Origin of the sequence: Gimesia maris, assembly GCF_008298035.1 — a bacterium.
In the GTDB taxonomy this organism is placed as follows: domain Bacteria; phylum Planctomycetota; class Planctomycetia; order Planctomycetales; family Planctomycetaceae; genus Gimesia; species Gimesia maris.
Genome location: NZ_CP042910.1, coordinates 807,401 through 922,743, shown reverse-complemented (window position 1 = coordinate 922,743; position 115,343 = coordinate 807,401). Strand labels below are relative to the sequence as shown.

Below are 115,343 nucleotides of genomic sequence, written 5' to 3'. Positions count from 1 at the left end.
GATGAGCTGCAGCAGCTCAGTCGTCGCCTGTCAGAACTGCCGACCGATCTGCCAGTGATTGTGGGCGGCGACTTCAACGTCAATCCCCGCGATCCCATTTTCCGGGAACTGCCGGCAAATCTACGCGATGCCTTTACCAGCGCAGGTGTCGGCTGGGGAAATACCATCACCAACGAAGCCCCGTTCCTGCGAATTGACCAGGTATGGTGTGATACTCGCTTCCAGCCGCTGCGGGTTATCGCAGAACTGAGTGAAGATACAGACCACCGGTCGGTGATAGCGGACCTGCTGCTGGAGCCGGGTAAGGAATGAATCGTCGATCAATAGATTGATTCTCAATTCGAACAGACTTTTGCATACAAGAAAGAACAGGGGCTCATAAGGATTTCTGATTGTTTTATTTCATATTCATTTTCCGGTGACGACGGGGGGATGATCTTTGATATACAGCTTTGCATCGAAGCCCCAGCCCTCTTTTTTCCAATACCCTTTTTCAGGATCTTCAAGAATCGGGTAGTCGGCTACGAACTGCTGTTTTGCGGCACGACAACGGGGACAATACTTGACCAGCGCGACACCATTGCCTGTCTCATCACCCTGATCATCAAACGCATAGGGAAACAACTCACGCCGGACTTCCGTGTAGTTGAAGAAATAACTGACACGATTGAAGTCCGTCCCGTTGAAATCCTCGACGGAGTTAATGTCTTCCTTGAGTTGTTCATTGTGGATGTGGCAGCGATCCTGGTCCACTCGTAAGTCTGCGATGTCATGCAGTTCCAGGGGCGTTGTACAGCCGCTGCAGAGGATCAGCAGCATTAAGATCCATCTCATCATGCGATTCCTGTCAAGTTAAATTGATAAGGTCATCCCCGGCGTTCCCCAATCCAATGAGGGGTCGCAGCCACCACCATCCAGGCGAGCAGATCTTAAACCATAAAAGAAAAGACGGATAGACTTGAATCTGGAGTCAGCGATTTAGCGTCTCCAGGTAACACAGGCCCAGACTACCCCTCTCAGCTCGACGCGGCTACTGCTGATTGACCGATTTCGATTGATCATTTCCTCGAGTCTGTACAGGTATCTGCGGAGGTTGCGACTGACACTGATCATCGACTCGTGCTGGCGGATTTGATTCTGAAAACAATGCCTCATCAGTCTTCGAAATGACGCTGATCCCTGGCACCTCGTTGCATCAACGCTCATTGATACATGCCGTTATAATTCACTCAGAATTCCCACCCTGCGAAACTTTGCTTCCGAACCATATCGGGCCTGCTGAAATGGTGTGCTGATTTTTCAGGCAAAGAATGCGTGCAATCTTGGCATGCCAGAACTAAAGCAGGCAGCCCGGGTTCGGGTCGTAAGAGATCTTGTGAATTTGCAGCCCTTTAGTCCCTGATCGGAGGGAGTTTATAAATGAAGTTTACGTTCACTCAAATGCCGATGATGCAGGGGATTAGAATGTCAGACTGTCACAGTGGTACCAGGACCTGGTATCCGAGGCTGAGCGAAGGCTCTGGAAATCGCGATTCTGCCCGAAGTTTGGCACATATTCTGCTTTGTAATAGTTACTACATCTTAACTACTTCTTGATTTCACAAAGTTCTGAGTAATTTGGCGTAAGACCACGGCACATTAGTCCATTGGCACAAACCAGATTTTCATGTCGATTGCGAAACAATCAGAAGAATTTAACCTCTTAAGAAATGTAATTGTCCTGGTTTCAAAGCCAGTTATCTGATGGATCTCACGAGTTTCCAACAGTTTTGTCAGTAGTTTTAATCGCCCAATGAAAAGGTCAAAACAGTGAACACCGAAATTCAATCTTCGAATGGTAAAACCACCTACACCGGCAGCAGCAATGGAGTCAAAACGACCCTGGGTTCCGCCCGCTCTGCAGCCGTCGCTGCAGTGACTGGTTACCAGCCCAATCATCCTCCGATGAACTTCCAGCAGACACCGACCGGTCAGCTGTTTAACGCAAATGTCTTTTCTACAGCGACCATGAAAAAGCGTCTGCCCAAGCAGGTTTACAAACAGTTGATCAGCACCATCGAAGGGGGACATAAACTCGATTGCTCCACTGCAGACGTTGTGGCTTCCGCCATTAAAGACTGGGCGATTGAAAAAGGGGCCACTCACTACGCTCACGTTTTCTATCCCCTGACCGGTTCGACTGCGGAAAAGCACGACAGTTTCCTGTCTCCAGACGGTGACGGCAGTGCGATCGCCGAATTCAGTGGCTCACAGCTGATCCAGGGTGAACCCGATGGTTCCAGCTTCCCGACCGGTGGTATCCGCGCTACATTCGAAGCCCGCGGTTACACTATCTGGGACGTCACCAGCCCGGCTTACATTCTGGAAAATTCCAACGGTACGACACTCTGCATTCCGACCGCGTTCGTTTCCTGGACCGGCGAAGCACTCGACAAGAAAACCCCCGTCCTGCGTTCCATGCAGGCGTTGAACATTCAGGCACAGCGGATTCTGAAACTGTTTGGTCATGATGATGGCAAACTGGTTTCTTCCACCGCCGGTCCCGAACAGGAATATTTCCTGATCGACCGTAACTTCTACTACGCCCGTCCCGACCTGTTAAACTCCGGTCGTACTTTATTCGGTGCCAAACCGCCTAAAGGTCAGGAATTTGACGATCACTACTTTGGTGCCATCCCCGACCGCGTTCTGGCCTTCATGTTTGAAGCCGAACGCGAACTGTTTAAACTGGGTATTCCTATCAAAACCCGTCACAACGAAGTGGCTCCCGGGCAGTTTGAAATCGCACCTTTGTTTGAATCTGCCAACATCGCAACCGACCATCAGCAATTGCTGATGACCACGCTGCGTCGGACTGCTGAAAAGCATGGCATGGTTTGCCTGACTCACGAAAAACCGTTTGCGGGCGTCAATGGTTCTGGTAAGCACGTCAACTGGTCCATGGGCAGTGCCTCACAGGGCAACCTGCTGGATCCCGGCGATACTCCTCACGAAAATGCACAGTTCCTGCTGTTCTGTGGTGCCGTCATTCGTGCCGTCCATAAATTCCAGGGACTGCTGCGAGCCGTTGTCGCATCTGCCAGCAACGATCATCGCCTGGGTGCCAACGAAGCACCTCCCGCGATTATCTCGATCTTCCTGGGCGATCAGTTGACCGACGTCTTCGAGCAGATCAAAGCCGGCGGAGCCAATTCATCGATTCCTAAAGGGACTCTGACCGTGGGAGCCGACGTGCTGCCACCACTGCCCAAAGATGCCGGCGACCGTAACCGAACCAGTCCGTTTGCCTTCACCGGTAACCGGTTTGAATTCCGTGCTGTCGGTTCAAATCAGTCCATCGCAGGTCCCCTGGTCGCGATGAACACCATCGTGGCTGACTCACTGGAGTACTGTGCAACCAAACTGGAAGAAGCCACCGGCGGCGACCCCAGCAAGCTGCACGGCGAACTGCAGAAACTGTTGACGGAAATCATGAACGAGCATGGTTCGATCATCTTTAACGGCGACGGATACAGCGACGAATGGCATGAAGAAGCTGCTAAACGCGGCCTGTTGAACCTCAAGACCACCGTCGATGCTCTGCCTGTTCTGGAAACACAGGAAGTCAAAGACCTGTTTACCAAATACGAAGTCCTTTCCGAACGCGAGCTGGCCAGCCGCCTGGAAATCTACCTCGAACAGTACATCATGTCGATCAAAGTGGAACTCAACCTGACGGTCAAAATCGCGAAGACCATGATCTTCCCGGCTGCGATCCGTTACCAGGGCGAACTGGTTTCCAACTGTGCCAGCCTGAAAATGCTGGATTACGATTTCGACACGAACACGCTGGACAAGGTGACTGAACTGGTCAAGTCGCTGCAGGATGGCATCTCCGAACTGGAAGCGGCTGCTGCCGGAAGCGAGTCGGAAGACATGCTGTCTGAAGCCACCCACTGCTGCCACACGATTCTGCCTTTGATGAACAAGGTGCGTGCGACAGCCGATGAACTGGAAGGGATTGTGGCTGACGATCTGTGGCCACTGCCGACTTACCAGGAAATGCTGTTCATTAAATAACAGTATTCGTTAACAATCGAGTCTTCGGAACCGGAGCCGACCAGCGTCCTGCTGAGTCGGCTCTGTTCCTGTTGTCTTCTGAAAAAGTGTGACTTGAGCGCAACTATCGAGAACATCAGTCATGTCAGATTCTGAATCATTATTCTCTGGAGATACGATTCAGCGAAGTCAGCCGGGGCATTCCCGACCGTTCCGAAAAATCATGACCGGGATTGCATTGTTCTTTACGATCTGTCTGGTTGCCGTCATCGGCTATGTCTCCGCCGGCTGGAAGCTGGAAGATTCGATCTACATGGTCATCATCACCATCTTCGGCGTCGGATATGGCGAAGTGCAGCCCATCGAATCGTCGGGGCTGCGGGCCTTGACGATCATGGTGATCATCGCCGGTTATGGCGCGGTGATCTATACCATCGGCGGGTTCATGCAGATGGTCATTGACGGCGAACTCAACCGTGCCCTGGGAGCGAGAAGAATGACAAAAGAAATAGAACGTCTGAATGGTCACACAATCATCTGTGGTGTCGGCCGCATGGGTTCGATCCTGGCGAAAAGTCTGTACGCCGCCAAAAAACCGTTCGTGGTTGTGGACTGTGACGAACGTCGCCTGAAGGCCGCTGAAGATCAGGGCTACTGGGTGATTAACGGCGATGCATCGGAGGAATACATCCTCGAACAGGCGGGCATCCGCCGGGCCTCCGTGCTGGCAACCGTCCTGTCAGCCGACGCGACGAATGTGTTCGTCACGATTACCGCGCGGGAAATGAACCCGGACGTGATGATCATCGCACGCGGCGAAAATCCCAAGACCGAAAAGAAGCTGCTGGGCTGCGGTGCGAACCGTGTGGTGCTGCCCACCGCGATCGGCGCGAGCAAAGTCGCGCAATTGATTATGCGACCGACGATGGAAAACATGCTGGAACAGCTTACCAGCGAAGGCGCGATTACTGACGAGTTGGGTCACTTCGGTCTGCAATTTGAAGAACTGCAGGTGACCGCGGGTTCGACGTTCGTAAACAAGACACTGGATAAGATCGAGGTTCGCAGCGATCGTGGTTTCCTGGTCGTCGCCATCCGCCGCGCCGATGGTGAAGTCGAACAGAATCTGGCTTCTGACACACTCCTGCTGGAAGGAGACGCCGTCATCGTACTGGTCCACAGCAATGATATTCCGCATCTGTCTGAAAAATTCGCCGCCAAGGGAATCAAGATTACCTATCGGGGTGTGACGGCGGAACTGTGAGAATGAATCAGTCAAGTGGCGCTAATCCCAGAGCATTCCGTGCTGCCAGGGTAATCTGGAACTCATCGTCTTCCGCCAGCAATTGATTGAGTCCTTCCAGGGTGACACCTGCTTTAAATACAGGTACCAGTTTGTCTGCGATAAATCGTCTGAGTTGGTCAAGTCGCTTCGTATCGTCACAGGGATAGTCGTCGAGATTCAACAGGTCGGCGATGCGAGGCGGACCTGCTTCCGGGCGAGGCGTTCCCTCAGGCCAGAGAGAACTGGCGCGTGCAGTAATATGACACTGATGCGCGCGGGGGAAATCGTTGTGTTCTATCTGCTGCAGCCAGAAGCCAAGATTAAGAAAATAAGTCCCGCCATATTGTGACTTCTGCAGGTTTAACACCGCTATGACCTGCGCACCGGACAGATACCAGTTCGAACCCTTGCGTTGAAATCCACGCGGCTTCAGTTCCGCATGCATCGCATTTTTCAGGTGCTGTGTTGTGATCATATCATTTCAGCTTGATCAACCATGGGCGACTGCCCGGTTTTCAGGCAGTTCTTCTGCAGTCTCTTTGCCTTCCAATACATCCAGTCGCGCGCGAAGCTCGTCGTTTTCTTTCTGCAGTTGAGCGAAGAACCAGCTCACCTGCCAGACAATCATCGGTAAGAATGCATAGATAAATGGCATACCAGAATCATTTGCTCTGCTCTCAAAGTAACCAGTGAATAATAGAAAGAAAGCAAAAAAGGTCGGTGTCCACGGATTTAATTTTAGCATGATTACACTTGAACCTTGTTAAAAGTAGATCGCGACAATTTCAGGGAATTTCACCGTAAGAAGCAAAATATTTTTCTAAAAGTCGCGTCACAGGAATGATGTTTTGAACTTTTTTCAGCTCAGGTCGTTCAACCTGCACTTCCTGCCAGCGTTTCCGGACATCATCAGAGCCGAAATTCAGGATCACCTCCACCAGAGAGGAGCAGCGTGCCAGGGGGCGTAAATCAAGTTGCTCAGCGTTTACATAGTCTATGTCGAGTACCTCCAGTCGAGACAGTTTCGTCAGCGACTCCAGTCCCTTCCCGGTAATCAATTCCGTATGGCCTGGATTTCCCAACACCAGCAACCGCAGTTGCTGGAGTGGCTCCAGTCGAATCAAGCCGGCATTCGTAATTTCGGTAGAGTACAAAACCAACTCTCTTAAATTTTTCACCTTGACCAGGGCATCCAGACCTTTATCGGTAATGTTGGAGTTTTTCAGGGAGAGTGCTTCCAACTGCGGCAGATCGGGCATGGTCTGTAGAACGGCATCGTTGACTGATGGAGTCGAGAGATTCAAGACGGCAAGACCAGGCAACTGGTCCAGCTGTTTTAATGTGGCATTGCCTGCGGGACTGCCGGAAAATCCGAACTCCCGTAATTCCGGTGCCTCTGCAAAACTGTTTAAGCCGCTCCCTGTCATCTGGTCACTGTGGAGTACCAGGCGAGTAAGCTGTTTTAATCCAGACAGATGCTTCAGGCCGGCATCGGAAAACGTCCCCACCACAATCAGATGCTTGAGATTTTTCAGCTTCCCCAGGGGCTTGAGACATTCGTCCGTGATCGGTCCCCACAGTTCCAGCGCACGGAGTTCTGTGCAGTCGCCAATCAGTTCGCAACCACGCACGTTGATCTCGCGACTGTGCAGTACCAGACGGCGCAGGGCGGGAAAAGAGGAGAGCACCTGCAGACCCTGATCGGAAACAGGACTTTGCTTCATACAATTATTGAGGATTTTAAGATCTTTCAGTTGCGGCAAGCCCTGCAATCCCATCAGATGCTCATCAGTCACATATTGACACGAGACGTTAAACGCTTCCAGCCCGGAGATCTGACCAATCTGTTTCCAGCCAGCCGGGCTGAATGAATTCCCGTCAAACATATCAAATGCGCGCAGCCCTTCGACCCGGGTCAGCATGGGCAATTCGTCTTCGCTACAGTAGTCGAAGTAATTGGAAAAATAATAGCCTCCCCCTGCTTCAGGCTTATTGCGATTGAGGCCTCCTTTTCTGAGCAGGTAATCGAGTTCCGTCTCTTCCGGTTTTTTGCCTTCGTCCAGCGGAATCGACGAAAACTCGCCCTTTCCTTCCGTCGAAAGTGAAGCGGTCTGGGGCGGAATCGGAGGCTCACCGCAGCCAGTCAGACAGAAGAAACTGCTGAGCAGGAATAAAGTCGAAGATGTGACTTTGTACGAAAGTTTCATACAGACTATCATAGACTCTGACATTTCTCATCGAAAGTACTTTTCAGCCGCAGCAGGATTATTTTCAGGAGTCTCTCATGCAGAACTGCTTAGCCGTCTATACCGTCAAACGGGCCATCACCGGAGGTAAGCTGGCTGAGATCGCTCAATCGGTCGGCATTGATTTACGTTTTATGGCGCTGGGCGGACAGATCGCCAGCAATACCGAAGCGATCCGGGGGAAAGCATTGCCCGATGTGAATGGGGGCGCCCTGCTGATTGTCGGCGGCTTCGAAGAAGATCAGGAAAATCTGATTGATTTCGACACGCGTCTCAGCCAGGGAGACCAGCCGGCGCTGGCCCGCAAACTCAATGGCGGCCTGCTCCCCTGGTGTGAACTCTACAGCAACAAATTTAACTATGAGAAAGCATGCCTGCAGGATCAAACAGCGCAAGCGAAGCTGGATGCCTCGGTCACCAAAAAACAATTGACCGTGCTGAAGGCGGCGAAAATACGCTATCTGATCTACAACCAGAGTCAAACAACGAAAGGCAACCAGTTGATGAAAACACTGACTCCCGCGCTGGCGGAAGCCGTCGACGGCATTGTGGCCGATTATCAGCGGTGACCTGCTTTCCCCTGCAGGGCTGTTCGCTCTGCATTTATTTCTGAGTGAGACGTCGATCTGCATAAATGGTCATGCAGCCACAGCACCAGTTATCTTCAATTTGACACTGCGGTATGAATTGATGCAGTTCCTCAGCCGGCTCCCTGTCAATTTTGCTGCCATAAAAACTGAGCTTCTTCAGTTGAGACAGATGGCGTAACTGCAGCAGTCCCGCATTCGTAATCGGAGCATTATTCAGCCCCAGTCTTTCGAGAGTTCGACATTGACCGAGGTAACCCAGTCCCTCATCGGTCACAGGAAAACCATTCAGGTCCAGCCCCTTGAGACGGGGTAAGTTCTGGAGCTGTTTCAGGCTGGTCATCGAAAACGGCGGGGGTTCCTTTTGTGGCGGCCAACCCCAGTTAAACGAAATTTCTTCGAGAGACTTCACCTGCCCCAGCGTCGCCCAGAGATCGTCCGAAACGAGCGCAATCTGCACTGTGAGATCCTTCAGGCGACTCATCTCTTTCAGGTACGCCAGATCGGTCGGTTGAAACTGACTGGTATCTACGTTGAGATTCAGTTTCTGGACCTGAGTGCAGTGGCTGATTGCTTCCAGTATCGGTACATTCACTAAGCCTATTCCCAACTCTTTCAGAGCAGGAATCTTTGCCAAGGCAAGTAGTCCCGATCGGTCGAGCGGATCTCCTTCAGTGCTATTCCCGAGACTGATCGAAAGCGTCTCCAGTTCAGGCAGCGCCTGAAGTTGTATCAGTTGCGAGGTATCGCTGGTTCCCCGGGTGAGAACGATATTCAATTTTTTTATCTGTCTGATATGAGTGAGGTAACTCAGTTGATCATCTTTGATCGACCTGTCCTGTTCAAAGGGGAGCGACTTCAATGATTTCATCTGCGCGATTAAGGGAAGATTCTCATCCTTAATCAGCATACCCTCCAACTCTTCCAGGGGCATTTTTTCTAAAGGGACAATCGTGTTTTCATTCAGCCACATGCCTTTAGAATATTTGACTGCCAGATGCTTCAGTTCCGGTAACTGGCTCAAGGCAGTCAGAACATCTGGAGTTAACGAGGTCTGTCTCAGCTTCAGTGTCCGCAGGCTGGTCAGTTGTGCCAGTGACTTTCCGCTGGCGTCTGTGAATCTGCGACAGCCGCTCAGATCGAGATGCTCTAATTGTTTGAGCGACTCCAGATGACGCATCCCCGCATCGGTCAGCTGGTAATTCACACTCAGGTCGAGATAACGCAGTTTTTTCAATTGCCCCACGTAACGCAGGCCGTCATCGGTGAAGTGGTTCCCTTTGATGGTATGCACGCCGCGCAGGGTCAGCGTCTGCACTTCGGGCAGTTCTTTCAGTACGGTCAGATCGTCATCGGCCAGGGGGAGACGTTTCAGAAAGAGCCAGTAAACCTGCCCGTGCTGGTTGCGTTTCCAGCGGGCTCCCAGCTGTTTCAGTCTCTGCAGCGTTGCCTGAGCAGTCGGCTCTGGAGGCGGAGCCTGCTGCTGCACCACGGATCGCTCGGCTTCGGGCGTATCGTGCCACACATAGGCAACGCCAGCGACTGTGATACTGAGGACCAGCAGAACGAAAATCTTTCGGGATGGTTTACGCATCATTCTGATATTATAAGCGATTTACCAGAGCAGAAGACAGCCTGCTTATCAGAATTTCCACCAGGCCAGTCGCTTGCATAAAGCCGATTCATTCTCCAGACTGAAACTGGTACAGACAACTCATGTAAAAAGGGATTTCAGATGGATCATTTCACACCATTCCTCTCGGCGATGCTCAACGTTTTTGAGTCTCACAAGCAGATGACAGAACGGGCGATTGCACAGGTTTCGGACGAAGGGTTGCGCACGGCTTTGCACGAGCATACGAATTCCATCGCGGTGATCATGAAGCATGTTGCCGGAAACCTGATTTCGCGGTGGACTGATTTTCTGACAACGGACGGCGAAAAACGGGACCGGAACCGGGATGACGAATTTGTCGATACGTTCGCCACACGCGAAGAACTGCTGGCCTACTGGGAACGGGGCTGGACGATACTGTTCGATTCCCTGAAAGGGCTGACCCCCGAGGATCTGGAAAAAACCATTTATATCCGCGGCGATGCTCACACCGTCCCGCTGGCAATTCAACGATCGCTGGGACACACCTGTTATCACGTAGGTCAGATCGTCCAGGTCGCCCGCATACAGGCCGGCGATGAATGGACCACGCTGACAATCCCCCGCGGTCAGTCGGAGCAGTTTAATAAGGAGCGCTGGGGAGAAGGAACGCCTGGGAAATAAATTGAACTGCCATGCCACCCAGATTTTAAGATAGTAACGAATCGGGAAGAAAAAAGTGGGTGGACCCGAATGCAATTCGGGTCGAGCGCAGCGAGCAGGAAGTCGCAGGTCCCATGTCCAAAGCGTAATCCGGTTTCCTATGCTAAACCGATAACAGCTTGAGGCCCAACTCAGCACCAGTTCTCGTTCACACCGCAACCTCCTGTTGTCTCTGACAACCGCGAATTGCATTCGCGGCCACCCGCTGTCAATAAATGTCCGCCAACCTGCTTCCGTTTACTTTACAGGGGCGTTGGTACCCTGCTCGATTTCCAGCAGGCGTTTTTTGCGCCATAAGCCACCGCCGTAACCGGTGAGGGTGCCGTCCGCTCCGATGACGCGGTGACAGGGAATCAGAATCGCGATGCGGTTATCGCCGTTGGCGCGGGCGACGGCGCGGACTGCGGTCGGTTGTCCGATGATCTCGGCCTGTTCGGAATAGGAACGGGTCTGACCGCAGGCGATGGTTTGCAACGCCGCCCAGACTTTCTGCTGGAACTCGGTACCCGGCGTGATGAGTGGTAAATCGAACGTGGTTCGTTTCCCGGCAAAGTAAGACTCCAGTTGTCCTTCCAGCAAGGGAAAGAAACGACTGTCACCGGGCAGCGCTTTGGCATTCAGATGTTTCTGCAGGCGATTGATCTGTGTCTCCAGCATGCGGCGGTCCGTGAATTCCAGCAGACAGATCCCCTGCTTCGTTGCGCCTGCCAGCATCGGTCCCAGCGGCGTTAAGATGCGGTTGACGACGATCACCTGCTGTCCGTTACTTTTTGCCGGCGCGGTCCCCATCGTTTTTTTGAAGCCTTCTCCGAACCCGCTGAGCGATTCATACCCGCTCTGGAAAGCGGCATCAGTGACGGACGATTTGTGTTGAATCTGACTGAAGGCCTGGTTGATCCGCCGCATCCGCAGGTAGGCGCTGAAGCTCATGCCATGCAGTTTCTGAAACCAGCGACGCACACGCACCGGGTCGAGACCTCGCTCTCGCAGATCTTCGGCCTGCAGTCGAATGGTGGCGTCCTGCTCGACTTCTTCAATCAGCGGCTGCAGCCAGTCGGGTGTCGATCCCAAAGCGACCAGCGGACGACAGACCTTGCATTCCCGGTAACCGTTGGCGAGGGCCGTTTTCGCATCGGGAAAGTACTCGACATTCTCAGGCTTCGGTTTCCGGGCCGAGCAGGAGGGGCGACAGAAAATCCCCGTTGTACGGATCGCCGCGACAAACACGCCTTCAAAGCTGCTGTCCCGCGCGACCAGCGCGGCGTACATCGTCTCCCGGTCCGGCAGCGACTGTGTGTTGTGATCCGTTGTTTCTGTCTGTTTCATTTATGAAATCCCCTCTGAATGCCTGAGTCTGTTTTAACATCGTATCCGTTTCCGAAACAGCGACAACCGGGAACGGAACAGAGAACTGGGATTGTGGTAACGCGGCGTTGAAACAAAAATCCAAAGCGTGTCGAGACTGTTTTCGTTCCCGATGGCGGAAGAAATTCTATTATCCGCTGAAAGAAATCAGACATCTCTATCCCCATTCTGATCTTACTGTATCTGAAGCGTTGCCGATAATTTTCCTGACGATTCCTCACTGGGCTCCTTCAATTCTGTGTATATTATTAAATTGTCAGTCATTTTTTTTGCTTGAAAGATTACTAACCGTTTGTATTGTTATTAACATACATGGCTGTTGAAGCGACCCGTTCCCAAACAGCGTTTGTGCGATTTATTGCTGAAGAGTTGATTTACTAAGTCTTTTGTGTGGTTAGATTTCCTGCAGTTTTTCTGAACGGAGTTGTCGGGTTTATGTCGAATTCCATTTCGCCGCTCACTGCCAGTCCCAGAAAGGTGTATTCCTCTCTGTTGGATCAGGAACGTTTACGGATTTTCAATTATATCCGGACGCTCGTACCACATTATTCTGATGCGGAAGATGTCTATCAGCACGTCTGCCTGACGCTCTGGAAAAAATTTGATGAGTTTGATCAGGAACGGGATTTCTTTTCCTGGGCCTGTGGAATTACGTTTTATACCGTCTGTAATCACCGCAGAAGCATGCGAAAAGATCGGCATTATTTCAGCCAGGAGCTTATTGATACAATGGCTCAACAACGGGAGCACGATTTAAGCAAATACAACACGCGAATTGAGTATCTGCGTGATTGCATGAAATGTCTGAACCCGACAGATCAGCAGTTGTTGCAGAAAACGATTCTGGAAAAACAGTCGATCAAAGAGTTCGCGAAGACGGCTGATCGTGCACTGCAGACGTTGTACAACCGCCTGGCGATTCTGAGGCGTGAACTGGCGGAATGCATATTGAGTAAACTTCAGAGTGAGTAACAGGTCTCATGTCTATCCAGGATCTCTCCCCCGAATTCGAACAGTTACTGAACCAGTTGTTAAACAACCGGGACGGTGAATTTACGGATAGCGAATTCGAAACATTCCACGACTATCTTGCCACCAATCCCGAGGCAATGCAGCATTACTTTGAGTATCTCGACATTGATTCGGGAATTCAGCCGGATATGCTCGAACGTTTAAAGGAGCTGGAAGCCAGGAGCCTTGAAGAACCAGAACCGGTGCCCCCACTCACCCCGGCTCCGCTCATCACATATGATACCCCCCCGGCCAGACAAACTGCGTTCATTCAGTATGCTCTGGTCGCTGCTGCATCCATGTTAATCTTATTGATGGCAGAATGGATGTCCACAGGCGATTTCCTCTGGGAACGGGCACCGAATGCGATCACAGACACAATTCGCGCCGAGCTGCCTTACGTCGCAACACTCACCCGTGCTACTGATTGTGTCTGGGGAGGAAATTCCCGTCCCGAATTTTCTGGACAGCGACTGCTGACGGAAGACCTGGTTCTGAAACAGGGAGTTGCCGAGTTTCGTTTCGATTCCGGTACCCGTCTGGTGATCGAAGGTCCTACCAAAATTAAACTGGTGACAGGCTGTTGTGCCCACCTGGATTATGGCTCCATGGTTCTGCACGGCTATGAAGCCTCGCCCGAATTCACTTTGATCACTCCCCTGCTCACCCTGCATGATATCGGCACTGAATACGGTGCCCGCGTTGAGAAAGATGGCGAAGTGGACCTGCATGTGTTCGAAGGTACGGTCCGGGTCGACGCGAATCATAAGAACGAACAGTTCGCGGAATCGATTATCATCCAGGAAGGCCAGGCCCGGCGGCTGAAAGACAACAAGAGCGACGAGATTGAGTTACAGCCGGAACGATTTAAAAGAGAGGTTCCCGGCGATTCCAAAACGCCGCTCGCTCTTCAACAGGAGTTACGGGTCTACGACAGTTTTTATCCTGCAGCCCTCAAAGATCCGGAAACGGCTTCGGAATGGCAGAATGCGGGCACTGGCTGGAAAAGTCCCTGGACAAAAGCCAAGAACAGCAGCGAACCCGCTGCGGGTGAGAGTCACCCCGGCAAGTCGCTGTCTCGAACTCAACTGGCAGAAAGCCAGCTGGGGTTAATTGAACTCCGCGATGGAAGTATGGCCTGGCGCGCGTTAGAAAAACCGATCCGCATGGATACGAACGCCATTTATTACCTCAGTTTTTATCTGCAGAAAAACAACAGTGGCCCGAATATAAAGGATGAACAGTTCGGAAATCTGTCGCTGCAGACCTCAAAGGTTTTAGCGCATTCCCGCCAAATCCTGTTTGGCATGAGCTCGGAAGGTTATGCGACATTGCAGGCCGACATGCAGATTGTGGAACAGGCACCGCCGCTGCAAACGGGAAAACCGTATTTCATCGTGGCCAAAATCGTTGCCAGCAAGAATGCTCCCGACCAGGTTTTCATGCGGGTCCTTTCCGAAACCGAAACGATACCGAAGCGGGAACCGCCGGTCTGGACCTGCGTCTCCACCCCTTTTCACGACTCAAATACCTGGGACCTGGTACGCCTGCACGTCGGAACAAAAGGCAACTACCTGTTTGACGAATTACGTATCGGCTCCTCCTGGGCTTCTGTCGTCGATTCGAATCCCCCCCGCCTCGAACGGTAATCATAGTCGGACTAAGGGTTTCACTATCTGCTCTCTCGTGGGAAAAACGGACCTTCACTAAGACTTCAGAGGCTCCTGATCATCGGAACCTGTGATATTCTCCTCAGGCCTCTTTTTTCTGCGCGTCTCCTCAATCGTCAATGGCTGGCCTGGTTCTCATGCTCATTTTTCGATTGCGAAGGGTCAGTTTAACCCACGTGGTGCGTCAGTTCTGTTCCCCGTTTGCCTGCGAAATATTCTGCGATATTGGCGAAGGTGGTTTCGGCGATGTTATCCAGTGCCTCGCGGGTCAGGAATGCCTGATGCGATGTGATCACCACGTTGTTGAATGTCATCAGCCGCGCCAGCACGTCATCGTCGAGCACCTGGTTCGAAATATCGTGGAAAAAGATACCCGCTTCTTCTTCATAGACATCCAGCCCGGCATAACCGATCTGCCCCGACTTCAAGCCTTCGATCAGAGAGACCGTCTCCACCAGGCCTCCCCGCGACGTATTGATGAGCATCACGCCCCGCTTCATCCGGGCGATGGTCTGGGAATTGATAAGATGATGCGTCTCCTCGAACAGCGGCAGATGCAATGTGACAATATCCGACTGCGCAAACAATGCGTCCAGACCGACATACTCTGTCTGTGGCAGAGAGGCGACTTCGGGATTTTCCTGCACGTCATATGCCAGCACCCGACAGCCGAACCCGTTCAGGATCTGCACAACGCACTGCCCGATTTTACCCGTGCCAATGACGCCCACGGTTTTTCCATACATATCGAAACCGGTCAGCCCGTCTAACACAAAAGCCCCGGCCCGGTTCCGCAGGTAAGCCTGGTGCAAATGTCGGTTGAGCATCAGCATCAACGCGACTGTATGTTCGGCGACCGCATGCGGCGAATAAGCGGGAACCCGCACGACACTGATGCCATACTTCTGACAGGCCTCCAGGTCGACATGATTAAAGCCGGCACAACGCAGCGCAATCAGTTCCACCCCCAGCTCCGCCAGACGCGCGATGACTCGCTCATGCGCTTCATCATTCACGAAGATACAAACCACCTTGCAGCCGGCAGCCGCCGAAACCGTCTGCTCATTGAGCGGCGATTCGATGGCGATCAGCTGGAAACTGTCGTCGTTTGTCGCGGAGAACGATTGGAGGTCGTACTGCTTCGCATCAAAAAACGCAATCTGCCGACGGCCTTCCGCATCGTGTCCTTCCCGCGGCTGAGTCGCGTTCAACTCCGCCAGCATCCGCTCGTACCGGGCCGCGTTCAGGCCGGTCTGGCCCTGCAACTGCGCGATGAAAGCCTGAAGGCGTTCCCCGTCGTTCATGTCTGCCACTGCTGACTCTCACTCTCTTGTTGAAACCGATTCGATATAACGTACCTGGCAAGCCTGCCCCCGATTATAAAGGGACGAACACTGTCTGAATACAGTAAGCCAGCGGGAGAACAATGCAGACGGCAATTGACGCGCGATAAATCATGACTGCCAGGTTCTCTGATCGAAAACTCGGTTCGCTTTACGGTTCCTGGAACCTTTTTCAGAGCGACAACTCCTGAAACCCGTCCAGCGGCACTTCCGCGCCCACGCCGAACGGGGCAGCGTTGACAGAGGTCAGATCCAGTTCACCGTTCGTGATGTTGACGCGGGCAAAGCCGTTGTCCAGCGGCGTATAGAGGTCGCTGTGCTGCTGCAGCATGATCTCGCTGATTTGCCTGGGGAACGGGGTCAGTCCGCGAAAGTAGTGGTGGCCGTTGCGTTCGACCGACGTATTGCCCAAAGCCGCCTGCGCCGCGAGGTCCTGCAGCAATGCGACCGGGCCGATATTCACCAGGTCTTCGCCGCTCATCTGGTAGCGGTTCGTATTTTCACTCGCGTTGCGATGATTAATCAGGCAGCGATGGGCGGTCGTCTTCATGATGCCTTTGCAGTTCTTGTGACTCGTGCCCGCGTAACCCAGTTGCAGCGCCTGTTCCAGCGCGCTGAGCTCGGCGTCCGATTCGTCAATGATCACCGGCGGCCCATTTTCCCAGTCGGCAATATTCGCGACTGCAGGATCCAAAGCCACACTGCGATGCAATGGCTGCTCGATGAAAATCAGACGTTCAAAGAAAGCAGAGAGAGCCACATCAGCCTGGATGCCGTCCCAGAGTTCGACGAACCGCGGGAACTCGCGATACTGTTCATTGCCATCCAGGGTGAACGCGAAGTTCTTGCCGCAATGTTCGGTGATGACCTGCGCGACAGAACGCAGTCGCTCCAGGTCTCGTTCGACATCTCCTTGCGCTTTGAGCTTGAAGTGCCTGAGTTTGTAGGCACGAATACAGTCTTCCAGCGTCTGTGGCAGGCCGTCGTCGATACGGGTTTCGGACGTGAGGTCGGCAGCCGTCAGCGGATCAGACAATCCGACCGTGTGCCGGGCGATGATTTTGGGCAGCGGCTGTGCAGGCAGAAACTCATCTGGCGTGCGGCCTGCCAACTCGGGATGAATCGCGGCCAGATCCAGGCCGACACGGTTTTCCCGCAGCAGCGTGGCCAGGTTACAGTGCTCGGCCCTGGCGAGCGCGTCGAGCATGGTGCGTTCAACCATACTGACGCCGAACTGCGCCAGCAGCGACGGAAAGCCCTGCTCCCTCGCCCACATCACCTCTGACTGGTAAACCTGCCGCCAGAAGTCAAACGCGGGCGCCGCTGTCGCCTGTCGCGCGAACCCGACGGCCTGCCGGATGACCTGCAGCATTTCGTCGATTTCCTGGTCGGCCTGTTTCTCGGGTGACTTATCGAACCAGCGGGGCAGCAGTCCCTCGGCGGCGATGCCGGTGACGACCTGCCCGTCGATTTCATAACGGCACTTAAGGAAGACATGCGGGGCCGCCGTCATCACCGCAATGCCAAACCGAAAAGGCATCCGGGTCTGGGTGTCCGTGCGGTGCAGTGTGGCGTCGAGGAGTTTGAGTTCGGAAAGCATGGGCGCGTTTTCGTTAGTGGTTGTGAGTTTGTTGCTGCATTATGATTGATTTGCCCGGAAATGCAAAAGCGGGAGGCAGTGGACCAGATTCAGCGTGTTGAACACTCATCTTGAATATTCCTGGATTTATCTGGCAAACACTTCGACAAAAACGGGCTCTTTATGGAATATTAATATAGCAGCCAGTTCAACCCACTTTCTCATTTTAGAGATGATTCAAGCGCAAATGATGGTTTCAGAAGAGTTTGTATTAAATCTCATCGACTGCCAGGCAAAGCTTTACAGTTATGTTCTGTCTTTAACCGGCAACAAAAACGATGCACACGATATTCTGCAGGAAACCAATAAAAGCGTTCTGGAGAAAGCTGCCGACTTCACCCCGGGCACCTCTTTTTCGGCCTGGGCTTCGAAAATTGCCTACTATAAAGTGCTCTCCTACCACCGGGACGCACAGCGGGATACGTTACTGTTTAACGCGGAGCTCCTCAAGGAAATCTCTGAGAAATCGATCTCAAAAAACCAGCAGTATGACAGGCGGCTGGGCTCTCTGTTTCACTGCCTGGAACAATTGCCTGACGATCACCAGCGGTTGCTGAAGCAACGTTATCAGGAAGAAAAAACGCTGGAAGAAATCGCCGGCATCTGGGGACGAACCTACAACGGTATCACCTCTTTACTATATCGGCTGAGACTGGCATTGATAGACTGCGTTGACAAGTCGCTCCAGTTGGAGGACGGCGTATGAACAATTCACAGCCGGACAATTCGCCCCTGGAGATCGATGCGTTGGGAAAAATGATATCACTGCATCTGGACAGTAACATTTCAGAAGAACAGTTCAGTCAATTACAACATACGCTGGAGATCGACGAGTCGGCCCGGGATTTTTACGTCGATTTTATCGCAATCCATTCACAACTGGAACAGATTCACAAAGCGGGATTCTCGAACAGAGAAAGTCTGAATGCCCTCATCCAGGAGCCCAAAGCCCCTTCGAAAATGCCTTACTTCATGCTGATGGGTCTGCCTGCTGCCTTGATCGTGGTGATCTGTGTCTGGATTACCAGCCAGTTGCCCGATCCGCCTGTCGAAAAACCCGTTGCGGTTCAGGTGATCGTACCGGAAATCGTCGATTATCATGTGACAGTCGCCGACACTCATGAAGTGAGGTTTTTCAATCAGGATCCGTTGAGTATCGGCGATCACCTGGAAGGCGACAAAATCTACAAACTGGACGGCGGTCAGCTGGAACTGCTTTTCATCACCGGAGTAAAAACAACGATTACCGCGCCTGCCACGTTTGCGATCACGGGGGAAAATGAAATCAATGTCTCCGCCGGCATCCTGATGGCGAAAGTGACCACTCCCAAAGGAAAAGGCTTTACTGTCAGAACACCGGGCGGACCGGTGCGCGATATCGGAACGCTGTTTGGTGTCGAGATCGACAACGCGGGCACGTCGGGCGTGCAGGTCTTCAAAGGTGAAGTCGAACTCGCTGATTCCCGGGGAAAGACCGTAAACCTCATTGAAGGAAACACAATGCGACGTGCAGCAGGTAAGGACCAGTGGCTGCCTGAAGCGCGCCTTTCCCGGAAGTTCTATTCAGTGATTCAGCGAAACAAACAGGCTCTGACGCCGAATATCGTACTCCTGCCCGAGCAGGTTCAAAACATTTTTGGCGCCGATGAACACGTGGGGAAATCCTACCTGCTGTATTCTCCCACATCGTTGTTCGATCGCATCCAGGATGCGAATTTCTTATCGGCCCGGGCGGAAATCTCGCCACATTATGCGGTTGTGTATTTCAATGAAACCACAGCCGAGTGGGAGCTACCGAGTAACGAAAGCCTGATCCCGTTTACCCCTGCCGCGACTGATTTAGTACTGGCTTTGATTGAATCCTCTGGCCCCCCCAAGGGGCCGAAGAAAAGAGAGATCACCTATTTTTCCGGCACACAGGACCACATTCACGGTATCGCTTCCGGATATCAGTCAGGTGATCTGCAGCTCATCCCGGACCGGTTCCGCGGCGAAGTGAATCTGGGGGAATACATGCTCGACGGAACTTATTTTATTCGAAACTCAGAGTAGTGTCTGATCAGATCTGGTATGGCGCGTTGGCTGAAATGGTTCGCACTCCCGTTGGTGTGCTCGCCTGACTTTGATGACCTGCCATTACAGAATTGAGAGACCAGAAGTTTTTATTTGCTATTTATCACCGCATTCAAGATAACCATGTTTCATTCGTTTTATAGAAAGAGGAGTTGATTATGTGCTCTCAACAACAGAATCAAAGAAGAAAGGGTTTCACGCTGATCGAGCTGCTGGTGGTGATCGCCATCATCGCCATTCTGATTGCCCTGTTACTTCCAGCCGTGCAGCAGGCGCGGGAAGCGGCGCGACGCAGCACCTGCAAAAACAATCTGAAACAGATTGGCCTGGCGATGCACAACTATCACTCTTCCCACAGCCTGTTTCCACCAGGAGCGATTGCACCGGGAGCAAGCTGCGATGCCGTAACCGGGCCTGCACCAGGCAGAATTCTGAATCATACGGCTTACCAGATGCTGTTGCCTTACCTCGAACAGACCGCCTTATACAACAGTTACAATTTCAGTCTACCGAGTGGAAAATCAAATTATGCGGGCTCGGGTTGTACGGGTACGACTCCTACCACCGATCAGCTCTCGGTAGTCACTTCTCCCGTGTCGGTTTTCCTTTGCCCGTCTGATCCCGGACCGACTAAAGGATCGGAAGACTATGCCTTTTCACAGGGGAATGGTGCCCAGCGAACCAGCTATGGACTGGTGACAGACCGCTACGACGGGAACTGGACGACGACCTGGGCAAATACCTCTGACCCCAAGAAAGGGATGTGGGGGCCCAACGGTTCGCCCCGGATTCGGGATTTAACCGATGGCACGACCAACGTTCTCTGCATGGCGGAAACACCATTGCGCAAGAAAGGACAGGAAGACTGGAACGGTCCTTACTGGAACGCTTACACCTACGTGTACTGGATTAATATTCCCGGTCGCGGCATCAATCGAATCTACACCGATCCGTCTTTTCCCGGAGTGAACCGAAACGGAGCGGGAAGTGAGCATGAAGGGGGCGCGCATGTCTTACTGGCAGACGGGTCTGTCCGCTTCATTAGTGAAAATGTCGATCAGTTCTCCGTATTGAACGCCTTAACATCGATCGGCGGTGGCGAAATTATTGGAGAATTCTGATTCTGCTGCCTTTTCAATACCAGCAACCCGGGTGCCTCATATTGAGCCCCGGCGTTGTGGGGTTCGTGACAGTTATGCACGAACGATCAACAAATCAGTATCATTTTTTATTATCTCTCAAGAGGTGCGCTATGCTCTTGCTTCATTCACCACACACGCTGAAATGGGTCAGCCTGTGCGGTCTGTTTCTGTGCGGTCTGTTTCTGGCAGGATGTTCTTATCAGCCAGACGACATGCCGAAAATTGCACCGGTATCCGGTGTCGTAACCCTGGATGGTCAACCTTTGCCCGAAGCGGAAATTCTGTTCCAGCCTTCATCGGGTCGGGCTTCCACGGGCATGACTGATGAAAACGGCGAATACACTCTGTTGTTCAACAGAAATACCTACGGCGCCAAAGTCGACGATCATGATGTGAGTATCATTACTTACAAACAATTCGATCAATCACTCAGCAAACTGACAGCCAAGGTCACTGAAGGGGATAACGTCATCAATCTGGAATTGAAATCAAAACCGAAAACCAAAACCAGATAGCATGCCTCTGCCCTGTTCTCTAAATCAGCGTCTCGCAATCAGAAAGAAAATCATGTTCCGTTCCACTTATGATGTACGCTCCTGTCTTGTTCTCTTCGCGTTAATCACATTATTCGCAGTGCCGTCCCAAGGTGAGGATCAAAAGACAGAACCGACCAATGCCAGCGAAGCAGCTGCCAAAAAAGCAAAACAGGCAGCCGACCTGAATCAGAAGTTCGCCGCCTGGAAAGCCACACTCTCTCCCGAACAGCAGGCATGGGAAACGATACTCGAGGAAAATCTGGGCGGGTTTTATCTCCCCCATTATCAGCGCGCCAAGCTGCAGGGGACAACAACCGCCTGGGATTATGTTGCCGACGATCCGCAGTTGCCGCGCGTTATTCTGATCGGCGATTCGGTTTCCCGCGGCTATACCGTGGCGACGCGAAACGCTTTGGCAGGCAAAGCAAACGTGCATCGCGCCCCTGCCAATTGCGGACCAACGGCGACCGCGTTAAAGCAACTCGACGTCTGGCTGGGTAACGGGGACTGGGATGTTATTCATTTCAATTTCGGAATCCACGACCGCCGCACGCCTCCCGCCGATTATGAAGCACGCTTGGAGACCATTGTGGAACGACTGCAGAAAACGGGAGCTACACTCATCTGGGCCAGCACCACACCGGTTCCCTCCGACTGGAAAGAAGGTCCGTCCATTAAAACCGCCATCGAAGAACGGAACGTCATTGCAGCGCGGGTGATGAAAAAGCACGGCATCGAAATCGATGATCTGTTTACCTTCATCACACCTCAACTCGCAGAAACACAAAACCCCAAAGACGTGCACTTCAACGAACAAGGCTATACACAACTGGGAACACAAGTGGCGAAAAGCATTTCAGAAGCCCTGAAAAAACACGATTCGAAATAGACAACGTCCGGCACAACAGGCACTAAAACGGGGGCAGGATTTGAACAGAAATCCCTGCCCCTTTTTCAGTCTGTAAGCAGTTCCCCTGCCCCTCTCCGAACCAGCCGCCTGCATTGTGTAGAACGGAAACCGCCTGTGAAGCGAGTTCCGGATTGACTTCTCTTTACGGCGCGTATATCTCTATGGTTATCACGATTCGCATCCCGCGAGTCAGGCCAATGAGAATCGCCATGCCGCTGCTGCTGCGAATCACTGTCTGCTACCTGGGTCTGGTCGATGGAACGGTACTGGCTGCGCCTCTGCCCACTGACTGAGAAAGGTCTCACTTCCTCGTAAGGCGGGAGAAAACGTTCCTGAGAAGCTTCATTTCCGATAGATCAAATTCTCATCCCTGTGGGTTTTGTGCTTGTGACTCGGGATTTAGAGGGTAACATTAATTAACAATTGATCGCTCAGGTGGAAACCTCATTGTGTCGAGGGTTAAGAATGATGCGCTCACTCTTCTTAGCTGTGCTCTTACTGTCTTCCCCGATCTCGGCCTTTGGTCAGGCAAAAATGCCCCGGGTCCAGATTGTCTTCTTAACCCCGGCAGACGTCGATGCGCCGACCGGTGTCTCCCGGCGACTCACTCAAGTGGCTGACTACACGGAAACGATGCTGGTGAAGTGGATGAAAGCGTGGGACTATCCGCCCGCGCGTGAGCAGATCTTCCAGCGAAACGCCGATGGCAGCGTGCAGGTTCTATTCGTCAAATCGCCGGAGACGCTGGCGAGCGGAAAATTTCCGTTGAAGGACGGGAACCTGTCGCGAAAGGGGAAGCTGCTGGCAATGGAGAAATTCAAGCTTCCCAAAACATTAGACGTCTGGTGGGTCTGGGTGTACGTGGGCGATCCGCCGTTGAAGTACAGCAGCTACCTGGGTTCGGGAAACGCGGCAGCGGGCGGGTTGTCGCAGGTCAACTATACGAATCTGCCGGGAGAGATTTCTGTGGAGGACAAGCTGGCGAGTCCTCTGCTGAAAGACCTGACCTTGAAAGGCACCATCCACGAATTCGGGCATGCACTCGGGCTGCCGCACAATGGGCCGCTTATCAAAGAGGATCTCGGGATGCCTTTGATGGGCGCGACCATCGCCAACTATCGCAGAGTGATGAAAAACAGGGAAGAACGGGGTTATGTCACGGCAGCCTCAGCGGCGATCCTGTGGAAGCATCCGTTATTCACGGGGACCGCAGCGCGTCGCTATCAGATTCCCCAGATCGAATGGCACGACCTCGCCGTGAAGAACGATCGCCAGCAGCGGGTGGCACATCTGACCGGACGGATTTCATCGAACGTCCCGGCTCACAGCATTATCGTTTACGACACGGCTCCTGACGTACGAACCCAGTATTTCCAAAAGCCCTACGTGGCCCGCGTGGAAAAAGACGGCACGTTCGACATCACGATCAGCGAACCGGTGAACGTCCAGGCAAAGGGCGTGTTGAAAGTTGTCGCCTGTTGTGAAAACGGCACAATGACCGGCGACGGAAAAAAACGCGGATTCGGCAGCGCGCATGAGATCAAATAACAGACATCACGCACGGGGTATCAGTTGACCAAGTGAGATCCGGCGACGGGCTCTCGAAGAGTTAAGCGACGGAACAACTCCAACAGTGAATGGACTGCTTCCCTTTAGTCCGCGGCGGAAACTTTCAACGGGGGTCGGTAGATTCGGAAGGCTTTGATCGGCAGTTTGCCTGAAGTCTGTGGCGTGAGTGTCAGGCTGTGGTCGCCGTTTTTGAAGCCCTGGGCGAGGACCGTGGGATATTCTTTGGCAGAATCCGTGACCGCCGGGGATTCCCAGACATCGACAAACAGCGGTTTGGTTTCCCAGGTGACTTGATAATCTTTGGGTAAGCTCTGTTTGCGATAACGCAGCGACCAGTTCACCATCCACATCCGGGGTTCGATCACCACGCGACCGGAGTGGGAAACGAAACGCTGTTTGTGATCGCCGGTGCCGTCGGGTCCTGTTTTGGAGCCGCTGACCTCGTACCGCAGCACATCCTTTTCCAGATCACATTCGAGGATGCGGGCGGTCCAGGTTTCCACCTGCAGCGGGGCACGATGATCGATGCGATTGAAGGCCGGGCGCCCCGCGACGGGCGTGGGGCTGGGGCGACTGTGATAGTAGAGCTCCGGGAATTGCGAGGGGGATTTCCCGTCCAGGAGCACGTCGGCTTTGGCTGCGTCACCAGGACCCGCGATCACGTCGATGCGATTGCCTTGAAAGTTCAGCGTCAGGGAGCCATCGTCCTTCTTCTGGACACGCGCATCATTTATGGGAACATCGGTAACGAGGTGTTTCCATTTGTCATCGGGAAAACCGGGATCATATCGCAGGTGCGGTTTGACCAGTTCGGCGATGAGGAAGTTTCCTAATGCATTCGGGTGCACCGTGTCGCGGAGGGTGTCTTTCACCACCAGGTTATTTTCTTTCAGATAGCGTTGCATGCCGGTGCGGACGTCGGCCACTTCGCAATCGAGTTCCCGGCCCAGGCGAAAGTAGAGATCGGAAATCGCCTGATCCTGCGCGTCTTTGGCCAGCACGTCCGGATGCTGCGGGTCGCCGTCGGGCGGGACTGTCTTCGGCCAGCGCAGGTTGCTGGTCCAGAGTAAGACCTCGGCGGTCGTGCGTTCGCGGATGCGGCGGATGATTTTTTCCTGGTGGCCGCTTTCCACGCCACTCCAGACGTGAAAGATCACCAGATCCGGGTAGAAGGGATAGAGATCAAATTCGGCGGTGTTGATCAGGACCGGTCCGCCATAACCGCCGATGGCACGATTTTCGATTTCGAGGTCGGCATGCGGAAAGCGTTGACGCAGGTCATCCGCCACAACGTTCCACCACGGATTGCGGGTGACGGATTGGCCGTAGAACAGGATGCGGACCCGATTGCGTTTTTCCGGCGTGCTGGTGGCCAGCAGCGTCATCGTCCGCTGAATGTTCGCACCGAAGGTGGCCGGATCGCCGGCGGGTTTCACCGGAGCGAACTTTGCGGTTTGCTGTGCCAAGAGGTCAGGACTGCAGGCGACCAGAGCCAGAGACAGGATCAACGTGGACCGTAACAGCTGCATCATAGGGTTCCTCAAGGCGCGTCGATTAACAGGGTCAGACAGAGACGCACGGAGCAACGCGTTGTCACGTGGTTTCTGACTGGGGGAATTACTTTGGCTGTGGTTCTATGAGAATCGAAATTGGTGTGGGGGGCAACTGTGGGGAGGGGATTTGGGTGGAGAATTTAAATCAGGACAACTGCGCCTTCAAGAGGGGTGTTCGAATCGGGCTCTCGCTGTGGGAGATGAATGAGGTCTTAATTAAAGATGAGATAAATCACAAAAAACAGGTTTTAGAGAATCACCAACAATCAAGCTATTTGGTTGGGATTTTCTATTTCTTCATCTGTCAATATTCGGGTTCTCTTCGCGAGCTTTTGAAGTTTTTTATTTGGGATCGCAATACATCCTTCACCGGAGATACTACAATGCCCGGGGTCAGTAGAAGTCGGATCATAAAAGATTTCAAAGCCTGTTTCTCTTACATCCTTAGCAAGAAACATGCAAACCATCCACCCATTTTTGTCTTTACCAGATTCCTGAAGCTGGTCCAACAATTGTTTTGGTGTAGTATGACTCAGAAGGGAACAGGAAAGATAATCTTCGTCTCGCGCTGTTGCCATTGCAATTGAGGTTGCCCTCAGCCCTCCACCTTTTCGATCAGCACATGTGGCTAAAAATGATTGAGTGGGTGGTACTCTTCTCAATATAATTTGTTCGTCGTCAATTGAGTCCACAAATTATTGAAGCCCTTCCTGTGCCTTTTATTATTTTGTAAGAATAAGCCTGATATCCATTGGATTAACAGTTTCGCCCTCACATTCTTTTTCGGGAGAACATTCATCGGTATATGAATAGCGAATGCCAACTGCAGGATCAATTTCTATCTCAAGTTCACGAGTGAAGTCGTGCCATTCCCAAGTCAAAACCACATTCCCCGTTGGTGAAGCACCAATCCGAGGACAATTCACTCCAGACATCTTAGAAAGCTCGAATATAATATCACGAGAAAGTTGTATTGATTTAACACTCACAGGTTTAGCACCATAACTATTCCAGCTTGGTTCCAATTCCTGGAGTTTATAAATATTTTTTTCGCACTCACGAAACCATTCTGAATTTTTCTGCCACCATTCAGTAAGTCCTTCCCCTGTATCCATGGCGATCGATTCCACGAGGTTGGATTTTGAAAAAGCGGAAATATCATCTGCTACACATGTTGGACTCATGGTTCACTCCGTTTCCAACGTTCTTTCTGAACGTGTTCACTCGTAAGGCTCGCAAAACCTTTCACCACCCAAAGGTGTGCAAGGTCCATCGATTCCTTAAGTTCGTCCGTTTGATTGATATTCACTCTTGCTGTAATTTTTAAAAGAATAAAATCTTGACCATCACTATCTACGGCAAACCCCGCCTCAACAAATAATCGACCTTGCATATTACCAATTACAAATACTCGATTGAATGAAGCATTCTCGGGGGGTTGACGAAGCCATCCATCTGAAGTTTTCCACTCTAATCCAGTGAAGACTGTTCCAAAAAAATCACTTAGATTCTCACCCTCTTTAGTATAAAGTCGGTTAATATAAGTAACTTCACAGAGATTTGGTTTTATCTCTCCCAAATCATTCTTTACTGCCCAGTCAGAAAAGGATTTAAATTCCTCTAAACATACGGGAAGATATGTTTCATATCGAGGATACTCCTCAAGGTCCTTTCGACACCAATTAAATACATACCTGTCTGGTTGTAATTGCAGCATCTTACTTCCATTGTCAGGCTCTTTATACCATACCCTTTCAGGTCCCCCCTCATTCGATCTAAACCGGATCCCTTGCATTTGAGGGATTCTGGGGAAATATTCTTTTACTGGAGCTAGCCTCGACTTATCAACGACAATTGGAAATCTATCTTTGACGGTTTCATAGAACATGCCAAAGTGCGTCGTCTTGAAATTTGATAATTCATCAAATTGAATTGAAAGAGCAGTCTCTATAACAGGTGGATTGTCAAAAGATGGGCAATTTTCGTTACTCATACTAAGAGTTTTTCTTCCATATAAGGCCGTATTTGAGCTTAGACATCTACAAGCCTTTATCGTATTAATCCCTTACTATCACAAAATATGTCACCACAACTGAGTAAAGTGATCATTATTTGTAATAGTAACCCTACCGTTCATGAATATTCCACTAATTAGATAGTTCTCTTGTGTATTTTATACCCATCGACATAAATGGGTCAATGCATATCAGACTCACAACATCAACACAAGTCTATAACAGCATAACATTTACATACTTTAGCAGCGATACTTTTACAATCGGAACTTAATATATTCTCTTGATCTCATGGTTCACAATATTACTATATATCCTCCCACCTTGACAAATTCATTCGGGAGAAATGTATTCCTTTCCCGGGTCAGTAGATTATTTCTCACTGCCAGCTAAGCCATTAGGTGCCCTCCGCCTCGGGTGGGGACGGTTTGTTGAGGGGGTTGGTTACTCTGTTAGCCCGCCGCTCAACGCTTAGATCCCCGTTCGAGCAACAAACCCTGGTAGCCGGCGGGGATCAGGAGTTGGTTGTTTCAGAAGCGGCAGGCGCCGGGGCGGCCTGTTAGATCATATTCGCGGAGGGGCCTGGGGTGCTGGATGTCGGTGATGTCGAAGAGTTCCACACGTTGATCGGGGCGGCGGGAGAGAGCCAGTTGTTTGCCATTGGTGCTGGGGCGGCCGTGGAGGTAGTGGCCGGGGATCGCGATGGCGGGGAGCTGGCTGACTTCGCGCTGGTCGCCGGGGTCCAGCAGTTGCAGCTTGCCGTGTTTGACGAGCAGCAGTTGGTCGCCCAGCGCACAGGCGCCGTCGGAAAAACTGTAGCGCCGCTCGTCGGGGGTGTTGCCCTGGTAAACGGGTTTCTCGCCGGTGACGTCGTACCAGGCCGGTCCGCTGCGGTGCCAGTAGGCGACCAGGTAACGGCTCCCCAGCAGTTCGGGGACCAGCTGATCGCCGTAGAACAGGCCGACCTGGGAGTCGTGCAGGACCACTTTCGGATGGGCGGGATCCTGCAGGTCGGCGATCTGGACCGCGGCGCTGCCCCAGTGGTACAAGGCGAACCGTCCGGGGGCGGGACAGGCGACCTGTTTCACATTGCGGTTCTTCAACTTGAGGCGACCGATTTCGGTCAGCTTCAAATCGGGGCCGATGTCGTAGATGGCGAGCCCGGCGTCGTTCTCGGCGGCGTAGAGTCGCGAACCGGAGACGGCCAGGTGCATGACTTCGCCTTTGCCCGGGGTCACGCTGACCGGCTCCAGGGTTTTGCCGAGCTGCACCGCATGAATTCCGGCACTGCCGCAGGCGGCCCAGGCGATGTCGCCCACGACGGTGGCAGAGCGGACCTGACCGCCGGGCTGGTAGGTGAGGAAACGGGGATCGCCAGTTTTGCCTTGAGCGGCTGTTAATTCAGGTGCCTTGTCCTGTTCGGGGACGACCGGAGTGGCGAGGCCGGGCGCGGGGACGACGTAGAGTCCGGTGAAGATGCCGGCGGCGTAGATCACTCCCTTGCCGAGGGCGATGCCGCCGACGGGATCGGGGGTGTGGTCACTCTTGGACCTGGGTGGGAGGATGGAGTGGGCGACGATCCGTGGCTGCTTGATGTCGTGAATGTTGACGACGAAGAGCCCGTTCCAGGTGTCGGCGACGACACAGTGATCGCCGGCGACGCGGGCAGTCCACATGTCGTTCGTGATGTGATAGGAGGCCGGGAACTTGACGCGGGAGACGAAGGTCGGCTTTTCAGGATCGGCGACATTGAAGATTTCGAGTCCGTGCCCTTTGCCGTCATCGCGGCTCCCCCGCGAATGGTGTCCGGTGGCGGCGAAGCAATAGTTGCCGCGGAGGCAGCCGCCGTCACCAAAACCGTCGAGGGGAGCTTCGCCAATGATGGCGGGCTGGCGCGGATTGCGGACGTCGGCGATGACGAGTTTCCGGGGCGCCCAGTCGCCGATATAGAGCAGGCCGTCGCGGGCCCAGCAGGACTGGGCTTCCCCCGTTTTCAGCATGCTGACATGTTGTGGAGCGCGGGGGTCGGAGACGTCGATGATCTCGACGCCGTACTGCCGCGTGGCGACGAAGGCCAAGGAGCCGGAGACACTGATGCCGGTGGCCATCTCGACAGTGTCGTAGTGGCTCAGCAGTTGTGGTTGGTTCGCATCAGAAATATCGACGAGCCAGAGTCCATCCTGGCGGGCGGTGAGATAGGTGATGTTGTCTTTGATAAAGAGCTGGCGGGTGTTGCCCAGGCCGGAGAGTTCACCGAGCGGGGTCGGTTTTTCGGGCCGGGTGATGTCGAGCACGTGGAACTTGCCGCGCCCGGTGGCATAGAGGCGGTTGCCAGCCACGGCGACAGCCTGGCAGGCATCGACGCCGTCGAACCGATGGGGAGTCAATGCGGAGCCGTAGGTGTCTGATGAGGGTGCGGCAGGGAGAGAATTTGCAGCGGTGATGACCAGGAGGCAGATGAGGAGTGCGAATTTCAGGAGGGATGTTTGCATGGTGAGCGTGCTTTGCAGGTTGAATTTCAATGTGACAGTTTGCTGGAATCAACTTTCGATTATGTGGGGACGGGGGTGTGATGTCAATTTGTCTGGGGTGTGGTGGTAGCTGAGCACTGTCGGGCAAGCCGACAGATGGCACCCGGAACTTTGTGTGGATGTGGGGATTTTTGAGGGAATGTTCGGAGGATTGCTCTGTCAGTTTCCTGTTCGCTGCGCTCACCCCGAATTACATTCGGGGCCACCCATTTTGTGGTGGGTGTTTTACTGGCGGCTTGCGCCATACCGCTCATGGATTGGTGGACTGATCACTGGCTGCTGTTATCAAGTTCAGCGAGCACTTCGCCTGTCTCTGCTACGACAAATCTGGTGACGCCGGCTTCGTTCTCAATGGTGATCTTTTCTGCCCCATCCAGTTCGAAGAGTCGGTCTACCAGCTGCATTATTTGTTCTGTTACCTGCGCGGGTGGTTTGGGGGTGTCTGATTCCAGATTCTGCAGGCGTATGACATAGATCGAAATTAATTCGCTGGCGGGTGCGCTCCCCATCGATTCCACTTCAGTGGGGCAGGCGTGTTCTACGACGGTTTTCATCCAATAGATGTCATGGCCATAGGAGTAGCTCTCCTCGGTGAGGGGTTTCTTATTGACGATCTCCCTGATTTTCATACAGGTTTCGCTGGCATCCTTGGCCGAGGCCACTTCCCTCATTCCTGGATACGTGCTGCTGCACAAATCGAAGTGTAAATAGAGAATGTTCAAATACTCGCGTTCCGTCAACGTCCGGTGTTGCTCCTGTTTCGCGATGATCTGCTCACATTCCGCCTTCAACTCTTTGGGCCAGAGACGAATCATCTGTTTCACACTAAACATGGAACGGGAACCGATAAACGGAGAGCTTCTCAGATAACGGGGCATGAGCTCTCCCCTGACATCGTCCCATTCCAGTGTTTTTAATTCTTCCACATACGCACGGTACATTTCCGGCGAATGTTTGTGCTCGTCGCTCAGAAACAGAATGGACCGAATGAGATACGTTCCCTGAGACTCGAACGGGCTCCGCAATACGTAACCAGTGACAAAGTAGGTCAGATACGTGGAAGAAGCAGCCGTGTAGATGAGCAGGACGAACAGCAAAAAAGTAATCACACCTTGATGCTTAAGCAGCTTCCAGGGAAAACGCTGAAACAGTTTCATTGCAGACATCCGCAAAAGTTCAATGTTCGTGGGCCATCTTTCGATCCTGTACCATTGTAACCGACGCCCGAGGAACAAACAGCATTGATTTCGTAGAGGGGTTGTGTAGAGGTTGGTTAGCTGGTTCAAAAGAATGCTGGTGCCATCCATCAGGAAGCTTGCAGGGGAAGTCTGGTTCAGCAGGGAACGCGGGAGCTGCGACCTCCTGCTCGCGATGCTCGCCACGAATTGCATTCGGGGTTACCCGTTGAATAAATCACTTTACAGATCAGGATGATTCAAAGCATCGTCAAAAATCACTTCTAACTTCAGACCATCCCTGAACCGAATATCAAAGATGCTGATTACCTGAGTAAAAGAGCAAAATACACATTAGGATTTTGCTTTTTTCTCCAGCAACAAACCCTGATACCCGGCGGGGATCAGGAGTTGGTTGTGCCAGAAGCGGCAGGCGCCGGGGTGGCCGATGAGATCGTATTCGAGGATGGGTTGCGGGCAAATAAAGGTGTCCGGAACCACATCGGAGCTGTCTCCATCATTAATGGACCTGTCACCTTTTAAATCTTTGTGTAGTGGGGATCTTGATTGAGGTCTCGTCCCTTCATTCGATTAGATTCCTGATTTCTTCAGGCAAATAAGCGCCATGAGGAATACCTGATGGGTTTCTCTCTTTCAACACAATGTAGCCATCACATAACTGAGCTGCTGAGAGTAAGACTGCAAAAAAGTCAACCAGGCCTGGATCATATCTGATGCCCTTTATACCGACATCATAGCTGAATCCCACCGATCTCCATTGCTCTGCAAGCGTTTTCCGTAAGTCAGGAGCAAGATTCATCGCATAATCTGCAAGCCACTCTTCCTCGTTGGTATAAGTTGCAACATTAGAATACGTCCCAAGGAAGAGAGTATATTGTTTGTCTGTTTCGAGACGATAATGACCTTCAGAACCAATGGATTCTTCTGCGGTAACTTCTCTTTCAATCCCACGATCTAACTCCCAAAAACTCGGCATTTTGGCAGCGGTGGGAGGAAATAACTGTGGTCTCAGCTCTCTCAGGTTATCCCTGAGTTCATTCCACGTGAAGCGTTTTTTCTTTCTGGGAATGATTTCGAATTCAATCGTCATTTCATATTCCGAATATTAATACAACGCATCAGGTGCGTGGGTTATTGAATCAGCTGGAGAATAAAATAATTGCTTTGATTCCAGATCATTTTTCCGATTAAAGCTATTCCCCCTGCAGTCGCTTTTGTTCTAAAACGAACTAATATTCATTTTTTTGCTTCAAAGCATTTTTAATAAATGGCTGTTTTTTTTCTGGCGGCTTAGCTTGCATTGTCTTGAAATGTATCATCCCAAGCCGAGGTCTTGCACAAATCGGGCCGTGGGAACAACCTCGTCATCATCGACGCCGAGTTGATCGACAATAATTTCTTTGATGATTGAAAACACGCTGTCATAATCTGTTTTTGCAGGTGGATTCGTTGCGACAGTCACTCCCACGATCCGTTTTGCGATGTCACCAAACGTCGTATATCCGTCTGGCGTCCGGGTGCGCATCTTGATCGTGAGCCAATTGAGAATTATGCCCAATGCGATGGTTGTTAACCAGATCAACGTCAGTGTTTCAATGTGCCACGGAAAGACTGCCATCAATGCAATGGGGAAACTCAGCACGACCACTACTAAAGTTTTGCGCAGCCAGGCAGGTCGCCTCAGTTCACGCGGATGTGATTTCAGTAACTCGGGCAGTTGCTGCCAAAGACGTTTTCGATCAGATTCCTCCAGCACTGTTTCGACATGGTCTCGTGGGCGCAATCTCAGGTCAGGATCATTTCGGATATCACGCACGAGACATCGCAGTGAGAGAAAACTGGTCAACGAAGGGCAGTAGACTGTATCAGCGGCGTGAATGCGACCGAGGCAGAATCCCACCAGATCGTCCACAGTGCGTATTTCTGAAGAAACATCGTCCGGTATCGTAATACCGAATTTGTCTTCAATTGCCATTACGAGTTGGACGCCATCAAGACCCATGATTTAAGCTCATCACATCAGGGATCACCGAGTACGGATGGTCAAGCTTCCATTCAGAGATAAAAGGAGCCAACCCCCGATTCAGATCTTCAGTTATGTTTCCCCCCTGGTATTTCATCACCTTACCAGCTTTCATCGCAGAGTGGTAGAGGTAACTTCCTGCTCGCTTTGCTCGGCCCGGATTACATCCGGGGTTGCCCGTTCATCGGTACGTGATTTTCATCTGCGGGGTATGGGAGCCGATCTTTATAATTCGTGGTGAAATACGCAGGGAGGCTTTGATCGCGGCAGCTAAGACCTCCTGCTCGCTACACTCGGCCCGAATTGCATTCGGGCTTACCCATTTCTTTCTTGTGACTTTTTTGAATGAGGATTGAGGTAGAGTGATGGACTGTTTTGCTCATTTATTTTCTGATGAGTCTTGTACGAGAACTGGTTTCGGGATCAGTCTGGTTTCATTGTTCGAAAAGATATTTTCTACAGAGGCGCGGAGGTGTCAAGGGGGGCTGAATAGAATCGGGTGGCGATACAGGTTGACAGGGGTCCGATGGGGTGCGACACCGGGGCGGTTTTGTGGTGAAACGGCGGCGAAGTGCGGCGACCCGCAGGCATACATGCGGAACAAGTGCTGATGTGAGAACTGATTATCTGGAAAAAAGGGGCGTAAATGCGGTGCACACAACGAACAAGTGTCGCGTGTTTCAGTGCTCTGTAAACTGGGCACGCGCGCGACACAGGACAACGTTTATCGCTGTTGGCGCGGCGGGGTCAAGTTCAATCTGTTCCAGATCGTTGATTCTACTGCCTGGATTCACAGGGGGGTGGTATGAGCAGTGGCACACGGGGTGCTGAGAGAGTGGGAAGTGATGGGGTCATTCGAAAGATTTCACTGTCAGTTTCCTGCTCGCGTCAGGGTGGCACTGTTGGCTCGTTATTTAGACCGGACACATGATACACAACCGTTCGGACACATAGGTAACACTTTCCATTGTTGTTTACAAGAAGTTGATTACGCTCTGAGAGCGGAGCGAACAGAGCGTAATCAACTTCTGCGACTCTTTCTGCGGGGACGGTGTTTTCTCAATTCGGGGTTACCCGGTTGTTGTTAATGGGAAATTAAAAACGTGAGATTAAGAATAGATTGGGGACTAACCGGGGCTAATTATGGCTTGCGTCGGGGAGTTGAGAATTTGATTCAATGCGCAGGAAAACAGGGAGAACGAAAGGCGCTCTCCCTGTTTCTTCAGATCGATCTAACCGAAGCTCTGAATTCAGTCTCCGAATGCGCCGTCGAAGGCGATGTCGGAGGGGGCGAAGTCGACGTTCTTGGTGAACTGGCAGGCTTCGCGGGCACCCTGGTCGCGGTTCATGCCCATGTCTTCCCATTCGATGGAAAGGGGGCCGCCGTAACCGATGTCGTTCAGGGCGCGGATGATTTCTTCGAACCGGACACCACCCCGGCCGACGCTGCGGAAGTCCCAGCCACGACGTTGATCGCCGAAGGGCAAATGGCTGGTGAGAATTCCGGTGCGACCGTTGAGGGTGACGGAGGCATCTTTCATGTGAGCGTGATAAATACGATCGGGGAAGTAGCGAATGAACTCGACGGGATCGACGCCCTGCCAGATGAGGTGGCTGGGGTCAAAGTTGAAGCCGAACTCTTCGCGATTGTCGAGGGCCTTGAGCGACGCTTCCGCGGAGTAGATATCGAAGGCGATTTCAGTGGGATGGACTTCGAGCGCGAACTTGATGCCACATTCCTGGAAGACGTCGAGAATCGGATTCCAGCGGTCGGCAAGCAGCTGGTAACCGGCGTCATACATTTCCCGTGGTGTGGGGGGGAAGTCGTAGAGCAGATGCCAGATGCTGGAACCGGTGAAGCCGTTGACCACACTGACGCCGAGCTTCTGTGCGGCGCGGGCGGTGTTCTTCATTTCTTCGATGGCCCGTTCGTTGACGCCGGCGGGATCGCCGTCACCCCAGACGTATTCGGGGAGGATGGCTTTGTGACGTTCGTCGATGTTATCGAGAACGGCCTGGCCGACGAGGTGGTTGGAAATGGAGAAGAGCTGCAGGTCGTATTTTTCGAGGAGTTCCCGTTTGCGGTTGCAGTAGGTGTCGTCGGACAGTGCTTTGTCGACTTCGAAATGGTCTCCCCAGCAGGCAAGTTCCAGGCCGTCATAGCCGAAATCCTGTGCTTTTTTGCACATCTCTTCCAGGGGGAGGTCGGCCCATTGTCCGGTGAATAATGTTACAGGGCGTGCCATAAGAAGATCCTTTCAAATTGTCACATCTGGGAATGAAGAAATCGTCTCTAACACTAGACCAGCGGGCTCAGAATGTCAAACGAACGTGCACTTGTCGGCAGGAGCCTGCAAAAAAAGGGGATGGCAGACTCCTATCAGGTAAGGAAATTGAGTATTATCAGTGCCACAGCCATTCGAAATAACACAATCTTGCTTAAAAATTAACCCGTTTGCGGGCCGAGCGTTGTCTCAACAGGAAAGTCGATCATGTCAGAAAACAGTTCCCCGCTGGTGGGGGTCATCATGGGCAGTCAATCGGACTGGGATACGATGAAAGAAGCGTCGACGATCCTGAAGGAGTTCGGGGTCGAGCATGAGTGCCGGGTGGTCTCGGCGCATCGGACACCGGACTGGATGAACGAATACGCAAAGGATGCCGAACAACGGGGTCTGGAAGTAATTATCGCGGGCGCGGGGGGCGCGGCGCATCTGCCGGGCATGGTGGCTGCCCAGACGGTACTGCCGGTATTGGGTGTTCCTGTGAAGAGCCGGGCGCTGCAGGGGCTGGATTCGCTGCTGTCGATCGTACAGATGCCGGGCGGCGTGCCTGTGGGTACGCTGGCAATTGGGGAATCGGGAGCGAAAAACGCGGCGCTATTGGCGATTCGGATCCTGGGGAATTCCCGTCCTGAGCTGCGAACGAAGATGCACGAATTCTGCAAGAAGCAAACTGACACCGTACTGGATAATTCGGAATTATGAGTGAGTTGATCGCCCCTGGCTCGACGCTGGGTATGCTGGGCAGTGGCCAGTTGGGACGCATGTTTGCCATCGAAGCCCGACGACTGGGCTACCACGTGCATGTCTTCTCTCCCGAAAGCCAGACGCCGACCGGACAGGTGGCGGACCTGGAAATTGTGGGCGAGTATGATGATCTTGACGCGGTCGCGAATTTCGCGAAAAAGGTGGATGTGATTTCGTTCGAATTCGAGAACGTGCTGTCCGTGACAACCGACGCCGCCTCGCAATTCGCACCGGTTCGACCGGGAGCCAACGTGCTGCACGTTGCGCAGAACCGGATTCGTGAGAAATCGGAACTGCGGGACGCGGGAATTCCGGTGACTCCGTTCGCGGTGGTCAGATCGGTGGAGGAGCTGAAAACGGCATTATCGGAACTGGGATATCCGGCGGTGTTAAAGTCGGCAACTTCGGGTTATGACGGCAAGGGGCAGGTCAAAATTGATTCGCCCGAAGAAGCGGAAGCGGCCTGGAAGGAAGTCGGAGCGGACGAAACCGTACTGGAAGCGTTTATCGATTATATCTGTGAACTGTCGGTCGTGGGTGTGCGGGGGCTGGATGGGGAGTTCGCGTATTACGGGCCGATGAAGAACGACCATGCGAATCATATTCTGGATATCTCGGTCTTTCCCTCAGGGATGGGTGACGAAGTGAACCGAAAGGCTGTCGAAGTGACGCGAGCGGTCTTTGAGCATCTGGATGTGGTCGGCGTATTGTGTGTTGAATTCTTTTTGACGGGCGATCAGCGACTGATGATTAACGAAATCGCACCGCGGCCTCACAATTCGGGACACCTGACCATCGACGGGCATGTAACGTGTCAGTTCGAACAACAGGTGCGGGCGATCTGCGGGCTGCCTCTGGGTTCAACGAAATCTCTGGGTCCAACCGCGATGGCGAATCTGCTGGGGGATCATTGGGAACCGGGTCCGCCTGACTGGACGGCGCTGCAGCAGTTTCCTGACGTGAAAGTGCACCTGTATGGTAAACTGGAGTCGCGAATTGGTCGCAAGATGGGGCATTTGACGGCACTGGCGGAGACTTCGGAAGCAGCAGTCCAACGGGTCAAAGACGCACGGGCCGCGATTTTTCACGGCTGAGTTCTCAGCATTATTTGCCGCGGACATTGCCCCAGAGTTCGATATGCATCCGCCGGGTAACCTGACAGCCGAGCTGCGCGGCGATTTCTTCGATCCAGGGCATACGTTCGGCCAGCATCTCTGCCGTGATGCCTTGCGGCATGAGATAGACGTTCGCGCGATCGATTTCTGGATAACGGATCAGGTAGTCTTCGATTTCGGCGATGTCTTCGCGACGGTCGACGACGAACTTGATCTGGTAAGGATGTCGTTTAATCAGCTCATGGATGACCGTCGGCTGATCGCGGCGGGCATCGTGACGGTGCGCCCACTCGGGATTGTCGACCGGTATAGAGTTCGAAAGTTTGGGGCTGATAGACATCAGGTCGGCATGCACGTCGCTGAGAATCGTGCCTGCGGTCTCGATGGTGATGATCTTGCCGTCGGCGTGCAGACGCTGGGTAAGGGATTCGATCTCGTGACTGAGCATCGGTTCGCCGCCGGTAACGACAACGTGTTCACAGTCGTATTGAGCGATGTGTTCCAGGATCTGATCGACGGACATTTTCTCACCTTCGGGATTCCAGGAGGTGTAAGGGGTATCGCAGAACCAGCAGCGCAGATTGCAGCCACTGGTGCGAATGAAGATCGAGGGGACCCCGATCCATTTGCCTTCGCCCTGGGGTGAGTGAAATATTTCCGAGATCAACACGCGAGTCACATCCTCAAACAAAGGGAACCGTCAATGAGTCTATCTTAATAGAAAGCGCGGGTTCTTGCATTGAAATGCACGGTGAAAGCGTGGTAACTTTAGCGAAAAATCAACTGAACACAGATTTCGATTGCTTTCTCCAGTAGAACAGGACACTCCCATGCGCCACGATTCCCGCCAGCCCGAACAACTGCGTCCCATCAAAGTCGAACGCGGATACACCAAAGCAACGCCGGGAAGCATCCTGATTTCTGCAGGTGACACGGTCGTGCTTTGTACGGCGAGTCTGGATAACAGCGTGCCCCCCTGGAAGAAGAACGACGAAAACCCGAGCGGCTGGGTGACTGCGGAATACAACATGCTGCCCGGCAGTACGTCGCCTCGCAAACAGCGTCGGGCCGACGGCCGCTCGAGCGAGATTCAGCGACTGATTGGTCGCAGCTTACGGGCGGTGATTGATTTCGGTGCACTCGGACCACGTACGATTACCGTGGACTGCGATGTGCTGCAGGCCGACGGGGGAACCCGGACGCTGAGTATCACGGGCGGCTTCCTGGCACTATTGGATACCGTGCTGGCGATTCCCGAAACCTGCGAACTGGCTCCCGGGGAAGTCTTTGATCCGAAACGGATTTTTTCTGACAGCGTCGCCGCAGTGAGCGTAGGCGTGGTGAATGGCGAACCGGTACTCGATCTGGATTATGTCGAAGACAGTACCGCCGGCGTAGACATGAACGTAGTGATGACCGGGGGCGGCGACTTCATCGAAGTCCAGGGAACTGCGGAAGGTCAGACCTTCAACCGGGGCATGCTGGACGCACAACTGGAACTGGCGACTGCAGGAATCCAGCAGCTGTCGGAGATTCAACGCGGGTGCTTCGGAGCCGACTGGCCTTTGTGATTTTTTGCTACTATGAAAAGTACGAAACTACGCGAACAGAGATTGAGATTTCCCGTTTGAACCTGATTTTGTTAGCCGGTGTCATTCCATCCTGTCGGTCTCGATGCGAGAGCTCCAAAACTCATAGACCCTCATTTAGTGGAGTCTTTTGCTGGTTTTAAACTAGAACGTCTGAAATCTCTGGGAGAACATAATGCGTGCTTATGTGCAACAGGGACAAAAAGGGGATCCGAATTATCTGAACCTTGAACAGATTGCGTATACCTTCTGGGAGCGGGGTTATGAGGTGATGCGGTTTGATGCGCCGACATTGTTTGACGGAGCATTGGACAGGGGGCTGCTGTCATTTCCCGATGAAACTATCGTAGCGGGTGGCGTAGGAACAGTGCGCTCAGCGATCAAGCGGGCTCAGCGTCCGTTACCTGACCTGCAGGATCTGCCTGAGTGTCTGAAAAAGTGGATTGGCCGCGATTTCTGGATTTCTACGTTGGAACAGGTACGACAGCCATTTGAGAATGAAGAGGAGACGCGCGCCGTTCACGTCAAGCCCTTACACGAACACAAAAAGTTTAAAGGGACAGTCTTTCACAAATTCAGCGACCTGATCCCCTCTGCTGTCGTTGCTGGCGAGACTGAAGTTCTGGTGCAGGAAGTCGTTGAATTCGTCTCTGAATGGCGTGCGTATATATTTCGCGGTCGCATCAAATTTGTTGCGAATTATCGGGGGGATCCGCTGGTATTCCCAGATCCGTCTCGCATGCAGGCGGCATTGGACGCATTCGAAAATCGACCTGTGGGTTGTAGCATGGATTGGGGAATCACTTCGACCGGCGACACGCTACTGGTCGAAGTGAACGATGGTTATGCGCTGGGTAATTATGGTCTTGACGGCTATGTTTACACAGCGATAATCGAAGCCCGTTGGCGAGAAATCATGGGATTGGAAGATAACGGAATCGGAATTAACCTTTAATCTGGAATCGTCTACTTGTCAGCTGATGGTTCTGGCTTTTCTCTGTTCAATTACTTCTTCGCGGCAACGAGGAAGAGTAATTGCAGGAGTAAGACGAAACCGGCAGTAACGAGAAAAGAGACGCCTACATACTGGAACAGATCCATAAATCGAGCTTGTGTATAGCACAGATCGAGGACCACCACCAGCGACCAGAAACAGATCAGAACGATGTGCGGCACCAATCGGTTATTGTGCCTCAGAGCCATCAAGAACATTAGCAGAAATGAGAATAATGTCAGAAGCGTGGTTGGCATGATGCGGCCCATTCCCCAATCATGCATACCAAAGGCCATGAAACAGTAAATTGCACTGAATGCGAGAAAGAAGCAAAGTCCCCGCCATACTTCACGGGCATTCCAAGGGAACAGGCTTTGATTCGCAGCGGGTTTCATCGATCAGATCTTTCTGCGAAAAGTATGAACCGGGTAACTCATTCCGTTTCCTCATAAGTGCCGGCGACTTCTCTGCCCCAGATGGGGAACGTGGTGTGATAACCGGGGCACCAGAAGAAGTATTGTCGGATGGGGCCTCCCCACAAGCCGGATACTCCTGAGTCAATTTCCAGACTGACAATAAACGGTAAGGGAGCGTTGGGATAAGCAATCAAATCCCAGACACTGTTGGGATCATCGGGACGGTGGTCGGTATAAATGGGAGTTCGAGCCGGAATGCCGGCCCGGCTGAGCTTCACATAAGACTGCTGCACTTCAACAGTGCCATAGACTGCGGTCATGATCCAGAAGAATGCCAGAATGGAAAGTGTCGCGATCAGTGAGATTCGCTGTCTGAGCCAGTTTCCCATACTGCTCCCCCTGTGAATTCAGTGTTTACCGACTACTTACAATATGAAAGATCGTTCGATTCTCATCCGAATTTGACCACTGTGGATTCCGTGCCTATGATTCCCGCGTGCTCCCTGATTATACCAGCTACCCCATGGAATTCGCGTGTTTTCTGAATCGACATTCGAATTCCACTGGAATTTCTCACGCGTTTAACAAGTAACAGGAGACTTGATATGGATTTACAACTGATGGGAAAAACAGCGGTGGTGACGGGCTCGACTTCGGGCATCGGTCAGGCGATTGCCCAGACGCTGGTGAATGAAGGAGCGACGGTCGTCGTCAACGGTCGCGACGCCGATCGGACGAAAGAGGCGGCGAATGCGATTCAGGGACCAGGGAAAGCGGTTCCCGTACACGGCGATGTGGGTTCTGCAGCAGGAGTGGCGGAATTTCTGGAGCGACTTAAAGACGTGGGTGATGTGGATATTCTCGTGAATAATGCGGGGATCTTTCAGCCGACGCCCTTCTTCGAAATTCCCGATGCAGAGTGGTCGCGTTTTTTCGAAATCAATGTAATGAGTGGCATCCGCCTGAGCCGTGCGCTGGCACCGGGGATGCAAGAGCGTGGCTGGGGACGGATCATTTTCATCAGCAGTGAGTCAGGGATCAGCATCCCCGATGAAATGGTGCACTACGGAATGACAAAAACCGCGCAACTGTCTGTGATGCGGGGACTGGCGAAGACACTGCGAGGGACCGGCGTGAATGTCAACGCGGTACTCCCGGGGCCGACGTGGACGGAGGGAGTTGCCGAATTCGTGGCACAGCTCGCGGAAGATGAAGGGATGTCAGCAGAAGAGATGCGGAAGCAGTTCATTCGCCGCTTCCGTCCTGATTCCCTGATCGAGCGGTTTATTGAACCGACTGAGATCGCTGCGATGGTGGCTTATGCTGTCTCGCCTGTTTCATCAGCAACGACGGGGGCCGCATTGCGAGTGGAAGGAGGACTGGTGGACGATCTGGGCTAAGCTTTTCCTGTACGTTGAAAATGCTTCGCGCCGGGGACTTTACTTGATTTCCCCCGACATTCCTAAGAACATGAACAGTCTGCAAACACTTAGAAATTCAACCATGCAGAAGGAATACTGATATGAAAGCTGTTGGCCTGACCCGTTATCTGCCCATTGATGACCCTGAATCGTTAATGGATGTGGAACTGGAAAAACCGCAGCCAGGGGGACGGGATCTGCTGGTGGCTGTGAAAGCGATCGCCGTCAATCCGGTGGATACCAAAGTCCGGGCACCGAAGGACAAGATCGAGCCCGAACCTAAAGTACTGGGCTGGGATGCCGCGGGCATTGTGGAAGCTGTGGGTCCCGAAGTGGAACTGTTCCAGCCGGGAGATGAAGTCTTTTATGCCGGCGATATCACGCGGCCCGGTTGTAATTCCGAGTTTCAACTGATCGACGAACGAATTGTCGGCGCGAAACCACAGTCGCTTGATTTCGCGAAAGCAGCAGCGATTCCTTTAACTTCCATCACGGCGTATGAAGCGTTTTTTGAGCGACTGGAACTGGATGTGGACGGTGCCAATTCCGGTGAGACGCTGTTGATTATCGGAGGGGCCGGGGGTGTGGGTTCGATTGGAATTCAACTGGCGAAGCTGGCCGGGCTGACAGTCATCGCAACCGCATCGCGGCCGGAATCAACAGAGTGGGTCAAGCAACTGGGAGCCGACCATGTTGTCAATCACTATGAACCCCTGCGTCCGCAGATTGAAGCATTGGGAATGAAATACCTCGATTCGATCGCGTTGTTTAACAATACCGATCAGCACTGGGAGGGAGTGGTCGATCTGATTCGCCCTCAGGGCAGGATTGTCTCGATCGTGGAAAATAAAGAACCGCTGGCGCAGTCGATGATGAAGACCAAATCAGCGACATTTGTCTGGGAATTCATGTATACGCGATCCATGTTTGAAACACCCGACATGATTGAGCAGCATCACCTGTTGAACCGGGTCGCGGAATGGATTGACGCTGGTAAAATTTCCTGTACCGCCAACCAGGTTCTCTCCCCCATCAACGCAGCGAATCTTCGCGAAGCCCATAAGACTCTGGAAGCAGGGCGTACCATCGGCAAAATTGTACTGGAAGGTTGGGACTGATTTAGCACGATAAAGGGGAATCAACTGATTTCTCTATCGAATTCCGGTTATCACTGAAACATTCCGCCTCATATTCGAGGTTGTTGATGAATCACTTTGCTCTCGCTGATTTCTGTTAAGAGTTGGCTGCTTTTACAGAACCGTTGTGTAGTGAATTGCAGTTCGCTGGTGTCGTTGTCAGAATGGGACCCGGTTTTATTGCACTTGGTCCTGAGGAGTGGTTGTGGCGAATTCTGAATATGTAGATGTGTTTCGAACCGGCGCCGTTTCCATTGACCGCTGGCGGACTGAGAATCCGGACATCAGACCCGATTTGAGTGGTGCCGACCTCAGCGGTGCTGACCTGACGGAAACAAATCTGGTGGGTGCCGATCTCAGCGGTGCGATTCTGATCGGAGCGGATCTGAGTGGTGCGGACCTGGTAGGAGCGAACCTGGCTGGAGCCAACCTGGAAAAAGCCGACCTGTGCTTTGCGGATTTGTGTAATGCGGATTTGAGCTGGGTTAATTTTCACGGTTCCAATCTACGCGAAGTGGATTTTAACGGGGCACGCTCTCAAAATACCCTGTGGGTCAACGTTGATCTCTCCCGCGCGGTGAACCTGGAAATGGTTATCCACTCAGGACCGAGTACACTGGGTATGGATACGCTGATGAGTTCCAAAGGACATATACCGGCAGAGTTCCTGCAAGGCTGCGGACTCTCGAACGAGTTGATTGAGTATATCGCCGGACACTTCGAACAGACGGCTCTGGATTTCTTTTCGTGTTTTATCTGTTACAGCCCGGAAGATGCTGCCTTCGCGGAACGGCTCTACTCTGCACTGCAAGCGCGGGGCATACGCTGCTGGCTGGATGAAAAACAGACTCTGCATGCTACGGGAACATCCATCCAACGGGGAATGAAGATCCTGGATAAAGTCCTGCTGTGTACTTCCCGGTATTCCCTGCAGAGCGACTGGGTGAACCTGGAAATTGAACGCGCGTTTGATAACGAAGACCGCGAATTTAAACGGGATACCAACGTGATTCATTCGCTACTGCCTTTGAATCTGGATCAGCATCTGTTTGAAGGCTGGGAACATCAGCAGAAAGAGACGCTGTGTAATCGAGTCGCCGGTGATTTTCAGGGAAACGATAGTGATCCTGCCGTATTTGACCGGGAAGTCGAGCGCTTGGTTAGCGTATTACAGTCCAACCCGTAACACAGAGCCGGGACAGAACTGAATTCGCAGTTTCAGATTTTACATGAGAATTTCACATGTCTGATCGGGGGAAATGGCTATGATAATAGTAGAGCCTCTCACCATGGCTGCAGATCACCCTGTCATAAAATGTCTCTCTGTCCCTTTTTCTTCAGGAGCCGATCAGTATGTACTCACTTGAACTTGCCCGCTCGCTTACCGTTAGCATCTTGACGCTGTTTTTGGTCCAGGGTGGCAATCTGTGTGCCGCTGATCCTGCGACAAAGGAAACTGATCTGCCTGCAGTCGGGGATACGGCGAAGGATTTTCAGCTGGCGACTCCCAAAGGAGAGAACGTTTCTTTGTCCGAACAACTGAAAAAAGGGCCGGTTGTGCTACTGGTGCTGCGGGGTTACCCGGAATACCAGTGTCCAGTCTGCACGCGACAGGTAGGCCAGTTTATTGCAAACGCTGCTAAATTTAAGAAAGCGAAAGCCAGTGTGGTGATGGTGTACCCTGGTGCCGCGAAAGATCTGGAAAAACGGGCTGACGAATTCATTCGCGATCAAAGTCTGCCTGAAAACTTTTATTTCCTGGTCGATCCGGATTACAAATTTACAAACGCCTATCATCTGCGCTGGGATGCCAAACGGGAAACCGCGTACCCCTCGACTTTCGTGATTGGCACGGATGACAAAATCAAGTATGCCAAGATCAGCATGACGCATAGAGGCCGGGCCGATGCAAAAGAAGTTTTGAAAGCGCTGGATGAGTAACTGGCCTGGTTATTCAAACCGTTCCGGTCGGGCGTAGCGTTGCATGAGCATGCCGCCGGTGAGGTTGCGGACATCTTTGAAACCCGACTGTTTGAGGATGCGGGTGGCAATGTATGCCCGGAGCGCCGTGTGGCAGACCGTGACGATCGGTTTTTGGGGATCGAGTTCTGAGAGTCGCTGGCGAAGTTCATCGACGGGGATATGAATGATATTGGGGAACGAGAAGTTTTCCACTTCCTTATCTGTTCTGACATCGAGAATCTGATACTCATCGAGCTCAGCGTCGACTTCCACGATGGAGGCAAATCCGTCCAGATCGTTGCCGGCTACGAAGGCGGCGATGTGTACGGGATCTTTAGCAGAACCGAACGGAGGTGCATACGCGAGATCGAGTCCCGCCAGATCGCGGATCGACGCCCGAAATTTCAAAGCGGTCGCGATCACATCGATGCGTTTATCGACGCCTGCTTTTCCGACGGCCTGGGCGCCCAGAACCCGTTCGGTTTCCGGATCATAAGTCAGTTTGAGGAACAGTGATTCTGCGCCGGGATAATAGCCCGCGTGATGTTTGGGAACAACGATCACTGAACGATTCGCGCGAGCAGCTTTTTCTGCGAACTTCTTGTTCAATCCGGTCATGGCGGCAGTTAATCCGAATACGCGGACAATCGCGGTGCCAACAGGAGACATCATGGGGTCGGCAGAGCCGGTCGCTGCGTGCTGACCTGCGATCCGACCGGCGCGGTTCGCGGGTCCGGCCAGGGGAATGCGGAGAGGTTGCATCAGTACCCCATGCATGTACTCAACTGCGTCACCGACAGCATAGACCTCAGGTTGAGAGGTTTGCATAAATTCATTGACGGAAATGCCGCCGAACTTACCGATTTCGAGTCCGGCCTCTTTTGCCAGACCCGTTGCCGGGGCCACACCGATTCCGAGGATAATCAGATCGGTCTCAATCGTCGTCCCATTCCCCAATTCGACGCCAACAGCGGTATCATTTTCGACGTTCACTTTTTCCAGCGCCGTCCCCAGATGCATTTTGACGTCATGCGCTGTGAGTTCGTTCTGAATCAGCTGTGCCATCTCGGGATCGAGGGGCGGAAGTACCTGGGCTTGCAGTTCGACCAGATCCGTTTGCATTTTGAGGTGATGCAGCTGCTCGACCATTTCCAGGCCAATAAATCCGGCGCCCACCACAACGGCTCGCTGACAATGATGCTGTTCGATATATTCTTTGATCGCATCTGTATCGTTCAGATTTCGGAGAGTGAAGACATTCTGTGCGTCAATGCCCGGCAGTGGAGGGACGATGGGAGCGGCACCCGGAGAGAGAATCAGTCGATCCCAGGTTTCCGTAAACGCTTCGCCCGTCGCCTGATTCAATACAGATACGGTTTTATTTTCCACATCAATCGACTGCACCAGATGTTTCGCGCGGACGTCTATATTGAAGCGATTTTGGAATAGTTCCGGAGTGGCTACGAGCAGTTTACTGCGTTCGGTAATTTCCCCGCCAATGTAATAAGGCAGTCCACAATTGGCGAAGGAGACATATTCGTCTTTCTCAAACAGGACAATTTCCGCGTTTTCATTACATCTTCTGGCGCGTGTGGCGGCACTGGCGCCGCCGGCGACTCCTCCGACAATGACGATTTTCACTGATTCTGTCCCTGACATGAATTTCCTTTCCCGTCCACTCTGTTTAACTCAAAGCATTCTTATTTCGGGATTATAAACAGGGCGAGAGGGCATCACTACCAACCTCCATTCCCATTCGACCTGATTCCCAACTGCGGGAATCATGTCTACGGCTCTGCGATGAAACTCATATGCAGTTCTGCATGTCGACAATGGAGCAAGTCCCATTCTTCCCGACTCAGCTCACCAAAAAAGGGACTGGGAAAACGTTGCGGCTCCGAGATGAGTCGCTGGATGGTGAGCCGCAGATGTTCCAGACCGGTCTGATCATCAACAGACTCCGGGGAGAGTGCATTTTTTGCGTCCCCTTTTAACTTGATACCTGGCAGCATGCCGTTCTTCAGAATGCGTGCTTTGAAATAATGCTTCCCGAGAACCCGAAAAAACCAGGGCAGTTGGAACGAAAAGCCGTCCAGAGAATAGTCCATGAGCCGCGCCAGGTGATCAAATATCTGCCCTTTAGACCAGTTGCCCGTGACAGGTGCGTCTGCCGCGGCTAACCGAGTGGCATCATCGATAATTTCCTGTAAAGTAGCGTAAGAGCAATTTCTACGATGGGCGACCTGAGTGGACATGAATCTGTTCCTGACAGCAATAGAGAGTCAATGTAATTTATTTTCGAGAAACAGCCGTTTTATTACAAGGGTTCGCCCATTTATTGAATGCACTACTTCCAGTTATTTCCCACCACGGGTAGTTGATCTACAGATCCCTGAAAAAAGTAAGCTTCTACTGTTTCAGCAATTTCTGGCTGGATCAACCGAATCGATCCACGCTGATATAGTTTCTCGGCAACGCCTTCGACTTCGTCCAGCAGTTTCAGGCATTGGGAATCAATGCGCCACAGTTCACCATGAATACTGACTCCCTGTAATTTGTCTATAACAAGGCCGGGATAGGAACCACAATTATACATGATATAATCGGCTGCACTCAACGCGGTAGAGAGAAATGTCTGGTCTTCCAGATGGTGCCCGCGGCAGAAACCACGTTTCAAGGTCCCATAGACAAAAATCAATCTATTTGAATCGGCGGTCATGATATTTCAATTCAGCTGAAAGTAAATTGAGTCGGGAAAGAATCTCTGGACTTACTTCGAATCCGGGCAACAGTTATGCTGCTACAGAGTAAAATTACTTTTTCCATTTGCACGATTTACAGGAGCGATGATGTTTCGCATCGGCGGTTGTTTCACGTAAAATCCGCAGGAGATGCTGGTTGTCAACAAGACCAGAATCACCCCGATTGTATCTCATCATATCGCTGAAAGTCCGCCATGGATTGGTTTCTCTTTCTGAAATATTTTTTAATTGCCGTCTGCAGCACGCTGGCCGTGTGGTTTACGATCAAGATCGGATTTCGCAGTTCCACAGAGATTGAGGAGGGTGCACCGGAATCCGAAGTGCTGCCCGGCGATGATTCTCAAAAAGATCCACTGCGGTGTCTGTACTGGAATTTTACCGCAGTCTTAATCGTTGTGCCAACGCTGCTGCTCGTATTAGGAATTACCATGCAGACGGCAGCCTGGAATCATCCGGTGACCTTGACGCTCGCAGGTGCACTGCTGCTGATCTGGGGAATGACTTTCTGGACAGGCATGCTGGCTTTCCCTGAACCGGTACAGGAACCAGAGTTCGCCAATTTCTCTGCGAACCAGAAGAGTCAAAATGCCGACGAGCCATCCCGCACCTGGCCATCAGAATCCGAGGGGATGTCTGATGACTGAAACGTTGCTGCTTCTGCTGATAATGTTGCTCATTCTGGGATTGTTACTGGTCCTCTCATTTACGCTCTCTGAGCGGGCTTATCCCTTATCTGAAACCGACTTTAAAGCAAGACTGATCTGTGCCGTGAGGAGGATAGCCCATGCACAGAAGCAGATTCGAAACCGCTCGGAACAATACCTGCTGATTTTTTCTCTATTGTGCTGCCTGTTGTCCTTCAGTTTCCTTTATTTATTTTCCAAACAACTACTGATGCGTTATGGTACCCCGACCGAAGAACTGACGTTGGTGACGTGTCGCTTTGCACCCCTGGTTTTACTGGGTCTGTTAACTCTGCTGCAGATAGCCGGTGAAGTCAGCCTGGCAGTCACCGAGCGACGACGTGTTCCTTCGATGTCCCTGATTCTGAATGCTTCATTCTGGCTGCCTCTGCTGCTGGCCTGGGCTGCGGTCGTCGCCTATTTGCCGATCCATTCGAGTTCTACTGTACAAGGTGGCCAGACTTCGCTATGGCTGATCGTCATCCAACCTGCTGGAACTCTCGTTTTTTTCCTTGCCTGGATTGGCCCTTATTTACTCATCAATGCCGATCCTGATCGCCGGGTGAGCCCGGTTCAAAACTGGATCCGCGAATTGCGAATGCTGACTGGTCTGCAGGTGCTCGCGCCACTAGTCATCAGTCGCACCTGTTTTTCCCCGTTTGATGAGAAGAGCACCGGGCTGGAAATCGGGAGAGTGGCAATACAGGGAGTGATAATGCTGGTGCTACTGGTCATTGTGATCCGGCTGAAAGTCTTTCTCCAGAGACGCAGAGGTTTCGACCCGGAACGCTTGTGGAAGTTGAAGCTATGGCTGGCATTGATCGCGTTAACGGCTTCGTTTCTTGCTTTCCATCTGCTGGGAATGTCTGACCCGCTCATGCATGTGCTGCTGAATTTCAGTCTGCTGGCGATCTGGGCCGGGTTCCTGCTGCCGAAAGCCAACCTCAAATTAACGACGACTGTGAAAAATAATTCGACACACCTCATCGAAGATCAGATGTAACATGGACGACCTGAAATTTTATCTGCCTGGTACGGGAGACAACCTGCTGTTTCTGACGTTAGCGGTGCTGGTGCTGTTGATGATTACCGGCATCTACGGTTATTTGAGTCTGCAGACAAAGCAGAATAGTGAAGCGACCAGGCTGAGGTGGGGCTGGCCTGTGTTATCCCTGTTCGCAGTCTGCATTTTATTTTACTGGTTCGGACAGCCACTCTTTACAGCAGGTCACGCTGGCATCCGGGCGTGGATCATGCAACTCAGTCCGTTTGTTGTTGGTCTGTTTGTAGTCGGATTCGGCGGAGCCGCGGTTTTTTCTTCGAATTTAAAATGGTCTTTGACAGCCGCTGCTGCCTCATTCCTCTGCGGTGGAATGCTGTTACTGCAAGCCGGGATTCTGCCTCTGGTCCTGATCTGCTGGCTGACTGCTGGGGGTTTGCTGCTGCTGTTAGCCTTTCGTGGAATATCAGACCCACATTCCCAGGCAGACGATGCTGACCCGGAAGGAGCGTTTCGTGAACCGTTTCTATCCTGCCTGGCCTGCAGCCTGCTGTTGTGTGGATTTCTGTGGGTAATCCATCGTGAATGGGGGCCTACGACCAGACAGACATCTGAGCCTGCTACGGTCGAAGTGGAAGACCTGCTGCTGGTAAGGCAACTGCTGACTGACCACTGGCCCGCGTTGATCGTGCTGCTCCTGTTTGTTCTGGTCAGCTTTGTGGGAATCACGCGTTTCATTTCTGATGAACAGGGAGAGCAACCATGATTCTGCTGACATCTGTCGCGTTATTACACAACAATCTACTGGTTGCGGTACTCCTGATCGCTTTGGGTTTTCTGGGCATGCTCCTGCAGCGGAATGCGCTTTCGATGGTGTTCTCTCTGTTGCTCTGGCTGCAGGGTGCGGGACTGATCTGTGCCGCCTATGGTCAGTCGCGTGGTTCGCGAGAAGGAAATCTTTCTTTTCTGCTCATCGTCCTGTTTCTCTTACCGCTGTTGAGCATGCTGACATTCCTGATAATTCAGAAGCGCAGGACCCGACAGACTCCACTGTCGGAACAGGAAACGGAATCCGTGGCTGCGTCTCCCTATCGTATCTTCCCTGATCAAGGAACAGGCCCTGGTGGATAAAACGATCACAGTGCTACTGCAATTAAGCCTGATCACACCATTTGTGATGTTGCTGATTGCTGCGCTGGTGACTTGTGGCGTGCTGCGAGGTAAACCGCGCTGGCCGACTGTCGCTGGTATCGCGTTGACTTCCCTCGTCGCTGTAAGCTGTCTCTGTTTTTTCAGCTCACGGCTTGAGCAGCAGACTTATTCGCTGACGCTGGTGAACTGGCTGGCGCTCGCAGGAGAATCGTCTCCTCAATTACAGATTGGAGTATTGTTCGATCCGGTGAGCCTTGCATTTTATGGCCTGATTTCGCTGGCATCGTTGTTTTTCCTGTTACTGAGCCCGAAATCAGAAAACAGGCCTGATTCGGAGTGTCGTTATTCATGGCCACTCTATTTGTCTGGCTTTAGTGCGGCAATTGGAATTGTGCTGTCGACCGGTTTTCTGGAACTGCTTTTCTTTTGGATGATTCTCTCGATCAGCCTGAATCTGTTGCATGAAGTAAATTTTCAGAGTGAGTCAGCAGCAGAACCAGTCAGTCGACACTGGTGGGGGTGGAATGCGTTTTCCGACGCGATGCTCCTGCTGGCTGTATTTCTGATTCATACCAATTTTTCGTCTCTGGATTTCGTGAAAACATTGCAGCCCGCTGCGATTCAGACTGTGTACGCGCAAAACCGAGTGGCATTGCCCGGAATCGGAGTCACACTTTTTCTGGCGGCGGTGCCACGCCTGGGATTGTTTCCTGCGTCTGCACTGGTGATCTGTAATTCCCGACCGTGGCCCGGGCGTTCGCTGGCCGCACTGAATCTGCTGGCGATGCCTGTGGGCTTGTTTTTATTAATACGCTGTGCACCGTTGCTACTGGCAATTGAAGCAACCCGGACATTGATCTTACAGCTGGCAATAATTTCAACAGTGCTTACCGGTTTTTCCGCATTCAGTCTCATGCGCAGGTCAGACTGGGCCCGATGTCTCAGTTGGCTGGCTGCCACACTCACAGGCATCATCGTTGCCACACTCGGATTCAGTGACTTAGAATTCCTCACAGATTTATTGCCATTGATCGTGGTACAATTCTGTGTCATTTCTGTTCTCATCTCCCTGGTCTGCCGGCAAAATCAGCAATCGATATCTGAAGAAAACCTGCCCGCGATACGAGTCTGCCTGCTACTGCTGCTGGCTGCAGCCCTGACGGACCTGGGAATAATCCTCAATCCTCTTATCACAGCAAGTGCGGTGGTCACCGAAGTACGAAACGAAGTTCTCATCTGGATGATGTTGCCACTCGTCGGTGTTTATATTTTTGGACTGGGCCGGTTTTATTTTGCCCTGTCTCGGCAGACAACGATAAAGTCGAGTGAGCAGTTTCCCACAATTCTGCTGTGGGGAATCACTGGTCTGATCTGCCTGCTCACGATTGCAATGCTGTTCCCGTTGCCACTGGTCCCCCGTTTCTGGCAGACGCCACTGATGGATTCCGCATCGGATCTTTTTGAGCGGCACTGGTTGTTCTTCTCGTTTTATTTTCTATCCGTACTGGTCGCTATCATTCTGGCCTGGATGACGGCTCCTAAAACAACAGGAAAACCAGGCGAACGAACATCATCCAGCCTGCTGCAACTGGGTGAAACGCATTACCATGCTTCCAGCATTCTCAACAAGACATGCATACAGCCACTGAATTTTCTGGTGAAGTGCGTGACCTTTCTCGATGACTGGGCGACCACGATACTGAGCCGCAGCATGCTGGAAAAGTTGCCTGGATTCTGGGGGAAATTATTGAGCCAGATGCAAAACGGACAGACTGCCTTCCCGACCCTGGTTCTGATTTTTACGATGTCGATTCTCATTTTTGTACTGATGGTATTGCAGATTTAAATTTCGTTTTATTCCGCTATCTCATTTCTAAATATTAAACTGTCTATTGAGTCCAGTATGAACTCGTTTCTGAATACCATCATCTCATTGTCGCCTGTGTTACTGGTCGTCATGCCGATCGCAGGTGCCTGCTTTGGCTGGGGAATTTCCCAGTTGGGCCTGGAATTCAATCGCTGGACCGCATTTTCCAATTCGCTCATCTCCTGTGTGATTCTGTCCGCATTGCTGACAGCTCCCGCATTGAAAAACGAGAGCCCTACCCGCGCGATTTCCATTTCTCTGAAGCTGCCTGCTGCCGAAACCGGTCATGCAAATCGAGAAATGCCACGTCATTTTCAATGGACGATAGACCGTTTATCACTCTGGTTTCTGCTGCTGCCCACTTGTGTGTGGCCGGCACTGATACTGCTCTCCCCGCGGATGGGGGTGGAATCACGAGGACATTATTTCCTGCTCATGCTGCTGCAGTCGTTTCTGGCAGGACTGTTGGTAGCTTATGATCTGATCAGTTTTGTTACTTTTCAGCTGACTTCCACATTCTGCATGCTCTGCCTGATCCGCATCTGGAGTGGTTCACGCTCGATTCGTCTGCTGGAAAGTACAATGTATCTGCAGTTTCTGGGAGATGTATTGATCGTGGCTGGGCTGGTGCTGGCATCAACTGGTTACACCTGGATGCAGGGTCTGCTGCTGGAATCACCTCAACCGGTCACATTTCAATTTAATGAGATTTTACAGGGCACGGTAAACGATGTTGCGCTTTATCCGCTGGCAGAAACTTACTGGAGTACGATCTCTCCCTGGATATTCCTGATCCTGATAACGGGTTTCACCATCAAAGGGTCAATCTTCCCGGTTCATTATGGTTTGACACAGTGGATGAAACAGGACGCGGGCTCCATGTTCAATACGAAGGATCAATCTATCTGGTGTCTGGTCCTGCTGGCATTATTCACCAAAATCAGTGTATATGGAATGCTGCGATTTATGGCCCCTTTGAATCATGGGGCTGTGCAGAGCATCTCAACGGTGATCAGCTTCTGGGGAATGTGTGGCTTTCTCTATTTTTCTCTGCTGGCCTGCCGAGGAGGCCTGGTGCAAAGCATCCTCTGTTTCGTGCTGGGGCAGAGCGTATTAACACTCACTCTACTGTTTTCTGCAGAACCTGTCGCCATTCCGAATCTGATCCTGTTCCATGTCATCCAGGGACTGGCATGCTGCCTGTTGCTGCTGTTGATCCCGGTTCTGTCAGTACCTGTCACTGGGAAAGCCAACCGACTGCAGCAGTGGCTTGCCGGCTTTATGATTTTGACACTCGCCGGACTACCGGGGCTGGGAGGTTTTACTGCACAGTTTGCCTTTTTGTGGAGCCTGTTACAGGACAGTCTGCTACTGGGGTTATTTTACCTGGCAGGTTACCTGCTGTTTCAGTTGGCTTTGATCCGCGGATTCTGGCAATTGATGAACGCTGCTGCAGATACCAAACCGCAGCCGGAAGACAATTCGCTGTACGAACCGGTACACCGTCTCTTCGCCTGGCTGGCCTTCGGCCCCGCGATACTGCTCATCCTGGCAACAGGCATCTGCCCGGCTTCGCTGACTGAAGAAACCCTGTTGCCGTTGTTTCCTGCCAGCATCACTGGTAGTGAAACAGAAGACATGGAAAACTGATCAATTATCTGAGGCTTCGAAAAGCATGCCACTTGCATTGCCATTTTCGGGCAGGAATTCAAAATGAGAGCCCGCCGCCAGCGTGAAGACCTGCATCTGATTATTGACTTTACGTCGGTATAACAATGGCGTAGCAGCATCGAATGTGTGCGACTCACCGGGCTTTAATTTGTAAGGCCCGCCCCAGTCGCTGTAGGGACTTTTGAGTTCGTATTCCATTTCGACTTTGGTGTCATTGGTCAGTTTGAGTTCGGGTACGGTGAAAGTCGCCAGCAGTTGAGGATTAGACCAGTCGACTTTATTGATACGATAGCGACCGAAACCCAGTTCGATATCGGGAATCTCTGCGACGGAAGCAGGCCCCTGCTTTGTCCAGCCGCCCCACGCAGACTGCACCAGATCCCTCAGTTTCTGTTGATCGATGCTGGTATCCTGCGGTTTATAATCGGGAGCAAACCGGGCGGTACCTCCAATTTTTGCCCCACCTTCCCAATCCAGTTTCAAAGCACGTTTGGAATAACTGCGATCCACAATCTCTGCTTCCACATCCTGGCCTAGCGTGAGAGTAAATTCGGCGTACGGGATCCACTTTTTATCTGAGGCTGATTTTTTAATCGCCATCGAGATCGCGGCCTGAGGAACTTCAAACCGGAAGGGATTGTTATCTGTTTTTTTGGACTTCCCACCATCTTCAACCTGAATGGGTCTGGTGAGTACCAGTTCGGCCCAGATTTTCAAATCATCGCCGTACTGCTTCAGATCAGGAAAGACCTGTTGCATTGTTTTGGGGTCGACCAGTGTTTCGAAGGAATGTCCGGGAATATCCTGTACGGGAATTCGCGCGACGTCGGCCTGGACCAGCATTTCTGTTAATGGTTTCAGTATGCCGGGGGCGACACCAATCTGTAAGTCAGACACCTTGGGGATCTCGTTGACGGATCGCCCGAAAGAATTCAATCGTTGTATCTGTGCAGGCGGCGCAGCGGAATCGACGGCAGCGACTGTCAGACCAAAGCTGAGGGAAATACCCTGCTTGTCTGTCAGGACTTGCCGCGGCGCGAGTTGCATCCGGGGCCGGTAGACAGGCAGCGGCCAGATGGCATCAACAATCTGGCTGGCTTCGTCGAAATTCATCTGCTTTTCCAGCTCTTCCACCAGGCCGGGAACAATGGCTTTAACTTCGTCTTCAATGCGTCCTTTGCTGCCGTAGATACCACTTACCAGTCCACTGGAAACTTTTTCCGAAGTCATACCAATCCCGCGTGTAGAAACTCCTGCCGGACCGGAGACGTACCAGTTGTTCTGGGGAATATTGAAACGGGAACGCAGCAACTGCAGCTTGATACGGTTGTTTTTAATGTAAGGTCTCACATCAAAACTCAACCAGACCGGTTCCTGGTACCCGATGCTGACGGAGATCGGCCCTGCGACAGCAGCATGACGATTGCCGTTCACATAAGTACTTCTGATATAGAGGTCCACGTTCTGAATGCCAAGTTGAATATTTAAAGTATCTGCGGCATAGGCTTCGACCGCGGCACGGGCCAGTTCCCCTTTGTAAGAGATTCCGGAAAACTGCACGCTGAAACTGCGCCCCTGGGCGACCGTGGAATCATAGATGTCATTGATGCCTCCCTCGAGCATGTCGGGAGGGACCATGCTGGGAACTGCATCTGCCAGTGTTTTGAGGAATCGATTCCCCAGTCGAACCGAGACGGCGTTATCAATTACCAGAGCGGGTACGAATGGCGTATCTGCCTCGACTTCGGCAGGACGCTTCTGATCGGGCTTTACCAGTAGTGGTGCGGTGTTAGCGACGTCGATTGACGGATTCAGCATCCAGTCGAACAGTGGTTTTGTATAAGCGACCTTCCAGACATCGTGTCCCTCATCGGGAACTTCGGTAAAACGCGGATTTCCGCCGGCCTTCCGGACCGCATCGACCATCTGTTTTGTTTCACCGGGTAATACCACCCGATCGTTGGCCCCGTGAAAGGCCCAGATGGGAGTCGCTTTGAGTCGGGAGGCCCAGTCGGCTTTCCCACCACCGGCGAGTGGTACGACGGCTGACCAGCGTTTGGGATCAGCGGCAGCCAGGCTCCAGGCGCCGTAACCTCCCATAGACCAGCCTGTCAGAATCTGCTGATCGGCGCTGGTCGAATAATCTTTCATGACGTTATCGAGGATCTGCAGAGCCCGTTTTCCATCAGGGGAATCAGCGAGCCAGCCCGCCAGCAGACTTGCCTGCCTGATCTCAGCCTGAGGAAAGACAACAATAAACGGAAAGGTATCTGCCTGCTGCTTGATCACAGGTCCAAGGCCAACCTGAATCGGCTTCAATCCATCGTCACCCCGTTCCCCCGCACCGTGTAGAAACAGAATGACCGGATATTTTTTCTCAGGGTTATAGTTTTTGGGTACAAAGACTACATAGCGATGTTCGCCCTGATCGTCTTTAAACACCTTATTTACAAATCCCGTTTCCGTTGTATTCTTCTGTGCCTGCAACTCGGCCGGTGTCTGTAGCAGTACCAGGGTCAGCAGTACGAGAGTTGATCGAAACGCAAACGAAAATCGTGTTCGAAGAGTTTGCATGGGCTCAATCCGTTTCCAGATTCCGCAGAATCAGAGTGGTGGTCGTTCAATCCGTGAGTGAGAGAATTCAGCGTCGATCGGTCATGACGACGACTGCCTGCTTCATACTCGATTTTTATGAGCGCGCGGCTGGCTGTCAACAGAACGCCCGTTTCCCGCCCCGATCCATGTAGATATATGGCAAGACGACATTTGGCATGTTTTAAAGAAATTGCATAAAACCCTGTGGATTCGCCCTCTTATTGCCCGTTATCAAAACTGGTAAGAAGAATTGATGAATTTAATGTCCGGTCGAGATCGAACTCAAAAAAGGGGCGTGCTTTGAATTATCGACGACTCACTTTCTGTATCATAGGCGTGATCTGCAGTACGGCACCTGTATTGGGGTATCCACCACCGGGATTTGGGCCAACAGGTACCGCCGCGACTAATCAGGTCAAATTGATCATCAAAGGCAATTACCGGTACATCTATTCCAATGGGATCCCCGATCATCAGGCAGGGCAGTTTCCCAACAGAAACAACCCAAACTCAATTCGTCCCCAGCATTACGAATATCGAGTGCCTGTGGAACCCAAGGTCTCGCGTAACAGCACTCCCTGTCAGCATTCCATCTTTGGGATTGCCGTCAACGGCGTGGTCTTCGATCCCGGAACCGCAGAATACTGGAATCGTGACTTCCGGTCCGGCTGGAATTATGAGGCACTTTCCGGCAAGATCAATCTGGGACTCGATCAGAGCAATGCTCACGTACAGCCTACCGGAGCCTACCATTATCACGGTCTGCCGCATGGTCTGATTTCCAAACAGGGGAAGACAAATGAAATGACCCTGATTGGAGTCGCCGCGGATGGGTTTCCGATTTATTCACAGTATGGTTACTCAGATGCGGATGATGCAACAAGTAAACTCCGCAAAATGAAATCGAGTTTTCAGATTAAAAAAGGGAGTCGACCGGGAGGCCCGGGTGGCAGATATGATGGCACTTTTGTAGCCGACTATGAATACGTTAAGGATTCTGGTGATCTGGATGAGTGCAATGGTCGCTTTGGCGTTACCCCGGAATACCCTGAAGGCATTTATCACTATTACCTGACAGAAGTATTTCCCTTCATTCCGCGAAATTTTCGAGGAACTCCAGACCCCAGTTTTCAGAAACGGGGACCAGGGCCAGGACAGCATGGCGGACCGGGACGCGGCGGATTCGGACCTCCCCCGTTTGGCGGGCCACCGGCATTTGGCAGGTCTCAGAATACGAACCGCGGACGCTAGGAAAAAACAGACAAGAGGCAAGTAATCGAAGAAACTCAACTCACAGAGAGGAGGTTTGACAGACGATTAGAGCGTGCGCGTGTTAGACTGATTTTCCCGCATTCGGTTGCGAGCCCGTGACAGTGTCGGCCCAATCGAATTTTCCGGGATGTCCAGATCACTGCTGATCTGCTGGTAAGACTTACCCTGCAGGTGGTATTGTTCAACAATCTGCGCATCAGTGGGAGACAGTTGCCTGATCATATTCTGAATTTCTTCCTGATCATCGACAAGCTGCTGGTGACGTGCATGTTCTTCAGACGCGTATTCCATCTTGGACTTGGTGGAAACATGTCCCAGGGCTTCCGCCATACGACGCTCAACCATTTTTTTTACAACGACACGCCGTGAAACCACGGTTAAATAAGTGGCCAGCGAACTGTTGCCACGAAAATTTCGCAGAACCCTGTAATCATTCGCGAGGAGGACCAGAAAAACTTCTGACAGAAGATCATCGACATCATTGTCAGTTACGCGAACGCTCCGTGCGTGCGCCGTGTGATGGATGACGTGTGTGAACAGGCCAATGAACCGGTCTACAAAATCCTTCCATGCTCCCGGCTCTTCAGCGAGACAACGCCTGAGCAAATTTCTGTCTATGTCCGTGAGAGCCACAAATCGCCTCAATTCATATAAGTCGCCGCCGTCTGGCAGCAAGCGAGTTAAGCCTGCATCTCATTATACACCGAAGTCCATCCTCCGTGTTGCAAAAAAATGCCCGAAATCCAAATGATCGTTTTAACCTGATCATTAGTAGTAAAATCTGGGTATTTTGCCCGCGAACTTTACTGGTAACTGGGATTTAAGGCAATACGATCCTGAAAAATATACAAAACCACACATTTTCACCTTTGATCGGCACGTTTTAACAGACGTTTGGAGCAACGATTTCTAACCGGAAAATCTATACATAATCCCACATCACATGCTTTATGTTGTTTTTTTAGCTTGCAATTCCGTTTCGAGAGGAGGTGCCGGCCTGCGTCTGATCAACAGGACAACGCCTGCAATCACAAGAGGAATACTCAGCATCTGCCCGACACTCAAAGGTAGATTCTCTGCAAACTCTGCCTGTCGCATTTTATAGAATTCCAAAATGAAACGTGCGGTAAAGACCATGATGAAGAACAGGCCGATGAGTAATCCGCGGGGCGTTTCACTGCGATATTTTCGATAGACCAACAAGAGAATGATAAAAAAGCAGCCATAGCAGAACGACTCATACAACATGACAGGATGTCGGGGCAGCAACCGTTCTTCGGGACTTTCGAGACCCAGACCATCCTCAAATACGATGGCCCAGGGCACGTCGGTCACGCGCCCCAGAATTTCGGAGTTGAAAAAGTTACCGATGCGAATAAAAAAGCCAGCCAGAGCAACGGGAATGGTCAGGCGATCCAGCAGCCATAACAGGGGCTGATCAGGATGATTACGTGAATAGAGCCAGGCGGAAAGGGTAATCCCGATCGCAGCACCATGGCTGGCCAGGCCACCATTCCAGATCTGCAGGAGTCTGATAGGATCGCTGAGATAATCCATCGGATGATAAAACAGACAATGTCCCAGGCGCGCGCCGATGATGGTGCCCAGCACCATATAAATCAATAGTGATTCGACATCGTCCACGTTCCGTTTTTCGGTACGAAACATCCAGCGCAGCAGCAGATAACCACAGATAAATCCAGCGGTAAAGAACAGGCCGTAATAGCGTATCTTAACCGGACCGATTTCGAACAGAATGCGATTGATGTCCCAATGCAGATAGCCAATCAGTGGATTCACTTGACTTATTACTCCTGGATTCTGAAATGCAGATCTGTTGTTCTTTTCTGAGATTTCAGAATGACTTCAATATGCTATGATAACCAGACCGAAAGATAGACCATTCTCTGAGTTAAGCCTAGTCCGAATTGCTGTTTCCAGCCTTGTTTGAGCCTGAACATTCTTTTTTTCCCTGGTTCTCCGTTGAAAGCTTGATTTCCCGATGAACACTGTTGTGCCTCGACTGATTTCAGGGGTATTCGCTGGCATTACAGGACTGGCGGTACTCGAAATGTTACGTCTGAAAGGGTCAACCCTCGTTCAGCAGCCTTCCCTGGCAACGATACTGGCGGCCTGCGGCGTGATGGGGACGCTGGTGGGAATCGTCGGCTGTCTGATGCCGCGCCGTTATTGGAAAATTCTACTCTCGAATGGCCAACAGTTTTATTCCGCTTTGGCATTGCCACGGCCCATGGTGAATCACTGGGCTGGCAGCCTGCTGCTGTCCGGTTCACTTGTCGTCTATTTTATTGTGCTCATGAACATACTCCCACAGCAACCACCTCCTGATAATAACGATCAAGCTTCATTTCTGATGCAGGCAAAAGCCGTCCAGGAAGCAGGTGGACCTGTGACGCTGGCACAGCAACTGATGGCCGGTGAATATTCCGAAGCAAACCAACATCCGCTCTATGTGGCTCTGCTTTCGTATTTCCCCAACTATGAAACGGGGAAACGACTGTCGGCTATGTGTGGGTTATGCGCGCTGCTGATTTTTACGATGGGGATTGCCCGTTGTTATGGAAATCTGGTGGGAGGCCTCACAGGAATTCTACTCAGCATCAACGCCGCGTATTGTCAGTTAACAGCACGGGTCGTCTGTGAAGGGCTGTTACTGATTTTTGTCGCTGCATTGTGGCTGATGGTATTACGAATACCCGACTTCCGAAAGCCATCACGGCTTCCCTCTCTACTGCTGATCGGGATTGGCCTGACGCTGGGACTGGCATGGCTGACAAAAGGAACTGCACTCTTGCTGATGCTGGGACTGGTACTCTGGTTGTGTTCCTATACAGTTAACTGGAACCGCTGTATTCCCGCGATACTTCAACAGCAACCGACTGATGATTCAATGACCGGTGAGAATCAGACAAAACACACAACAGTCCCTTTGAAACGGGTTGTAATCGGTGTTGCACTGGTCATCGGCAGTTTCACAGTGATCGCGGCACCACTGTTGATTCGCAATGTACGCGTCTATGGCAGTCCGACCTTTAATGCCAATTCGTATCTATTGTTTGAAGATGAATTCAGCGAACCACACGCGTTGATTAAAGAACGCGGTTCGCTGCGCAATGCTGCTCAGAACTACTGGCAGTCACACACGATTTCCGAAATGATCAAACGGGAAGTCAAAGGTTTGCTGTGGCAGATATTCATCTTCCTGCGCAGTCTGGGTCCCCTGCCTTTTGGCGAGGGGAGGCTGTTCTTCGGACTGCTGGCACTACCATTTCTGATCGTGGGATTGATGTCGGAAAGCGGACCGTCCCGCCGGCTGTACCTGATCTGCATGCTGTTATTCTGTCTGGCTTTTGCCTGGTATCTGCCGATCGCGGCGGGCGAGCGGTTCCTGATCCCTCTGCTGCTGCCAAGCCTGGCATTTGTAAGCCTGGGCCTGGTGCGCACCGGTCAATTGCTGCTCGTTCGTCGATCTGGCTGACCCGTTTCACCTGTGCAATACATCACATTTTTCAAGCCGGAGTCGACCATTTTTTTCTGAGCAGAGGCATGATGAGTGGCACGAGCCAGAGGGCGATGCAGAAGATTCCCAGGGCGGCTGAGATGGGACGGTTAAAGAAAGAAAGGATGCTGTCGTCTTTGGAAAGATTCTGTACGAAGGACTGTTCCAGTTGCCCACCGAGAATGATACCCAGCACAACCGGCCCGAGGGGTATTGCAAAGACTTCCAGGATAAATCCGAGGATGCCCATGCCGAGCATGACCCAGACATCGAAGTAACTGCCATTGATGGAGTAAGAACCGACGACACAGAACATCAGAATCAAAGGCATCAGGATGCGGCGGGGAATACGAACCAGCTGCGCGCCGCTGCGAATGGCCAGAAAACCCAGGGGAATTAACAGCAGGTTGGCGATAATAAACGTCAGATAAATACCATGCACGAGAACCAGCTGATCTGGATTTTCGAAGATACCTGGACCAGGGGTAATATTTTTCATCAACAGTACGCCGATGACAATCGCGGTTACCGAGTCGCCGGGAATCCCCAGTACGAGTGCGGGAATCCATGCGCCGGCAAGCGCCGAGTTGTTGGCGCTCGTGGCATCGCCGACTGCATCGAGAGATCCTTTGCCATACTCTTCAGGCGTTTTGGAACATTTTTTGGAAACGGCGTACGAGATCCAGGCAGCGATGTCGGCTCCGGCGCCGGGGATCATGCCGATCGTCGAACCAATACAACTGGAGCGGAACCAGCTGAATTTTCGTTTCCAGAGTTGAGGCAGCACGCCGCCAAAAACAGGCTTGAGATGTTTGAACCAGGATTTGTCTACTTCGACCGGGAGCGCCGACTTGAGTTTTTCAGTTTCCTCCTCTGTTTTTGAAGTCAGCGTATTGCGAAATACTTCGGAGAGACCGAACAAGCCGATCATGGCCGGGACAAAATTAATACCCGTAAACAGTTCGTCAAAGCCAAATGTGAAACGGGGCACGCTGTGCACCTCGCTCAAGCCGACTGTGGCAAACATCAGTCCGATCATCAGAGCAAGCGCCCCTTTAAGTCGGGAGCCAGTGGAAACAATGGCGGCACAGCTCAAGCCGAGCACATAGAGCCAGAAATATTCGTAGGTCGTAAACTCAAACGCGATCTTCGCCAGTTGTGGAGCGGCGAGAATCAGAACGAGCGCGCCGAACAAACCGCCGGCAACACTGAAGACCAGCGAAACGCCGAGAGACGTTTCGTGCAGACCGCGGCGGGTAAGCGAATACGCGTCGTCGGTATAAGCGGCTGAAGAGGGAGTCCCCGGTATGCGAACCAGTGTCGTCGGAATATCGCCGGCAAAAATACTGCAGGCTTCCAGCGTCACAATCGCGGCAATCGCAGACAGGTTATCCAGATAAAAGGTAAGTGGTATCAACAACGCAACCGCCATCGTGGCGGTTAATCCGGGGATGGAACCAACAAACAGTCCATAGACGGCCGAGAGAAAAATTACCAGCAGGACTTCAGGCGAGACGATATTCTGAAGCGCGGTGATGAATGTCGATTCCATGTTGATTCTTCAAGTTGCGAGGCGAATGTCAGAGTCAGTACAATGTCGAGTCGAAAGCTACCAGCCAAGTACACCCCGTGGCAGGGGAACCCGCAGGAGTAGAGCGAATAATGTGTAAATTCCCGGAACGAAAAGTACGGTGATCAAAGCACAGACCCATAAGCGCGTACCAAACTTCCAGAGCAACAGAAACAGAACGACTCCCGCTGTCAGTATAAAACCGAGTTCTTCGGCAAACAGTAAGTAAAACACGATCCCCGTCAGTACAAGTATGGTATTGATGATGCCCTGCCGGGTAACCGCATCGCCGGTCACTTCTGGAGCGAGGGCGTGAACTTTTTTCTGAACTGCCAGACACCCCAGGATCACACACATGGCGAACGCGATCATCCCCGGGAAGACCAATGGTCCGGTATCCCGTGTCGACATCTTCGCGAAGGCATCACTGGTTAACAGTTTCCCCAGCGTCTCGTCATTCGATTTCAGGAAAGCAGAGAACTCATCACCGGCCCGATAACGGGTGCTCAGACCAGCCTCCCGCATGGCTTCGGGAAATGATTGCCCATTGAGTCTGACGTCACCATCCGTGATTTTATTGACAACTGCCGAGACTTTCTCCACGATCGGTTCCGGCGTTCCTGCAGGTAGCGCAAGACCATTCCAGCCTGAGATGCTCCAGTTCATATCCTGCGAAATGAAAGTAGGCACTTCGGGAAACTCTGCCAGCGGCTCCTCTGCCATCACACCCAGGCAGCGGACCTGTCCCGATTCGTAGAGCGTCTTGGCTTCAGGCAGGCTGCAGCAGACCAGATCCACGCCGCCACTGGCAAGTTCCTGCAAAGAGGGACCCGCACCATTCATGGGAATCCACTTGATGTCTTCCGCGTTGAGTTCACTGAAGTCGAGCCAGCCTGCCAGCGCCAGATGCCAGATGCCGCCGCTCGCCGTACCGGTGGCCGTCAGTTTGCCGGGGTGGGTTTTTACATAGTCCTGCAGTTCCTGCATGTTCTGAAAGGGAGAATCTGTTTTAACAAAGACTGCTGCGGCCCCATCCACGAGTGAGACAATCGGGACGGCATCCCGATGCGTGAGTTTTGTCAGGTTCTGCCAGTGCAGCATATTGAGTTCGCCGGTAATGATGGCCAGCGTATAACCGTCGGGCCGGGCATTGAGGCCTCGACTGTGCCCGGTCACACCACGACCGCCTGTGGCATTGATGACGTTAACGGGGACGCCTAATTCCTGCTCCAGATACACGCCTAACTGTCGCGACGTGCGATCTGTCGCGCCACCGACTGACCAGGGACATATAATCGTAATCGGTCGATCCGGATAATTATCGACTGTACTCGAAGAACAGCCGTTCAACAGGAACAGGCAGAGAAAAAGAAGTTTCCACCGGACACTAACAGTAATCATCGCGCGCTGATTCATCAGTTCAGTACCAGATAAGGACAGGAAGTCAAATTGTTTGAATGAAGAAACCTGCCTGAACAGCAGATCGCATTCCCTAGGATGCAGAGCCGAATAGAGCCTGTCAATAACCAGCAAACCGGCAGTGTCGGGTTTCGTTAAGTTCGCATTAAATACTTAACAACTAAAAATATTGAAACTCTGTGCCCGCCTGCTGAGTAGAATACAGTCAGGCAGTCAATCGTGTTATAATATGGTTCAGTTACAGGAGATCTGCAGCAGACTGATCTTGCAAAACGGTCTCCCGTGACGTTACGCTGTAGTATAGAAATTCCTGCCACTAAATACCTGCCTCAGTCTGAATGTGTGCAAGCGACGCGCTCACAGCTTTCGATCTCAAACCGCTCGAAAGAAATCAACCTGAGTCCCCCGCCCGAAGGTTTTGTATAAATGCGAATGATGGAAATCACATCCCGGCTCTGTAAATTGAAGGCCTTGAAAAGTGTCTGCATGACAGCCTGCAGTCTGAGCCTGGTGATCTGTCTCTCCGATGCAAACGGAGCGCCGTTGAGCCTGGAGAAATCAGAAAAGCAATTTCAGTCCCAGGTGAAACCGTTCATTACGAAGTACTGTCTTGACTGCCACACGGGAGCCGAGGCAGAAGCCGGTCTTGGCCTGGAAAAATATCAGTCCCGCGACAGCATTGTGGAACAGCGTGAAGCGTGGGAAAAAATCGTGAAACGCATCCAGATTCAATCAATGCCTCCCAAGGATGCGGGCACTCTACCAACAGACAAGGAACGGGAAGACGTTCTGGCCTGGTTTGACGATGCCCTGTACGGAGTTGACTGCTCAGGTGAAATCGACCCGGGTCGCGTCACCGTTCGCCGACTGAACCGCAGCGAATATAACAACACCATTCGTGATCTGCTTGGCGTCGATTTTGAACCAGCAGAAAACTTCCCCTCCGATGATGTGGGTTATGGATTTGATAACATTGGTGACGTGCTGACTCTGCCTCCCCTGTTAATGGAAAAATATCTGGATGCAGCAGAAGAGATCTCCGAAAAAGCCATTTTTGCAAATACGCCTGACAGTTATCCCTGGCAGAAAATCAAGGAGAAGAACTTCCAGAAAGAAGGCGCTGTTACAATCAGAAAGAGTGGTGCAGGCTTTCATTCCCGCGGCACCCTGGCTGGGAAGATTGAACTCAAGCAGGCCGGAAAATATGACTTCCAGATTATTGCCGGTTCAACTGCTGCCGGAACCGAACCGGCAAAAATGGAAGTCAAGCTGGATGGCAAGCTGTTGAAAACATTTGATGTCAAAGAGGACAGGAACTCTCCCGGTACATTCACCATGCCCGAGGCAGTCCGACTGCCTGAGGGGAAACATGTCCTGACCATTTCGTTCCTGAATGACTTCTACGATCCCAAAGGTCCTCCCAATAAACGGGATCGGAACCTGTATGTGAATGAGGTCGCATTCAAAGGACCACTGGGTCAACTGCCCGCGGATCTGCCTGCCTCACATCATAAAGTCATCACCTGCACTCCAGGCAGCGGCCGCTCAATCCACTATTGTGCCGAGAAGATTATCCGCGAATTTGCCACCCAGGCATTCCGGCGTCCGGTCAGCCGGGAAGAAGTCGCTCCGGTCGTGGAACTGGTCGAGGCGCGTGTCAAATCGGGCCGTACCTTCGAACAGGGAATTCAGGTGGGTCTCCAGGCGATTCTGGTTTCCCCTCACTTTCTGTTTCGGATTGAAGGTCTGCAGGATCCAGGCAGCAAAAGTGACAGTCGGACCATTGCTCAATATGAAATTGCTTCCCGGCTCTCCTACTTCCTGTGGAGCAGCATGCCGGATCAGACTTTGTTTGACCTGGCAGCCCAGGGACGACTGCATGACCGGCGTACCCTGCAGGTACAGGTCAAACGCATGCTGGAAGATCCCAGGTCAGAAGCATTCGTCAAAAACTTTGCTGGCCAGTGGCTGAATCTGCGAAACCTGGATGACCTGACGCCCGATCCACGAAAATTCCGCGTATTCAATTCCCGGTTGAAGGCAGACATGCGTCGTGAAACGGAAGAGTTTTTCAGCTACATTATGAAAGAAGATCGGAGTGTGATCGAATTCATCAACGCCGATTACACCTTCATGAATGAGAATCTGGCGAAATTTTACGGGAATGACAAAATCAAAGGAGATCAATTCCAGAAGGTCAGCCTTGATAAATCGAAACGAGCCGGTCTGATCACCCAGGCAAGTATCCTGACATTAACTTCCAACCCGGGTCGGACCTCTCCTGTGAAACGGGGAAAATGGATCATGGAAAACATTCTAGGCACCCCACCCCCTGCACCGCCGCCTAATGTGCCTGAGCTGGAAGAGGCAGCAGGTGCGAAGCCCAATGCCACGTTACGCGAGCAGTTGGCATTGCATCGTAAGATCGCCGGTTGTGCGGCCTGTCACGATCAGATGGATCCTTTAGGACTGGGTTTCGAAAACTTCGATGCCATTGGTCGCTGGAGAGAGAAGGAAGGAAAGCATAAAATCGATTCTTCTGGTCAATTACCCAGTGGTCAGGCTTTTCAGAGTCCCGTAGAATTAATCGGGATTCTGGAAGAGCAGAAACAGGGGTTTTGCCGATCCTTAGCAGAGAAGATGCTGACTTACGCCATTGGTCGTGGTGTCGAATACTATGACAAGTGTGCGCTGGATGAAATCACCAACAACTTTACTACCAGAGGCTATCGCTTTTCGGCACTCGTCACCGAAATTGTCACCAGCGATCCATTCCTGAAACGTCAACGAGGTTCTCACAATGACTAATCTCCTGAAACGCCGTACATTCCTGCAAGGGCTTGGAACAACGATGGCACTGCCATTGCTGGACATCATGCAGCCCCAGTTGAATCTGGCCGCCGCTGCTCCTGCTGCGGCGAAAGCGCCCGTCAGAACCGCTTTCATTTTCTTCCCGAACGGAGTGATTGGTCCTTCATGGTATCCCACTTCTACGGGTCTGAACTATGAGATGCCGAAATCACTGAAACCTCTGGAAAGTCTGAAGTCGGATATCAATGTGATTTCCGGACTGGCCCAGATCAATGCCCGCGCTCTGGGAGATGGGGCTGGTGACCATGCCCGCTGTGCTTCCGTGTATCTCACCAGTGCGCACCCGACAAAAACCAGCGGTGCCGACATTAAAGCCGGTGTTTCTGTGGACCAGGTTGCCGCTCAGCAGGTAGGTCATCTGACGCGTCTGCCTTCGCTGGAACTGGGTATGACACGCGGCCGAAACGCCGGGCAATGCGACTCTGGTTACAGTTGTGCTTACTCGTCCAATATATCCTGGCGGACACCTTCTACGCCAACGGCAAAAGAGATCGTTCCCAAACTCGCATTCGAACGCCTGTTTGGCGGTGGCGCCGAACGGGAAAAACAGCGTGCCCGCCACCTGAAAGACCGTCAGAGTATTCTGGACCTGGTCAAACACGATGCAGACCAGTTGAAGAAACAACTGGGTCGTAATGACCAACGCAAGATCGATGAATATTTTACCAGTGTGCGGGAAATCGAACAGCGAATTGAGCGCAGTACCCATCACGAAAAAATCAAACCGCCGGAAATGCAGCTGCCAGAGGGTATTCCCAGTGAGTTTCAGGAACACATCCGCCTGATGTACGACCTGCTGATTCTTGCCTTCCAGACCGATACCACACGTGTCGCCACATTTATGGTAGGCAATGCCGGCAGTAACCAGACCTTCCCGATGGTCGGAGTGAATTCAGGACACCACGAACTGTCACACCATCGCAATGATGAAAAGAAAATAGCCGACATTCAAAAAATTGATGAGTACCTGACTTCCCAGTTTGCTTACTTCCTGAACCGTCTCAAAGCGACGCCAGAAGGAAACAGTAACCTGCTGGATAACTCGATGATCTGTTATGGGAGCGCCATCGGCGATGGTAACCGCCACAGCCACCATGATCTGCCGATTATTCTGGCCGGTAAAGGTGGTGGTACTATCAAAACCGGTTTCCACCATCAGGTCAAAACGGAAACACCGTTAAGCAACCTGTTCGTCTCCATGCTGGACCGGGCAGGAGCTCCGGTAACGTCATTTGGCGACAGTACAGGCCGCCTGACTGTCATTGATTCCTGATCCAGGCTGGATATCATCAATTGCAACATCATTCAGGCTGCTGACCACATGAGGTGAGCAGCCTGAATGCGTTTAAGATTCATATAGACACAGTCTTCTATCTGGCCTACCATGCCCGGCAATCCCCGTCTGGCTTACTGAACTTTCCCTCTCCTGAACGTGCACCTGGTATGGAAACCTCACTGCATCGTCAATTGAAATCGTACTATGCACCGAATAGCGAGTGTGAAGAAATCACGCTGGGTTCCTACAGAATTGATGCCATTGATGGCGACCGACTGATTGAAATTCAGCATGGTTCTCTGGGAGCAATACGCGACAAGGTCCGCTGCCTGCTGGAAGACCATGACGTGCATGTCGTCAAACCAATTGCGATCCGGAAATATCTGATTAAGCGGCAGAAGAAGAATGGCGAGCCGATCTCCGCTCGTTTCAGCCCCCGTCGTGGCTCTGTATTCGATCTGTTTGAAGACATGGTTCATTTCGCGAATGTTTTCCCGCATCCACGCCTGACGCTGGAAGTGGCGCTCACCATTCAGGAGGAACACCGGATCGCACGAAAGCCCCGCCGCTGGAAGGGTAAAGATTACCGGGTGACCGATCGAGTACTGCGATCAGTGGAAGACCAGATCGCGTTCAATACGGCAGCTGACCTGCTCAAGTTAATCCCGGGAAAGCTCCCTGCCCCCTTTCAGACCAAAGATCTGGCCAAGGCAGCTGGTATCCCCCGCTGGCTGGCACAGAAGATGGCCTACTGCCTGCGTAACACCGGCGCGATTAAACTGGTCGGGAAAGAGAAGAACGCATTGCTGTATGAAATCGAAGCGGAAAATCAGGCAGCTGCCTGAATGAGAAAAAGGGAAACTCCCGAAATAGAGAATTGTGAGCTTCATTCACAATAAATTTGACTACCAACCAACTTACTCATAATCCGTACAGAGCCATCAAGTCCTAGGCTGCCGCTGACACTTACTGGCCATTATTCTCGGCAGTCAAAACAACCCAAGTCGCCATCCGTATTGGCACAAGCGGTGATTTCGGGAGTTTCCTCATTTAATTTCTACAACGTTCCGAAATGAACTCTGTTTCTAACCAGAATCAAACAGATCCGCGCAATCAGGATGCAAAGTGCCCGCAGAGAATTTCGATCGAGGACCGAATACCGGGTGTAACTACGATCTCATTGCGAAGAGTGGTTTCAACATCGTTGATGGTGTTGAATCAGTTCACATCAAAGAACCGATCTTGCCACGATGCTGTCTATTCAGGTTGTGACTGGAAACAGTCCAAGTCGGAATGGCAAAAGTTAAATTTAAAAACACGCTGAAACGCTGAAGCCAAACGGGCTGGATCAAATGAAATCCAGTTCAAATCACTTCAACGAACCAGAGCTAATTCTCAGATTAACTTTTCCAGGCTGAGAGTCAACATAGATGCCACGAAAAAGCGCACGAAAAAAAAATTCGTTTTTTTCAGCGGTGATAACTTACCGAACATTGACTTTCGCATTGAAAATGCAGTCAGAAAAATCAGTCATTTATTCACTGTTTTCAGCGAAAAACAGACGCGGAGCCAGAGCGTTTTTCAGCAATTTTTTACAGTGATGATTACAGCACGCCTTTGGAAGAAGGGACTCCCTGTTGACGTGGATCAATGGTAACCGCCTGTCGAAGCGCCCGCGCTGTTCCTTTAAACAGTCCTTCCGAAATGTGATGACTGTTACCACCATGATGCAGAACCTGATGCAGGTTTAACAGACCATTCGAGGCAAACGCCTGCCAGAATTCCCGAACGAGTTCGGTATCGAACTGACCAATTTTTTCGGTAGGAAACTGAACGTCAAACACAAACCAGGAGCGACCGCTTAAATCAAGCGCCGTCGTGACCAGGGTCTCTTCCATGGGCAGTGTGATTGAGCCATAGCGTGTGATTCCTTTTTTATCGCCCACCGCTTCACAAAGCGTTTTTCCGAGACAGATACCTACGTCTTCGACTGTGTGGTGATAGTCAACCTCCAGATCTCCGTTGGCCTTGACTGATAAATCAAACAAGGCATGACGGGCCAGAAGGGTCAGCATGTGGTCAAAGAAACCGACGCCGGTCTGAATATCCGACTGGCCACTGCCATCCAGTTCCAGCGACAATTCAATCTGTGTTTCTGCGGTATCACGTTTAATCGATGCTTTGCGACTCATTTGAGAGAACTCATATAATAAAGGTCAACTGGTTGATTTCTATAATCTTACAGCCCGGAACGGTTTTCTCAAAAATGCTTCGCCGCGACAGATCGACTTGGTGTCAATTCAGAGAAAGACTGTCGGCCTGAATTGCATAACCGTTGCAATCGCGCCGGGGAGAAAGTCAAACTGTGCACGCTGTAACAGTGATTCAACCGATCTCCTGCAGTGCATTGAGAACCGCCTGAACTTCGTCATCAGTCCCGACAGTGATTCTCAAGCCATCCAGCACACCATCGGTAAGGCCAAACTTCATGTAGCGTACGAGTATCTTACGGCGTTTTAATTCCTGATAGCGGCGTTCATGTTGTTGATCAGGATGAGTGCACCAGACAAAATTGGTCTGACTGTCCACTGTATCAAATCCGAGTTGATTCAGTTCTGTCACCAACCGAGCCCGGGTTTCCTGAATTTTTTTTGTATTGGCCTGCATCCACTCCTGGTCTTTCATTGCAGCCAGCGCTGCTGCCAGGGACAGGGTATTGCAATTGTAGCTGTCCTTGACTTTCTGCATTCCCTGAATCAGTTTCGGATGCGCGACCGCAAAACCGAACCGAATGCCTGCCAGGCTGTATGACTTACTGAAAGTGCGCGTCACAATGATTCGCTCGCCTGCTTTCGATTTAAGCAGCTCGCCTTTGTGGGGCTGATCACAAAAATCGCCGTAAGCTTCATCGAGTACCAGCACGCCCTGGGGCGGAACCAGTGAAAGAATCTCGTCATCAGTCCAGCGGTTTCCGGAGGGCGCATTGGGGTTCGGCACAAACAATATTTTACTCTTGCCTGAAATTGCCTGTGCCTGCGAGACAGGCCAGCTCCAGTCCGGATTGAGTTGAATTTTCTCAAAACGGGCGCCCTGAATTTCCGCCAGAGTTTCATAGAGCGTATAGCTGGGATAAGGCGCTGAAACCAGATCGCCGGCATCGGCAAACGTTCTCATCAGAATCGTTAAAACTTCATCACTGCCGTTGCCGGGTAGAATCCAGTCGGGTTCCACCTGAAACAGGTCGGCTGCAACTTTGCGAAACTCGGTCGCCAGCGGATCGGGATAGATGTTCAACCGACCTGACAGCGCCTGTTCCACCGCTTCTTTGACGAGTGGTGAAGGCGGGTAGGGATTTTCATTCGTATTCAGTTTGACCCAGCCGGACTCCTGAGGCTGCTCACCGGGCGTATAGCCGGTCATCTGCTGAACCTGGGGACGAAACAGACTCATAATAATGTAAATCTCAATTCATTTGTTTAGGAGGTGAATCGATCAGAACGTACGGAGATATTCAGGATCGGACCTGAATACAGACAACATCGCTCAGACAGGAGTTCTCATAAAAATAAAAGAAGTCTCAGAAAGTCGGTTTATCTTTCTTCCTGTTTACACATTAAACAGGAAGTGGCAGATATCGCCGTCTTTCATCACATACTCTTTGCCTTCCACGCGAAGCTTACCCGCTTCCCGGATCGCTTTTTCCGTATGGTACTGTTCCAGGTCAGAGACGGAAAAGATTTCCGCACGGATAAAGCCCCGCTCAAAATCAGTGTGAATGACTCCCGCAGCCTGTGGTCCGGTAGCACCAATGGGTATGGTCCAGGCACGGATTTCAATCTTTCCCGCGGTAAAATAGCTCTGCAGACCGAGTGTATGGTAGGCAGCCCGGGCAACGACAGCCAGCGCCGGTTCTTCCAGCCCCACACTTTCCAGCATTTCTTTCTGATCTGCTTCATCCAGTTCCGCAATTTCTGCTTCCAGTCGACCACAGACGACAACCACTTCGCCCCCTTCTTCGGCAGCGCGTTGACGCACACGCTGGACCAGTTCACCTTCGCCTTGAATGTCATCTTCATCGACGTTTGCCAGATAGAGCACAGGTTTGGCAGTCAGGAACTGGTAGCCTTTGAATATTTTCTGCTGGTCCGGATTATCGAATGTGAGACCGCGTAACGGTTTTTCTTCTGCCAGACGAGTGGCACAGACTTCAAGTACGGCCAGACGCGACTTGGCTTCCGCATTTCCCGAACGGGCCGTTTTGGCTGCTTTCTGTTTGGCCAATTCGACAGTCTGCATATCCGCCAGCATTAATTCGATATCGATCGTTTCGATATCGCTGATGGGGTCCACTTTTCCTTCGACATGGATTACGTCGCCGTTTTCAAAACAGCGCACGACATGCAGAATCGCATCCACATTGCGAATATGAGACAGGAATTTGTTGCCGAGTCCTTCTCCTTCTGAAGCCCCCTTTACAATCCCCGCAATATCGACCAGCCTTAAAATGGCAGGGATCACCTTGTCGGTAGGGATATACTTATGAATCATTTCCAGCCGCGGATCTGGTACATTGACAATCCCCACATTGGGCTCAATTGTACAGAAGGGATAGTTTTCACTTGCAATTCCCGCAGCAGTTAACGCATTAAATAACGTAGATTTACCTACATTCGGCAGACCAACAATTCCGGCTTCCATGGTTCTTTTCAGTAATTAAATGAAGTTGAAATAATATTATCCGGCAGGAGATCCGCACCATAAATTCAAGAGATTCCCCGGATTGTGACACATCATAGCGTAGACCCGAATCAAAAGGAATTGATCGGTCCGTATGATCTGAACCCGTGTCATATCAGTTTCTGTTGAAATCAGCCCGGCTACAACCAACAGTGTCCCTGTTGCGGCAGTATAAATCTAAGACAAGTTAAAATTTAACTACCTTTCCCTACGAGGGGTAGTTAAACTGGACTATGGATAAAAGTACAAAAATCGATTTATATCTGTAATGATTTCTGAGTCATCAACACTTTGACGAGTAGGCTATGCGACCCATTCTGCACCTTTTGACCTTCATCCTGATCCTACTGGTCAGCCTGAAGGATTGCCCGGCAGACACTCCTGATTCTGGAAAACCGAATATTATTCTGGTCATCACTGATGATCAGGGATACGGCGATATTGCGGCCCACGGTAACCAGATGATCAAAACCCCAAATCTCGATCAATTATATCAGAAAAGTCTGCGGTTAACTAATTTTCACGTCGATCCCACCTGCGCTCCAACGCGTTCTGCCCTGATGACGGGTCGTTATTCGACGCGAACTGGTGTCTGGCATACCATTATGGGCCGTTCCCTGATGGATACAAATGAAGTCACGCTGGCGGAAGTTTTCAAAAGCAATGGCTACCGAACCGGACTCTTCGGGAAATGGCATCTGGGAGATAATTATCCATTGAGACCCCAGGACCAGGGATTTGGAACGGTCGTCCAGCATGGCGGCGGAGGTGTCGGTCAAACCCCGGATGACTGGCAGAATGATTATTTCAGCGATACCTATCTGCGAAACGGAAAGCCGGAAAAATTTCAGGGATATTGTACTGATATCTGGTTTGATGAAGCGTTGAAATTTATCGAAGCAGACAGAACAAAACCATTTTTCGCATACCTTTCCACCAATGCGCCGCATAGCCCTTATCTGGTCGATCCTGAATACAGCGATCCGTACGAAGATAAAGGGGTTCCGAAAAAAATGGCAGCCTTTTATGGCATGATCACGAATATCGATGAAAATATGGGAAGACTGCTCCGCTACCTGAAAGAGTCGGGACTGGAAAAAAATACCATTCTGATTTTCATGACCGATAATGGCACTGCTGCAGGTTTGCAACGCCCGAGTACTGAAGACCTGAGTAAAAAACAGCAACGACGACTTTCCAAAGGGAAACCAATCACACTGGAAACCTGGCCGGGCTTTAATGCCCGCATGCGGGGAACAAAAGGTTCAGAGTACGATGGTGGTCACCGCGTCCCCTGTTATATTCACTGGCCCCAAGGAGGTTTGACGGGTGGAAAGAATATCAACCAGTTGACCGCACATATTGACATTCTGCCCACGCTGGCTGACCTGTGTGATTTGACGATTTCCAGCGAACTCAAGCTGGATGGCACGAGCCTTGTCCCGATATTGACTGGCAATAAAGACGCACTACGAAACAGAACTCTGATTGTGCATTCACAGCGGATTGAATCACCTGAGAAATGGCGTAAATCATCGGTCATGGCCGAACGCTGGCGACTGGTCAATGAGAAGGAGCTGTATGATATTCAGAACGATCCCGGACAGACAAAAAATGTCGCAGCGGAATATGCGGGAGTTGTCAAATATCTGTCTGCAGAATACGAAAAATGGTGGAGCAGTTTGACCCCCGTTTTCAGTCGGTACGTCGCCATCGGCATCGGTTCCCGTTTCGAAAACCCGTCTCATCTAACCTGCCACGACTGGCACGCTCCCATAGAACAGGTTCCCTGGAATCATCAGCTGATTGCTAAAAACCCCGTTGCAAACGGGTTCTGGATTGTGGATGTCACAGAGCCAGGCACGTACGAAATCACCTTACGCTGTCGCCCGGAATCAGCTCATCACCCTCTAAAAAAAGGAAACGCCCGGATTCAGATTGGTGACGTGAAACGGGAACAGGCCGTGTCAGAAGGTGATTTGTCGACTACATTTGAAGTCGACCTGACCCGTGGTCAGAAAAAACTGCAGACCTGGCTGGACGAAGGAAATGGAGTGACGCGCGGCGCGTTCTTTGTAGAAATCTTCCGCAAAGAAAAGAAATAAGACGTTGAATTCTTTAACCGGATGATCCGCTCAAGCTGACTGTGCCTGCTCAATCCCGATACGAGCCCGAATGCGATCCGTCTCGATCAACTGTTGCAAACGACGCTGATTCTCTTCCAGCTGATCACGGGAGTTCTCCCGATGCCAGATATGAAATACTGCCGCTGCGAAACGGGCATCTTTATGATAGATTCCATTTCTGATCAACCGTAATACCAGGTCGGAGTCTTCCATTCCCCAGCCCGTGTAATCTTCATCAAAGCCATTGACCGCCAGCAAATCCTGTTTCCACGCAGAGAGGTTACAGGTTTTGGCGCCTTCCCACTGTCGTGCCAGTCGACGCCGATACCGGGTCCCCAGAGGAATTTGGAATAACGGCAAAAGACGGTTTATCTGCTTGCGACGTCGCGCTTGAAGCCAGTCGCTCCAGGTCCAGTTTGACACAGGAATTTTTTGCTCAAGCACTTCCCGTGAAAATTTTTCGGACAGCAGAACCCGATTTCCGGACAGGAACCAGCCTGTCTCTGCCAGCCGCTCATGAGCGGCTATAAACCAGGGAGCGGGAATACAGTCGCCATCTGTAAAGACAAGATAGTCTGCCTCTGAATCCTGAATCGCCCGGTTCCGAATTGCTCCGGCTCGAAACCCCTCGTCCGCATGCCAGACGTGTTTGACTGGAAACGGTGCCTGACTACGAAAATGGTCTAATACTTCACGCGTCTCGTCTGTCGATCCATCGTCGGCAATGATCAGCTCATCGGGGGGACGGCTCTGCGATAAATAACCGGTAAGCACTGCCTCCAGAGCAGCGGGCCAGTTATACGTCGTTATGATGACTGCAATTCGCGGCATGAACTGATCAGACTTCCTTCTGATTCGCTTTATTGATGACCATCAATTTCAGATAGCGGTAATAGGTTCCTTCTGCATTGGAGATGGCAAGCATGAAACCTTCTTTTCCGTCCAGGAAACCGGCACGAAGGAAGTAGGTCCGAATGAACGTCCACATCCCATGCATGACTGCTTTACAGAGTCCTGCCTGTTGTTTTTCTTCTGCCAGCATTTTCGCGCTGGCAGTCGAATACGAATTCATCGTATTGAGGATTTGCTCCAGTGTGAGTAACGATTCATGGATAATCGGTTCTCTCAGTTTTCCGGTTTTGCCTGCGACAACGATACGCTCATGTACCAGATCATCACTGAAGCTGGCTTTTCCCCGCCGAAAGAGTCGTACAACACGATCAGGCCACCAGCCACTATGTTTCATATAGCGGCCACAATAATTAGACCGACGGGGCATGGTATAGGCATCAAAGCGGGCAGGCATTTGAATGACGCGTTTGATCTCAGTCTGCAGATCATACGAGATTCGTTCATCTGCATCGATCGAGAGCACCCAGTCTTTAGTGGCATACTCCAAGGCACGATTTTTTTGTGGCCCAAATCCGGGCCAGTCTGTTTCATAGACCTTGTCTGTGTACTCGCGGCAGATGGCAACCGTCTGATCGCTGCTGCCGGAATCCAGGACGATGATTTCATCTGCCCAGGCAACCGACGCAAGACACTCGCGAATGGATGATTCTTCGTTCTTGACAATGACGATAATCGATAACGACATAAAGCTGACTTTGATACTACTTAAGAACGAGTCGCGATTCACAGGTGAATCGAACAATTTTCAAGATTGTCAACCGCGCGCGTTCCTGTTAAAAGAAGGTACCTGACTGACTCAGGTTATTATGATCTATTGACTTGTTTACTGAAAGATTGCCGAGAGTTTGGCAGGAATTAACTGTCTCGAAAAGAGCAATCGTCAAAATCATGAAAAGCCACGTTGAAATTGTCTGATTCCCATCCTCAAGCGAGTCCGTGTTTCCAACTGTTCGATCAGAGTACCCCTTATACGATAATTCGTTGTCTTAAAGAAGAAGACTTACGTTCCGTATGGCTGCTGGAAATACCGGGACGTGGCTTGACGACACTCAAACGCTGGCCGGCGAACTGGCAACTCCGCTGGAAATCATTCTTCAGACAGTCGCAACCTGACCGACAACTGACAGGAGCCTGGAAGTTGCTCAAGGCAGGCATTAATACACCGCAGCCAGCAACACCCGTTTATCGGGCAGGTCGCTTTTATCAACTGGAAATGCCATTTATTGAGGGCGCGACAGCATACGACCTGCTGAAGTCGGAACTCCCGGTATCACAAGATCTGCTGTATGAACTAGCCAGGGAACTGGGAAAGATCGTCGGGCGCATCGCACGCGCAGGTTTACGCCATCGAGATCTGAAACTGGAAAATGTGGTGGTGAAAGCCTCCAGTCAGGAGGCAACCCCGCTCTCACTCTGGCTGATTGATCCCGTGGGAATCCGCAGCAGTTACTCGCTAACTGACTCACTTGTCTGCATGCTGGATCGACTGGCAATTCAACCGTTAAATGACGGACTTGCAGTCCCTCTTTCACTTCAGATCATTTGTATACAATCTGCTTTGGGGCAACTCAGCGGAATTCAGCGACGACGTTTTTTTCAGTTGTTAAGAAAAAGCCTTCTCGGCTCGAGACTTAGAGCGCATCAAATTTAACCATAGCGTCTCTCGATCTATTATACTCGATTCAAATGGACCTGGGGACGCTACGGTAAAACTGGACACAGTCTAATCGTCAGCCCAACTGATTGACCTTGCCCTGATTGACGAAAAATCTTAAAAGCACGGGTCGTGTTGCTTCCAACTCCATCCTGCTGTCTTTGCATGTAAGACACCTATTTCTCAGGTCTGACATGAATCAACTCCCACAAAACCCACTGTTTTTCAAATCCCCTCTGGTCGAAGAATCATGTGGTGCCATCTGGCTGAAGCGCGCCTTAATTTTATGGGCCGTGCTGTGGATCGCCGTCAGTGTCAAATTCCTCCTGCAACCTGAGAATAAATCGGTATATCCCTGCTTTGCCGACTCGTCCATCAACTGGTGGGCTGATCGGAATTTGTACGATAATGAAGTTTATAAAACAGGATTTCGTTACAGCCCCACCTTTGCGCTGGCGTTTTCCACCTTTGCTGTCTTGCCCGCCTCACTGGGAGGAATTCTCTGGACAGCGTTAAATATTTCGCTGCTGGTGCTCGCGCTAAGACTACTCGTGAAAGAGATCTTTCCCGGTAACTGGTCCCGGTTTCAGGAAGCCTGTTTTCTGATTCTGAGCCTGGCAGGTTGTACGCGCGCCATCTGGTCTGCACAAAGCAATTCCCTCGTATTTGCCCTGGCCGTGTTCGCTGTGGTTTCACTGAAAAAAGAACGCTGGTGGGTCGCCGCATTCCTGCTCGCAGCTGCGGTTCACATTAAACTCTGGCCTGCGGCCCTGGCGTTGCTGTTGATGGCACGTTTTCCCTGGCAGCTTTCGGCACGTTTTGCAGCTGCATCTGCCCTGCTGGTGATCCCTCCCTTTTTAACACGCCCCTTGCCCGTCGTTCTGCAGCAATACCAGAACTGGTATGGATTGCTGACGGGGCCTTACCGTACCTTGAGACAAGGGGGGCTGCGCGATGCCTATACAATCGCCGAACAGTTCGGAACCCATGTAGATGATCGCGTTTATACGCTTCTGCAACTGGGAATGGCTGGCCTGGCTCTTCTCTGGTGTATCAGGCTGGCGAAAATTTCCAATTCCAGGCAAACCTATTTTACCGGTGTGCTCACAACCTGGGTCTGCTGGCAGTTACTGGTCGGCCCGGGAACCGAGCGACTGACATTCCTTCTGGCTGCTCCCATCGCCAGCTGGGCTCTGATTGTCAGTTTTAAAGAAGAATGTCACCGGGTTCTGGCAGTGGTCGCCTGGTTAATGTTGATTCCCCTGGGGACCGGCGGCGTCGAACGTTTGTTGCTGCCAGTTTTTACGTGGTCACCCGCGATACTGCCGTTGGGCATCATTCCTTTAATGGTCTGGCAGGTCGTCTATGTTGAGAGTCACGCCAGCGTAAGTGAGCAGGAGTTATGCCAGCAAGACAATTCCCTGGCCAGCCCCAAAACACCACAGGCTGCGTAAATCAGGTTCAGGCCGCATTTTGCTGTTGTTGATCCAGCAGCGAGAGCACTGACTGAAAGACCTGATCGGCTCCAAGTTCTTTCATACAACGGTGGTGCCCCAAAGGGCAGACCCGCTGCTGACAGGGGCCACAATCCAGGTCCAGCTGCACAGGCAGGCTGCGATCATAAAATGTTTCACTCCACATCTGATGCGTCGGACCAAATAGAGTCACAGCAGGCACCTGAAACGGAGCGGCAAAGTGTCTGGGTCCCGAATCGGTCGTCACCAGTAATTCGGCCTGTTGAATCGCAGCCTTGGTGAGCCCCAGATGGAGAGGTTCTGCTGCCAGTGATGTTACAAAAGGATTGTCGGCCTGTGCTACAATCTGGATCGCTTCCTGCTTTTCGGCAGGACCGCAAACGACTAACACCGAGCGTTTCAGCTCGCTGGCAATCTGCTGAGCAAGCGATGCAAAATGCGCCGTCGGCCAATGCTTGGCAGCACCAAAGGCACCGCCCGGATTCAGACAGACCAGCGGTCTACTTTTGAATTCAGCCGACTGTTTACTCCAGAACGCGTTCCAGCGTCGACGATCCTGGTCTGTCACTGCGAGTTCCATTGACCGCGACATTCCTGATTCTGCCGGATGCTCAGAATGATCTCTCCCCAGAACATGGGCAGCAATTTTCAGATACTCGTCGATGGCAGGATGCGGGGTTTGTCGGTCACCTGCGGGTAGCACATCGGTTAGTAACCAGCGACGATAATCACGCTTGATACCCACTCTTCTGGGAATACCAGCCAGAAATGCCAGACTGGCGCTGCGAAACGAATTGGGAAACAGAACCGCAAGATCAAAATGCTCGCCTCTCAGCTGCCGCAGAAAGCGAAACTGAGAAGACAGCCTTTCGCCGCTTTTCCATGAAACAGATCGATCGACCAGCGTCAGCCCGTCCAGCACATCTGCCACATAGGGTCTTTGTATGGAGACGATTTCTGCGTCAGTAAATTCCTGCCGAATTGCCCGCAGCGCAGGAGTCGCCATCACGGCGTCTCCGATCCAGTTCGGTAAAAAAACTGCTATTTTCATCCGGCTTTTCGTTTCGGAGGTTCAATGGGAAATTTTTTGGTTGTCGAAAGATTTTCACTTACCTGGCTGCTGCGAATCATTCCGAGCACTTGTGTGGTTGAGATACCAGGGGTAATCCCCAACGCCCTCACTTCCCCGCCATACGATTCGACAATTTCCCACCCGACGATCTCTTCCTTCTGGTAAGTACCGCCCTTCACCAGCAGATCTGGCTTCAGAACGCTGATGAGTTCACATGGAGTCGATTCATCAAAGACGACCACATAGTCAATGCCCTCCAGGGCAGCCAGCATGGAAGCTCGATGATCCTGACCGAAAATAGGACGATCCGGGCCTTTGTTCAGAGAACGGACGCTGTCATCACTGTTGACGGCGACGATCAGACAATCTCCCTCTGCGGCAGCCTGTTCGAGATAAGAGACATGGCCTATATGCATCACATCGAAGCAACCATTCGTCAGAACTACTTTTTGTCCCAGCTTCTGACGGGCCACGACGTGCCGTTGCAATTCTTCCAGCGGCAATACTTTTTCACTGGTCACCCGAGATCCCATCAGAAGATCTGCCAGCATTTCCTCACGGCTGATCGTGACAACGCCAATCTGCTCAACTTCCAGGCCACCGGCCACATTTGCCAGTCGTGCCAGATCGTCAGGGGCAATACCGGCGGCACAGCCCACACCGATCGTAGCCAGCACCATATCTCCGGCACCAGTGATGTCGTAGACTTCGCGTTTGCGCGTCGGCAACAATTCGCTTGCACCATCTGCCAGTGTTAACGCGATACCATCGCTGTCCAGAGTGACAAATACAAAATCAAGACATAAATCAAGACACAACTGCCTGCCTGCACGAAATGCATCTTCCTTGTTTTTCACATCGAAACCCACAGCACGAGACGTTTCGAGCCGGTTGGGTGTAATGGCGGTCGCACCAGAATACATCAGGTAATCCTGTCCCGGACAAGGATCGACAATCACAGGCACATTCGCTGTGCGGGCCGCTTTGATGATCGTCGCTAATACATCGGGAGTGCAGACCCCTTTCGCATAATCACTGACCAGAATCGCGTGCTGTTCCGGAATCAGAGGCAGGATGGTATTGAGTAGCGTTTCTGAAGTTGCCTGATCGAGTGGTGTATTCACTTCACGATCAACTCGCAGAATCTGATGGGGATGCCGCTGCTGCGCTCGCCCCATGAAACGTTGTTTTACGGTAGTCGGCCGACTCGGGTCAGTAATGACTGCCGAGCAGTTCACGCCACATTCTTCGAGCGCCTCTTTAACCACGCCCCCATCCAGGTCAATTCCTGTGACGCCGGCCATGGTTACTTCTGCTTCCAGTCCGATCAGCATGTTGGCGACGTTCGCTGCGCCTCCCAGTCGAACTTCCTGTGTATCTTCACGCAACAGGATGACAGGTGCTTCCTGACTGATGCGTTCTGCATTTCCCCAGGTATAACGATCCAGAATTAGATCGCCGAGCACCATGATTTTAGGATGGCCTAATTTTTGAATAGTGTTGATTAAATGATATGACATAGATGCGGGTGTTTCAGATGTTGATTTAAGTCCAGATCTGTAAATGCAATTTGCTGCTGCCACAGGCTGCGGAATCATCATCAGAACGCTGTTTTGAGTCAATGCCGATTTTGAGAAGCTGGGGCATTTATCAACACTGGGGCCAAAGAAATTTGAACGACAGGAAGCCGAAGATTGATCAGCGTAATTTCGGCCCCAATTTGTCTGACCAGAGCCTGATACTATTTACCAAACTGCAGTTCCAGCAACATATCTTTGACAGCAGTCATTGGAATCTCATCTCGCTCAATCGCTTTGGACGAGCAGATAAAAACGGGAGCTTCAGCGTCTTCTTTTCCGGGAAGTGGTAAACGACCGTGACTGCCTTTGACGAGAGATGCATCGAGACTGGTCAGATCCATATAGTAACGGAAGCCCAGGATTTTTCTGGCTAGTCGACTTGCGATTCGCATTTTGGGGAACTTAATGGCTGGATCAATAAACAGTTCGACCGGGTCATAGCCAGGCTTACGGTGAATATCGACCGTACGCGCATAATCGGGTGCCAGCGAATCATCCAGCCAGAAGTAATAAGTAAACCAGGCTCCCGGAGCTGCAATCACAACCAGTTCTCCTGACCGCTCGTGGTCAATGCCGAACTCAGCCTGCTGACTGCGAGCAAGAACCAGCTCTACACCTTCAGTGTTTTCGAGCAGTGCTTTGACAGCAGAAATCCTCTCAGGCCGTTGCACGTAAACATGCGCAACCTGGTGATCGGCAACGGCGAACGCCTCGGAAGCACCGCAGTCCATGGTTTCCCAGCCTAACGCTTCTTTTCTGACTTTCAGCCATCCCTGCTCTCTCAAAATTCGATTGAGATGAACCGGTTTGGAAACATCGGTAATAGCATATTCGGAGAGGACAACGATCTCGGCGCCTGCATTTTGTCCAGCTTCAATCAGTCGACCTGCTTCCTGATCGATTTCACGAATATCCTGGTCGATGGCGGGATCACTGGCTCCCAGACGCTGCAGGTTATAGTCGAGATGTGGCAAATAAACTAAAGTGAGGTTTGGTTTCTTCTCCTGAAATACCTTAATCGAAGCATCAACAATCCAGCGGGAACTGGTGATGTCTGCTCCGGCTCCCCAGAAACGCAGCAGTGGGAAAACTCCCAGTTCTGACTGCAATTCGTCTTTCAGCCCTTCAGGCTGGCTGTAGGAATCAAAGACTTTTCGACCATCCGCTGGATAACTGGGCCTGGGAGTAACAGACCATTCCACCGGCGCATACATGTTATACCACCAGAACATTTTCGCTGTGGTATAAGCAGGGTCGCGACGTTTTGCTGTTTCAAAGATTTTTTCGCCCTGGACAAGTCTATTGGACTGTTTCCAGAACATGACCTCGGCAAGATCGCGGGCATACCAGCCATTCGCCACAATCCCATGATCTCGTGGCAGTAAACCTGTCAACAAAGTGGACTGGGCAGAACAGGTGACGGCCGGCAGTACTGTTCCCATGGACCTGGAAAACCCCTGATTTGCCAGCTTCGTTAAATGAGGGGTGCGATCTCCCAGCATCTCCCAGGTGAGCCCAACCACATTGATCACTATCAGCGGTTTAGTCATGAATTTCTTTATTTACTGAAGGCATTTACTATGAATCACTTATGACCATCAAAGATCCATAGTTTATTGCGACTGGAGTCAAAAAGGAAGTGGATGCAGGGGGGGACACCGGCTTTAGATTTTTTGAATATTGAAGAATAAATTTGGTATAGACAGTTAGAAATTGCAAACTCAATCGTTCGAGTTTCCATCAGACAGGCCTTGGCACAACACTAAACACATGAATACAACACAGCTGTAAATTGGTCTTTTTCAGAACCTCATGCATAACAATACACTTGAATCTACGCCTGGAGTTCCTAACCAAACAGGTTATCCACAATCGATTTACAATCTATGATCAAATAGAGCTTCAGATTATGGTTGAGAAGCTCAACTGATCGATATGATTGTTTTTAAAGATATAAGCGTTTATCTGAGTAGATTTATATTGACTACTCACTTTGTCTATTTTAGCTTATTTAACAATAATCAGATAATTCGGAATAATCCATTCTTAGAAAAAAACTACTTCATCTGAATTTGTCATTATTAAACTTAAATCGGATAATATTTTTGGCCAATCAATAACATCTAGAATCAAATTCTCTTGATTCTTATTTCAATTTGCTAGAGAGACTGAAACCATGGTTGTGGGCCGTCCATCCTTCGTGTCGTCATTTCGCAGATCTATATCCTTGTTAAACTGCCTTCGCAGAGGCCAGAGAAAACGCCAAAGCCGAGATAAAATCAAAAACTATGCCAGTTGCTATTCCACTGCTGAAAAGTTGGAAGACCGCACCCTGTTAGCGGGAGCTTCGCTGGTTAATATCGAACCAAATATCGACCTCTCTCTCACAGATGGTGAGGTTTACAACGAAGCGCCGCAGGAACTGACCTTCGTATTTTCGCCTGGCCAGGAGATAGATCCCACTTCGCTGGGAGGTATTCAGATTGTCCGCAGTGGTTTGGATGGCACATTTGCAGACGGCAATGAGGTGACTATTGAGCCCGGATATGTAGGAATTGGCGACAATCCAAACGAAGTCATCGTCCGCTTTGCTTCAGCACTACCCGATGATCATTATCAGATCACGATCTTCGGAACCGGCGCTGACCCTTTACTCAACCTGACTGGAGATGCATTCCGAGACTTTACTGAGGATGGAACCCAGAACGGCGAAGATCAGATCATCAACTTCGAACTCGATCTGGGAGCGAAAGTCGTTGCTGTCGTCTCGCAGCCTGTTTTACGCGAACAGATTTTGTCTGTAGGTGACGTAACCGACCTGCAGGACGGAGACACCTTCACCATTTCCGTGGGTGGTGCTGTTGTTACCTTTGAGATGGATCTGGATGGCAGTGGCTTAAACGACACAAATAATCTCCAGGTAGCTTATTCAGCCGCTGATTCGGCTTCCGATATCGCAACAACCATCCTGGGAGTCTTTAATGGTTCCCTGCTGGCAATGGCAAACGGTGGCTATGCAACAATGGAACAAAGTGATGCAGACCTGACGATCACGGGTGATTCATTTACACCTGCCATTTCGTTTGCACTCGTCGATCCCGACACTCCCGGACTCACCCGAGCAGATGGTGACCTGGTAGCCCGCGACGACCAGATTCTGGTTTATTTCAACGATGATGACTTGAATCCTGACCTGGCAAATGATTCGCGTTTCTATCAGATCATTGACACCTCTAATAATGATACTCCACTGCTGACAACCAGTTATACTGCCACCTACGATCCTTTATCAGACGTGACCGTACTGAAGCTTTCCACGTCTCTGGATGCCGGGCATCAGTATCGACTGCGTGTGGGCGTGTCTGATACCCCTGATAATGCTGAGAACACATACTCAACAATCGGTTTCGACAGCGAAACGATTTCGATCCTCGCAGGCGGCGGAGCGACTTCTACACCCATCAGTGGCGTAACAACCATTGCTGATCTGAACCTGAATGATCCATCGAGTCTCGTCGTCGATGGTTCCGGTGATTACTATTTTGTTCATAATGACTCAGGTACGCGTCGTATTCTTAAAGTAAATCACCAGACCGGCATAATTACAGTCATCGCCGGAAATGGTTCAACGGCACCTGCTAACGGGATCTTTGCGAGTGATTTGCAACTGTCCCCTTCAGGCCCTCGTGATATTGTCCTGGATGCAAACGGTAACCTGTACTTTACCGATGGTGCACATATCCTGAAAATCGATGCGATCTCACAACTGGTAACGGTAATCGCCGGGGGAGGATTTGATGATACTCCCGATACTGGTGATGTTCCCACGGACCTGCTGTTGGATACCCCAGATCAGTTAACCATTGATAGTGAAGGAAATATTAGTTTTCATGACTCAGGTGCTGGTCAGTTAATACTGATTGATGGAAATTCAGGGCTTGTCCTTGCAGGAGTTTCCACTCAATTTGGTACTGCTCCCTTCGGAATAGGCATTGATATAATTGATCTGAAATATGATTCCTTAGGCAATCTTTTCATTCTCACACCTGGTTATACAATACCTGGAATTGCACCTGCACCATACTCTTCGTATCCAGATTTAGATGAAGGAATTTACTACATCGATTTCCACTCGGGACATTCTGTCTTTCACGGTGGTTCATCCTTCGACCTGACCTTTGACCCGGCTGACCCCACAGATTTATTAAACCCTGTAGCCGGGGGTGGAAGTACTCCCCTTGCCACCGGAGTTTTGGCAACTGACCTCAACCTGTCCACAGCCACAGAATTCACCTTCGATGCCAATGGATATCTGATTTATGCCGACTCAGCAGGCTACATCGTCAGATTAAATCCTTATGCCGATCCTGCCGAACGTCTTGTGGATGTCATTGCCGGTGGTGGAGCTACTTCAGTCAGTACTTCTGGAGTTGTAGCAACAGAAGCTCAACTTGGCGTATTGACATCAGTTGCGATTGGTACGGGAAACACCCCCTATTTCTTCGACTCCACCAATGATCAGTTACTGAGTGTAGAAAATATCCCCGATAAAAATTCCTCATTTGTTACAGCAACCACTCTTAATCCTACAGCGAACGATGCCACAGAGGATGTTCCCATTGCATGGAATCCTGGGGCAGAAGAGTTTGTCATCACTTCACAAATTCAGCCACAGGGAATCGGTTTACCTCCCCTGCCAGGTGGAAACGATGAGCCCGGCCATCGACAATTACCGGCAACACTGGATGCGCATATCGGAAGCGTTGGAACAAACCCTGTTACAGCAGGTTCTGTCTCAGTGGTTTACTATAACTTCCGTGACGCATATGGCACCGATGTCCAAGGCAATCAGTTGCATAATGCCATTACAGAAGAACAAAAACAGCGCACACGCGAAATCTTTGAAATCTATGCGTATTACCTGGGAATTGAATTTGTCGAATCTGCAAATCAGGGCATTACGGTGGTCACCGGTGACCTGCGCGTTGCAGACCCGGGTCTGCCTGTCGGCCCCGGTGGAGTAGGTGGCGTTTCGACCGGTCCGATGGTCATCATGGATTATTCCGACTATACCAATCCTTCAGATGATGTTTATGGCGGTTCCTGGATGGGTACTGCCTTCCATGAAATCGGCCACTCACTTGGATTAGGCCATGCCTTGGACATTCCCTCTGTAATGGGAGACTCCTTACCTCAAGCTGGTGGACAAACCGTCTACCCAGGTGATTATGACATCACTCATCTGCTCAGACTTTATCGGACTGACGCCAACGATATCGATTTGTATGAATTCAATCTGGCCGAATCCGGTACATTTCGAGCAGAGGTCTTTGCCGAAAGACTTACCAACTCCAGCCTCCTCAACAGCGTACTCACATTGTTTGATGAAGACCATAACGTTATTGCCCGCAACGATGATTACTTCAGTAATGATTCGTTCCTGGAACTGAATTTAGCTGCGGGAACCTACTTCATCGGTGTGACCAGCACCGGCAATGATAATTACAATCCGGAAATTGAAAACTCAGGCGACAATGGTTCCACAGACGGCCAATATGAATTGAGACTGAACTTCGCCGCTGATCCTGTCGTGGACAATAACACCCCAACCAACAGTGAAATTCTTCTGGATGAAACGGGAACACAATTCGACGGTGATTCCGATGGCACCCCCGGCGGCGCTTATGATTTCTGGTTTGTCGCCAGCGACTCTTCGAATACCATCTACGTCGATAAGACCAACGGTGCTGGACTTACGGGACCGGTTTATACCACCATTTCAGAAGCTTTAGAAAACGTTACTGCTTCAACAGAGGTGATTCGCATTCTGGGTAACGGCGGTACCGATGGTGACCTGCGTACCACAGACGACAGTAATAATTACCTGATTGGCTATGATGACAACTTCAACGCCCTGGCAGACGGAGAGTCGATTATCGTACCGCAAGGCGTCACCGTGGTTATTGACCAGGGTGCGGTCATCAAACTGCAGAATACTGTCATCGACGTGGGCAGTTCATCAACACTTGAAGATCGCAGCAACGCCGCTCTGCAGATATTGGGGACTCCTGATGCGCAGGTGGTCCTGACGGCATATGGTAACGACGCCGTCGGGGGAGACGATGATGGCCCCTCCGATGGTGCCAATCCCGGTGACTGGGGCGGGATTATCTTCCGTGCCGACTCAGACTATGAAGACGATTCCGTCTTCCTGAACTATATCGCCCATGCCGATATCAGCTATGGTGGTGGTCAGGTCTACCTCGGCTCTGTCCTTCAGACTGTCGCCCCGATACATATCGACGAAGCCCGTCCTACACTGGCATATAATACAATCACTTACAGCGCTAATGCAGCCATCTCCGCGGACCCTAACAGCTTCGATGTCACTCTGATGAAGGGCGGCGATTTTAATCATGATCAGACACTGAAGCGAATCGGTCCTGATATCTACGGCAATACGATCATTGACAACTCACTCAATGGTTTATTCATCCGCACCGAAACACTGTTTGGCCAGGATATCGATAAGGTCAATGTCACTGCTCGATTTGACGATACTGACATTGTCCACATCATTACAGAAAATCTGTTCATCGAAGCCGGAACAGGTGGTCCTGTCGCTACCGGATCCGGTCTGCAGGCACGCTACAGTGGCAGTGTCGTGTTTGATGCAGGCATGGTTGTGAAACTCGGCGGTTCCCGGATCCAGACAGGACGAGGAAATGCAGGCATTATTGCAGAAGGGACCGAGGAAGCACCTGTGATCTTCACTTCACTGTTCGATGATCGTTACGGTGCTGGTGGAACCTTCGACACAACCAACAACGACATCCAGGGTGCTAATGAACGAGAAGCTCAGGCAGGGGACTGGGGTGGTATTATCCTTAACCAGACTTCACATGGATCCATTGACCACGCGATTATTGCCTATGGTGGTGGTACGGTCCCTCTTGAAGGGTTCTCAGACAGTTTCAATGCCATCGAAGTTCATCAGGCTGACCTGCGTGTTTCCAACACCTTATTCGAAAGTAACGCCGGAGTCGCTTCATCTACAGACCGCAACGGCCTCGGCAGAAATGAGGCAACCACGATTTTCGTGCGTGGTGCCCAGCCCATCATTGTGAATAACCGTTTTGTCAACAATGGTGGCAGTGTAGTCGATATCAATGCCAACTCACTTAAGTCAGATATTCTGGATGACTATGGTCGTTCAACAGGCCTTAACGATGCCTTTGACTACCTGGATGGTAATGCGGGACCATTAGTTCGCCTGAATCGGTTTGAAAATAATGGCACCAATGGAATGGTTGTTCGTGGAGAACTGTTAACGGTTGAATCAGTCTGGGATGACACTGATATTGACCATGTACTGTATGACACCATTACGGTTGACAATTTCCATACTTATGGTGGCTTACGTTTACAGAGTTCGACAAACGCCAGTCTGGTTGTGAAATTAGGCTCTGGTGCCGGATTTACGGCAACTGGACACGGTCTGGATATCAATGATCGAATTGGCGGCATCGTGCAGATCATGGGTGACCCGCAAAACCCGGTCGTTTTGACATCGATCTTTGATGACACGATAGGATCTGGAATTGGCCTGGACGGCTATAGTGTGACAGAAACTGTCACCGGTGTTTCCACGGCTCCTGCGGCCGGAGACTGGACCGGGCTGCAATTCCTCCAAATGAGCCATGATCGCAATGTCGCGATTTACAACGAAAATGAACTGGCGGTTCTTGACGGTAATGGGGACGTCAATGGCATCATCCGCAAAGCTCAGTTCCTCGGAGAGCTGGCGCCAGATGAAAAAAGTGGTGATGAAAACCGACGACTTGGTTTCGAAGTCCATGGCTCTATTGCCAGCAATAACTCTGGTGATGCAGATATCTACAGTTTCAACGCCGAAGCTGGTACTCAAATCTGGATTGACATCGACCGCACGGGACTGGCTCTTGATACCGTGATAGAACTGCTGGACCCACTCGGACGTGTCATTGCAGTCGCCAACAATAACACCGATGCCACTCGGGGCACGGCTCCCTCTGCGGCGACGATCACACCAAACCCATTGATTGAAAATCCTAATTTTGGTGGTGACTTCTATTCCAGTAATCCCAACGATGCCGGTATGCGGATCGTACTTCCCGGCATGGATGGTATCCTCACAACCTATTTCGTTCGGGTTCGAAGCAACTCTGCCAACCTTTCGGATATCAAAGGTGGTGAATCGAACGGCGAATATCAGTTGCAGATACGACTCCGACAGGTTGATGAAGAGCCCGGTTCTACCGTTCGGTACTCCGACATCCGCTATGCGACTGATGCCATTTATCTGGCAGGTCTTCCCGCTCATTCACCACTGATTAATGAGACCGTTGAAAGTGGAGATGCCAATCCGGGCCTCGCCACACAGAACCTGGGAAATCTGCTGACCAGCGACCGCAATACGATTGGCGTCAGTGGTACACTTTCCTCTGAGGGCGACATCGATTTCTATCAGTTTGACATTACGATCGAAGACATTCAGTCGATCGCTGGTGTAAACGCAGGTGGCAAGACCTGGGCAACCGTATTCGATATCGATTACGCAGACGGTCTCGGTCGAGCTGATACCACACTGTCTGTCTTCGATTCCTCAGGACGACTCATTTTTGTGAGCCGCGAATCGAACGTCGAAGATGATCAACCCGGTATTGGCGAGGGCGCCGACGCAGATGACATCACCCGGGGTTCATTTGGAACACAGGACCCGTATATCGGCAGTGTCCATCTTCCGGAAGCGGGCACCTATTACGTGGCCGTCTCTTCCAACACCCGCCTTGCTACAGCATTAGAGGCGACTTACAACGGTTCCAACTCGAATGCCCTGGTTCGGCTTGAACCCATCAACTCGCTGCAACGAATCGTGGAAGACCATATCGGCTCCCAGGGTTATTCCTCCAATGGTGTCGATATTGAACCAGACACCCCACTGTTCGACATCACCGATGATCCCAGCGAAGGTATCAGTACACACGTCACCGGGTTCGAGTTATCGGATGTCGTGCTCTTCACAACAAACGGGCATAACCTGGCAACAGTCGACCCTCAACAGGGTGTCTATGAAACGAATATCGGTGATATAGGTGGAATCAGTACAACCAACAGCTCTTTGCAGATTACCGACCTGGTCATGAGATCTGATGGTATTCTTTACGGCATACAAAACAACCGCTTCATTCGCATTGATACTGCGGGTAGTTATAGCGGAAGCACGCCTGTCACTTCTCGACAGAATGTAGGAACCACAAATATCCCCACGATTTCGGGGAACCAGGTAGTACCTACCTCATACGATGAAAACTCTTTCCAAAATCTTAATCGTCAATTGAGTCTATTTAATACAGCTGGTACTGGTGCTAATGATGTTAGCATACAAGCTATGACGTTTGCTCGCGTAAACACTCAAAGTGGTGCACCTGTCTACGAACTCTATTATGTTGTTACTGAAACAGGCATTGATGGTTCAGGTACTTCCAGAACATTCCAGAAATTGTATCAGGCGGATCCAAACTCGGGGGCTATCCTCGGTAATTCTGAAATCGGAACTTCCGATATTCTACAAAATGGCTTCCGCGGCTATCTGCTGGCTGAGAACGTCACAGCGGCACGGGTAACTGCTTCTGGAACAGACAATAACACAACACCCCGATCTGGTACACTGTATTTTCAATCAGTCGTTCCAGGTCAAGATGGAGAGGGTGTTCAAATAAAATTCAGGCATGGCACAACCAATGATATCGATGTCAACCTAGGAGCTGCTCTTATTACAATTACCCTAGATGGTGACAACAGCGGTTCTAGTTCTTGGGATTTCGGGGACATTGTCTCTCAGATCAACAATGATACAAATGCGCGTAGACTAGTAAAAGCCGGGATGACAGGAAACACTGCCACTAATGGCTATCAAGCATTAAACCCTTCGTCTGGGACTGATATTGACATTTTTACTGACAATGGAGAAGGTGCCCCAGATTTTAGTGGACAGGGCTTAATTCAGGGTATCGCATTCAACAACTTTCATGTCGATACGAATGGTGGCACTCAATTAATAGGAGTTACAAGCACTGGAAAAGTACTTGATATTAGCCTTCTAAGCCATAGTGCAGTCACAAATTCTGCATTCACCGGACAAGGACTAATCTCCAGCGAGCTGGCAGATCACGGAGCCATGAATTTCACCGGCGCGGCTCTCGGTCCTCAAAACTTGTTTGATGGTGCCTATAGTGATTATGTCTTTGCAACAACAAACAATGGGACTTTAGTGGCGTTGGATTCAACAGGCGCATTGATGAATGTGTTTGGTGACGAAGTCACGACAGCCAACTCAGGTGCAAATACCGCTCAACTTGATGTATCTTTAGACACCACTGTCGCTTCAACAACATCTAACATTGATAATGATGAAAGTCCTACTCAGGTAGAAGGTACTATTCAGGGACTGGCCTTTTCACCTCTGGACTTCAATCTGTGGCACACCACACGTACGCAGGGAACAGAAGCTGGTCACGGAATCAACGCGGCCCCCGATAACAGTCGTGTTCCTTCAGAAATCGACTTACAGTTGGCCAAATTGGCTGACGATCAGCATAGTTTTAATCAAAGCAACGGTGCACTCAGTTTTTACTTTGGCTTGGAACAATTCACAACCGGGGACAACACTTATCTGTCTTACGAGACCGCGAGTGCACAACTGGGAATACTCGATGCAGATTTTCTGAGGGATTTGACCAGCAATTCAACCACGAACATCGGAAACAACGTCAATCTACCGGGGGGAGCAGTAGGAAGCCTGACAACCAATACTTTCAGTCTGGCTGGTTACGCCGCTAAAGATGCCCCTACAATTTATTTCAATTATTTCCTGGACACTGAGAGCACAAACTCGTCTACAAGTAACAAAATGCGAGATAGTGCCCGTGTTTATTTACAAGATGACAGTGGAGTCTGGCACTTAATTGCAACCAACAATTCCACAAAGTCAACTTCATCCAACGACTGGGAACTGCCCACGTATATCACACATACAGCATCAGAAAACACCAATGCTGCTGATACCGGACGTGATTATGTGCAGGAACTATTTGACAGCACAGGAGTCTGGCGTCAGGCGCGTATCGATCTATCAGCATTTGCCGGTCAGTCCTTTTTAAAGCTCCGCTTTGATTACAGTACTGCTGGGTCTATTGGTGAACATGGAGATTTTGACTCGGACATACACGGTGACGTTGACTCTGCATTTAACAGTAAGAGACGCGGTCAGAACAATACGGGCGAAGGCTTCTACATTGATGATATTATCGTTGGTTTTGCCGAACGTGGTGAAATGGTGACCAACGCCGGCACTCTGGTTTCCTCATTTTTCGATGTCTATGGAGCCGGTAACAATGAACCAGGTGATGCCGCCGATCAGATCCTGACGGGCAGCTATAACCTGGAAATCAGGCGTGCTACGGAATACGCAGTTCTCGTCAGCCCGACCGATCCGTTTATCGCGATCGCGACATTGTTCGATACGAACGATCGTCTGGTCGAAGAAGATGGGCTGCTGGGCGATGACAACTTCCGCAGAGAACAGGGTATGGTGCTGATTGAAGGCAACCAGATCCTGAGTTCTCAAAATGGTATCGTCGTTGAGACCGTTCGTGGTGACGTCTTCGAAGGCTGGTTCCCCCACCAGGGTGGAACGCGGGCTCTGCCGAACCTGAATACCCAACAGCTGGCTCCCGGGGCTGTATTGCAGAACAACCTGATTGTCAATTCCACGTTCTCTGGAATTGACATTACCGGTGATATCATTTCTCCGGAAAGTGTCATCCCGGTAGTGAAGGTGGTGAATAATACTATCTACGGTGGTCTGCAGGGAATCAATGTATTCACCCGAGTCAGTCCGACCATTGTCAATAATATCGTTGCTAATACTGTTAGTGGTATCTCGGTTCTGACATCAGGTGGTGCTACCGTAGTGGTTGACGCCAACCTGTTCCAGGGTAATCTCGTGAACGGAACGATGGGCACCAACTGGATTGACCTGCTGGATACCGAAGCATTGTTTGTCGATGCTGCTGCTGGAAACTTCTATCTGGCTGACAATTCGAAAGCCATCGACAGTTCGCTGAACCGACTGGCAGATCGCCCGCTCTATACAGCTGTGAAAACACCTCTGGGAATTCCCGCCTCAGACGTCTTTGCTCCCAGCTATGACACCTATGGACAGTTGCGTGTAGACGATCCTACCCAGTCACCTCCTCCGGGTCTTGGATCGAACGTGTTCAAAGACCGCGGTGCGATTGAACGAGCTGACTTCGTCGGTCCGACAGCAACCATCACTTTACCACCAGACAACGACGTGAATGACCTCGACCTGGACCCTGTTGCCACGCAAGTCTATGTTGCTAATCCGGAACTGTTTACCAGCATGATTGTTGAACTGCGGGACACCGGCATTGGCATTGACGATGCTCAGATCAACTCCTCTCAGTTTATCCTGACCGCACAAACCAGTACTGGAACAACGTTGCTGGAGGAAGGGACTCACTATCTCTTCAGTTACAACTCAAACACCAATGAAGCGATTTTCTCGGCTGTCGCTGGTGTTTTTGAACTGGATACGCGTTACACGATCACCGTTGATAACTCTGCCGCTACAGGAATCACCGATCGTGCTGGTAACCTGCTGCAGCCGAATCAGATTGACTCTAGTACTTCGTTTTCTATTGTTGTCACTGATGGTACCAATGATCCGCCAGTTAACAATTTTAATGCAACTCCCATCCCAGACAGCCCGAACACTGCCGTCAGTACGGAATCAGAAACGCCTCTGATCTTCTCCACCGCCAATGGAAATGCTTTGACAGTGACAGACCCGGATGCGTTTCTGGGGGATGGTCTCGTGTCAGTCACGCTGACCGCCGTCAACGGCACACTGACACTGGGTACTACAGCCAATGTGCTGATGACGACTGGCAACGGACTCGGAAACGAAACTACTTTCACGTTCCAGGGATTGATCGCCAATGTGAATGCGGCCCTGGAAGGTACCATCTGGACTCCTGACATCGGATATTATTCATCTATCGGCACTCCGGCGACTCTGACAATGACGACCAGTGACCTGACCAACTTTGACGGACCGGCAGAGCTTGATACGGATGTGATCGACATCACCGTCAACGATCCGCCAACCGTTCAGTTCAGTTCAGCGACTTATTCAGTCACCGAAACAGACCAGGGAACTTTGACGACTCTGAATGTCACCCTGACCCGGGATAAAATCGGGGCTGCTTCTACGGTGCTGATTTCTGATTCAGGTACGGGTTCAGCAACTTCGGGTGTCGATTACAACGCGATTATCGCGAATACACCCGTTACCTTTACTGCAAATCAGACAACTGCAACATTCACCATCACCATCATAGGTGATGATGTTGTCGAGTTTAATGAAACGATTGATCTGGCAATTACCGGTGTGTTCTTCAATGCAATCATTGATCCGTTGGCTCAAAACAGTGCGGAAGTCACAATCAACGATAATGATCAGGCGATCCTGAATATCAACACGGTGACCCAACAGGAAAATGAAGACACGGGTGATGGGGCCGGAGTTTACCGCTTTACAGCTTCCCTCTCCAATCTGGTTGATGCCAGCGTATCTGTGGATGCTACCACACAAGATGGATCAGCGTATGTTATCGGCGGTGCCGGTACGGGAGTCGGGAACGATGACTACACCCTGTTCGACAACACGATTACCATTAACCAGTTGACGAGTTCGATTGATTTCCTCGTTAATGTGACGACTGACACGATCGTCGAATTGGATGAGTATTTCGATGTTATCATGAGCTCACTCAGTGCGAGTGGCTTAAATGTGATTCTTGGAACCAACGGTCGTGGGAATATCATCAACGATGATCAGGCGATTTTATCCATTTCAGGTCAAGATGTCGTTGAAACCGACAATGGTTCCACGACCACAATGACCTTTACTCTCGCGCTGGATCACCAGGTTGCGGGGGCGATTGGAATCACGGCTGCAACGCAGGATCTGGAAGCAACCGTCGTTGATAATGATTACAATCCATCCAGCGATACTATTAGTTTCGCAGCAGGTTCTACCTCAGAAACATTTACCGTCACGATCAACGGTGACGACAAAGTGGAACTTAACGAGCGTTTAACAGTACTGCTCAGCAATCTTCTGAACAATCAGAACTTTGACGTGGAACTTGCTGGTGGAGGTTTAACAACATCAGCGACGGGAACAATACTCAACGATGATCAGGCATTGTTCAACATTCAGGATGTGAGCCGGAATGAAGAAGCAGGTTTGATCATATTCACGGTTGAAATGACCCGCGAAGTTGATACAGCAGTTTCAATCAATGTCAACACAGCGGATGGCACTGCCCTCTCTAATGCGTTCTCAGGATTTGTTTCTGACAATGATTATACCCCGGTCTCGAATCATCAGTTGCTCTTCAATTCAGGCGAAAGATTCAAGACTTTTACTGTCTTCATCAATAATGACAATGTCGTCGAATTAGACGAAGAATTTACAGTTTCACTTGATAATACAAGTTTGTCAGACGGTGGTCGTGATGTCGTTGGCACTGGGTCAGCAACCGGAACAATCCTGAATACCGACACCGCTCAAGTCAACATCTCCCGAGTATCTCAAACCGAAGAAGCCAACGGTAGTGTATTTCGATTTACGGCAAGCCTGACGGCTCCGGTAGATACAACGATCACTTTAACTGCGGACGCCGAGGGTCTGAGTGCATCGGAACTCTTGGCATTCCCTGGACTCGATGCCGCACTTGCTGATATTGATTTTCTTACATCCAGTTCTCCCTATGCGATTACGTTTAACAAAGAAGAGCAGTCATTCCAGTTTGACGTGGAAGTTGTCAATGACAGTATCGTCGAACTGAACGAAGTCTTCAAAGTTTCAATGGATAACCTGGCAACGAACAGCAGGAATGTCACATCGGGAGCCGAAGGCATCGGAATCATCCAGAACGGTCTTGATGCAGGTGTCATCAGCATCACTTCGGCATCAGTCAATGAAGGAACTCCCGCACCGAACACGCCGCCTGGATACACCAGCCTGACGTTCAATGTCAATCTTTCCGCTGGAATCTCTAAGAATGTCAGTTTCACCGTATCTACTGGGGACGGTATAAATCTGCCTGGATCAGCGATTGGAAATGCAACCGTTGCCGATGGTGATTATCTTCCCGTGAGTCCTCAGGAGTTTACAATTGCGGGAACGCCTGCATCGGGAACGATTCCAACGTCTCAAACCTTTACCGTTTTGATTGCCGAGGATTTCAAGGTAGAGCGAGATGAAGTCTTCAGAGTACTTTTGAGCCAGTTGAATAATGCCGGGCTGAATGTTTCTCTGTCACCCACCATCGCGACAGGCACCATCGTCAATGATGATCAAGCGACAATTACCATTAATAATGTGACCCAGCTCGAATCAGACGGTGACATGACCTTTACCGCTACACTGTCAAACCCGGTCGACACGGATATTTCAGTTGAGATTTATACGGAAGCGGTCTCTTCCCTCTTAGATGATAACGACTACACGGCAATCGCCGTTGATCAACCACTGATCCTGAGCTTTAATGCGACTGATCCATTAACCAAGAACTTTACCATTCATATCAACAATGAAAATGTCGTGGAAGCTGATGAAGACTTCTCCGTCCTGTTCGGTACTCTGTTGAATATGGGGCGTAATGTATCGACTTCCCCCATCTCGGGACCCAACATTGCTGCAACGGGAACGATCCTTAACGACGACTCGGCGTCCCTGTCAATCACTCCTGTGATTGGCACGGAAAACGACAGTCCCTTCCAGTTCACGGTGACACTTTCCAACCCGGTTGATATTGATATTACCGTTGATGCTGCCACCTTTAATGGAACCGCCGTCGCACCAGACGACTACTTCCCATTCGCTGATACTTTGACGTTTATCGCAGGTGAAACTCAGCAGACAGTCGATGTCAACGTGAGGCCGGATTCGACTGTGGAAAGTCCGGAAACCTTTGACTTGACCCTGTCGAATCTGATCTCCAGCGGACGTTCGGTCTTTCTGACCAGCATTCACGCTCGCAGCAGTTCTGCAACGACAGACGCTGCTGTCGCCGTCGATGTGGTGGGTAACTATGCCTACATTGCTGACCGGGATGGCGGATTACAGATCTTTAATATCAGTAATCCATCCAGCCCCGTTCATGTTGGTGCTTACGACTTCAACCAGCAGGGAATTGCTCAGGCGATTGATGTCGTCGGTAACCTGGCTTATCTGGCAGTCGGCGAAGCAGGATTACAGATTATTAACATTTCTAATCCTGCGAATCCCACATTTGTCGGTAGTATTGCCACCCCTGCCCGTGCCCGTGGTGTGCAAGTGGTTGGCAACCTGGCCTACGTCGCGGACGATAGTGGAAACGGTGGTGGATTACAGATCATTGATGTAACTAATCCAGCCTCTCCTTCAATCTTAGGTAATTTCGGGGTATCAACTCCCGGTGGCCTGGCTGGCGGTGTGGAAGTCATTGGAAATATTGCTTATCTCACCGATGGTAATAATGGACTGCATATTGTTGATGTTTCTAATTCTGCAAATCCCACATTGATCAAATCGGTCGCCACCCCCGGTGGTGCTGCGATTGGTCTCGACGTAGTTGGCAATCTGGCTTATGTCGCAAATCGTGAAGGTGGTGTGCAGGTTATCGATATCTCAGACCCCTTTACCGCTTTTTATGTTCGTACACTGCACACTCCCGGTATCGCCACTGGCGTGAAGGTCGTTGGTAACTTTGCTTACGTGACTGATGGAATGGCAGGTCTGCAGGTCATCGATTTAACGACAGGCGATATAGCCAATACATTCGACACACCGGGCAGTGCCCGCAGTCTGTTCGTCTCTGGTACCCTGGCGTTTGTCGCAGATACTTTCAGTGGCCTGCAAATACTGGAGTTCTTCCCTTCCACAACAGCCACCGGAACGATTATCGATCCCGCTGGTCCACCGTTGACGGGAACCGCTTCTCCCAATACTACGATCAGTACCTCACTGGTGACAGCGCCAACAGCAACCAATGCGAATGGCGAAACCGAGACAGTACCTGACAGTGTGGACTGGATCGATGAATGGGACAGTTTCTGGGTTGAAGTCTGGGGTAATACCAGCGATGGTTCCGGCATCAGCGGCGGTAACTTCGATCTGGAATACAATACAGACTACTTTACTGCAACCGCGGTCGAGTTTGGTTCTGCCTTTGGTGGTTCCAGTGCAGCCAGCATTGATGATCAGGCGGGTATTGTCTCTGGAATCAGTGGTCAGAACGGTCAGGGTAATCTTGGTGGCAGCGGCCAGGTTCTGCTGGCGCGAGTCAAATTTGAATCGATTGGCGAGGATAACGTTGCCATCGATCAAGTAACTGGTTTCCTCGGCCCCCATAACCTGGGTATCCGAGTCGTCAATGCATCTCTGGATGTCACAGACTTTGGTGATGTCACTGCTTCCACAGGCGAAACACTGGATACAGAACTCTGGGCAGTGCCGTTCGACCTGAACGATGATGGTACGATCAACTACCGGGATCTGATTACATTCACTTCCTATTATGATACTTCCGTTGTAGGAGCGGAATCAGGGCTGGCCTGGTCTCTTGACTTTGACAAGAGCGGGAAAATCAACTATCGAGACCTGATTTTCCTGGCAACAAACTACAACCGATCCAGAGGCACGGGGCAACAGATTTCCTTCCCGACTAACTTCCCTCAGGAATGGTACGGTTCTGCCATTACCACTGAGGGCAGCGACAGCCTGAGTACGCTGATCGATGCCGCCACCGATGAATGGAAAACCGCAACTGGAAATCCTGACCTGGCAGTTCAAGTCGTCGTGACTGATCTTGGTGGTCAACAACTGGGCGAAGGGCATATTCTGGAACTCGATGAAAACGGCATTCCTGTCAAGGGGCGTGTTTACATTGATGACGATGCAGGCGGTCTGGGCTGGTACTCATCGGTTGATGGTCTTGCATTTGACAGCAACGGACAGGCGATTGCCGGTTCTGCAGCTGAAGGCCACTATGATCTGTATACAGTGCTACTGCATGAAATTGGTCATGCTGCCGGTTTCACTACAAGCTATTCTCCTTATACAAACCAGCTGCAAACCAGTGATTCCGGACAGGTTCAGTTTGTCAGCTGGGACTTTATTGCTCCGCTGACAGATGACGGGCTGCATATCGATGAGACGTTCTATCCGGACGACATCATGGGGGCAACGCTGGACCCCTCGACCAGGAAGATGATCTCCACACTGGACATTCAAGTTCTACAGGCCGCTTACAATAATGCAGACGGCGCTGTGATCACCCCACTCAGTGCACCGTTGATGGCATCCAGTTTAGTGAGCCTCACAACGACAGAATCCACTCCCGTAACGAATCCTGTTGCTCCCCGAACGCAACCTGTCGTTGCACCAGAGCAACAGCAGATCGCGAATAAAGCATCATCACAATCATCCGGACTCCAGACAGGAACAGCACCTGCCTGGTATCTGGCTCCTGAGCTGCCGCTTTCAAGTTCGAGTCTGATTGTGGAGCAGTCAGTAGATCAGGATCTGCAGATCGGATCCCTATTCGAAGTTTCCTATGAAACAGATCTTTCAGACGATCTGGAACCGGAAGAAACGAATTTGGAGTTGAGCTTCAATCCTGAATTTGATCTGGATGATGTACGGGACTCCGAAGTAGCCGATGATGAGCTGGACAGCCTGTTTGCTGACTGGGCTGGCCCGCTGGTATAATGACCCCAGCGGATTTAAGATCCATTTAAAATAAAGAGGTGACAACCGGTTTCTCACCTCTTTTTTTACGGACGAAACTCTTTCCATTCGATGCCGAAAGTTTCAGCGACAGCTCGATTGGTCACCTGCCCCTGATGGACATTCACTGCTGTCAACAGACCATGGTTCTGTGCACAGGCTGCATTCAATCCCTGATTGGCCAGTTTGAGGGCATACGGCAACGTCACATTACATAAGGCGTAGGTGCTCGTGCGACCAACCGCACCAGGCATGTTGGCTACACAATAATGCACAACACCATCGACGACAAACGTTGGATCGGAGTGCGTTGTGGGTCTTGTGGTTTCGATACAGCCTCCCTGGTCGACAGCCACATCAATCAACACAGCCCCGGGTTTCATCGAACTCAATGCCGACCGGGGAACCAGTATCGGCGCGCGGGCACCGGGAATCAAAACCGCGCCAATCACCAGGTCTGCCAGTTCGAGTTCTGCCCGGATATTATGTCGATCACTGTAGAGTGTATTCACGTTGGCGGGCATGATGTCTTCAAGATAGCGAAGCCGGTCAACATTGATATCCAGAATCACCACATCTGCCTGAAAGCCTGCGGCAATTTGAGCGGCATTTTTCCCGACCACTCCCCCTCCCAGAATGACAATGTGCGCTGGGGGAACGCCGGGAACTCCTCCCAATAGAATTCCCCGACCTAACTGCGGGCGCTCCAGATATTTGGCCCCTTCCTGGATGCTCATTCGGCCCGCAACTTCACTCATCGGTGTCAGCAGTGGGAGTTGACCATGCGGGCCTTCCAGCGTCTCATAGGCAACCGCAGTGGCTCCTGTCTCCAGAAAACCACGTGTCAATTTCTCATCCGCGGCAAAATGAAAATAGGTAAACAGAATCTGGCCTGGTTTTAATAAAGCCCATTCCGCCGGCTGAGGCTCTTTGACCTTGATCACCAGATCCGCGCGGGCAAACAGTTCCTCAGCGGTTTCTACTATCTCGGCGCCGTTCTCTTCGTAGAGCTCATCTAGAATCCCGCTTCCCAGACCAGCCCCTCGTTCGATCAGCACAGTATGCCCGGCAGCAGTCAATTCTTCGGCTCCCACCGGAATCAGCGCGACGCGATACTCATCCTGTTTAATTTCACGAGGGACTCCAATAATCATGCTCTTCTCCCGATTACATCTCAGACTGCAGACTGGTATGATACGACCATAGACATTATACGCCTTAATTTCATATTATTCGTCTGAATTTTATGTGAGTCTTGAGCCTTAAACGTGGCAATAGACTCACCAGACAGTGACTCTTAACAGAAAAGCTCGATTATTACAGTGACAGTCCCCTTTGATGAGCTCCAGCAAAATGCAGCCACGACTCTGATCAAACTCGCTCTGGAAGAAGATCTGCAGCAGACAGGTGACCTGACCTGCCAGGCACTGATTGATCCGTCAGATCAGGCAGAAATCCAGATCGTCGCACGGCAACAGGGTATCCTGGCCGGCTCTCCGATCACATCACTCATCTTCAGCGAACTGGATCCTGCAGTCGCCTGCACACACCATCTGTCAGACGGTGATACACTGGAACCAGGTTCAATCATTACGACTTGCGCCGGTCCTCTCGCTTCAATTCTGATTGGCGAACGGACCGTGTTAAATTTTCTGACACACCTGTGTGGAGTCGCCTCGCTGACCGCCCGTTATGTGAAAGCTATCGCCGGGACGAACGCAGCCATCCTGGACACACGCAAAACGCTCCCCGGGTGGCGTGTGCTGGAAAAATATGCTGTCGCAGCCGGCGGCGGTACAAATCATCGAATGGGTCTGTATGATGGGGTTCTGATCAAAGACAATCATCTGGCTGGCTGGTCTTCACGAACTTCTCATCCGACAATTGCCGCCGCGATTCAACAGGCACGCGAATCTGTCGATGGTCAGAAACCTATCGAGGTTGAAGTGGACACACTGGATCAACTGGCGGATGCGTTGCAGGCCAAACCCGAGATCGTACTGCTCGACAACATGTCACCAGAGATCATGAAACAGGCGATTGAGTTGCGGAATTCCAGTTCGCCGACAACACTGCTGGAAGCATCCGGAGGGATCACCCTTGAGAATCTCCGCAGTGTGGCAGAAACCGGGGTGGAACGCATCAGCGTGGGTGCACTCACACATTCTGTGATATCACTGGACTTAGGATTTGACTGGAAACGGCGTACGTAATTTCACGTCAAACGGACTCCTTCACTCATCTTAAAGCTTTGATTTCTTCCTATGAACAAAACAGCGGCAGACAGTCCTATGGAATCCCTCGAGAAAGATTCCCCTCTGTTTTTGAGCGGGGCACTGGCTTGGGTGTTGCTGTTTTTTATTGCATTCCTGACGATTCCGTTGACCAACAATCAGGAAATTGATCGCTGGTATATTGTCCCTGAGATCCCGTTCCTGTTACTGGACCTGATTGACCCGCTCCCGGAAGAAAACCCGCATCCGGCAGGATGGGCATATTTTCCACAGCGGATACCATTGATCGGCATTGCTGCAATTGTACTACTGGGGGCCTGGGGACTGGGGCAGCTTGTGACGCGGTTGATCCGCATCCCGTTGCATCCCTTCACTGCCGAACGAACTGTCTTCGCCTCTGGCCTGGGAATCTCGCTAGTCTCTCTACTGACCCTGGGAGGTGGGCTGCTGGGCATTCTCACGCAAGGACTCTGTTATGCCGTGCTGATTACAATGGCGACAGCCGGCATCGCGTCGGCACTTCAGGAAACGAAACAGAAAACAGGATCGCTGGTTTCTTTGAAGCTGTCGCTGCCGAAATCGATCACGTTCGATATGCTGTTCCGTGTGGGCTGCTGCCTGCTGATGAGCCCGTTTGTAATGAGCATGTTTCTGGGATCCATGCTGCCTTCCACTGATTATGATGTGCTTGAATATCATTTCGGAGGGCCGAAAGAATATTACCAGCAGGGCTACATCGGCTTCCTGCCACATAACGTGTATACCAGCTTTCCGTTTCTGACGGAGATGCTCACCCTGCTGTCGATGACACTCAAAGGGGACTGGTTCTCGGGAGCCCAGGCGGGCAAACTCGTACTGATGAGTTTCGCAATATTTACCGCACTGGGAATCTTCACAATGGCGCGGCACTGGTTTGGTTCGGCCGCCGGCTGGATTGCCGCCACGGTGTTCCTGACCAATCCCTGGACTTACCGGATGTCAATCATTGCCTATACCGAAGGAGCGCTCTCCTTTTATCTGCTGGCCAGCCTGGTGAGTCTGATCCTGACGATTGCCGTTTTGCAGAAATGGAAAGCGAACTCAAACGACGCAGCAGACGATTCCGCAGCCAGGACATCCCGGTTGCCGGGCGAGCTCTGGAGTTGGACGCTCCTCACCGGTCTGCTGGCGGGCTCTGCGATGTCAACCAAGTATCCGGGCGTCCTCTCAGTTGTGATTCCACTCGGACTGACGCTGCTCGGCTTCAGTTGGGTTTTGCTCAAGGAAGACAGGTCCCTGCGCTGGTCAGCGACTTTCAAGCTGGGCATGCTGTTCGCAGCAGGGACCCTGATCACGGTTGGTCCGTGGTTGCTCAAAAACCTGGTGGAAACAGGCAACCCGGTTTATCCGCTGCTGTATTCAGTCTTCGGGGGATATGACCTGACCGAGGCACTGAACGCCAAGTGGAAAAACGGGCATGGTATGAGAACGATTGGCCTGAAAGAATTCAAAGACAGCCTGCTGGATGTCACGATGACCAGCGACTGGCTCAGCCCCCTGCTGTTCTGCCTGGCGCCGCTGGCATTTCTGAACCAACGACAGCGGCGTCTCATACACTGGCTCTGGATCTATATCGGTTTTCTCTTCTTTTCCTGGTGGTTACTGACGCACCGGATTGACCGGTTCTGGGTACCTATGTTGCCAGTGGTCGCAGTACTGGCGGGCATTGGTGCGACCTGGAGTTCGAAACTGCTCTGGCGGACGGGTGTAACAGCTGTGGTGTTTTTTGCCGTACTGTTTAATCTGTGTATTATCACCAGCGGTCTGGGGGGCAATAATGCTTACCTGGATGATTTCACGTACGCCCGCAATTTTACTGGCAATCTGACGGCCCCGGAAATTGAAGTGTTGAACAAGATGCAGCTCGACCCCAATCAGGTTGTGCTGTTTGTGGGTGAAGCGAAGGTTTTCAACGCCAACTTTCCCGTGATTTACAATACCGTCTTCGATGAAGATATTTTCCAGCAATGGACGGCACAACCCGATCCAGAACTTCCCGACAAAGAGCTGTCGATGAAACCCGCCCGCGAGATCGAAGCAAAACTGAAAGCAGAGCATATCACATATGTATATGTGAACTGGGCGGAGATACTGCGTTATCGTATCCCTGGCTCATACGGTTACACCGACTACGTGACTCCCCTGCGTTTTCAACAACTGGTGAAAGAAGGAGTGCTGCAACCGCCCCTGCCTAATAAATACAGTTACCTGAAGTTCGAGTCGATGGCTGAAAACAAGCGAACAGAAATTGAACAGTGGGCACCAGAGCTGATCGTGGAGCGTGAAGGTGAGCTGTATTTCATCACAGCTCAAATCTTTCCGGTCGCCGCTTCAGAATGAAGTTCTCTAACGAGACACTCAGCCGACGGGTGGCACAAAGTCGTTGATTTCGCGACGGGCAGCGCGAAGATCCCGGGGAAAATCGGGAATAATGATATCGCTGTCATCCAGGTTCTGATAACCCCGTGGTTTGCTCTCCAGGAGACAAAACCGTTCTAATTCATCGATGTGAATCGAATCACAATTGATGGCTTCCGCCAGTTTTTCATCTGTCATATTCATATCTAATCCCCCCTCTGATACAGAATGTGAAGCTGACTGCCTCACAAATCGCATCACGTATTCTATCTGACAAACGAGCAAAAACCTAGAAAATTCTGACTGGACACTTCCACTTCCACAACTATAACGACACAACTTCATGATATCAAAGTACATATATCAAGGTTGTCACCCACATTTCCTGCATTTCCGGACCGAACCTTCATCGATTCCGAAGCGTCCAACTTGCGGGCATTGACCATCGACGTCGGGAATTCAATAATGGGTCACTACCACATTTTTTTGAACCACCATTAGTATATCTGAGCCAATTATGACTACGAATTTATCAAATGTACCTGACGCATCAGGTCGTTTTGGAGAATTTGGTCGACGCTTTGTCCCTGAAACCCTGATGCATGCTCTCGAAGAGTTGACCCAGGAATACGAGAAGGCCAGACAGGATCCCTCGTTTCAGGCAGAACTGGATGATCTGCTGAAAAACTACGTCGGACGCCCCAATCCACTGTATTTTGCAGAACGACTGACAGAGTATTGTGGTGGCGGCAAAATCTTCTTTAAACGGGAAGACCTGAATCACACCGGCGCCCATAAAATCAACAACACCATCGGCCAGGCTTTGCTGACAATGCGAATGGGAAAAAAACGGGTGATTGCCGAAACTGGAGCCGGCCAGCACGGAGTTGCTTCTGCTGTCGCCTGTGCCCGCTTCGGACTTGAATGTATTGTCTACATGGGTGAAGAAGACATCCGTCGTCAAAAGTTGAATGTCTTCAACATGAAAATGATGGGGGCAGAAGTTCGTGCAGTCACCAGTGGGTCACGCACACTTCGAGACGCCGTCAATGAAGCGATGCGCGACTGGATGTCGAGCGTTGAAACCACTCATTATATCATCGGATCTGTTATTGGCCCTCATCCCTTCCCGATGATGGTCCGGGATTTTCAGTCTGTCATCGGAAAAGAATCCCGGGCACAATGCCTGGAACAGACGGGGCGACTGCCTGATCAGGTCATTGCCTGTGTCGGCGGAGGTTCGAATTCCGCAGGAATGTTCTATCCATTTATCGACGATGAATCGGTCAAGCTGACCGGCGTGGAAGCCGGCGGGAGAGGTCCTGAACCAGGCGAGCATGCCAGCACACTCAGCTATGGCGCCAAGGGCGTGCTGCATGGAAGTTTTGGCTATGTACTTCAGGACGATGATGGCCAGACAATGGACGTCCATTCGATCTCTGCAGGACTGGACTATCCTGGTGTCGGCCCTGAACACAGCTATTGGAAAGACTCGGGTCGCGTCAACTATACCGCCATCACTGACGATGAAGCCCTGGAAGGCTTCCAGACCATGGCAAAACTGGAGGGGATTATTCCCGCGATTGAATCATCGCATGCCATCGCCTACGCGATAAAAGCGGCCCGGGAATCCGGCCCCGACAAAACGATTGTCGTCTGTTTATCCGGGAGAGGTGATAAAGATGTGAACGAAGTGGCCCGCCTGTTAGGTCGAGAAATCTAGTCGCGCTGTTCCCCCTGCCCCCTGCACCAATATCCTGATCATTTTCATAAAGTAGTACCGCGAATCGTGACAACATCCATCTCAGAAAAATTTGCCCAGGTCAAATCTGAAAACCGTATGGCATTCATGCCCTTTATCACTGCTGGTGACCCAGATCTGGAAACAACCGTTGATGTCCTCAAGGAACTGGCGGCACAAGGCGTCGACCTGGTTGAAGTCGGTTTTCCTTACAGTGACCCGATTGCCGATGGCCCGGTCATTCAGGAGTCATATACTCGCGCACTCAACAATAAGTTTCACGTTCACGATCTGTTTGAAAGTCTGAAAACTCTGTCTGCAGACAAAACCGTCAACCTGCCACCTCTGGTTGCCATGGTTTCGTATGCGATCATCTTTCGCTATGGTGCAGAAAAGTTTTTGAAGGAAGCGGCAGAAGCCGGCTTTTCCGGACTGATTGTTCCCGATCTACCCGGTGATGAAGCGTCGGATTTTGCTCAGCAGGTTAAAGCTTCTGAACTGGATCTGGTGCAACTTGTTTCTCCTCTGACTCCGGAGGGACGAACCAGACGCATCGTGCAGTCCGCCAGTGGTTTTATTTATTGTATTTCAGTGGCTGGTACTACCGGCGTGCGTGATGAACTGCCGCCAGAACTGACCGCTCATCTCGAAGCATTACGAGAGCTGACAGACCTGCCTTTAGCAGTGGGCTTTGGTATCAGTAATCCGGAGCACGTTAATACGCTCCGCGGAAAAGCCGATGGATTTATTATCGGTTCAGCCATCGTGAAACAGTTCGCTGCATTTTCGGATGAAAGCCAGAAGCGCGAAGACATTATCGCCGGTATTGGCGAGTATGCGGGACAGATGGCCGCAGCAACCCGAGGCTGATGTTTATTGTTTCTTTCTCGTGCCGGGATTCTTGCGGACAAACGGGTAAAACCAGACGCCGTATGGCAGGTATTCAGGAACGATCCGTTTCTTAAGTCGCCTGGGATTCGCGAGCTTCCAGCCATATTTCCCTGCGAGCAGTTCAGCGGGTACCCCGGCTGCGGCAGCATGCTTTTCCGTGGCGGGAAACGAATCCACGATTTCTACCGTACCAACCAGAGTTCCTGTCGGTAGCGTGTTTACGTCGATGCCTGCCTTCGATGCTGCTTTCACAGCATGTGGTGTGGTCGCCAGTTTCTTAGACGCATAGACATAAATCGTTCCGCGAATTTTCGTCTGGCTGGAGCGAATTTCAATCGTCTTTTCGCCACGCAGAATCAACTCTGCCCAGGGCTGCCTGATACCCAATGCCGGCAGACTGTGATCGGGATGTGTAATCGATTTCGTCATCTATAGTACTACACTTCAAAAGATTCATGATACTGGGGGATGATGGGGTCCTCATCACACTGATCTCTGATTAATGCAGCCAGGGCAGTCGCCGATTCCGGTTCACCGTGCACCAGAAAGACCTGTCCAATATTGCCTCGCTTTGCCGATTCTTCATACCACCACTTAAAATCCTCGACATCCGCATGCCCGGACAGACCACTCAACTGAACCACTTTGGCTTTGACTTCGTAATAACGATCGAAGATTTTGACCTTCGGGTCTTTATTCTGAAGACGCCGACCTAAGGTATGCGCGGCCTGATAGCCCATGAGCACCACGGTATTTTCCACATTAGAGATACCATTTTTCAGATGATGTCGTACGCGGCCATTTTCACACATCCCGCTCCCGGCAATGACGACGAATGCTCCTTTACGTTTATTGAGCGCAATACTTTCTTCACGCGAGGAAACATAATCCAGCAGAGAAAAACCGAATGGATCCCGGTCTGTTGAGATCACTTCCCGTACATTATCATCCATATCCTGAAGGTGAGCACGGAACACGGAGACCAGTCGCGTCGACAGGGGACTGTCTACAAAAATGGGAATATGAGGCAGACGTTTTTCATTATAGAGATCATTCAGGTAATATATGATCTGCTGCGTCCGCCCGAGACTGAACGCAGGAATGATCACACGTCCTTCCAGACGATACGCTTCATCCAGTATCTGGAACAGCTCTTCTTTGACGTCCGAGGCTTTTTCATGAACCCGATTCCCATACGTACTCTCGGAAATCAGGACTTCACACCCCTCAATCAATTCCGGGTCCCGCAGTAAAGGTAAATCACGTCGCCCCAGGTCACCAGTAAAAACCAGGTGCCGCCACTCGCGTTGATCTTTGATTTTCAGTTCAATGATGGCAGAGCCCAGAATATGACCGGCATCCAGGAAACGTACCTTGAGGTCATCGCCCAGTTCATGCCATTCCTGGTACTCCAGACGCTCGAACTGTTTCGCGACTGCTGTGACATCATCTTCAGAGTAGAGTGGTTCGATGGGAGGATGCTTGTCTGTCAGTTTTCGGGCAAGATAACGCGCATCTTCTTCCTGAATCCGCGCGCTGTCCTTCAGCATTATCTCAGCGATATCCGCTGTGGCCGAAGTGCAGAAGACTGGTCCTCGAAATCCTTTATTGAACAATCGTGGCAAATTCCCGCAGTGATCCATATGACCATGCGAAAGAAACACCGCGTCCAGTGATTCGGGGGGATAAGCGAAGCGACTGTTTTTCAGGTACGATTCCTGCCTGTGCCCCTGGAACAGTCCACAGTCCAGCAAAATGCGGCGAGAGTCAGTTTCGATTAAATGCTGGCTGCCCGTGACTTCTCCAGCAGCTCCCAGAAACGTAATTTTCATCTATGGCTTCATTTCCAGATCAAGAAACAGGATCGACCTTAATACTTCCTGAACACCAAACATCTTCAGATGATAATTTCCTGTTCATTCTGAGTTGCTGTATCAGTGCGTTCAGAAATACTGTAAGAATCCTGATGACGGCCCGTGTAAGCGACAATCAATTCTGCCAGCAGCCCCAGGCTGATTGCCTGACCGCCTAGAAAAGTCGCTGCAATCGAATAGGCTAACAGAGGGCGACTTCCGATCGGCCCGAATCCCATACCAAACACGTTTGTCAAAATCCAGATGAAACCCAGATATCCCAGTCCGAGAAATCCAATCGAAAGAAATCCCAGACCAATAGCCCCCAGCATGTGTTGTGGTCGTTGGCCGTAACCTGTTAAAAACCGGACCGTCAACAGATCAAGAAAGCCTCTCAGGAACCGGCGGACTCCGTACTTGGAATGACCGTGCTGCCGCTCGCGGTGATGTACCGGAATCTCGGTCACTTTAAAGCCGCGGGCGTCTGCAAGCACAGGAATGAAGCGATGCAATTCCCCATAGATACGAATTTCCGCGGCGACTTCTTTCCGAAATAATTTGAAGCCGCAGTTGTGATCGTGCAGTTGGAGCCCGGTCAGTTTAGCGATCATCCAGTTAAAGACTTTGCTCGGGTAGACTTTATGCCAGGGGTCGAGGCGGCGTTCTTTCCAGCCATTGACGACATCGTAACCTTCGTTGAGTTTCTCCAGAAAGCGGGGAATCTCTTTCGGGTTATCCTGCAGGTCGGCGTCCATCATCATAATGACAGACCCACGGGCAGCCCGCATACCAGCCGTCAGAGCGGCTGCTTTGGCAAAGTTGCGACGAAAGCGGATCCCGGATACCCGGCCATCCTTCGCAGCCAGCCCGGAGATAATTTCCCAGGAACGGTCAGAGGAACCATCGTCGATAAAAATGACTTCGAGATCAATATTATGCTGCTGACTCGTGTCACAGATCTCCTGATACAACTGTGGCAGACTTTCGGATTCATTTAAGACAGGAATCATAATCGAGAGCACAACAAATACCTTTCGCTCGTTTTATTTTCTACACAATTTCATTTGTATCGGAAGCTGGCTGGTTCTGCACCGATCCAGTGTCGGTCGAAGCTTGACTTCCAATACTATAGTATAAAACAAAGGCAGACAGTAATTCACTAGCAAAAGAAACGATTCGTACTAATATCGCGGCAACAAACGCATTTATATCTCCAATTAACGGAGAACCGGCAAGGATTGCCGAGATTAACCCTTCCCTTACCCCCAGACCTGCAGGAGCAAACAAGGCCAGAAAGCCCAGCGCATACGCAGCCGACACCGCAGCGATCCAGCGCGGCCATTCCTGCCAGACCAGGCCTTGATCGCTGATTGAGGCCAGTGTCAGTCCCAGGCTCAAACCATGCAGGCTCCAGCTGAGCAGGAACATCAACACGCCTGCATATAACAGTCGCAGGGAAAACTCCGGCTGTGGTTCTTCGGCTGTTGCTTCCACATTGGATCGGGAGAACTTTTTCGAAAATAAATTTAACAGTCGTGCCACCAGAGGCAGGGAGATAAAGAGAACAACCAGAATCAAAGTCGGGACAAGGAAAGGGTGTGCTTGAAGATACTGAACCCACGCCGGCCAGTCATCCAGTTGATCGACGTCGATCACAAACGGGATCAATGCCAGAAACAGGACCAGTCCGACTCCCATGACTGCCAGCGTTTCATACGCGGCTGTCACAGCGGCTACCGAAACACGCACGCCATATTCCTTAAGCAGCGTAGCACGAATTAAAAGGACGGTCACTTTGCCGGGAATGTACTTTCCCAGATGACCACAATAATAGGCACGCGCTGTCGGCCAGAAATCGACTTTTTCCCCGGAGGCAAGCATCAGTTGCTGCCAGAACCAGACGGAAGGTAACCAGGCTATGAAATAGCAGATTCCTGACAAAATCAGCCAGACGGGGCTGATTTGAATTTCTGTGATTGCTTCCTGCTGCTGCTCGTAAAGCTGTGCCCCCTGCTTCCAGACAAAGTAGAGTACCAGCGCCAGTAATCCCCATTTCGTCAGTTTCCAGATCAGCGCAGAACCAGATTTTTTTTTAGAGTCAGCTGATGGATCAGACATGAAAACGGAAACTTTGAGTGAGAACTGTAGAGAAGTGTATTCGCAGAACCTGTTAATCGACGGGCTGACTTTTCTGGCTGTTTTTCAGAAATAACTGTTTCACCGAATCTCGCAGCAGAACCACAATCGTGGCGATACCCAACATGGTACCAAACGGAAAGATAGGACATTCACAAATGGCAACGATCAGACAGAACCGATAGTTTTCATAACGTGCCAGCGACTGACCAGCCAGAATGATACAAAACAGGATCGCGAAACCAATCAGGTAAAAGATAACCCCGAAGCCGATCATCAGGGAAACTTCTAACTCAGGTCGAGTCCGCCCCAGGTAATCGCGGGTTGCGTCTGACAGGTCCTTCACGACCCAATATAAAATCAGTGTCACAAAAATATTCAGTATTCCATAAATGATCTGTAGCTTTGAAAGCAACTGCAGATGTCGCTGATCACGGTCCATACTAAACGCTCATTTCATTCAGACGGGTACAATTATGACTTGAAACGATAAAACTGATCTCTCAATTCCAGCTGACAATTATGGCACTGTTACTGTCTGAGGTACAGGAATCGGTTGCGGTTTTCCTGATTCACGAAAGACCCCCGTCTCCAGGAACCGCAGCGTATGGGCGATTGTTTCCGGGTCATTCATCATAAATGAATGCAGAACCGGTAACATGATAAAATCATCGGCTCCCGGAAGACGGGTACTGCTGACGGCGACGGTGCCGTCGTTATCGCCACGAATCAGCGGATTGTAACCTTTCAGAGTATTTCGCCCCCCGGCGACCACTCCAAAAGAAAACGGAGGGGTGGGCAGGTTGCTGATAAAATCGCTGTTGACTTCGGTAACCAGTTGCTGACCCGCGGGACCAAAAATGGCTTTGAACAGTAAATTGGAGCGGAAGCGATCAGCCATATCGGCTCCCCGATTGGGGACTCCCAGCATGACCATGCGTTTCACGCGCGGGTCGACAACCTCCTGTTGTGACAGCCACGAACGCACGACCAGCCCTCCCATACTGTGTACCACCAGATCAATCTCTTCAATACCTTCGAGTGATTGAATGACCTGACCCAGATAGCTCGCATTTTCGGGGATCGTCCGCTGCGTACTCGGGTAATCAAAGGGGACCACCAGCCAGTTTTTCTGCTGACAGGACTCTTTCATTTTTACAAATGACTTGGAAGAGCGAATGATACCATGTATCAGAATTACGGCTTTGCCCTGCATAGGCGGAAGCCGTTCAGCTGCTTTAATCTCTTCGAGGCGCTGCTGACAGACTGCCAATGAGCCACTGGCATGTCTCTGGTCTTTCGGATCCAGCAGACGATAATGCTGACTGATGACATGCTGCTGAATCTTCCAGCCATGAAAAAACTGTACATCCCCCCAGAACTGCCGTCCGCCCATGGTCTTCATAACTAAATCCTTCGCTGTGTATTTTTCGTTTTGATTCTGATCTGATGACGGACCAGCCTCTTCAGACCGACAGAAAGACGAGAGAAAAACGAACACTGCCAGTCCAGTCCAGACCGAGAAAAGCTGCTTCATATTACCTGCTCTCCGGTACTAACTTTCCTGTAAAAGAGTTAAACTGATTTCAGGCATTGTATCGATTTCCCGAATCCATAAGAATGCCTTTTAAATCAGAGCCTGTTTATTTTATGATGACCTGCCTCATCAGCTGCAGAGCCGGTTTTTGTATCAATAACCTCTCAATTATGCATATTATCAATTCCCCCGGGAAGGACAGTTTCACAAATGGATCAGCAATCGAGTTTATCAGATAATCCCCTCCTGGTATTAGAGGGACTTCCACGTTTCGATCGTATCGAACCGCAACATATTCAGCCAGCTGTCAAAGCACTTCTGGAGCAGTCAGAAGCGGGTCTGAAAAAAATCGAAGCGGAAGCGCAGCCCTCCTGGGAAGGTTTAATGCAGCCTCTGGAAGAACTGGACTATCCCTGGGAACGATCATGGGGTTCTGTGGGCCATCTGCTGGGCGTGAAAAATACTCCTGAAATCCGGGAAGCCTACGAAAGTGTTTTACCGGACATTGTTGCATTTTCATTAAGTGCCAGGCAGAGTAAGCCCATTTACGAAGCATTAGTCGCTTTGCGAGACAGTGAAAACTGGAATTCGCTCAATGATGCACAAAGGCGGATTATCGAGAAACGGATCCTGTCAGCGGAACTGGCAGGTATCGGTCTCTCCGGCGAACAACTGACCCGGTTCAATGAAATTGCCAGAGAACTTTCGAGCCTGTCCACGAAATTTGCCAACAACGTGCTGGATGCTACAAAAGCTTTCACACTGATCATTACCAGCGCGGATGATGTCGCTGGCTTCCCGGACAGCCTTAAACAGTTGGCCGCACAATCCTACAACAGCTGGGATGAGAAAAAACCTGAAGTCGAAGCAACTCCGGAAGAAGGCCCCTGGCGCATCAGTCTGGACTTTCCCTGCTTCGGTCCTTTTATGCAGCACTGCCGCAATCGCGAATTAAGGGAAAAAGTATATCGTGCGTTTATTACGCGTGCATCAGAGGGTGAAATCAATAATGAACCATTGATTCCGGAGATTCTCAAGTTACGCAAAGAGAAAGCGCATCTGCTGGGATATGCCAACTTCGCCGAAGTCAGTCTGGCAGAAAAAATGGCGCCCAGCATCGACGCCGTTCTCGAGATGGAAGAACGACTGCGAACTGCCTCCTTTGAAAACGGTCAACAGGATTTGAAAGATCTGCAGGAGTTTGCATCTGCACAAGGCGAAACAGAACCTATTATCCAATGGGACTTCGCCTTCTGGTCAGAACGTCTGCGGGAACAGCGTTTCAGTTATACTGATGAAGAGTTACGACCTTATTTCTCGCTGGAAAAAGTACTGGATGGTCTGTTTCAACTGGTCAATCGTATCTTTGGAATCACAGTCACCCAGGTCACGGATGATATCCCTGTCTGGAATAAGGATGTCCGTTATTTCAACATCGCGAATGAGTCCGGCGAAACGATTGCCGGTTTTTACCTGGATCCCTACGCCCGCCCTGCCGACAAACGGGGAGGTGCCTGGATGGACGACTGCCTGGGTCGCAAAATTGTGAACGGAACAGTACAGCTTCCGGTCGCGCACCTGGTGTGCAATTCTACGCCGCCGGTAGGTTCAAAACCCTCACTGATGACATTTCGAGAAGTGGAAACACTGTTCCATGAATTCGGTCATGGTCTGCAGCATATGCTGACGACGATTAATGAAGCAGATGCTGCCGGCATCAAT

General features: G+C 51.1%; 86 protein-coding genes (2 of these 86 running past the window's edge). 42 read left to right on the top strand and 44 right to left on the bottom strand.

Annotation, left to right across the window (positions count from 1 at the left end; translation table 11 throughout):
• A protein-coding gene (locus tag GmarT_RS03445; RefSeq protein WP_002644330.1) for an endonuclease/exonuclease/phosphatase family protein crosses the window boundary here: on the top strand, positions 1 to 312 show its 3' end. 708 nt of this gene lie to the left of the window's left edge; 312 of the gene's 1,020 nt are visible here — the last part of the coding sequence; its start codon lies beyond the left edge, outside the window; it ends in the stop codon at positions 310 to 312.
• A gap of 96 nt (positions 313 to 408) precedes the next feature.
• On the opposite strand, the gene GmarT_RS03440 is transcribed toward GmarT_RS03445, so the two are convergent.
• On the bottom strand, positions 409 to 837 hold the full coding sequence (locus GmarT_RS03440; protein WP_149302430.1) for a hypothetical protein: 429 nt from the start codon (positions 835 to 837) through the stop codon (positions 409 to 411).
• A gap of 1,107 nt (positions 838 to 1,944) precedes the next feature.
• On the opposite strand from GmarT_RS03440, the gene GmarT_RS03435 reads away from it, so the two are divergent.
• Positions 1,945 to 4,059 carry a glutamine synthetase III family protein gene (locus GmarT_RS03435; RefSeq protein ID WP_187782371.1) on the top strand — a complete coding sequence of 705 codons (2,115 nt, stop codon included), beginning with the start codon at positions 1,945 to 1,947 and terminating at the stop codon, positions 4,057 to 4,059.
• 121 nt (positions 4,060 to 4,180) lie between these two features.
• Positions 4,181 to 5,302, top strand: coding sequence for a potassium channel family protein (locus GmarT_RS03430; RefSeq protein ID WP_002644334.1), 1,122 nt, complete (start codon positions 4,181 to 4,183; stop codon positions 5,300 to 5,302).
• A 7-nt stretch (positions 5,303 to 5,309) separates the two neighbouring features.
• Here GmarT_RS03430 and GmarT_RS03425 read toward each other — a convergent pair whose 3' ends face one another.
• The 3 genes from GmarT_RS03425 to GmarT_RS03420 all read right to left on the bottom strand — a co-directional run bounded on the left by GmarT_RS03425 (position 5,310) and on the right by GmarT_RS03420 (position 7,530).
• Positions 5,310 to 5,798: a DUF4304 domain-containing protein gene (locus GmarT_RS03425; RefSeq protein ID WP_002644335.1), complete on the bottom strand. Its 489-nt coding sequence runs from the start codon at positions 5,796 to 5,798 to the stop codon at positions 5,310 to 5,312.
• 15 nt (positions 5,799 to 5,813) lie between these two features.
• Positions 5,814 to 5,978, bottom strand: a complete 165-nt coding sequence (locus GmarT_RS29355) for a hypothetical protein (RefSeq protein WP_155367935.1) — start codon at positions 5,976 to 5,978, stop codon at positions 5,814 to 5,816.
• Positions 5,979 to 6,108: 130 nt separating this feature from the next.
• Complete coding sequence (locus GmarT_RS03420) at positions 6,109 to 7,530, bottom strand: leucine-rich repeat domain-containing protein (RefSeq protein WP_002644337.1); 1,422 nt, start codon at positions 7,528 to 7,530, stop codon at positions 6,109 to 6,111.
• Between the two features lie 77 nt (positions 7,531 to 7,607).
• Between GmarT_RS03420 and GmarT_RS03415 the strand changes: the two genes are divergently transcribed.
• On the top strand, positions 7,608 to 8,138 hold the full coding sequence (locus GmarT_RS03415; RefSeq protein ID WP_002644338.1) for a hypothetical protein: 531 nt from the start codon (positions 7,608 to 7,610) through the stop codon (positions 8,136 to 8,138).
• A 34-nt stretch (positions 8,139 to 8,172) separates the two neighbouring features.
• On the opposite strand, the gene GmarT_RS03410 is transcribed toward GmarT_RS03415, so the two are convergent.
• Positions 8,173 to 9,753 (bottom strand): leucine-rich repeat domain-containing protein, encoded by a 1,581-nt coding sequence (locus GmarT_RS03410; RefSeq protein ID WP_149302429.1) that lies wholly within the window; start codon positions 9,751 to 9,753, stop codon positions 8,173 to 8,175.
• Between the two features lie 138 nt (positions 9,754 to 9,891).
• On the opposite strand from GmarT_RS03410, the gene GmarT_RS03405 reads away from it, so the two are divergent.
• A complete protein-coding gene (locus tag GmarT_RS03405; protein ID WP_002644340.1) occupies positions 9,892 to 10,434 on the top strand; it encodes a DUF1572 family protein in 543 nt (180 codons plus the stop codon).
• Between the two features lie 276 nt (positions 10,435 to 10,710).
• On the opposite strand, the gene GmarT_RS30285 is transcribed toward GmarT_RS03405, so the two are convergent.
• The gene (locus tag GmarT_RS30285) at positions 10,711 to 11,799 is read right to left on the bottom strand and encodes a bifunctional transcriptional activator/DNA repair enzyme AdaA (RefSeq protein WP_002644341.1); all 1,089 of its coding nucleotides are present in this window, start codon (positions 11,797 to 11,799) and stop codon (positions 10,711 to 10,713) included.
• A 474-nt stretch (positions 11,800 to 12,273) separates the two neighbouring features.
• On the opposite strand from GmarT_RS30285, the gene GmarT_RS03395 reads away from it, so the two are divergent.
• Positions 12,274 to 12,810, top strand: coding sequence for a sigma-70 family RNA polymerase sigma factor (locus GmarT_RS03395; RefSeq protein ID WP_002644342.1), 537 nt, complete (start codon positions 12,274 to 12,276; stop codon positions 12,808 to 12,810).
• An 8-nt stretch (positions 12,811 to 12,818) separates the two neighbouring features.
• Positions 12,819 to 14,498, top strand: coding sequence for a hypothetical protein (locus GmarT_RS03390; protein WP_002644343.1), 1,680 nt, complete (start codon positions 12,819 to 12,821; stop codon positions 14,496 to 14,498).
• A gap of 188 nt (positions 14,499 to 14,686) precedes the next feature.
• Here GmarT_RS03390 and GmarT_RS03385 read toward each other — a convergent pair whose 3' ends face one another.
• Together GmarT_RS03385 and GmarT_RS03380 are read right to left on the bottom strand one after the other, a co-directional pair.
• On the bottom strand, positions 14,687 to 15,823 hold the full coding sequence (locus GmarT_RS03385) for a 2-hydroxyacid dehydrogenase (protein ID WP_002644344.1): 1,137 nt from the start codon (positions 15,821 to 15,823) through the stop codon (positions 14,687 to 14,689).
• Positions 15,824 to 16,034: 211 nt separating this feature from the next.
• Positions 16,035 to 17,462 carry an enolase-like domain-containing protein gene (locus GmarT_RS03380; RefSeq protein WP_002644345.1) on the bottom strand — a complete coding sequence of 476 codons (1,428 nt, stop codon included), beginning with the start codon at positions 17,460 to 17,462 and terminating at the stop codon, positions 16,035 to 16,037.
• A 226-nt stretch (positions 17,463 to 17,688) separates the two neighbouring features.
• Between GmarT_RS03380 and GmarT_RS03375 the strand changes: the two genes are divergently transcribed.
• The 6 genes from GmarT_RS03375 (at position 17,689) to GmarT_RS03350 (ending at position 23,710) form a co-directional block, all read left to right on the top strand.
• Positions 17,689 to 18,207 carry a sigma-70 family RNA polymerase sigma factor gene (locus GmarT_RS03375; RefSeq protein ID WP_157158903.1) on the top strand — a complete coding sequence of 173 codons (519 nt, stop codon included), beginning with the start codon at positions 17,689 to 17,691 and terminating at the stop codon, positions 18,205 to 18,207.
• Positions 18,204 to 19,553 (top strand): FecR domain-containing protein, encoded by a 1,350-nt coding sequence (locus GmarT_RS03370; RefSeq protein ID WP_002644347.1) that lies wholly within the window; start codon positions 18,204 to 18,206, stop codon positions 19,551 to 19,553. Before GmarT_RS03375 ends, GmarT_RS03370 begins: the two co-directional genes overlap by 4 nt.
• Positions 19,554 to 19,732: 179 nt before the next feature.
• Positions 19,733 to 20,695: a DUF1559 domain-containing protein gene (locus GmarT_RS03365; RefSeq protein WP_002644348.1), complete on the top strand. Its 963-nt coding sequence runs from the start codon at positions 19,733 to 19,735 to the stop codon at positions 20,693 to 20,695.
• Between the two features lie 131 nt (positions 20,696 to 20,826).
• Positions 20,827 to 21,231 (top strand): carboxypeptidase-like regulatory domain-containing protein, encoded by a 405-nt coding sequence (locus GmarT_RS03360; RefSeq protein WP_002644349.1) that lies wholly within the window; start codon positions 20,827 to 20,829, stop codon positions 21,229 to 21,231.
• Between the two features lie 52 nt (positions 21,232 to 21,283).
• Positions 21,284 to 22,141: an SGNH/GDSL hydrolase family protein gene (locus GmarT_RS03355; protein WP_002644350.1), complete on the top strand. Its 858-nt coding sequence runs from the start codon at positions 21,284 to 21,286 to the stop codon at positions 22,139 to 22,141.
• A gap of 486 nt (positions 22,142 to 22,627) precedes the next feature.
• The gene (locus GmarT_RS03350) at positions 22,628 to 23,710 is read left to right on the top strand and encodes a zinc metalloprotease (RefSeq protein WP_002644352.1); all 1,083 of its coding nucleotides are present in this window, start codon (positions 22,628 to 22,630) and stop codon (positions 23,708 to 23,710) included.
• Positions 23,711 to 23,814: 104 nt separating this feature from the next.
• Here GmarT_RS03350 and GmarT_RS03345 read toward each other — a convergent pair whose 3' ends face one another.
• The 6 genes from GmarT_RS03345 to GmarT_RS03320 all read right to left on the bottom strand — a co-directional run bounded on the left by GmarT_RS03345 (position 23,815) and on the right by GmarT_RS03320 (position 30,987).
• Positions 23,815 to 25,263 (bottom strand): SGNH/GDSL hydrolase family protein, encoded by a 1,449-nt coding sequence (locus GmarT_RS03345; RefSeq protein ID WP_044236357.1) that lies wholly within the window; start codon positions 25,261 to 25,263, stop codon positions 23,815 to 23,817.
• Positions 25,264 to 25,550: 287 nt separating this feature from the next.
• A complete protein-coding gene (locus GmarT_RS03340; protein ID WP_149302427.1) occupies positions 25,551 to 25,976 on the bottom strand; it encodes a hypothetical protein in 426 nt (141 codons plus the stop codon).
• Positions 25,977 to 26,006: 30 nt separating this feature from the next.
• The gene (locus GmarT_RS03335; protein WP_002644355.1) at positions 26,007 to 26,468 is read right to left on the bottom strand and encodes a hypothetical protein; all 462 of its coding nucleotides are present in this window, start codon (positions 26,466 to 26,468) and stop codon (positions 26,007 to 26,009) included.
• Positions 26,465 to 27,277, bottom strand: coding sequence for a TIGR04255 family protein (locus tag GmarT_RS03330; protein WP_002644356.1), 813 nt, complete (start codon positions 27,275 to 27,277; stop codon positions 26,465 to 26,467). Before GmarT_RS03330 ends, GmarT_RS03335 begins: the two co-directional genes overlap by 4 nt.
• Positions 27,278 to 27,829: 552 nt before the next feature.
• On the bottom strand, positions 27,830 to 29,821 hold the full coding sequence (locus GmarT_RS03325) for an LVIVD repeat-containing protein (protein ID WP_002644357.1): 1,992 nt from the start codon (positions 29,819 to 29,821) through the stop codon (positions 27,830 to 27,832).
• A 278-nt stretch (positions 29,822 to 30,099) separates the two neighbouring features.
• Positions 30,100 to 30,987, bottom strand: coding sequence for a hypothetical protein (locus GmarT_RS03320; protein ID WP_149302426.1), 888 nt, complete (start codon positions 30,985 to 30,987; stop codon positions 30,100 to 30,102).
• Between the two features lie 435 nt (positions 30,988 to 31,422).
• On the opposite strand from GmarT_RS03320, the gene GmarT_RS30190 reads away from it, so the two are divergent.
• Positions 31,423 to 31,548, top strand: coding sequence for a hypothetical protein (locus GmarT_RS30190; RefSeq protein ID WP_002644359.1), 126 nt, complete (start codon positions 31,423 to 31,425; stop codon positions 31,546 to 31,548).
• A 40-nt stretch (positions 31,549 to 31,588) separates the two neighbouring features.
• On the opposite strand, the gene GmarT_RS03315 is transcribed toward GmarT_RS30190, so the two are convergent.
• The 3 genes from GmarT_RS03315 to GmarT_RS03305 all read right to left on the bottom strand — a co-directional run bounded on the left by GmarT_RS03315 (position 31,589) and on the right by GmarT_RS03305 (position 35,295).
• Positions 31,589 to 32,116, bottom strand: a complete 528-nt coding sequence (locus GmarT_RS03315; RefSeq protein ID WP_002644360.1) for a hypothetical protein — start codon at positions 32,114 to 32,116, stop codon at positions 31,589 to 31,591.
• 225 nt (positions 32,117 to 32,341) lie between these two features.
• Positions 32,342 to 33,028 (bottom strand): acyl carrier protein, encoded by a 687-nt coding sequence (locus GmarT_RS29350; protein WP_002644361.1) that lies wholly within the window; start codon positions 33,026 to 33,028, stop codon positions 32,342 to 32,344.
• Positions 33,029 to 34,299: 1,271 nt separating this feature from the next.
• Positions 34,300 to 35,295, bottom strand: coding sequence for a sugar phosphate isomerase/epimerase family protein (locus GmarT_RS03305; protein ID WP_002644363.1), 996 nt, complete (start codon positions 35,293 to 35,295; stop codon positions 34,300 to 34,302).
• Positions 35,296 to 35,541: 246 nt separating this feature from the next.
• Here GmarT_RS03305 and purE point away from each other — a divergent pair, with 246 nt between their 5' ends.
• The gene (gene purE / locus GmarT_RS03300; protein ID WP_002644364.1) at positions 35,542 to 36,036 is read left to right on the top strand and encodes a 5-(carboxyamino)imidazole ribonucleotide mutase; all 495 of its coding nucleotides are present in this window, start codon (positions 35,542 to 35,544) and stop codon (positions 36,034 to 36,036) included.
• Positions 36,033 to 37,172 (top strand): 5-(carboxyamino)imidazole ribonucleotide synthase, encoded by a 1,140-nt coding sequence (locus GmarT_RS03295; protein WP_002644365.1) that lies wholly within the window; start codon positions 36,033 to 36,035, stop codon positions 37,170 to 37,172. The genes purE and GmarT_RS03295 overlap by 4 nt, the downstream gene beginning before the upstream one ends.
• Before the next feature lie 10 nt (positions 37,173 to 37,182).
• On the opposite strand, the gene GmarT_RS03290 is transcribed toward GmarT_RS03295, so the two are convergent.
• The gene (locus GmarT_RS03290) at positions 37,183 to 37,863 is read right to left on the bottom strand and encodes a 7-carboxy-7-deazaguanine synthase QueE (protein ID WP_002644366.1); all 681 of its coding nucleotides are present in this window, start codon (positions 37,861 to 37,863) and stop codon (positions 37,183 to 37,185) included.
• A 160-nt stretch (positions 37,864 to 38,023) separates the two neighbouring features.
• Here GmarT_RS03290 and rph point away from each other — a divergent pair, with 160 nt between their 5' ends.
• Both rph and GmarT_RS03280 read left to right on the top strand, forming a co-directional pair.
• Positions 38,024 to 38,764, top strand: coding sequence for a ribonuclease PH (gene rph, locus GmarT_RS03285; RefSeq protein WP_002644367.1), 741 nt, complete (start codon positions 38,024 to 38,026; stop codon positions 38,762 to 38,764).
• A 193-nt stretch (positions 38,765 to 38,957) separates the two neighbouring features.
• On the top strand, positions 38,958 to 39,737 hold the full coding sequence (locus GmarT_RS03280; RefSeq protein WP_002644368.1) for an ATP-grasp domain-containing protein: 780 nt from the start codon (positions 38,958 to 38,960) through the stop codon (positions 39,735 to 39,737).
• A gap of 50 nt (positions 39,738 to 39,787) precedes the next feature.
• Here the strand turns inward: GmarT_RS03280 and GmarT_RS03275 are convergent, their stop codons facing one another.
• A complete protein-coding gene (locus GmarT_RS03275) occupies positions 39,788 to 40,171 on the bottom strand; it encodes a hypothetical protein (protein ID WP_002644369.1) in 384 nt (127 codons plus the stop codon).
• Positions 40,172 to 40,209: 38 nt separating this feature from the next.
• Positions 40,210 to 40,581 carry a hypothetical protein gene (locus GmarT_RS03270; RefSeq protein WP_002644370.1) on the bottom strand — a complete coding sequence of 124 codons (372 nt, stop codon included), beginning with the start codon at positions 40,579 to 40,581 and terminating at the stop codon, positions 40,210 to 40,212.
• Positions 40,582 to 40,797: 216 nt separating this feature from the next.
• On the opposite strand from GmarT_RS03270, the gene GmarT_RS03265 reads away from it, so the two are divergent.
• The 4 genes from GmarT_RS03265 (at position 40,798) to GmarT_RS03250 (ending at position 44,690) form a co-directional block, all read left to right on the top strand.
• Positions 40,798 to 41,592 carry an SDR family NAD(P)-dependent oxidoreductase gene (locus GmarT_RS03265; RefSeq protein ID WP_002644371.1) on the top strand — a complete coding sequence of 265 codons (795 nt, stop codon included), beginning with the start codon at positions 40,798 to 40,800 and terminating at the stop codon, positions 41,590 to 41,592.
• Between the two features lie 122 nt (positions 41,593 to 41,714).
• Positions 41,715 to 42,731: a zinc-binding alcohol dehydrogenase family protein gene (locus tag GmarT_RS03260; RefSeq protein WP_002644372.1), complete on the top strand. Its 1,017-nt coding sequence runs from the start codon at positions 41,715 to 41,717 to the stop codon at positions 42,729 to 42,731.
• Between the two features lie 223 nt (positions 42,732 to 42,954).
• Entirely contained in the window at positions 42,955 to 43,935 is a 981-nt protein-coding gene (locus GmarT_RS03255; protein WP_044236505.1) for a toll/interleukin-1 receptor domain-containing protein, read from the top strand.
• A 167-nt stretch (positions 43,936 to 44,102) separates the two neighbouring features.
• Entirely contained in the window at positions 44,103 to 44,690 is a 588-nt protein-coding gene (locus GmarT_RS03250; protein ID WP_002644374.1) for a redoxin domain-containing protein, read from the top strand.
• 9 nt (positions 44,691 to 44,699) lie between these two features.
• Here GmarT_RS03250 and GmarT_RS03245 read toward each other — a convergent pair whose 3' ends face one another.
• The 3 genes from GmarT_RS03245 to GmarT_RS03235 all read right to left on the bottom strand — a co-directional run bounded on the left by GmarT_RS03245 (position 44,700) and on the right by GmarT_RS03235 (position 47,430).
• Positions 44,700 to 46,370 carry an FAD-dependent oxidoreductase gene (locus GmarT_RS03245; RefSeq protein ID WP_002644375.1) on the bottom strand — a complete coding sequence of 557 codons (1,671 nt, stop codon included), beginning with the start codon at positions 46,368 to 46,370 and terminating at the stop codon, positions 44,700 to 44,702.
• Positions 46,371 to 46,498: 128 nt separating this feature from the next.
• Positions 46,499 to 46,966, bottom strand: coding sequence for a DUF1569 domain-containing protein (locus GmarT_RS03240; RefSeq protein ID WP_002644376.1), 468 nt, complete (start codon positions 46,964 to 46,966; stop codon positions 46,499 to 46,501).
• A 92-nt stretch (positions 46,967 to 47,058) separates the two neighbouring features.
• Positions 47,059 to 47,430, bottom strand: a complete 372-nt coding sequence (locus GmarT_RS03235; protein ID WP_002644377.1) for a gamma-glutamylcyclotransferase family protein — start codon at positions 47,428 to 47,430, stop codon at positions 47,059 to 47,061.
• Between the two features lie 237 nt (positions 47,431 to 47,667).
• Here GmarT_RS03235 and GmarT_RS03230 point away from each other — a divergent pair, with 237 nt between their 5' ends.
• The 6 genes from GmarT_RS03230 to GmarT_RS03205 are packed head-to-tail and all read left to right on the top strand — an operon-like array spanning position 47,668 to position 53,825.
• Complete coding sequence (locus tag GmarT_RS03230; protein WP_002644379.1) at positions 47,668 to 48,117, top strand: hypothetical protein; 450 nt, start codon at positions 47,668 to 47,670, stop codon at positions 48,115 to 48,117.
• Positions 48,110 to 49,159: a hypothetical protein gene (locus tag GmarT_RS03225; RefSeq protein WP_002644380.1), complete on the top strand. Its 1,050-nt coding sequence runs from the start codon at positions 48,110 to 48,112 to the stop codon at positions 49,157 to 49,159. The genes GmarT_RS03230 and GmarT_RS03225 overlap by 8 nt, the downstream gene beginning before the upstream one ends.
• A gap of 1 nt (position 49,160) precedes the next feature.
• Positions 49,161 to 49,922, top strand: a complete 762-nt coding sequence (locus GmarT_RS03220; protein WP_002644381.1) for a hypothetical protein — start codon at positions 49,161 to 49,163, stop codon at positions 49,920 to 49,922.
• Complete coding sequence (locus GmarT_RS03215) at positions 49,919 to 50,287, top strand: NADH-quinone oxidoreductase subunit K (protein ID WP_002644382.1); 369 nt, start codon at positions 49,919 to 49,921, stop codon at positions 50,285 to 50,287. Before GmarT_RS03220 ends, GmarT_RS03215 begins: the two co-directional genes overlap by 4 nt.
• Positions 50,280 to 52,154, top strand: a complete 1,875-nt coding sequence (locus tag GmarT_RS03210) for a hypothetical protein (RefSeq protein WP_002644383.1) — start codon at positions 50,280 to 50,282, stop codon at positions 52,152 to 52,154. The genes GmarT_RS03215 and GmarT_RS03210 overlap by 8 nt, the downstream gene beginning before the upstream one ends.
• Positions 52,155 to 52,211: 57 nt before the next feature.
• Entirely contained in the window at positions 52,212 to 53,825 is a 1,614-nt protein-coding gene (locus GmarT_RS03205; RefSeq protein ID WP_002644384.1) for a hypothetical protein, read from the top strand.
• Here GmarT_RS03205 and GmarT_RS03200 read toward each other — a convergent pair whose 3' ends face one another.
• Positions 53,826 to 56,420 carry a carboxylesterase family protein gene (locus tag GmarT_RS03200; RefSeq protein ID WP_002644385.1) on the bottom strand — a complete coding sequence of 865 codons (2,595 nt, stop codon included), beginning with the start codon at positions 56,418 to 56,420 and terminating at the stop codon, positions 53,826 to 53,828.
• A gap of 321 nt (positions 56,421 to 56,741) precedes the next feature.
• On the opposite strand from GmarT_RS03200, the gene GmarT_RS03195 reads away from it, so the two are divergent.
• A complete protein-coding gene (locus GmarT_RS03195; protein WP_002644386.1) occupies positions 56,742 to 57,692 on the top strand; it encodes a YHYH protein in 951 nt (316 codons plus the stop codon).
• Positions 57,693 to 57,758: 66 nt separating this feature from the next.
• Here GmarT_RS03195 and GmarT_RS03190 read toward each other — a convergent pair whose 3' ends face one another.
• Both GmarT_RS03190 and lgt read right to left on the bottom strand, forming a co-directional pair.
• A complete protein-coding gene (locus GmarT_RS03190; protein ID WP_232097245.1) occupies positions 57,759 to 58,388 on the bottom strand; it encodes an RNA polymerase sigma factor in 630 nt (209 codons plus the stop codon).
• A 273-nt stretch (positions 58,389 to 58,661) separates the two neighbouring features.
• Entirely contained in the window at positions 58,662 to 59,513 is an 852-nt protein-coding gene (lgt, locus tag GmarT_RS03185; protein WP_002644388.1) for a prolipoprotein diacylglyceryl transferase, read from the bottom strand.
• 202 nt (positions 59,514 to 59,715) lie between these two features.
• Here lgt and GmarT_RS03180 point away from each other — a divergent pair, with 202 nt between their 5' ends.
• Positions 59,716 to 61,212, top strand: coding sequence for a hypothetical protein (locus GmarT_RS03180; protein ID WP_187782336.1), 1,497 nt, complete (start codon positions 59,716 to 59,718; stop codon positions 61,210 to 61,212).
• A gap of 31 nt (positions 61,213 to 61,243) precedes the next feature.
• Here the strand turns inward: GmarT_RS03180 and GmarT_RS03175 are convergent, their stop codons facing one another.
• Both GmarT_RS03175 and GmarT_RS03170 read right to left on the bottom strand, forming a co-directional pair.
• Positions 61,244 to 62,785: a tripartite tricarboxylate transporter permease gene (locus GmarT_RS03175; RefSeq protein ID WP_002644390.1), complete on the bottom strand. Its 1,542-nt coding sequence runs from the start codon at positions 62,783 to 62,785 to the stop codon at positions 61,244 to 61,246.
• 57 nt (positions 62,786 to 62,842) lie between these two features.
• Positions 62,843 to 64,219 carry a tripartite tricarboxylate transporter substrate-binding protein gene (locus GmarT_RS03170; RefSeq protein ID WP_149302424.1) on the bottom strand — a complete coding sequence of 459 codons (1,377 nt, stop codon included), beginning with the start codon at positions 64,217 to 64,219 and terminating at the stop codon, positions 62,843 to 62,845.
• Positions 64,220 to 64,648: 429 nt separating this feature from the next.
• On the opposite strand from GmarT_RS03170, the gene GmarT_RS03165 reads away from it, so the two are divergent.
• The 3 genes from GmarT_RS03165 to GmarT_RS03155 are packed head-to-tail and all read left to right on the top strand — an operon-like array spanning position 64,649 to position 69,214.
• On the top strand, positions 64,649 to 67,030 hold the full coding sequence (locus GmarT_RS03165) for a DUF1592 domain-containing protein (protein ID WP_002644392.1): 2,382 nt from the start codon (positions 64,649 to 64,651) through the stop codon (positions 67,028 to 67,030).
• On the top strand, positions 67,023 to 68,366 hold the full coding sequence (locus tag GmarT_RS03160; protein ID WP_002644393.1) for a DUF1552 domain-containing protein: 1,344 nt from the start codon (positions 67,023 to 67,025) through the stop codon (positions 68,364 to 68,366). The genes GmarT_RS03165 and GmarT_RS03160 overlap by 8 nt, the downstream gene beginning before the upstream one ends.
• Positions 68,367 to 68,419: 53 nt before the next feature.
• Positions 68,420 to 69,214 carry a DUF8091 domain-containing protein gene (locus tag GmarT_RS03155; RefSeq protein WP_002644394.1) on the top strand — a complete coding sequence of 265 codons (795 nt, stop codon included), beginning with the start codon at positions 68,420 to 68,422 and terminating at the stop codon, positions 69,212 to 69,214.
• A gap of 759 nt (positions 69,215 to 69,973) precedes the next feature.
• On the opposite strand, the gene hisB is transcribed toward GmarT_RS03155, so the two are convergent.
• The 3 genes from hisB to ychF form a co-directional block, all read right to left on the bottom strand.
• A complete protein-coding gene (gene hisB, locus GmarT_RS03150; RefSeq protein ID WP_002644396.1) occupies positions 69,974 to 70,561 on the bottom strand; it encodes an imidazoleglycerol-phosphate dehydratase HisB in 588 nt (195 codons plus the stop codon).
• Between the two features lie 193 nt (positions 70,562 to 70,754).
• Positions 70,755 to 71,819, bottom strand: a complete 1,065-nt coding sequence (gene hisC / locus GmarT_RS03145; RefSeq protein ID WP_002644397.1) for a histidinol-phosphate transaminase — start codon at positions 71,817 to 71,819, stop codon at positions 70,755 to 70,757.
• Between the two features lie 156 nt (positions 71,820 to 71,975).
• Positions 71,976 to 73,067, bottom strand: a complete 1,092-nt coding sequence (ychF, locus tag GmarT_RS03140; RefSeq protein ID WP_002644398.1) for a redox-regulated ATPase YchF — start codon at positions 73,065 to 73,067, stop codon at positions 71,976 to 71,978.
• 344 nt (positions 73,068 to 73,411) lie between these two features.
• Here ychF and GmarT_RS03135 point away from each other — a divergent pair, with 344 nt between their 5' ends.
• On the top strand, positions 73,412 to 75,211 hold the full coding sequence (locus tag GmarT_RS03135) for an arylsulfatase (protein ID WP_002644399.1): 1,800 nt from the start codon (positions 73,412 to 73,414) through the stop codon (positions 75,209 to 75,211).
• Between the two features lie 30 nt (positions 75,212 to 75,241).
• Here GmarT_RS03135 and GmarT_RS03130 read toward each other — a convergent pair whose 3' ends face one another.
• Together GmarT_RS03130 and GmarT_RS03125 are read right to left on the bottom strand one after the other, a co-directional pair.
• Positions 75,242 to 76,063, bottom strand: a complete 822-nt coding sequence (locus tag GmarT_RS03130; RefSeq protein ID WP_002644400.1) for a glycosyltransferase family 2 protein — start codon at positions 76,061 to 76,063, stop codon at positions 75,242 to 75,244.
• A 7-nt stretch (positions 76,064 to 76,070) separates the two neighbouring features.
• On the bottom strand, positions 76,071 to 76,829 hold the full coding sequence (locus GmarT_RS03125) for a glycosyltransferase family 2 protein (protein ID WP_044236520.1): 759 nt from the start codon (positions 76,827 to 76,829) through the stop codon (positions 76,071 to 76,073).
• A 216-nt stretch (positions 76,830 to 77,045) separates the two neighbouring features.
• Between GmarT_RS03125 and GmarT_RS03120 the strand changes: the two genes are divergently transcribed.
• Together GmarT_RS03120 and GmarT_RS03115 are read left to right on the top strand one after the other, a co-directional pair.
• Positions 77,046 to 77,795, top strand: a complete 750-nt coding sequence (locus GmarT_RS03120) for a BUD32 family EKC/KEOPS complex subunit (RefSeq protein ID WP_002644402.1) — start codon at positions 77,046 to 77,048, stop codon at positions 77,793 to 77,795.
• 197 nt (positions 77,796 to 77,992) lie between these two features.
• The gene (locus GmarT_RS03115; protein WP_002644403.1) at positions 77,993 to 79,252 is read left to right on the top strand and encodes a glycosyltransferase family 87 protein; all 1,260 of its coding nucleotides are present in this window, start codon (positions 77,993 to 77,995) and stop codon (positions 79,250 to 79,252) included.
• A 7-nt stretch (positions 79,253 to 79,259) separates the two neighbouring features.
• On the opposite strand, the gene waaF is transcribed toward GmarT_RS03115, so the two are convergent.
• The 3 genes from waaF to GmarT_RS03100 form a co-directional block, all read right to left on the bottom strand.
• Positions 79,260 to 80,324 carry a lipopolysaccharide heptosyltransferase II gene (gene waaF / locus GmarT_RS03110; protein WP_002644404.1) on the bottom strand — a complete coding sequence of 355 codons (1,065 nt, stop codon included), beginning with the start codon at positions 80,322 to 80,324 and terminating at the stop codon, positions 79,260 to 79,262.
• Positions 80,321 to 81,865 (bottom strand): PfkB family carbohydrate kinase, encoded by a 1,545-nt coding sequence (locus GmarT_RS03105; RefSeq protein ID WP_002644405.1) that lies wholly within the window; start codon positions 81,863 to 81,865, stop codon positions 80,321 to 80,323. Before GmarT_RS03105 ends, waaF begins: the two co-directional genes overlap by 4 nt.
• A gap of 221 nt (positions 81,866 to 82,086) precedes the next feature.
• Positions 82,087 to 83,475, bottom strand: a complete 1,389-nt coding sequence (locus GmarT_RS03100) for an alkaline phosphatase family protein (protein ID WP_002644407.1) — start codon at positions 83,473 to 83,475, stop codon at positions 82,087 to 82,089.
• Between the two features lie 677 nt (positions 83,476 to 84,152).
• Here GmarT_RS03100 and GmarT_RS03095 point away from each other — a divergent pair.
• Entirely contained in the window at positions 84,153 to 100,814 is a 16,662-nt protein-coding gene (locus tag GmarT_RS03095; protein ID WP_187782335.1) for a Calx-beta domain-containing protein, read from the top strand.
• A gap of 65 nt (positions 100,815 to 100,879) precedes the next feature.
• On the opposite strand, the gene ald is transcribed toward GmarT_RS03095, so the two are convergent.
• Positions 100,880 to 101,986 carry an alanine dehydrogenase gene (ald, locus tag GmarT_RS03090; RefSeq protein WP_002644409.1) on the bottom strand — a complete coding sequence of 369 codons (1,107 nt, stop codon included), beginning with the start codon at positions 101,984 to 101,986 and terminating at the stop codon, positions 100,880 to 100,882.
• A 168-nt stretch (positions 101,987 to 102,154) separates the two neighbouring features.
• Here ald and nadC point away from each other — a divergent pair, with 168 nt between their 5' ends.
• Both nadC and GmarT_RS03080 read left to right on the top strand, forming a co-directional pair.
• Positions 102,155 to 103,045, top strand: coding sequence for a carboxylating nicotinate-nucleotide diphosphorylase (gene nadC / locus GmarT_RS03085; RefSeq protein ID WP_002644410.1), 891 nt, complete (start codon positions 102,155 to 102,157; stop codon positions 103,043 to 103,045).
• A gap of 78 nt (positions 103,046 to 103,123) precedes the next feature.
• Positions 103,124 to 105,445 carry an ArnT family glycosyltransferase gene (locus GmarT_RS03080; protein WP_002644411.1) on the top strand — a complete coding sequence of 774 codons (2,322 nt, stop codon included), beginning with the start codon at positions 103,124 to 103,126 and terminating at the stop codon, positions 105,443 to 105,445.
• An 18-nt stretch (positions 105,446 to 105,463) separates the two neighbouring features.
• On the opposite strand, the gene GmarT_RS03075 is transcribed toward GmarT_RS03080, so the two are convergent.
• Entirely contained in the window at positions 105,464 to 105,667 is a 204-nt protein-coding gene (locus GmarT_RS03075; protein WP_002644412.1) for a hypothetical protein, read from the bottom strand.
• Positions 105,668 to 105,980: 313 nt separating this feature from the next.
• Between GmarT_RS03075 and trpB the strand changes: the two genes are divergently transcribed.
• Complete coding sequence (gene trpB, locus GmarT_RS03070) at positions 105,981 to 107,186, top strand: tryptophan synthase subunit beta (protein WP_081459385.1); 1,206 nt, start codon at positions 105,981 to 105,983, stop codon at positions 107,184 to 107,186.
• 66 nt (positions 107,187 to 107,252) lie between these two features.
• Positions 107,253 to 108,074 (top strand): tryptophan synthase subunit alpha, encoded by an 822-nt coding sequence (trpA, locus tag GmarT_RS03065; RefSeq protein WP_002644414.1) that lies wholly within the window; start codon positions 107,253 to 107,255, stop codon positions 108,072 to 108,074.
• A 3-nt stretch (positions 108,075 to 108,077) separates the two neighbouring features.
• Here trpA and GmarT_RS03060 read toward each other — a convergent pair whose 3' ends face one another.
• The 6 genes from GmarT_RS03060 to GmarT_RS03035 all read right to left on the bottom strand — a co-directional run bounded on the left by GmarT_RS03060 (position 108,078) and on the right by GmarT_RS03035 (position 113,489).
• On the bottom strand, positions 108,078 to 108,524 hold the full coding sequence (locus GmarT_RS03060) for an ASCH domain-containing protein (protein ID WP_002644415.1): 447 nt from the start codon (positions 108,522 to 108,524) through the stop codon (positions 108,078 to 108,080).
• An 8-nt stretch (positions 108,525 to 108,532) separates the two neighbouring features.
• Positions 108,533 to 109,927, bottom strand: coding sequence for an MBL fold metallo-hydrolase RNA specificity domain-containing protein (locus tag GmarT_RS03055; protein WP_002644416.1), 1,395 nt, complete (start codon positions 109,925 to 109,927; stop codon positions 108,533 to 108,535).
• 65 nt (positions 109,928 to 109,992) lie between these two features.
• Positions 109,993 to 110,958 (bottom strand): glycosyltransferase family 2 protein, encoded by a 966-nt coding sequence (locus tag GmarT_RS03050; RefSeq protein ID WP_002644418.1) that lies wholly within the window; start codon positions 110,956 to 110,958, stop codon positions 109,993 to 109,995.
• Positions 110,959 to 110,998: 40 nt separating this feature from the next.
• Positions 110,999 to 112,066, bottom strand: a complete 1,068-nt coding sequence (locus tag GmarT_RS03045) for a lysylphosphatidylglycerol synthase transmembrane domain-containing protein (protein ID WP_002644419.1) — start codon at positions 112,064 to 112,066, stop codon at positions 110,999 to 111,001.
• A 52-nt stretch (positions 112,067 to 112,118) separates the two neighbouring features.
• A complete protein-coding gene (locus GmarT_RS03040) occupies positions 112,119 to 112,526 on the bottom strand; it encodes a hypothetical protein (protein ID WP_002644420.1) in 408 nt (135 codons plus the stop codon).
• Between the two features lie 78 nt (positions 112,527 to 112,604).
• Positions 112,605 to 113,489, bottom strand: a complete 885-nt coding sequence (locus tag GmarT_RS03035; RefSeq protein ID WP_157158905.1) for an alpha/beta hydrolase — start codon at positions 113,487 to 113,489, stop codon at positions 112,605 to 112,607.
• 342 nt (positions 113,490 to 113,831) lie between these two features.
• Here GmarT_RS03035 and GmarT_RS03030 point away from each other — a divergent pair, with 342 nt between their 5' ends.
• Positions 113,832 to 115,343, top strand: partial view of a M3 family metallopeptidase gene (locus GmarT_RS03030; protein ID WP_002644422.1) — the 5' portion only. 579 nt of this gene lie beyond the right edge of the window; 1,512 of the gene's 2,091 nt are visible here — the first part of the coding sequence; its start codon is at positions 113,832 to 113,834; its stop codon lies off the right edge, out of view.

Bases quoted from the DNA above. Each gene is read 5' to 3' on its own strand.
- GmarT_RS03370 (WP_002644347.1), top strand. From the start codon at position 18,204: ATGAACAATTCACAGCCGGACAATTCGCCCCTGGAGATCGATGCGTTG.
- GmarT_RS03115 (WP_002644403.1), top strand. From the start codon at position 77,993: ATGAATCAACTCCCACAAAACCCACTGTTTTTCAAATCCCCTCTGGTC.
- GmarT_RS03345 (WP_044236357.1), bottom strand. From the start codon at position 25,263: ATGATGCAGCTGTTACGGTCCACGTTGATCCTGTCTCTGGCTCTGGTC.
- GmarT_RS03335 (WP_002644355.1), bottom strand. From the start codon at position 26,468: ATGAGTCCAACATGTGTAGCAGATGATATTTCCGCTTTTTCAAAATCC.
- GmarT_RS03180 (WP_187782336.1), top strand. From the start codon at position 59,716: ATGAACACTGTTGTGCCTCGACTGATTTCAGGGGTATTCGCTGGCATT.
- GmarT_RS03390 (WP_002644343.1), top strand. From the start codon at position 12,819: ATGTCTATCCAGGATCTCTCCCCCGAATTCGAACAGTTACTGAACCAG.
- GmarT_RS03205 (WP_002644384.1), top strand. From the start codon at position 52,212: ATGAACTCGTTTCTGAATACCATCATCTCATTGTCGCCTGTGTTACTG.
- GmarT_RS03040 (WP_002644420.1), bottom strand. From the start codon at position 112,526: ATGGACCGTGATCAGCGACATCTGCAGTTGCTTTCAAAGCTACAGATC.
- GmarT_RS03125 (WP_044236520.1), bottom strand. From the start codon at position 76,829: ATGTCGTTATCGATTATCGTCATTGTCAAGAACGAAGAATCATCCATT.
- GmarT_RS03035 (WP_157158905.1), bottom strand. From the start codon at position 113,489: ATGAAGACCATGGGCGGACGGCAGTTCTGGGGGGATGTACAGTTTTTT.
- GmarT_RS03260 (WP_002644372.1), top strand. From the start codon at position 41,715: ATGAAAGCTGTTGGCCTGACCCGTTATCTGCCCATTGATGACCCTGAA.
- GmarT_RS03245 (WP_002644375.1), bottom strand. From the start codon at position 46,370: ATGTCAGGGACAGAATCAGTGAAAATCGTCATTGTCGGAGGAGTCGCC.
- GmarT_RS03425 (WP_002644335.1), bottom strand. From the start codon at position 5,798: ATGATCACAACACAGCACCTGAAAAATGCGATGCATGCGGAACTGAAG.
- GmarT_RS03135 (WP_002644399.1), top strand. From the start codon at position 73,412: ATGCGACCCATTCTGCACCTTTTGACCTTCATCCTGATCCTACTGGTC.
- GmarT_RS29350 (WP_002644361.1), bottom strand. From the start codon at position 33,028: ATGGGTCTTGATGGCGTCCAACTCGTAATGGCAATTGAAGACAAATTC.
- GmarT_RS03305 (WP_002644363.1), bottom strand. From the start codon at position 35,295: ATGGCACGCCCTGTAACATTATTCACCGGACAATGGGCCGACCTCCCC.
- hisC (WP_002644397.1), bottom strand. From the start codon at position 71,819: ATGAGTCTGTTTCGTCCCCAGGTTCAGCAGATGACCGGCTATACGCCC.
- GmarT_RS03415 (WP_002644338.1), top strand. From the start codon at position 7,608: ATGCAGAACTGCTTAGCCGTCTATACCGTCAAACGGGCCATCACCGGA.
- GmarT_RS03315 (WP_002644360.1), bottom strand. From the start codon at position 32,116: ATGACGATTGAATTCGAAATCATTCCCAGAAAGAAAAAACGCTTCACG.
- purE (WP_002644364.1), top strand. From the start codon at position 35,542: ATGTCAGAAAACAGTTCCCCGCTGGTGGGGGTCATCATGGGCAGTCAA.
- GmarT_RS03265 (WP_002644371.1), top strand. From the start codon at position 40,798: ATGGATTTACAACTGATGGGAAAAACAGCGGTGGTGACGGGCTCGACT.
- waaF (WP_002644404.1), bottom strand. From the start codon at position 80,324: ATGAAAATAGCAGTTTTTTTACCGAACTGGATCGGAGACGCCGTGATG.
- GmarT_RS03440 (WP_149302430.1), bottom strand. From the start codon at position 837: ATGATGAGATGGATCTTAATGCTGCTGATCCTCTGCAGCGGCTGTACA.
- GmarT_RS03080 (WP_002644411.1), top strand. From the start codon at position 103,124: ATGGAATCCCTCGAGAAAGATTCCCCTCTGTTTTTGAGCGGGGCACTG.
- GmarT_RS03050 (WP_002644418.1), bottom strand. From the start codon at position 110,958: ATGATTCCTGTCTTAAATGAATCCGAAAGTCTGCCACAGTTGTATCAG.
- GmarT_RS29355 (WP_155367935.1), bottom strand. From the start codon at position 5,978: ATGCCATTTATCTATGCATTCTTACCGATGATTGTCTGGCAGGTGAGC.
- GmarT_RS03240 (WP_002644376.1), bottom strand. From the start codon at position 46,966: ATGTCCACTCAGGTCGCCCATCGTAGAAATTGCTCTTACGCTACTTTA.
- GmarT_RS03060 (WP_002644415.1), bottom strand. From the start codon at position 108,524: ATGACGAAATCGATTACACATCCCGATCACAGTCTGCCGGCATTGGGT.
- GmarT_RS03160 (WP_002644393.1), top strand. From the start codon at position 67,023: ATGACTAATCTCCTGAAACGCCGTACATTCCTGCAAGGGCTTGGAACA.
- GmarT_RS03410 (WP_149302429.1), bottom strand. From the start codon at position 9,753: ATGATGCGTAAACCATCCCGAAAGATTTTCGTTCTGCTGGTCCTCAGT.
- GmarT_RS03270 (WP_002644370.1), bottom strand. From the start codon at position 40,581: ATGGGAAACTGGCTCAGACAGCGAATCTCACTGATCGCGACACTTTCC.
- GmarT_RS03365 (WP_002644348.1), top strand. From the start codon at position 19,733: ATGTGCTCTCAACAACAGAATCAAAGAAGAAAGGGTTTCACGCTGATC.
- GmarT_RS03275 (WP_002644369.1), bottom strand. From the start codon at position 40,171: ATGAAACCCGCTGCGAATCAAAGCCTGTTCCCTTGGAATGCCCGTGAA.
- GmarT_RS03045 (WP_002644419.1), bottom strand. From the start codon at position 112,066: ATGTCTGATCCATCAGCTGACTCTAAAAAAAAATCTGGTTCTGCGCTG.
- GmarT_RS03295 (WP_002644365.1), top strand. From the start codon at position 36,033: ATGAGTGAGTTGATCGCCCCTGGCTCGACGCTGGGTATGCTGGGCAGT.
- GmarT_RS03130 (WP_002644400.1), bottom strand. From the start codon at position 76,063: ATGCCGCGAATTGCAGTCATCATAACGACGTATAACTGGCCCGCTGCT.
- GmarT_RS03105 (WP_002644405.1), bottom strand. From the start codon at position 81,865: ATGTCATATCATTTAATCAACACTATTCAAAAATTAGGCCATCCTAAA.
- GmarT_RS03320 (WP_149302426.1), bottom strand. From the start codon at position 30,987: ATGAAACTGTTTCAGCGTTTTCCCTGGAAGCTGCTTAAGCATCAAGGT.
- GmarT_RS03170 (WP_149302424.1), bottom strand. From the start codon at position 64,219: ATGAATCAGCGCGCGATGATTACTGTTAGTGTCCGGTGGAAACTTCTT.
- ald (WP_002644409.1), bottom strand. From the start codon at position 101,986: ATGATTATTGGAGTCCCTCGTGAAATTAAACAGGATGAGTATCGCGTC.
- GmarT_RS03280 (WP_002644368.1), top strand. From the start codon at position 38,958: ATGCGTGCTTATGTGCAACAGGGACAAAAAGGGGATCCGAATTATCTG.
- GmarT_RS03215 (WP_002644382.1), top strand. From the start codon at position 49,919: ATGATTCTGCTGACATCTGTCGCGTTATTACACAACAATCTACTGGTT.
- GmarT_RS03355 (WP_002644350.1), top strand. From the start codon at position 21,284: ATGTTCCGTTCCACTTATGATGTACGCTCCTGTCTTGTTCTCTTCGCG.
- GmarT_RS03430 (WP_002644334.1), top strand. From the start codon at position 4,181: ATGTCAGATTCTGAATCATTATTCTCTGGAGATACGATTCAGCGAAGT.
- hisB (WP_002644396.1), bottom strand. From the start codon at position 70,561: ATGAGTCGCAAAGCATCGATTAAACGTGATACCGCAGAAACACAGATT.
- GmarT_RS03235 (WP_002644377.1), bottom strand. From the start codon at position 47,430: ATGACCGCCGATTCAAATAGATTGATTTTTGTCTATGGGACCTTGAAA.
- GmarT_RS03225 (WP_002644380.1), top strand. From the start codon at position 48,110: ATGACTGAAACGTTGCTGCTTCTGCTGATAATGTTGCTCATTCTGGGA.
- GmarT_RS03200 (WP_002644385.1), bottom strand. From the start codon at position 56,420: ATGCAAACTCTTCGAACACGATTTTCGTTTGCGTTTCGATCAACTCTC.
- GmarT_RS03250 (WP_002644374.1), top strand. From the start codon at position 44,103: ATGTACTCACTTGAACTTGCCCGCTCGCTTACCGTTAGCATCTTGACG.
- GmarT_RS30285 (WP_002644341.1), bottom strand. From the start codon at position 11,799: ATGAAACAGACAGAAACAACGGATCACAACACACAGTCGCTGCCGGAC.
- GmarT_RS03360 (WP_002644349.1), top strand. From the start codon at position 20,827: ATGCTCTTGCTTCATTCACCACACACGCTGAAATGGGTCAGCCTGTGC.
- GmarT_RS03175 (WP_002644390.1), bottom strand. From the start codon at position 62,785: ATGGAATCGACATTCATCACCGCGCTTCAGAATATCGTCTCGCCTGAA.
- GmarT_RS03230 (WP_002644379.1), top strand. From the start codon at position 47,668: ATGGATTGGTTTCTCTTTCTGAAATATTTTTTAATTGCCGTCTGCAGC.
- rph (WP_002644367.1), top strand. From the start codon at position 38,024: ATGCGCCACGATTCCCGCCAGCCCGAACAACTGCGTCCCATCAAAGTC.
- GmarT_RS03075 (WP_002644412.1), bottom strand. From the start codon at position 105,667: ATGAATATGACAGATGAAAAACTGGCGGAAGCCATCAATTGTGATTCG.
- GmarT_RS03420 (WP_002644337.1), bottom strand. From the start codon at position 7,530: ATGAAACTTTCGTACAAAGTCACATCTTCGACTTTATTCCTGCTCAGC.
- GmarT_RS03405 (WP_002644340.1), top strand. From the start codon at position 9,892: ATGGATCATTTCACACCATTCCTCTCGGCGATGCTCAACGTTTTTGAG.
- ychF (WP_002644398.1), bottom strand. From the start codon at position 73,067: ATGGAAGCCGGAATTGTTGGTCTGCCGAATGTAGGTAAATCTACGTTA.
- GmarT_RS03435 (WP_187782371.1), top strand. From the start codon at position 1,945: ATGAACTTCCAGCAGACACCGACCGGTCAGCTGTTTAACGCAAATGTC.
- GmarT_RS03220 (WP_002644381.1), top strand. From the start codon at position 49,161: ATGGACGACCTGAAATTTTATCTGCCTGGTACGGGAGACAACCTGCTG.
- GmarT_RS03375 (WP_157158903.1), top strand. From the start codon at position 17,689: ATGATGGTTTCAGAAGAGTTTGTATTAAATCTCATCGACTGCCAGGCA.
- GmarT_RS03350 (WP_002644352.1), top strand. From the start codon at position 22,628: ATGATGCGCTCACTCTTCTTAGCTGTGCTCTTACTGTCTTCCCCGATC.
- GmarT_RS03165 (WP_002644392.1), top strand. From the start codon at position 64,649: ATGCGAATGATGGAAATCACATCCCGGCTCTGTAAATTGAAGGCCTTG.
- GmarT_RS03385 (WP_002644344.1), bottom strand. From the start codon at position 15,823: ATGAACGACGGGGAACGCCTTCAGGCTTTCATCGCGCAGTTGCAGGGC.
- GmarT_RS03330 (WP_002644356.1), bottom strand. From the start codon at position 27,277: ATGAGTAACGAAAATTGCCCATCTTTTGACAATCCACCTGTTATAGAG.
- GmarT_RS03395 (WP_002644342.1), top strand. From the start codon at position 12,274: ATGTCGAATTCCATTTCGCCGCTCACTGCCAGTCCCAGAAAGGTGTAT.
- GmarT_RS03055 (WP_002644416.1), bottom strand. From the start codon at position 109,927: ATGAAAATTACGTTTCTGGGAGCTGCTGGAGAAGTCACGGGCAGCCAG.
- GmarT_RS03380 (WP_002644345.1), bottom strand. From the start codon at position 17,462: ATGCTTTCCGAACTCAAACTCCTCGACGCCACACTGCACCGCACGGAC.
- trpB (WP_081459385.1), top strand. From the start codon at position 105,981: ATGACTACGAATTTATCAAATGTACCTGACGCATCAGGTCGTTTTGGA.
- GmarT_RS03100 (WP_002644407.1), bottom strand. From the start codon at position 83,475: ATGACTAAACCGCTGATAGTGATCAATGTGGTTGGGCTCACCTGGGAG.